This is a genomic window from Streptomyces sp. NPDC029956, assembly GCF_055574655.1.
This window is the reverse complement of sequence record NZ_JBVHZJ010000003.1, coordinates 87773-170430: the sequence shown is the minus strand read 5'-3', so window position 1 is coordinate 170430 and position 82658 is coordinate 87773. Positions and strand designations below refer to the sequence as shown.

The 82658-nt window shown below is 72.3% G+C and carries 75 protein-coding genes, 1 tRNA gene and 1 pseudogene; 25 read left to right on the top strand and 52 right to left on the bottom strand.

Going from position 1 to position 82658, the window contains the following annotated elements; all coding sequences use genetic code 11:
* Positions 1-138: 138 nt before the first annotated feature.
* The 12 genes from tmk to ACZ4XX_RS03210 all read right to left on the bottom strand — a co-directional run bounded on the left by tmk (position 139) and on the right by ACZ4XX_RS03210 (position 17375).
* The gene (gene tmk, locus ACZ4XX_RS03265; RefSeq protein ID WP_468506283.1) at positions 139-3606 is read right to left on the bottom strand and encodes a dTMP kinase; all 3468 of its coding nucleotides are present in this window, start codon (positions 3604-3606) and stop codon (positions 139-141) included.
* A 146-nt stretch (positions 3607-3752) separates the two neighbouring features.
* A complete protein-coding gene (gene topA, locus ACZ4XX_RS03260) occupies positions 3753-6596 on the bottom strand; it encodes a type I DNA topoisomerase (protein ID WP_468506282.1) in 2844 nt (947 codons plus the stop codon).
* 237 nt (positions 6597-6833) lie between these two features.
* Positions 6834-7031 (bottom strand): hypothetical protein, encoded by a 198-nt coding sequence (locus ACZ4XX_RS03255; RefSeq protein ID WP_468506281.1) that lies wholly within the window; start codon positions 7029-7031, stop codon positions 6834-6836.
* A 281-nt stretch (positions 7032-7312) separates the two neighbouring features.
* Positions 7313-8104: an ABC transporter permease gene (locus ACZ4XX_RS03250; RefSeq protein WP_468506280.1), complete on the bottom strand. Its 792-nt coding sequence runs from the start codon at positions 8102-8104 to the stop codon at positions 7313-7315.
* A 65-nt stretch (positions 8105-8169) separates the two neighbouring features.
* Positions 8170-8964: an ABC transporter permease gene (locus tag ACZ4XX_RS03245; protein ID WP_468506279.1), complete on the bottom strand. Its 795-nt coding sequence runs from the start codon at positions 8962-8964 to the stop codon at positions 8170-8172.
* Entirely contained in the window at positions 8961-10043 is a 1083-nt protein-coding gene (locus ACZ4XX_RS03240) for an ABC transporter ATP-binding protein (protein WP_468506278.1), read from the bottom strand. The genes ACZ4XX_RS03245 and ACZ4XX_RS03240 overlap by 4 nt, the downstream gene beginning before the upstream one ends.
* Before the next feature lie 107 nt (positions 10044-10150).
* On the bottom strand, positions 10151-11155 hold the full coding sequence (locus tag ACZ4XX_RS03235; RefSeq protein WP_468506277.1) for an ArsR/SmtB family transcription factor: 1005 nt from the start codon (positions 11153-11155) through the stop codon (positions 10151-10153).
* A complete protein-coding gene (locus ACZ4XX_RS03230; protein WP_468506276.1) occupies positions 11152-12714 on the bottom strand; it encodes a DUF7059 domain-containing protein in 1563 nt (520 codons plus the stop codon). Before ACZ4XX_RS03230 ends, ACZ4XX_RS03235 begins: the two co-directional genes overlap by 4 nt.
* 250 nt (positions 12715-12964) lie before the next feature.
* On the bottom strand, positions 12965-13630 hold the full coding sequence (locus ACZ4XX_RS03225; RefSeq protein WP_468506275.1) for a small secreted protein: 666 nt from the start codon (positions 13628-13630) through the stop codon (positions 12965-12967).
* A 303-nt stretch (positions 13631-13933) separates the two neighbouring features.
* On the bottom strand, positions 13934-16243 hold the full coding sequence (locus ACZ4XX_RS03220) for a sodium-translocating pyrophosphatase (protein WP_468506274.1): 2310 nt from the start codon (positions 16241-16243) through the stop codon (positions 13934-13936).
* A 304-nt stretch (positions 16244-16547) separates the two neighbouring features.
* The gene (locus ACZ4XX_RS03215; RefSeq protein WP_468506273.1) at positions 16548-17006 is read right to left on the bottom strand and encodes an ATP-binding protein; all 459 of its coding nucleotides are present in this window, start codon (positions 17004-17006) and stop codon (positions 16548-16550) included.
* A 15-nt stretch (positions 17007-17021) separates the two neighbouring features.
* Positions 17022-17375 (bottom strand): STAS domain-containing protein, encoded by a 354-nt coding sequence (locus ACZ4XX_RS03210; RefSeq protein ID WP_015034520.1) that lies wholly within the window; start codon positions 17373-17375, stop codon positions 17022-17024.
* Between the two features lie 81 nt (positions 17376-17456).
* Between ACZ4XX_RS03210 and ACZ4XX_RS03205 the strand changes: the two genes are divergently transcribed.
* Positions 17457-20036 carry a DEAD/DEAH box helicase gene (locus ACZ4XX_RS03205; RefSeq protein WP_468506272.1) on the top strand — a complete coding sequence of 860 codons (2580 nt, stop codon included), beginning with the start codon at positions 17457-17459 and terminating at the stop codon, positions 20034-20036.
* A 40-nt stretch (positions 20037-20076) separates the two neighbouring features.
* Here the strand turns inward: ACZ4XX_RS03205 and ACZ4XX_RS03200 are convergent.
* From ACZ4XX_RS03200 to ssd, 7 genes and pseudogenes are all read right to left on the bottom strand, one after another.
* Positions 20077-20274, bottom strand: a pseudogene (locus ACZ4XX_RS03200) (Rv3654c family TadE-like protein); the annotation flags it as partial.
* Positions 20275-20347: 73 nt separating this feature from the next.
* Complete coding sequence (locus ACZ4XX_RS03195; RefSeq protein ID WP_468506271.1) at positions 20348-20740, bottom strand: TadE family type IV pilus minor pilin; 393 nt, start codon at positions 20738-20740, stop codon at positions 20348-20350.
* The gene (locus ACZ4XX_RS03190; protein WP_468506270.1) at positions 20727-21011 is read right to left on the bottom strand and encodes a DUF4244 domain-containing protein; all 285 of its coding nucleotides are present in this window, start codon (positions 21009-21011) and stop codon (positions 20727-20729) included. Before ACZ4XX_RS03190 ends, ACZ4XX_RS03195 begins: the two co-directional genes overlap by 14 nt.
* 17 nt (positions 21012-21028) lie before the next feature.
* Entirely contained in the window at positions 21029-21811 is a 783-nt protein-coding gene (locus ACZ4XX_RS03185) for a type II secretion system F family protein (protein WP_468506269.1), read from the bottom strand.
* Complete coding sequence (locus tag ACZ4XX_RS03180; protein ID WP_468506268.1) at positions 21808-22698, bottom strand: type II secretion system F family protein; 891 nt, start codon at positions 22696-22698, stop codon at positions 21808-21810. The genes ACZ4XX_RS03185 and ACZ4XX_RS03180 overlap by 4 nt, the downstream gene beginning before the upstream one ends.
* Positions 22695-23864: a TadA family conjugal transfer-associated ATPase gene (locus ACZ4XX_RS03175; protein WP_468506267.1), complete on the bottom strand. Its 1170-nt coding sequence runs from the start codon at positions 23862-23864 to the stop codon at positions 22695-22697. Before ACZ4XX_RS03175 ends, ACZ4XX_RS03180 begins: the two co-directional genes overlap by 4 nt.
* Positions 23861-25033: a septum site-determining protein Ssd gene (ssd, locus tag ACZ4XX_RS03170; RefSeq protein WP_468506266.1), complete on the bottom strand. Its 1173-nt coding sequence runs from the start codon at positions 25031-25033 to the stop codon at positions 23861-23863. The genes ACZ4XX_RS03175 and ssd overlap by 4 nt, the downstream gene beginning before the upstream one ends.
* A 451-nt stretch (positions 25034-25484) precedes the next feature.
* Here ssd and ACZ4XX_RS03165 point away from each other — a divergent pair, with 451 nt between their 5' ends.
* The gene (locus tag ACZ4XX_RS03165; RefSeq protein WP_468506265.1) at positions 25485-26351 is read left to right on the top strand and encodes an HAD family hydrolase; all 867 of its coding nucleotides are present in this window, start codon (positions 25485-25487) and stop codon (positions 26349-26351) included.
* Between the two features lie 438 nt (positions 26352-26789).
* On the opposite strand, the gene ACZ4XX_RS03160 is transcribed toward ACZ4XX_RS03165, so the two are convergent.
* Positions 26790-27608, bottom strand: coding sequence for a Fic family protein (locus ACZ4XX_RS03160; RefSeq protein WP_030323445.1), 819 nt, complete (start codon positions 27606-27608; stop codon positions 26790-26792).
* Positions 27609-27710: 102 nt separating this feature from the next.
* Here ACZ4XX_RS03160 and ACZ4XX_RS03155 point away from each other — a divergent pair, with 102 nt between their 5' ends.
* Positions 27711-28694 carry an ATP-binding protein gene (locus tag ACZ4XX_RS03155; protein ID WP_468506264.1) on the top strand — a complete coding sequence of 328 codons (984 nt, stop codon included), beginning with the start codon at positions 27711-27713 and terminating at the stop codon, positions 28692-28694.
* Between the two features lie 125 nt (positions 28695-28819).
* Here ACZ4XX_RS03155 and ACZ4XX_RS03150 read toward each other — a convergent pair whose 3' ends face one another.
* Entirely contained in the window at positions 28820-30154 is a 1335-nt protein-coding gene (locus ACZ4XX_RS03150; protein ID WP_468506263.1) for a polysaccharide deacetylase family protein, read from the bottom strand.
* A 313-nt stretch (positions 30155-30467) separates the two neighbouring features.
* Between ACZ4XX_RS03150 and ACZ4XX_RS03145 the strand changes: the two genes are divergently transcribed.
* The 6 genes from ACZ4XX_RS03145 (at position 30468) to ACZ4XX_RS03120 (ending at position 38807) form a co-directional block, all read left to right on the top strand.
* Positions 30468-32819: a SulP family inorganic anion transporter gene (locus ACZ4XX_RS03145; RefSeq protein WP_468506262.1), complete on the top strand. Its 2352-nt coding sequence runs from the start codon at positions 30468-30470 to the stop codon at positions 32817-32819.
* A 309-nt stretch (positions 32820-33128) separates the two neighbouring features.
* On the top strand, positions 33129-35084 hold the full coding sequence (gene acs, locus ACZ4XX_RS03140) for an acetate--CoA ligase (RefSeq protein ID WP_468506261.1): 1956 nt from the start codon (positions 33129-33131) through the stop codon (positions 35082-35084).
* 320 nt (positions 35085-35404) lie between these two features.
* Complete coding sequence (gene nhaA, locus ACZ4XX_RS03135; RefSeq protein ID WP_468506260.1) at positions 35405-36799, top strand: Na+/H+ antiporter NhaA; 1395 nt, start codon at positions 35405-35407, stop codon at positions 36797-36799.
* A 57-nt stretch (positions 36800-36856) separates the two neighbouring features.
* Positions 36857-37366 (top strand): phage holin family protein, encoded by a 510-nt coding sequence (locus ACZ4XX_RS03130; RefSeq protein ID WP_468506259.1) that lies wholly within the window; start codon positions 36857-36859, stop codon positions 37364-37366.
* Positions 37363-38301 (top strand): alpha/beta fold hydrolase, encoded by a 939-nt coding sequence (locus tag ACZ4XX_RS03125; protein WP_468506258.1) that lies wholly within the window; start codon positions 37363-37365, stop codon positions 38299-38301. Before ACZ4XX_RS03130 ends, ACZ4XX_RS03125 begins: the two co-directional genes overlap by 4 nt.
* A 308-nt stretch (positions 38302-38609) precedes the next feature.
* Positions 38610-38807, top strand: coding sequence for a hypothetical protein (locus ACZ4XX_RS03120; protein ID WP_468506257.1), 198 nt, complete (start codon positions 38610-38612; stop codon positions 38805-38807).
* Between the two features lie 45 nt (positions 38808-38852).
* Here the strand turns inward: ACZ4XX_RS03120 and ACZ4XX_RS03115 are convergent, their stop codons facing one another.
* From ACZ4XX_RS03115 to nth, 3 genes are all read right to left on the bottom strand, one after another.
* The gene (locus tag ACZ4XX_RS03115) at positions 38853-40052 is read right to left on the bottom strand and encodes a MarP family serine protease (protein ID WP_468506256.1); all 1200 of its coding nucleotides are present in this window, start codon (positions 40050-40052) and stop codon (positions 38853-38855) included.
* A gap of 65 nt (positions 40053-40117) precedes the next feature.
* Complete coding sequence (locus tag ACZ4XX_RS03110) at positions 40118-40822, bottom strand: NUDIX hydrolase (protein WP_468506255.1); 705 nt, start codon at positions 40820-40822, stop codon at positions 40118-40120.
* Between the two features lie 82 nt (positions 40823-40904).
* Positions 40905-41945: an endonuclease III gene (nth, locus tag ACZ4XX_RS03105; protein WP_468506379.1), complete on the bottom strand. Its 1041-nt coding sequence runs from the start codon at positions 41943-41945 to the stop codon at positions 40905-40907.
* 230 nt (positions 41946-42175) lie between these two features.
* Between nth and ACZ4XX_RS03100 the strand changes: the two genes are divergently transcribed.
* Complete coding sequence (locus ACZ4XX_RS03100) at positions 42176-42850, top strand: Crp/Fnr family transcriptional regulator (RefSeq protein WP_015034542.1); 675 nt, start codon at positions 42176-42178, stop codon at positions 42848-42850.
* A gap of 118 nt (positions 42851-42968) precedes the next feature.
* Here the strand turns inward: ACZ4XX_RS03100 and ACZ4XX_RS03095 are convergent, their stop codons facing one another.
* The 5 genes from ACZ4XX_RS03095 to ACZ4XX_RS03075 all read right to left on the bottom strand — a co-directional run bounded on the left by ACZ4XX_RS03095 (position 42969) and on the right by ACZ4XX_RS03075 (position 46485).
* A complete protein-coding gene (locus ACZ4XX_RS03095) occupies positions 42969-43853 on the bottom strand; it encodes a prohibitin family protein (protein ID WP_468506254.1) in 885 nt (294 codons plus the stop codon).
* A 116-nt stretch (positions 43854-43969) separates the two neighbouring features.
* Entirely contained in the window at positions 43970-44800 is an 831-nt protein-coding gene (locus ACZ4XX_RS03090) for an MBL fold metallo-hydrolase (protein WP_468506253.1), read from the bottom strand.
* Entirely contained in the window at positions 44797-45663 is an 867-nt protein-coding gene (locus tag ACZ4XX_RS03085; protein WP_468506252.1) for an NUDIX hydrolase, read from the bottom strand. The genes ACZ4XX_RS03090 and ACZ4XX_RS03085 overlap by 4 nt, the downstream gene beginning before the upstream one ends.
* A gap of 196 nt (positions 45664-45859) precedes the next feature.
* Positions 45860-46330, bottom strand: coding sequence for a RidA family protein (locus tag ACZ4XX_RS03080; RefSeq protein ID WP_468506251.1), 471 nt, complete (start codon positions 46328-46330; stop codon positions 45860-45862).
* The gene (locus ACZ4XX_RS03075; RefSeq protein ID WP_015034547.1) at positions 46327-46485 is read right to left on the bottom strand and encodes a DUF4177 domain-containing protein; all 159 of its coding nucleotides are present in this window, start codon (positions 46483-46485) and stop codon (positions 46327-46329) included. Before ACZ4XX_RS03075 ends, ACZ4XX_RS03080 begins: the two co-directional genes overlap by 4 nt.
* Positions 46486-46607: 122 nt before the next feature.
* On the opposite strand from ACZ4XX_RS03075, the gene bagA reads away from it, so the two are divergent.
* Both bagA and bagB read left to right on the top strand, forming a co-directional pair.
* Positions 46608-47570, top strand: coding sequence for an ATPase BagA (bagA, locus tag ACZ4XX_RS03070; protein ID WP_468506250.1), 963 nt, complete (start codon positions 46608-46610; stop codon positions 47568-47570).
* Positions 47567-49069 carry an ATPase BagB gene (gene bagB / locus ACZ4XX_RS03065; RefSeq protein WP_468506249.1) on the top strand — a complete coding sequence of 501 codons (1503 nt, stop codon included), beginning with the start codon at positions 47567-47569 and terminating at the stop codon, positions 49067-49069. Before bagA ends, bagB begins: the two co-directional genes overlap by 4 nt.
* Positions 49070-49141: 72 nt before the next feature.
* Here the strand turns inward: bagB and ACZ4XX_RS03060 are convergent, their stop codons facing one another.
* Positions 49142-49486 (bottom strand): WhiB family transcriptional regulator, encoded by a 345-nt coding sequence (locus ACZ4XX_RS03060; protein ID WP_015034550.1) that lies wholly within the window; start codon positions 49484-49486, stop codon positions 49142-49144.
* A 416-nt stretch (positions 49487-49902) separates the two neighbouring features.
* Between ACZ4XX_RS03060 and ACZ4XX_RS03055 the strand changes: the two genes are divergently transcribed.
* Positions 49903-52146 carry a transglycosylase domain-containing protein gene (locus ACZ4XX_RS03055; RefSeq protein WP_468506248.1) on the top strand — a complete coding sequence of 748 codons (2244 nt, stop codon included), beginning with the start codon at positions 49903-49905 and terminating at the stop codon, positions 52144-52146.
* A 120-nt stretch (positions 52147-52266) separates the two neighbouring features.
* Here the strand turns inward: ACZ4XX_RS03055 and ACZ4XX_RS03050 are convergent, their stop codons facing one another.
* A complete protein-coding gene (locus ACZ4XX_RS03050; RefSeq protein ID WP_468506247.1) occupies positions 52267-52731 on the bottom strand; it encodes a GatB/YqeY domain-containing protein in 465 nt (154 codons plus the stop codon).
* A gap of 74 nt (positions 52732-52805) precedes the next feature.
* Between ACZ4XX_RS03050 and ACZ4XX_RS03045 the strand changes: the two genes are divergently transcribed.
* Together ACZ4XX_RS03045 and ACZ4XX_RS03040 are read left to right on the top strand one after the other, a co-directional pair.
* A complete protein-coding gene (locus ACZ4XX_RS03045) occupies positions 52806-53744 on the top strand; it encodes a metallophosphoesterase (RefSeq protein ID WP_468506246.1) in 939 nt (312 codons plus the stop codon).
* 214 nt (positions 53745-53958) lie between these two features.
* Positions 53959-54032, top strand: a tRNA-Pro gene (locus tag ACZ4XX_RS03040).
* A 148-nt stretch (positions 54033-54180) separates the two neighbouring features.
* On the opposite strand, the gene ACZ4XX_RS03035 is transcribed toward ACZ4XX_RS03040, so the two are convergent.
* Complete coding sequence (locus ACZ4XX_RS03035) at positions 54181-55059, bottom strand: glycosyltransferase family 2 protein (protein ID WP_468506245.1); 879 nt, start codon at positions 55057-55059, stop codon at positions 54181-54183.
* Positions 55060-55337: 278 nt separating this feature from the next.
* Between ACZ4XX_RS03035 and ACZ4XX_RS03030 the strand changes: the two genes are divergently transcribed.
* On the top strand, positions 55338-56525 hold the full coding sequence (locus tag ACZ4XX_RS03030) for a serine/threonine-protein kinase (protein WP_468506244.1): 1188 nt from the start codon (positions 55338-55340) through the stop codon (positions 56523-56525).
* 190 nt (positions 56526-56715) lie between these two features.
* Here the strand turns inward: ACZ4XX_RS03030 and ACZ4XX_RS03025 are convergent, their stop codons facing one another.
* The 3 genes from ACZ4XX_RS03025 to ACZ4XX_RS03015 all read right to left on the bottom strand — a co-directional run bounded on the left by ACZ4XX_RS03025 (position 56716) and on the right by ACZ4XX_RS03015 (position 59741).
* A complete protein-coding gene (locus ACZ4XX_RS03025) occupies positions 56716-56997 on the bottom strand; it encodes a hypothetical protein (RefSeq protein ID WP_468506243.1) in 282 nt (93 codons plus the stop codon).
* A gap of 174 nt (positions 56998-57171) precedes the next feature.
* Positions 57172-58191 carry a YdcF family protein gene (locus tag ACZ4XX_RS03020; protein ID WP_468506242.1) on the bottom strand — a complete coding sequence of 340 codons (1020 nt, stop codon included), beginning with the start codon at positions 58189-58191 and terminating at the stop codon, positions 57172-57174.
* A 20-nt stretch (positions 58192-58211) separates the two neighbouring features.
* Positions 58212-59741, bottom strand: a complete 1530-nt coding sequence (locus tag ACZ4XX_RS03015) for a tetratricopeptide repeat protein (RefSeq protein WP_468506241.1) — start codon at positions 59739-59741, stop codon at positions 58212-58214.
* A 149-nt stretch (positions 59742-59890) separates the two neighbouring features.
* Here ACZ4XX_RS03015 and ACZ4XX_RS03010 point away from each other — a divergent pair, with 149 nt between their 5' ends.
* Positions 59891-60922, top strand: a complete 1032-nt coding sequence (locus tag ACZ4XX_RS03010; protein ID WP_468506240.1) for an Lrp/AsnC family transcriptional regulator — start codon at positions 59891-59893, stop codon at positions 60920-60922.
* A gap of 32 nt (positions 60923-60954) precedes the next feature.
* Complete coding sequence (locus ACZ4XX_RS03005) at positions 60955-61239, top strand: DUF6191 domain-containing protein (protein WP_468506239.1); 285 nt, start codon at positions 60955-60957, stop codon at positions 61237-61239.
* Between the two features lie 54 nt (positions 61240-61293).
* Here the strand turns inward: ACZ4XX_RS03005 and ACZ4XX_RS03000 are convergent, their stop codons facing one another.
* Positions 61294-62127, bottom strand: coding sequence for a class I SAM-dependent methyltransferase (locus ACZ4XX_RS03000; RefSeq protein WP_468506238.1), 834 nt, complete (start codon positions 62125-62127; stop codon positions 61294-61296).
* A gap of 62 nt (positions 62128-62189) precedes the next feature.
* Between ACZ4XX_RS03000 and ACZ4XX_RS02995 the strand changes: the two genes are divergently transcribed.
* The gene (locus tag ACZ4XX_RS02995) at positions 62190-64034 is read left to right on the top strand and encodes a S9 family peptidase (protein ID WP_468506237.1); all 1845 of its coding nucleotides are present in this window, start codon (positions 62190-62192) and stop codon (positions 64032-64034) included.
* A 56-nt stretch (positions 64035-64090) separates the two neighbouring features.
* Positions 64091-64831 (top strand): SURF1 family protein, encoded by a 741-nt coding sequence (locus ACZ4XX_RS02990; protein WP_468506236.1) that lies wholly within the window; start codon positions 64091-64093, stop codon positions 64829-64831.
* 77 nt (positions 64832-64908) lie between these two features.
* Here ACZ4XX_RS02990 and ACZ4XX_RS02985 read toward each other — a convergent pair whose 3' ends face one another.
* The 9 genes from ACZ4XX_RS02985 to ACZ4XX_RS02945 all read right to left on the bottom strand — a co-directional run bounded on the left by ACZ4XX_RS02985 (position 64909) and on the right by ACZ4XX_RS02945 (position 73843).
* Positions 64909-66105, bottom strand: a complete 1197-nt coding sequence (locus ACZ4XX_RS02985) for a hypothetical protein (protein ID WP_468506235.1) — start codon at positions 66103-66105, stop codon at positions 64909-64911.
* On the bottom strand, positions 66102-66878 hold the full coding sequence (locus ACZ4XX_RS02980) for a SigE family RNA polymerase sigma factor (protein WP_468506234.1): 777 nt from the start codon (positions 66876-66878) through the stop codon (positions 66102-66104). The genes ACZ4XX_RS02985 and ACZ4XX_RS02980 overlap by 4 nt, the downstream gene beginning before the upstream one ends.
* A gap of 261 nt (positions 66879-67139) precedes the next feature.
* A complete protein-coding gene (locus tag ACZ4XX_RS02975; protein ID WP_468506233.1) occupies positions 67140-68198 on the bottom strand; it encodes an aspartate-semialdehyde dehydrogenase in 1059 nt (352 codons plus the stop codon).
* Entirely contained in the window at positions 68195-69466 is a 1272-nt protein-coding gene (locus tag ACZ4XX_RS02970; protein WP_468506232.1) for an aspartate kinase, read from the bottom strand. The genes ACZ4XX_RS02975 and ACZ4XX_RS02970 overlap by 4 nt, the downstream gene beginning before the upstream one ends.
* Before the next feature lie 115 nt (positions 69467-69581).
* Positions 69582-71567, bottom strand: a complete 1986-nt coding sequence (locus ACZ4XX_RS02965) for a tetratricopeptide repeat protein (protein WP_468506231.1) — start codon at positions 71565-71567, stop codon at positions 69582-69584.
* Positions 71564-71986 (bottom strand): hypothetical protein, encoded by a 423-nt coding sequence (locus ACZ4XX_RS02960; RefSeq protein WP_468506230.1) that lies wholly within the window; start codon positions 71984-71986, stop codon positions 71564-71566. The genes ACZ4XX_RS02965 and ACZ4XX_RS02960 overlap by 4 nt, the downstream gene beginning before the upstream one ends.
* 89 nt (positions 71987-72075) lie before the next feature.
* A complete protein-coding gene (locus ACZ4XX_RS02955; RefSeq protein WP_468506229.1) occupies positions 72076-72735 on the bottom strand; it encodes a DUF5063 domain-containing protein in 660 nt (219 codons plus the stop codon).
* A gap of 35 nt (positions 72736-72770) precedes the next feature.
* Positions 72771-73370, bottom strand: a complete 600-nt coding sequence (gene recR / locus ACZ4XX_RS02950; RefSeq protein ID WP_017240166.1) for a recombination mediator RecR — start codon at positions 73368-73370, stop codon at positions 72771-72773.
* Between the two features lie 137 nt (positions 73371-73507).
* On the bottom strand, positions 73508-73843 hold the full coding sequence (locus tag ACZ4XX_RS02945) for a YbaB/EbfC family nucleoid-associated protein (RefSeq protein WP_015034576.1): 336 nt from the start codon (positions 73841-73843) through the stop codon (positions 73508-73510).
* Positions 73844-74110: 267 nt separating this feature from the next.
* Between ACZ4XX_RS02945 and ACZ4XX_RS02940 the strand changes: the two genes are divergently transcribed.
* A complete protein-coding gene (locus ACZ4XX_RS02940) occupies positions 74111-74815 on the top strand; it encodes an SLATT domain-containing protein (protein ID WP_468506378.1) in 705 nt (234 codons plus the stop codon).
* A 67-nt stretch (positions 74816-74882) separates the two neighbouring features.
* On the opposite strand, the gene ACZ4XX_RS02935 is transcribed toward ACZ4XX_RS02940, so the two are convergent.
* The 3 genes from ACZ4XX_RS02935 to ACZ4XX_RS02925 all read right to left on the bottom strand — a co-directional run bounded on the left by ACZ4XX_RS02935 (position 74883) and on the right by ACZ4XX_RS02925 (position 77865).
* Positions 74883-75533, bottom strand: coding sequence for a hypothetical protein (locus tag ACZ4XX_RS02935; RefSeq protein ID WP_468506228.1), 651 nt, complete (start codon positions 75531-75533; stop codon positions 74883-74885).
* Between the two features lie 193 nt (positions 75534-75726).
* A complete protein-coding gene (locus ACZ4XX_RS02930) occupies positions 75727-76434 on the bottom strand; it encodes a GntR family transcriptional regulator (RefSeq protein ID WP_468506227.1) in 708 nt (235 codons plus the stop codon).
* Positions 76435-76500: 66 nt separating this feature from the next.
* Positions 76501-77865, bottom strand: a complete 1365-nt coding sequence (locus ACZ4XX_RS02925; protein ID WP_055602519.1) for an aspartate aminotransferase family protein — start codon at positions 77863-77865, stop codon at positions 76501-76503.
* Positions 77866-78075: 210 nt separating this feature from the next.
* Between ACZ4XX_RS02925 and ACZ4XX_RS02920 the strand changes: the two genes are divergently transcribed.
* Both ACZ4XX_RS02920 and ACZ4XX_RS02915 read left to right on the top strand, forming a co-directional pair.
* A complete protein-coding gene (locus tag ACZ4XX_RS02920) occupies positions 78076-78699 on the top strand; it encodes a DJ-1/PfpI family protein (protein ID WP_468506226.1) in 624 nt (207 codons plus the stop codon).
* Positions 78696-79151 carry a MarR family winged helix-turn-helix transcriptional regulator gene (locus ACZ4XX_RS02915; protein ID WP_468506225.1) on the top strand — a complete coding sequence of 152 codons (456 nt, stop codon included), beginning with the start codon at positions 78696-78698 and terminating at the stop codon, positions 79149-79151. The genes ACZ4XX_RS02920 and ACZ4XX_RS02915 overlap by 4 nt, the downstream gene beginning before the upstream one ends.
* A gap of 14 nt (positions 79152-79165) precedes the next feature.
* Here the strand turns inward: ACZ4XX_RS02915 and ACZ4XX_RS02910 are convergent, their stop codons facing one another.
* The 3 genes from ACZ4XX_RS02910 to ACZ4XX_RS02900 are packed head-to-tail and all read right to left on the bottom strand — an operon-like array spanning position 79166 to position 80349.
* Positions 79166-79609 carry a PIN domain-containing protein gene (locus tag ACZ4XX_RS02910; RefSeq protein ID WP_468506224.1) on the bottom strand — a complete coding sequence of 148 codons (444 nt, stop codon included), beginning with the start codon at positions 79607-79609 and terminating at the stop codon, positions 79166-79168.
* Positions 79606-79872 carry a ribbon-helix-helix domain-containing protein gene (locus ACZ4XX_RS02905; RefSeq protein ID WP_468506223.1) on the bottom strand — a complete coding sequence of 89 codons (267 nt, stop codon included), beginning with the start codon at positions 79870-79872 and terminating at the stop codon, positions 79606-79608. The genes ACZ4XX_RS02910 and ACZ4XX_RS02905 overlap by 4 nt, the downstream gene beginning before the upstream one ends.
* A gap of 60 nt (positions 79873-79932) precedes the next feature.
* Positions 79933-80349, bottom strand: coding sequence for a hypothetical protein (locus ACZ4XX_RS02900; protein ID WP_468506377.1), 417 nt, complete (start codon positions 80347-80349; stop codon positions 79933-79935).
* A 157-nt stretch (positions 80350-80506) separates the two neighbouring features.
* On the opposite strand from ACZ4XX_RS02900, the gene ACZ4XX_RS02895 reads away from it, so the two are divergent.
* The gene (locus ACZ4XX_RS02895) at positions 80507-81343 is read left to right on the top strand and encodes a helix-turn-helix domain-containing protein (RefSeq protein WP_468506222.1); all 837 of its coding nucleotides are present in this window, start codon (positions 80507-80509) and stop codon (positions 81341-81343) included.
* Positions 81340-81513 (top strand): DUF397 domain-containing protein, encoded by a 174-nt coding sequence (locus ACZ4XX_RS02890; protein WP_468506221.1) that lies wholly within the window; start codon positions 81340-81342, stop codon positions 81511-81513. Before ACZ4XX_RS02895 ends, ACZ4XX_RS02890 begins: the two co-directional genes overlap by 4 nt.
* A 4-nt stretch (positions 81514-81517) precedes the next feature.
* Here ACZ4XX_RS02890 and ACZ4XX_RS02885 read toward each other — a convergent pair whose 3' ends face one another.
* Positions 81518-82438: a glycoside hydrolase family 19 protein gene (locus ACZ4XX_RS02885; RefSeq protein WP_397998855.1), complete on the bottom strand. Its 921-nt coding sequence runs from the start codon at positions 82436-82438 to the stop codon at positions 81518-81520.
* Positions 82439-82658: the final 220 nt, after the last annotated feature.

Genomic DNA, 82658 nt, shown 5'->3' with positions numbered 1-82658 from the left:
GGGGGGGTCGCCTTTTTCTCCTTCCCTTTTCGCTTCCCAAAACAAACAAAACGAAAAAAACGGGCGGGGGGGGTGGGGGGGTTTTGTTCTGGGGGGGGGGGGGGCCCCCCCCCCCCCCCCCCACCGGGGGAGCGGGGGTCAGCGGCGGCGCCGCGGGCCCTCGTCCTCGTCGTCGTGCGGGCCGAACAACTCGTCCGCGAGCGTCGGCAGATCGTCGAGCGGGGTCTCCTCCGCCCAGTCGGAGCGGCGGCGGGGCCGGCCGTTCTCGTCGAGCTGGGGCAGCTCGCGGGTCCGGTCGTTCGCCCCCTGCGGCTGCTTCCGGGCGGGCCCGGCGTCCCGGAAGATGCCCTGCGGAACCCGGTCGACCGGGTCGGACGCCGGGGTGTCCCGGACGGAGGGCAGCACGGCGGTCGACTCGGCGTCCCGCACGGGAGGCAGAACAGCGGTCTCGTCGGCCGCGCGCTCCTCGCCGATCCGGGGCAGGACGCTCGTCTCCGCCTCCGGCTTCGTGATCCTCACGATCGGCGTGGCGACGGTGATCTCTTCGGGCGAGACGGTCGGCGCGTCCGGTTCGGCGGCCGCCGGCTTCCGGTCCCGCGCCCCGCCCGACGTCCCGGCCTTCGCTGCGCCCGACGTCCCGGCCCTCGTCGTGTCCGGCTTCGCGATCCGCGGATCCGGCTTCACGATCGGGGTCGGCTGGGTGACCTCGTTGGCCGAGAGCTCCACGGCCGCGGCCTCGGCGGCACGCGCGGCCCGCTCCGCGGCGGCGTTCGCCTCCGCCTCGGCCTTCTCCCGCGCGACCTTCGCATCGGCGGCGGCCTCGGCCTCCGCCGCCGCCTTCCGCTCCGCGGCGGCCCGCTCGGCCGTTGCCTTGGCCGCCTCGGCACGGAGGGCTGCGGCGGCTTCCGCGGCGGCCCGCTCGGCCGCCGCACGCTCCGCGGCGGCCTTGGCGGCCGCCTCGGCCGCGATCTTCTCGGCGGCCGCCTTCGCCGCGGCCTCCTCCGCCGCCTTCGCGGCAGCCGCTGCCTCGGCCATCCGGCGGGCCTCCTCGGCGCGGAGCAGGGCCTCCTCCGCCTTGCGCTGCTTCTCCAGGCGGCGTTCCTCAGCCTCGGCCCGCAGCCGGGCCTCCTCCTCGGCCTCCTTGCGGAGCCGCTCCTCTTCCTCCTTGCGGGCCTTCTCCTCGGCCGCGAGGCGCCTGCGCTCCTCCTCGGCGGCGATGCGGGCCTCCTCGGCCTTGCGCCGCGCCTCCTCAGCCTGGCGCTCGGCCTCCAGGCGGCGCGCCTCTTCCTCCTCGCGCCGCTTGCGCTCCTCCTCCTCGGCGCGGAGCTTGGCGAGCTGCTCCTGGCGCTCGCGCTCCAGTCGCTCCTCCTCGGCCTTGCGGGCGGCTTCCTCCTCGGCGCGGCGGCGCGCCTCCTCCTCGGCCTTCCGGCGGGCCTCCTCGACGGCCTTCACCTCGGCCTCGGAGAGCGGCAGCATCCGGTCGAGCCGGTGGCGTACGACGGTGGTGACGGCCTCGGGCTCCTGCCCGGCGTCGACGACGAGGTAGCGGCTGGGGTCGGCGGCCGCGAGGGCGAGGAAACCGGCCCGCACGCGCGCGTGGAACTCCGGCGGCTCGGACTCCAGGCGGTCGGGCGCCTCGGTGAACCGTTCCCTCGCGGTCTCCGGAGAGACGTCGAGGACCACGGTCAGGTGCGGGACGAGTCCGTCGGTCGCCCAGCGCGAGATACGGGCGATCTCGGTCGGGGAGAGGTCACGGCCCGCGCCCTGGTAGGCGACGGACGAGTCGATGTACCGGTCGGAGAGGACGATCGCGCCCCGCTCCAGGGCCGGCCGGACCAGGGAGTCGACGTGCTCGGCGCGGTCGGCGGCGTACAGCAGGGCTTCGGCGCGGTTCGAGAGCCCCGCCGACGACACGTCGAGGAGGATCGAGCGGAGGCGCTTGCCGATGGGGGTGGCGCCGGGCTCGCGGGTGACGACGACCTCGTGGCCCTTGGCCCGGATCCACTCGGCGAGCGCCTGGACCTGGGTGGACTTGCCGGCGCCGTCGCCGCCCTCCAGGGCGATGAAGAAGCCGGTCGGGGAGGGCGCCTGCACCGGGTCCGAGCCGCGCAGCGCGTCGCGCAGGTCGCGGCGGAGCGGGACGCCCGCCCGGTCGTCGGCCTTCGCGAGGACGAGCGCGGCGACCGGCAGCAGCAGGGCGCCGATGAGGGCGAGCGTGAAGGCGGCGCCGCCGTGCGCGAAGACGAAGCTCCCGGAGTCGGAGGCGAGCCGGTGCGGTCCGATCGCGGCGGCGAGCAGCGGCGCGGCGAGCGCGCCGGCCGCCATGCCGACGCGGGCGGTGGCCTGGAGGTGCTCGGTGGTGCGGGCCCTGCGGGGCTCCTCGGTCTCCTGGTCGACGAGGGTGTGCCCGGTGTTCGCGGCGACTCCGGCGGCGTATCCGGCGAGGACGGAGAGGAGCAGCACGGTCGCCGTGTCCGGCACCAGGCCCATCGCGATCAGCGCGACCCCGGTGACGGCGGTCACGAGCGCGAGCAGCCGGCGGCGGGACAGGACGGGCAGGACCGAGCGGGCGGTGCGGATGCCGACGGCGGTGCCGCCGCTGAGCCCGAGGACGAGCAGGGCGTACGTGACGGGCCCGCCGCCCAGGTCGTAGGCGTGGAGTACGGCGACGGACGCGGCCGCGGCGATGGCTCCGGCGACGGTGGCGCAGGTCAGGACGAGCAGCGCGAGGGCTCCGGTACGGCCCTTCTCGACGCTGCCCTCGGCGCCCTTCTCGGTGGGCCGGCGCAGCCCCTCCAGGGGCGAGCGGGGGCGGGGGGTGTCCCCGCCGGGCAGCGCCATGGCGTACAGGACGGTGACGGATGCGGCGAACAGGCCGGCGGCCACGTACGAGCCGAGGGCGGCCTGGTGCAGCGAGAACCAGTCGATTCCGGCGCCGAGCAGGTTGCCGACGAGGGTGGCGACGAGCAGGACGGCGGCAGCGACGGGGACGGCGAGGAAGCCGGTGCGCTGGGAGAGCCGGCGCAGCGCGCCGAGGTGGTCGGGCAGGGGCCGTACGGCGCCGCCCTCGATCGGCGGGGCGGGCAGCAGCGCGGGCGCGGCGCCCTCGCGGCTGATCGTCCAGAGCCGCTCGGCCGCGCCGGCGACGAAGACGGTGCCGAGCAGGTACCAGAGGGCGTTGCCGGGGGTCCAGTCGATCCACAGCGGTGCGATGACGAGCAGCGCGATCCGGACGCCGTCGGCGCCGATCATGGTCCAGCGCCGGTCGAGCACTCCGCCGGGTCCGGTGAGCGCGGTCAGCGGTCCGAGCAGGACGGCCCCGAAGAGGACCGAGGCGAGCAGCCGGGCGCCGACGACGGCGGCCACGGCGAACGCGGCGCCCCGTTCTCCCCCGCCGAGCGCTCCCTCGGTCACCGCGGCCTGGAGGCCCAGGAGGACGAGCACGAGCAGGGCGAGTGCGTCGCCGGTGCTGCCGACGAAGTGGGCGCTCCACAACCTGCGCAACGGCTGATGGCGCAACAGGGCGCGTACGGCACGCTCCCTGGAATCCGCGACGAGTGCGGCGTCGGAATCGCCGAGGCGGTCTGGCTGCTCTGCTCGCGTCATCCGTCCACCCTATCCGGACGGCCTTGCTCCCCGTGGCCTCCGCCCGAACATCCGGACGAGCCTGTGACAGGACGAACAGGAGAACGACGAACGGGGGTGGAGGCAGCTGCCTCCACCCCCGCCGGAACAGTTCGTTCCAGGGTCGACTACTCCGGCTTCGCCGCCGCCGTCTTCTTCGCGGCGGTCGTCTTCTTGGCCGTCGTCGTCTTCTTCGCGGCCGTCTTCTTCGCGGCCGTCGTCGTCTTCTTCGCCGCGGTCTTCGTGGCGCTCTTCTTCGCGGTGGTCGCCTTCTTGGCCGGGGCCTTCTTGGCGGTCTTCTTCGCCGGTCCCTTGGCGCGCTTCTCGGCGAGCAGCTCGTAGCCGCGCTCCGGCGTGATGTCCTCCACGCTGTCGCCGGTCCGCAGGGTGGCGTTGGTCTCGCCGTCCGTCACGTACGGGCCGAAGCGGCCGTCCTTGACGACCACGGGCTTCTCGCTGACCGGGTCGGTGCCCAGCTCCTTCAGCGGCGGCTTGGCCGCGGCGCGGCCCCGCTGCTTCGGCTGGGCGTAGATCGCGAGGGCCTCTTCGAGGGTGATCGTGAAGAGCTGCTCCTCCTCGGTGAGCGAACGCGAGTCCGTGCCCTTCTTCAGGTACGGGCCGTAGCGGCCGTTCTGCGCGGTGATCTCGACGCCCTCGGCGTCCGCGCCGACGACCCTGGGCAGGGACATCAGCCGGAGCGCTTCCTCCAGGGTGACGGTGTCGACGGACATCGACTTGAAGAGGGAGGCCGTGCGCGGCTTCACCGCGTTCTTGCCGGTCTTCGGGGTGCCCTCGGGCAGGATCTCCGTGACGTACGGGCCGTAGCGGCCGTCCTTCGCGACGATCTGGTTGCCGCTGACCGGGTCGGCGCCCAGCTCGAAGTCGCCGCTCGGCTTGGCGAGCAGCTCCTCGGCGAGCTCGACGGTCAGCTCGTCGGGTGCGAGCTCCTCGGGGACGTCGGCGCGCTGGTGGCCCTCGGCCTCCTTCTCGCCGCGCTCGACGTACGGGCCGTAGCGGCCGACGCGGAGCACGATGTCGTTGCCGACGGGGAAGGAGGAGATCTCGCGGGCGTCGATCGCACCGAGGTCGGTGACGAGTTCCTTGAGGCCGCCGAGGTGGTCCCCGTCGCCGTTGCCGGCGTCCGCGGCACCGCCGGAGGCGGCCGTACCGCCCTCGGTCTCACCGAAGTAGAAACGCTTCAGCCACGGCACGGACTTGGCCTCGCCGCGGGCGATGCGGTCGAGGTCGTCCTCCATCCGGGCGGTGAAGTCGTAGTCGACGAGCCGCCCGAAGTGCGTCTCCAGGAGGTTGACGACGGCGAAGCTCAGGAAGGACGGCACGAGGGCCGTGCCCTTCTTGAAGACGTAGCCGCGGTCGAGGATCGTGCCGATGATCGACGCGTACGTCGAGGGGCGGCCGATCTCGCGCTCTTCCAGCTCCTTGACCAGCGAGGCCTCGGTGTAGCGGGCCGGCGGCTTGGTCGCGTGGCCGTCCACCGTGATCTCGTCGGCGGTCAGCGCGTCGCCCTCGGCGACCTGCGGCAGGCGCCGCTCGCGGTCGTCGAGCTCCGCGTTCGGGTCGTCGGCGCCTTCGACGTACGCCTTCATGAAGCCGTGGAAGGTGATCGTCTTGCCGGACGCGCTGAACTCGGCGTCACGGCCGTCGGCGGCCCGGCCGCCGATCTTCACGGTGACCGAGTTTCCGGTGGCGTCCTTCATCTGGGAGGCGACGGTCCGCTTCCAGATGAGCTCGTACAGCCGGAACTGGTCGCCGGTCAGACCGGTCTCCGCCGGGGTGCGGAAACGATCACCCGAAGGACGGATCGCCTCGTGCGCCTCCTGCGCGTTCTTGACCTTGCCCGCGTAGACGCGCGGCTTCTCCGGCAGGTAGTCGGCGCCGTACAGCTGCGTGACCTGCGCCCGCGCCGCCGAGACGGCGGTGTCGGAGAGGATCGTGGAGTCCGTACGCATGTAGGTGATGAAGCCGTTCTCGTACAGCTTCTGCGCCACCTGCATGGTCGCCTTCGCACCGAAGCCCAGCTTGCGGCTCGCCTCCTGCTGGAGGGTGGTGGTGCGGAAGGGGGCGTACGGGGAGCGGCGGTACGGCTTCGACTCGACCGAGCGCACCGCGAACGCGGTGTCGGCGAGCGCCGCGGCCAGGGCGCGGGCGTTCGTCTCGTCCAGGTGGAGGACGCTGTCGCTCTTCAGCCGGCCGTCGGCGCCGAAGTCACGGCCCTGCGCGACCCGCTTGCCGTCGACCGCCGCGAGGCGCGCGACCAGCTGCGACGGGTCGGAGGCGTCACCGGTGCGGCCGGTGGCGAAGGTGCCGGTGAGGTCCCAGTACTCGGCGGAACGGAAGGCGATGCGCTCGCGCTCCCGCTCGACGACGAGGCGGGTGGCCACCGACTGGACGCGGCCGGCCGACAGCTTTGGCATGACCTTCTTCCAGAGGACCGGCGAGACCTCGTAGCCGTAGAGGCGGTCGAGGATGCGGCGGGTCTCCTGGGCGTCGACCATGCGCTGGTTCAGCTCGCGCGGGTTGGCGACGGCCTCGCGGATCGCGTCCTTGGTGATCTCGTGGAAGACCATCCGGTGGACCGGGACCTTGGGCTTCAGGACTTCCTGGAGGTGCCACGCGATGGCCTCGCCCTCGCGGTCCTCATCGGTGGCGAGGAAGAGCTCGTCGGATTCGGCGAGGAGCTCCTTGAGTTTCCTGACCTGCGCCTTCTTGTCGGCATTGACGACATAGATGGGCTGGAAGTCGTGCTCGACGTCGACGCCGAGGCGGCGGACCTCACCGGTGTACTTCTCGGGCACCTCTGCGGCGCCGCTGGGAAGGTCTCGGATGTGCCCGACGCTCGCCTCGACGACGTAGCCGGGGCCGAGGTAGCCCTTGATCGTCTTCGCCTTGGCAGGCGACTCGACGATGACGAGTCGGCGGCCGCCGTGTGCGGCTTCGCTGGTCGGGGACAACTTCGCTCTTCTCTCCGGATCGACACTCTCTGGCACGTACGGTGCTGGCACGCACGGCAGCGGCACGGACGGTGACGCTCCCGTCGCTGCGGAGTGTGACGGTACAACCCGCCCCCGTGTCAAACGGCGAAAGCCCGCAACGGCCACTCGAACGGTAACCCGAGTCCTGGCATTCCTGCCGCCCGGACTCCCGGTCGGGCGGGGCGCGACGGGATCAGGAGGAGATCGGGGAAGGGGTCAGAGACGGCCGAAGCACCAGACGCCGAGGACGAGGGAGGCGGCGCCGAAGAGGCTCGTCAGCGCGACGGCGGCACGCGGGGCGACCCCGTGGGCGACGGGCTCACGGTGCAGTGTCCGCACGGTGGTCCACAGCAGCAGCGCGCCTCCGAACAGCGTGAACGCCGCCCCCGCGAAGATCGCCGGCCCGCTCTCCATGCCCGTACCCCGTTCCGTTCACATGCGGTGTTGGTCTCCCGCAGCCGAGGCTGACACCTCTCGGCGTCGTGGGTGCGAATTCCGGGTGAACGACGCGGAGCATCCCGTACGGTTTCACGAAGATGGCCGGTAGTGACCTACTCGTCACTTCTCGTACGTCGCTCACATCGCTCACATCACTCGCTTCACGTACTGCTCGGCCTCGCTGCCTTCTCGGCCTCGCTGCCTCGCGGGCTTCCGCCGCCTTCGCGGCCTCTCCGCCTGCCCGCACGTCTCGTCCGTCACATCGTGTCGAGGGTGGCCCGGCGCCGGCTGCCCCGCTCGAAGACGCCCAGCAGGACGACGGCGAGCAGCCCCCAGCCCGCTCCCACGGCGAGCTCCGCCCCGAGCAGGGCACCGTCGAGACCGGCGCCGGCGGTCAGCCCGCGCGCCGCGTCCGCCGCGTGCGTGAGCGGCAGCAGCTCGCCGGCGGCCCGCATCCACTCCGGCAGCGTCTCCCGGGGTACGGCCGCGCCGGTCAGCAGGAGCAGTACGGAACTGGCCACGTTCGACACCAGGAACACGTCCCGGAAGCGGAGCCCCAGCGCGCCGAGCGCGAGCCCGAACGCCGAGCAGGCGCCGGCCGCGACGAGCAGGACGAGACCGAGACCGGGCAGCGCCCCGGCGGGCACGGACAGCCCGAGGACGAGCGAGGCGGCGGTGAGCACGAAGGCGCTGACGAACAGCCCGTTGAGCACGTACGGCAGGGCGCGCCCGATCCACAGCGGGACCCGGTGCCGGGGCGAGAGCAGGACCGCGCCGAGCGTGCCGTACCGGCGCTCGTTGGCGACGGCCATCGTGCCGCCGTACACGCAGGAGGCGGAAGCCGCGAGGACGGCGTTCCCCACGAGGTGGAAGCGGTCGTCGGCCACCCCCAGTTCACGCCCCAGGAAGACGAAGAAGAAGACCTGGAGAAGCGGCCCGACCAGCAGGGTTCCGATGAACATCGGCGGGGTCGTCCAGTTGAAGAGGGCCCGGTAGGAGATCGCCCCGCCGACGACGACGAGCCGCGCGGTGCCGAGGAAACGGAACATGGTTGTCGTGCCTCTCGAGGGTGGGGTGGAGGTTTCCGTCGGGTGGGCGGGGGAGCTCGTACGTCTCACGCGAGGGCGAGCGTCGCGGCGGCGCGCGCCCGGCGCTCCACCCGTCCGAGGACGAGGACGGCGGCCAGGGCGTACCCGGCGCCGAGCACGGCGGCGAACAGCATCGGGGTGAGCACGTCGCCGCCGGAGGCCGCCGCGTGCACGGCCCGCGCGCCCCAGGTCGTGGGCAGGGCCCAGGAGACCGGATGGGTCCAGGCGGGCAGCACGGTGACGGGCACGAGCAGCCCGGACAGCAGCCAGACGGGCGTGTCGAGCGGGTTGGCGAGCGCGTTGGCGTTGCGCAGCAGGACGAACGTGGCGGCGAGCAGCAGCCCGGTCATGCCGAGCACGAGGACGCACACCGGGACGGCGACCAGGAAGAGCAGCGGATGCGCGAAGTCCAGGGGCACGTCGAAGAGCAGGACGCCCCACAGGACGGTCGCGCCCATCGCGTACGTGCCGATGACGGCCGTCGCGAGGGTGATCGGGAGCAGGACGAGCGCGAGCGGCGTAGGCGCGACGACCAGGCTCTCCAGGGTGCCGAGCCAGCGCTGGTTCTGCACCGCGCCGCCCGAACCGAACAGCACCGAGCCCCAGATGCCCATGAGCCCGGCCCCGACGGAGGCGGTGAGCAGCCGGTCGGGGTCCCCCGCGGCGCGGAACAGATAGACGGCGAGCGTCGCGTAGACGAGGGGGACGAGGACGGCGAAGGTGATCTCGATCGGGGAGCGCGACATGTACGAGACGTGCGTACGGACTCCGACGAGGATCAGCCGCGGGACGCGCCGCGGGTCGACGGTACGACCGCTCATGCCGACGCCACCTCCTGCGCCGTACCTGTCGTGGCCTCTGCGCCCGCCGTGCCCTCCGTGCTCACTTCGGCTGCCGTGCCCGCCATGCCCGCCGTGCCAGCCGTGCCCGCCGTGCCCTCGACGATCGCGATGTAGGCGTCCTCCAGGGACGGTTCGCGGCTGGTGACCCGGCCGATCCGTACCCCGTCGAGCGCGGCGAGGACCGGCCGGTGCAGTTCGGCGGCCCCCCGTCCGGTCTGCACCGTCACGGTCTGCAGCGCGCCCCGGTCCTCGGCGGACACGCCCCGCACGCCCGGCACCCGCCGCAGCCGGTCGAGCCGCTCGTCGTCGACGCCGTACGCCTCGATCTCCAGCACGTCCCGGTCCCGTACGAGGGACTTGAGGCTGTCGGGGGTGCCGAGGGCACGGATCCGACCGCCCGCGATGACGGCGATCCGGTCGCAGAGCTCGTCCGCCTCGGCCATGTAGTGGGTGGTGAGCAGGACGGTCGTCCCGGCGGCGGCCAGGTCGGCGACCGTGCGGCGCAGATCGCGGGCGGCGACGGGGTCGACGCCGATGGACGGCTCGTCGAGGAAGAGGACGTCGGGGCGGTGGAGCAGACCGCGGGCGATGTGGAGGCGCTGCCGCATCCCGCGCGAGTAGCCCTCGACGCGCTCCTTCTCCCGGCCCAGGAGGCCGACCAGGTCGAGGAGTTCGGCGATGCGGCGCTTCTGCTCGCGGGCGGGGACCGCGTACAGCTCGGCGAAGTAGCGGAGGTTGTCGAGCGCGGAGAGCCGGTCGTACAGGCCCCGGTCTCCGCCGAAGACGTACCCGATCCTGCGGCGTACGGCGACGGGGTCGCGGGCGACGTCGTGGCCGAACACCCGGGCCGTGCCGGAGGTCGGCAGGAGCAGGGTGTTGAGCATCTTGATGGTGGTGGTCTTCCCGGCGCCGTTGGGCCCGAGGAGCCCGAACAGCTCCCCGGGCGCCACGTCGAAGGTGACGCCGCGGACGGCCTCGGTCTCGGTCCGCCGGGACTTCGGCCACCCGGTCCTGCCGGTGTAGGTGCGGCGCAGCGCGTCCGCCTCGATTGCGAGCATGCGCCGGACGGTAGGAGCCCGGGGAGGGACGCGGCCATCGATTCGGAACGCCCCGAATCGTCGCACCGTCGTCGCGGGCCACGGCCGGCCGCCAGGCCTGGCCGTCGTCAGGCCACGGCCGTGAGGATGCCCTCCCCGGCGAGCAGCGCGAGCAGTGAACGGCCGGTGTCCGTCAGCTGGTAGTACACCGAGCGCCCGACCCGATGGCGGGTCACGACACCCGCCTCCGCGAGCACCGACAGGTGCTCGGAGACCGTGCTGGGCGCGAGGCCGAGGCGGTCGGCGAGGCCCGCCGTGGTCAGCGGCCCGCCCAGCTCGCGCAGGACCGCGGCCCGGCCGCGGCCGAGCATCAGCCCGAGCCGGTCCTCGGCGACGGGCTCGGGCGGTTCGCGCAGGGCGCCGGCGCCCCGGGCCTGGAAGCTGAGCGCGAACACCTCGGGGTCGTCCGTCGAGTACAACCGGCAGCCCTCGGCGAAGACCAGCGGCACGAGGACGAGACGCCGCTCGCCGGGCGCGTACTCCGCGTCGATGTGCTTGGTCAGTTCGAGTACGGGCGGCTGCCAGCGTCCCCGGGTCTCCAGTCCGGCGAACAGCGCGTCGACGCCCTCGGTCGCGAACGTCCTGGCGCGGACGAGCACTTCGTCCTCGACGAGCCGGCGCATCGTCGGCCAGTACGGCTCGATCGCGCCCTCCCAGTAGGCCGCGTACGCGTCGGCGAGCGCCGCGCAGGCGGCAACCGGGTCCTTCAGATAGGGCTGCACGAAGGGCGCGTCGGCCATGCCGGGGTAGCAGTCGGCCACCTGGGCGCGGACGAACTCCGGGTCGGTGGCCCGCAGCGCGGCGAGCTCCTCATGGACGTGGACCGTGCCGAACGGCCGGGGCAGCAGGAAGTCGGAGACCGTGTACCGCCCTTCGGCGAACAGGTCCCACAGCGGCCGGAGCCGGTCGTCCTCGCGCCACACCTCCCGCGCCTGCCCGACCCACTCCTGGTACGGCCAGGAGGGGTGGCGGTGCGGCAGCGCGAGGTGCATCGAACAGAACGCGTCCCGCAGCGGGCTGATCGCGATCCGGGTCCCCCCGAGCGAGGCCTCGTCCAGCTCGATCCGTATCAAGCGCCGTCCCCGCCCGCGGCCGGCGCGCCGTCCTCGTCCCCGACGGGCAGCAGGAAGCCCTCCTCGACGAGGAGCCGGATCGCCTGCGGGGTGCGGTCCCGCAGTATCACCGGGTCCTCGCCCATCAGCTGCCCGATCGCGTCGAGGATGCGGCCCGCGCTGAGGGTGCCGTCGCAGACCCCGGCGAACCCGGCGCCGACGTGGTCGACCCGGGTGGCCCGGCGCATCCCCCGGTTCTGCCGGAGCACGACGTGCTCCGGGTCCTCGGCTCCGGGGAGTCCGACCTGCTCCTGCACGACCTCGGGTGCGAGCGTGAACCGGTCGGCGAGGAGACCCGCGTCGTCGTGGGAGCGGAGGTAGTCCTGGCGCTCGAAGTGGGCGAGGACGGTGGGGCCGAGGGGCTGCTCGACGGGGTGCGGCCACTCCTCGACGACGATCGACGGCTCGACGGCGCCGGACGCCACGGCCTCGTTCCGCCGGATCGTGATCCAGCCGAAGCCCACCGCGCGCGTCTTGCGGGCCTCGAACTCGTCGAGCCAGCGCCCGTACGCCTCGCGGTACGCGTCCGGGTCGCCGCGGTGGTCCCCGCTGTCGCGCAGCCACAGTTCGGCGTACTGGGTGACGTCCTGGACCTCGCGCTGCACGATCCAGGCGTCGCAGCCGGCGGGCACCCAGGACCGCAGCCGGTCCTGCCACTCCTCGCCCTCGACGTGCTGCCAGTTGGCGAGGAACTGGGCGTACCCGCCGTCGTTGAGCCGGTCGCCCGCCTGCTGCACGAGCGTGCGGCACAGGTCGTCGCCGCCCATCCCGCCGTCCCGGTAGGTGAGCCGGGCGCCGGGGGAGATCACGAACGGCGGGTTGGAGACGATCAGGTCGTACGTGTCGCCGTCGACCGGCTCGAAGAGCGAGCCGGTCAGCAGCTCGGCCTCCCGGGCCCCGGAGAGCGCGAGGGTGAGCCGTGTGAAGTCCAGGGCGCGCGGGTTGAGATCGGTGGCCGTGACCAGGGTGGTGTGCTGGGCGGCGTGCAGCGCCTGGATGCCGGAGCCGGTGCCGAGGTCGAGGGCGGAGGACACCGGTGTACGGACCGTGATCCCGGCGAGGGTGGTGGAGGCACCGCCGACGCCGAGGACGACGCCTTCGTCCTTCCTGCCGATCCCGCCGGCCCCGCCGACGGCGCAGCCCAGGTCGGAGACGATGAACCAGTCCTCGCCGTCGGGCCCGCCGTACGGCCGGACGTCGACCGTGGCGGAGACGGTGTCGTCCTCGCGGACGACCCAGCCGTCGGCCAGGGCCTCTTCGAGCGGGAGCGCGGCGGCGGCCCGCTCGTGCCCGACGCCCTGCTGGAGCAGGAAGAGCCGGACGAGGGTCTCCAGCGGGGAGTCACCGCGGGTGGCGCGCAGCGCGGGCACGGTCTCGCTGCGCGCGAGCGCGGCGTAGGCCGGGGCGCCGAGCAGGTCGAGGAGTCCGTCGGCGGTGAAGTCGGCGGCGAGCAGCGCCTCGCGCAGACGTGCGGCGTGCGCGGGCACCGGGAGGCGGGGAGGCAGGCTGGTCGTACTCACCGCTCCATTGTGACCGCCGCCACCGACAACCGGGCGGCCGACCCGGCGGCGGACGTCCACGGACCGGCCCGAGGGCCTCCGTCGACCCGGCGGCGCGGACGACCCGTTGCCCTGTCGACCCGGCGGCACGGTGACCCGGCAGCGCGGCGAGCGTTGCCCTGTCGACCCGGCGGCGTGGCAGCGCGACGACCCGGCGGCGCGTGGCGGATCGCCGCGGCCACCGGGTCGGGGCGAGGTGTCCCGGGCGGGACTACTCCTCGGTCTTGGCCGGCGAGGTCGTCCCGGCCGGCTTCGCCGAAGCCTTGTCGGAGGAGGCGGACGCCGTGGAGCCGGGCTGCGGGGACGCCGAGCCGGAGGTCTTCGGCGGGGTCGAGGCCGTGGGCTTCTGGCAGCCGGGCTGCTTGGCCATCGCCTGGCCCAGCTCGCCCTCCTCCAGCTTGGACAGGGCGTTCTGGTCCATCTTCTCGATCTTGGTCAGGCCGTCGGCGACACCCTGGAGGCCGTCCGCGAACTTCTGCTGGTTCGTCGGGTCCAGCGCGTCGACCTGCTTCTTGAGGCCCTCGTAGGCCACGGCGGTCGCGTTGAGCTCCTTGATCGCGTCCTGCTGCACCTTCTCGCCGTTCTCGACGGGCGGGGCGCCGGCGCCCTCGACGGCCTTCGCCAGCGCCCGGTCGGCGTTGGCGATGTCCTGGAACGCCTTCGAGTCCGCGGCCTGGATCTCGGCGGGCTTGCTGTCCGCGGCCGTCGAAATGATGATCTGGTGGGCGTCGGCCCGCTTCTGGATCTGAGGCTTCGCCTGGTCGCAGAACGTCTTCGCCCAGTCGTCCACCTTGTTGCCCTCGTCGTCGCTGCAACCGGACAGCGCGAGCACGAGTACCGCGCCGCCGGACAGTGCGGCCGCAAGCTTCTTGTTCACCGGATCGGTCCCTTCCAAGGCTCTCGGCCCCGGAACATACACGCCGAACGGGCTACTTCCACCTTTCGTGCGACCGATTAAGACTGTATTGCAGTCTTTTGACCCAAGGGAGAGACCTCTCACGCGCCCCCGACGCGCCCGGGAATGAGACGGACACCACCCGCGGAGCCCGTACGAACAGCCCGCGCGGCTCTCGTACGAACCCAGGACGCGGAGCCCGTACACACCGCGCACGGTTCTCGTACGGGCACCGGGCACGAAGGCCGTACGGACACCGGGCACGAAGGCCGTACGGACACCGCGTCAGGACACCGTCACGGAGCGCCTCTTGGAGATCCGTACGGCGACGATGACGACGATCAGCGCGATCCCCGCGACCGCCGCCCGGAGACCGGCGCTCGCGTCGCCCCCGTAGCTGAACCTCACGACCGCCGGGGCGATGAGCAGCGCGACCAGGTTCATCACCTTCAGGAGCGGGTTGATCGCCGGTCCCGCCGTGTCCTTGAACGGGTCGCCGACCGTGTCCCCGATGACGGTCGCCTCGTGCGCCTCACTGCCCTTGCCGCCGTGGTTCCCGTCCTCCACCAGCTTCTTCGCGTTGTCCCAGGCGCCACCTGAGTTGGCGAGGAAGACGGCCATCAGGGCGCCCGTGCCGATCGCTCCGGCGAGGTACGCGCCGAGCGCGCCTACCCCCAGCGCGAAGCCGACCGCGATCGGGGCCATCACCGCGAGCAGCCCGGGCGTGGCGAGTTCGCGCAGCGCGTCCTTGGTGCAGATGTCGACGACCCGTCCGTACTCGGGTTTCTCGGTGAAGTTCATGATTCCGGGGTGTTCGCGGAACTGCCGCCGCACCTCGTAGACCACCGACCCCGCCGACCGCGACACGGCGTTGATCGCGAGCCCCGAGAAGAGGAACACGACCGCCGAGCCGAGGATCAGGCCGAAGAGGTTGTTGGGCTGGGAGATGTCCATCGAGAGGGTCAGCTCGTCTGCCTTCGCGCCGACCTCGGCGACCGAGGTGGCGATGGCGTCCCGGTACGAGCCGAACAGCGCCGCCGCCGCGAGGACGGCGGTCGCGATGGCGATGCCCTTGGTGATGGCCTTCGTCGTGTTGCCGACGGCGTCCAGATCGGTGAGGACCTGCGCCCCAGCCCCCCGGACGTCCCCGGACATCTCCGCGATGCCCTGGGCGTTGTCGGCGACCGGGCCGAAGGTGTCCATCGCGACGATCACGCCGACGGTGGTGAGCAGGCCCGTACCGGCGAGGGCGACCGCGAACAGCGCGAGCATGATCGAGGAACCGCCGAGCAGGAACGCCCCGTACACGGTGAGGCCGATCAGGAGCGCCGTGTAGACGGCGGACTCCATGCCCAGGGCGACGCCCGCGAGGACGACGGTCGCGGGGCCGGTGAGCGAGGACCTGCCGACGTCCCTGACCGGCCGGCGGCTCGTCTCCGTGAAGTAGCCGGTGAGCTGCTGGATGAGCGCGGCGAGGACGATGCCGAGGGCCACGGCGACCAGGGCGAGGACCCGGGGATCACCGGCGTGGTTCTGGATGCCCGGCTCGGTGACGCCCTCGAGCTCGGCGTAGGAGGAGGGCAGGTACAGGAAGGCGGCGACGGCGACTCCGGCGAGCGAGATCACGGCGGAGACGAGGAATCCGCGGTTGATCGCGCTCATCCCGCCGCGGTCGGAGCGCCGCGGCGAGACGGCGAAGATGCCGATCACCGCGGTGATCACGCCGATCGCGGGCACGATCAGGGGAAACGCCAGACCGTGGTCGCCGAAGGCCGCCATGCCGAGGATGAGCGCGGCGACCAGGGTGACGGCGTACGACTCGAAGAGGTCGGCGGCCATGCCCGCGCAGTCGCCGACGTTGTCGCCCACGTTGTCGGCGATGGTGGCCGCGTTGCGCGGGTCGTCCTCCGGGATGCCCTGCTCGACCTTGCCGACCAGGTCGGCGCCGACGTCGGCGGCCTTGGTGAAGATGCCGCCGCCCACGCGCATGAACATGGCGATGAGCGCGGCGCCGAGTCCGAATCCCTCCAGGACCTTGGGCGCGTCGGCGGCGTAGACGAGCACGACGCACACGACACCGAGCAGCCCGAGGCCCACCGTGCACATGCCGACGACCCCACCGGTACGGAACGCGATCCGGGTGGCCCGGTGGGCCACCTCCGTCAGGTTCTTCTCGGGTGCGCCCTCGGCCGGCGTGGCCTCCCGCGCGGCCGCGGCCACCCGCACATTGGCCCGTACGGCGAGCCGCATGCCGATGTACCCGGTGACCACCGAGAAGAGCGCCCCGACCAGGAAGAACAGGGAACGTCCGGCGCGCTGAGACCAGTTGTCCGCGGGCAGCAGCATCAGCAGGAAGAACACGGCGACCGCGAAGACGGCGAGGGTCCGCAGCTGCCGCGCGAGGTAGGCGTTGGCCCCCTCCTGCACGGCGGCGGCGATCTCCCTCATCCGCTCGGTGCCCTCACCGGCTCTGAGCACCTGGCGGACGAGGAGCCGCGCGACGACCAGCGCGGCGAGGGCGACGGCGCCGATGACGTACACGATCGTCCGGTTCCCGCTCGTGAGCACCGCCGCGGCGAGAGATGTGGGGTACATGGGGACGGATCATAGGGAGACAAACCGGCACGTACGGGGATGCCGGAAACCCCCCGCGCGGATGCACCAATCAGGGGGCGGACTCGGAGCCTGCCGGTCCGGAACGGGGCGGACTCGGGCAGAGGCAGAGGCAGAGGCAGGTTACGGGCGGGTCCGGTCTCGGGCGGCGGCCGGTTGCGCCGGGGGCGCCGGTTGCGACGGGGGCGCCGGTTGCGACGCAACGAGAAGAGGCCCTGCGGGGCAGGGCCTCTGCTCGTTGTTGCGTTGTCGCGTTGTCTCGTTGCGCTTCGTGGCTCCGTACGGGTCAGGACAGGATGTCCGCCGAGTTCACCGGCCAGCTCATCCGGATGGTGCCGCCGTCCTCGCCGGCGCTCACCTCGACATCGTCGACGAGCCCGCGGATCACCGCGAGCCCCATCTCGTCCTCACCGTCGGCGTCGTCGAATTCCTCGGCCGGGGCCGCCGACCGCGCGCCGGGGACACCGGCGGCATCGGCCGCCGCGACCCCCGCGCCCGGGACCTCGTCGCCGACCTCGATGGAGAACGTCTTCTCCTCCTCGGTCAGCACGACCCTGATGGGCGTGGTGACGTCGTTGCTGCGGTGCAGCCCGACGGCACGCGAACACGCCTCGCCGACGGCGAGCCGCACCTCGTCGAGGACCGCCTCGTCCACCCCGGCCCGGCGCGCGACCGCGGCCGCCACCAGGCGGGCCGTACGGACGTGCTCGGGCTGAGCGCTGAAGCGGAGTTCAACGGTGGCCATACGAACCCCCTGGGCTCAGTCGACGGCGTTGACGGCCTCGTCGACCGAGGTGTGGATCGGGAACACCTTGGTGAGACCCGTGATCCGGAAAATCTTCAGAATGCGCTCCTGGTTGCAGACCAGACGCAGCGAGCCCTCATGGGCGCGCACACGCTTCAGGCCGCCGACGAGCACACCGAGGCCGGTGGAGTCGAGGAAGTCCACGCCCTCCATGTCGACAACCAGGTGGTAGCTGCCGTCGTTCACCAACTCGACCAACTGCTCGCGCAGCTTGGGCGCGGTATACACATCAATCTCGCCACCGACCTCGACGACCGTACGGTCGCCACCAGCGCCGGACACATTGCGAGTCGACAGGGACAGGTCCACGGATCCTCCAGCACCTTGCTATCGAACGATCGTCCCCACTGGGTCTCCCGGGCGGAGTCAGGGAACTGATCGCCAGCCGCGATGGCATTCAATCACTTACCAGCAGCCATGCACGACGCCTTGGAAGCATTGTCCGTCATGGCAGTGACACACTCGGTGCCGATGGCCAAGAATCAGCGCCCCCGACGACCGGCCGGAGACATGGGCAGCCGCCCCTCTCCCGCCATGGTCCTCGACCGGCTCTCCTCGGGCGAGAGCCGGGCCGCGCGCATCACTCATATGGAGCACATGCCCGCCCGGGAGGGTCGTCATGCCGTCTGGCCGCACCGCATCCGTCCGGAGGTGATCGCGGCGATCGAGGCGGCCGGGATCGAGCACCCCTGGGCACACCAGGCGGAGGCCGCCGAGCACGCTCTCGACGGCGAGAACGTGGTCATCGCCACCGGCACCGCCTCGGGCAAGTCGCTCGCCTACCTCGCCCCGGTCCTCAGCACCCTCCTGGACGGCTCGGAGGCCCCGAACGGCCGGGGGACCACCGCCCTGTACCTCTCGCCCACCAAGGCCCTCGCCGCCGACCAGCGGCGCGCCGTCCGGGAACTGGCCGCCCCGCTCGGCAACCGGATCCGCCCCGCCGTCTACGACGGCGACACGCCCGTCGAGGAACGCGAGTGGGTCCGCCAGTACGCGAACCACGTGCTGACCAACCCCGACATGCTGCACCGGGGCATACTCCCGTCCCACCCCAGATGGGCCTCCTTCCTGCGCTCCCTGCGCTACGTCGTGATCGACGAGTGCCACACCTACCGGGGCGTCTTCGGCTCCCACGTCGCCCAGGTGCTGCGGCGACTGCGCCGGATCTGCGCCCGGTACGGCTCCGAGCCGGTCTTCCTCCTCGCCTCCGCCACCTCCGCCGAACCCGCCCTCGCCGCCGGCCGCCTCACCGGCCTGCCGGTCACCGAGGTCTCCGACGACGCCTCTCCGCGCGGCGAGCTGGTCTTCGCCCTGTGGGAGCCGCCGCTGACCGAGCTGCACGGCGAGCGCGGAGCGCCCGTGCGCCGCACCGCCACCGCCGAGACCGCGGACCTGCTGACCGACCTGACCCGCCAGGGCGTCCGCTCGGTCGCCTTCGTACGCTCCCGGCGCGGCGCCGAGCTGATCTCGGTGATCGCCCAGGAACGCCTCGCCGAGACCGACCGCGCGCTCGCCCGCCGGGTCGCCGCCTACCGCGGCGGCTACCTCCCCGAGGAGCGCCGGGCCCTGGAGCGGGCCCTGCACTCCGGCGAGCTCCTCGGTCTGGCCGCCACGACGGCCCTGGAGCTGGGCGTGGACGTCTCGGGCCTGGACGCGGTCCTGATCGCCGGCTACCCCGGCACCAGGGCCTCCCTGTGGCAGCAGGCGGGCCGCGCCGGCCGTTCGGGCGAGGGCTCCCTGGCGATCCTGATCGCCCGCGACGATCCGCTGGACACCTTCCTGGTCCACCACCCGGAGGCGATCTTCGACCAGCCGGTCGAGTCGACCGTCCTCGACCCGGACAACCCGTACGTCCTCGCCCCCCATCTGTGCGCCGCCGCCGCCGAGCTCCCGCTGACCGAAGCGGACCTGGCCCTCTTCGGCCCGGCCGTCCCCGACCTGCTGCCCCAGCTGGAGGGCGCCGGCCTGCTGCGCCGCCGCTCCACCGGCTGGTACTGGACCCGCCGCGAGCGGGCCGCCGACCTCACGGACATCCGGGGCGGCGGCGGCAGCCCCGTCCGGATCGTGGAGGCCGGAACCGGCCGGCTGCTGGGCACCGTCGACGAGGCCGCCTCCCACGCGGCCGTCCACGAGGGTGCCGTCCACCTCCACCAGGGCCGTACCTATCTGGTCCGGGAGCTCGACCTCAAGGACTCCGTGGCACTCGTGGAGGAGGCCGTCCCGCCGTACTCCACGACCGCCCGCGACACCACCTCCATCGCCGTCCTGGACACCGAGACCGAGATCCCCTGGGGAGCCGGCCGCCTCTGCTACGGCTCCGTCGAGGTCACCAACCAGGTCGTCTCCTTCCTGCGCCGCCGTCTGATCACCGGCGAGGTGCTCGGCGAGACCAAGCTCGACCTGCCGCCCCGCACCCTGCGCACCCGGGCCGTGTGGTGGACGGTCACGGAGGACCAGCTCGACGCCGCCCGGATCACCCCGGAGATCCTCGGGGGCGCCCTGCACGCCGCCGAGCACGCCTCCATCGGCATGCTGCCGCTCTTCGCCACCTGCGACCGCTGGGACATCGGCGGCGTCTCCGTGCCGCTCCACCCGGACACCCTGCTGCCCACCGTCTTCGTGTACGACGGCCATCCGGGCGGCGCGGGCTTCGCCGAGCGCGCCTTCCACACGGCCCGTGCCTGGCTGACGGCCACCCGGGAGGCCATCGCCTCCTGCGAGTGCGAGGCGGGCTGCCCGTCCTGCATCCAGTCCCCGAAGTGCGGCAACGGCAACGACCCCCTCCACAAGCGCGGCGCGGTCCGCCTCCTCACGGAGATCCTCCGCGAGGCCCCGGAGCCCCCGAAGACCCCTGGGACGCCCGAGGTCCCTGTGGTGCCTGAGATCCCTGTGGCGCCTGAGACATCTGAGACACCTGGGACACCTGGGACGCCGCCGGCAGAGGCGTCGGAGGCCCCGCCCGAGACCTGATCGCAGGCCGGTAGGGGCCGCGCACGACCCGGGCGGTCACCACCGCGATCTCGCCCCGCACGGCGCAGCCCACCAGCTCGGCGCCCTGCGCGGCGGCCACCCGGTCGGCGGTGGCACAGGCCTCGACCTCGCCCCACAGCGCCCGGTCGGCGGCGGCGAGCGCCGCCAGGTCGGCCGCCCCTCCGGCCCGGTGCCTGGCCGCCACCGCCTGCCCGAGCGCGAGCACCGCCCCGAACACCACGCACAGCGCACAGGCCGCGAACGCCACCCACACGGTCGCCGCGCCCCGGTCCCGGCCGCGACCACGGACGTCAGCCGTCACGACGGGCCCCGCTCTCCGGGACGACCGGTGCCGGGTCGCCGATCGGCGTGTCCTCCGCGAGTGCCGCGGCCTCCGCCCTCAGGGTCAGCCCCATGCCCCGGGGACCCGGCGCCGCGGCCTCCACCGTCACCCGCCACAGCTCCCCCGACCGCGTCACCGCGACCCGGGCGCCCTCGGGCGCGGCTGCCCGCGCGGCGGACTCGGCGGAGGCCACGGGCTCGGCGCGGGCCGCGACCCGGGCCCCGGCCCGCGCCGCGTCCACACAGCGGATCTGCGCGGCGGCCGCCGCCAGCGCCCAGAGCAGGGTGACCGTGAAGAGGGCGAGGACAGGCAGCACCAGCGCCGCCTCCACGGTCACGAAACCCCGGTCAGAACGGCGCATCGAGAGCCTTCCCGATCATCGACTCCAGCGCTCCCGAGACCGTCTCGCTGGTCACGATCTTGTACAGGACCGCGGCGAACCCCGCCGCCGCGATCGTCCCCACCGCGTACTCGGACGTGGTCATCCCCGCGTCCCGGCACTCGGCCGCCCTCCTCGCCGTGTCCCGCCGTGCCCGCCGCGCCTGCCGCCGACCGCCTGCCGCCACCTCGGCTCCCCTCGCCACCTTGACTCCCATGCCGACCTCCTCGGTCCGTCGTTCTCGTCGTGTCATGCCGTTCATCCGTGCCGTCATCCGTCCAGAAGCCCCGTCGCCAGGCCGATCACCACCGGGGCCACGCCCACCGCCAGGAAGGCCGGCAGGAAGCAGAGCCCCACGGGCCCGCTGATGAGGACCTGCGCCCGGCGCGCCTTGGTGGCCGCCGTCCGGGCGCGGGCCGACCGCAGCGCGGCCGCGTGCCGGGCGACAGCGTCCGCCGCGGGTGCCCCGGAGGAGCCGGCCCGTTCCATGCAGCGCGCGAGGCCCGAGGCTCCCGGTATCGCGCCGAACCTCCGCCACACCTCGGCCGGTTCGCCGCCGAGCCGCAGTTCGGCCGCCGTACGGGTCAGCCGCTCGCCCAGTGGGCCGCCGAGGGACCGTCCGACGGCCTCCGCCGCCTCCCCGGGCCCGGCTCCGGCCGAGGCGCAGGCCGCCAGCAGATCCGCGGCCAGCGGAAGATGCCGCGCCGCGTCGTCCTCCGCGTCCACCGGCGCGGCGGATCCGCTCACCGCACCGCGTCCGACGGCCACGGCCACCAGGACGGCGGCCACCAGGGCGCCGAACCCGCCGAACAGCACCCAGCCGAGCCCGGCCGCCCCGAGAGGCGCCGCCCCGTACGCCACCCACCGCGGCGGCCGGCCGGACCGGATCCTCCGCGGTCGCGGGGCCGGGGCGGAGGCCGGGGCCGGCAGCAGGTCCCGCAGCCTCCGCCGCACGCCGCGCGCTCTCCGCCCGCGCACCAGCTCCCGCACCCCCTGCTCGGACCAGACGATCGCCACAGTCGCCACCGCGGCCGCCTGCACGGCACCCGTCACGCCCGCTCCCCTCCTCGGACGATCCGAGCGGCCCACCACAGCCCGGCCGCCTCCAGAGCCCCGCCCACGACGAGGCAGCCCAGGCCCGCCGGTGTGTGCAGCAGCACCCGCAACGGATCCGCGCCCAGAGCCGCGCCCAGGGCGACACCGGCGAGCGGCAGCACCGCGAGGACGGCCACCGTCGCCCAGGCCCCGGCGAGTTCGGCGCGCAACCGCTCGCGCTGCTCGCTGTGGTCCCGCAGAGCCGCTTCGAGCCGGTCGAGCCCGGCGGCCAGGCCCGCGCCGCCGTCCACAGCGACCTGCCAGCACGCCGCCATGCCCGCGAGTCCGTCGGCGCCGTCCTGCCCGGCCGCTCTCCGCAGGGCCTCCGGCACGTCCCCGCCGAACCGGGCCGCCGCGAGCACCGCCGCCTCCCGGTCGCCGAGCGCGCCCGTCTCGCGAGCCGCGAAGGACAGGGCCTGCGCGGGCTGCCAACCGGCCCTCAACTCCCCCACGACAGCCCCGCACAGGGCCACCACGCGCTCGGCCCGCGCCTCGCGTTCCCTCCGGCACTCGGCCTCTCTCAGCCGCCGTCCGACGACCGGCACCGCGACCGCCCCCGCCGCCAAGGGCAGCGGCGAGCCACCGAGCACCGCCACGACTCCCGCCACCGGGAGACACAGCCAGGCCCGCCGCCCCCGCAGCACGGCCCACCAGCGCGCGGCCACCGCCGACCACACCACAGGGCCACCGAGACTCCCCGGGCGCCCGATGGGCCCACCGGCGAGCAGCAGCCGCGCCCGCCCCGTGACGCGCCTCCGCTCGGCCACCTCCCACAACGCCACGACCGCGCAGACCACCGCCGCCACCTGGACCACGTCCCGTACGGACAACCCCGTCGTGCTCACGGTCCCCCTCCGATCAGCGACCTGAGCCGCGCCCAGCCCCGCTCCCGCACGAACCCGGCCGCACCCCACCGCAGCGCCGGGACCGTCCGCACCAGGCCGTCCCGGTCCCGCTCCAGGACGTGCGCCTCGGCGATCCGCCGCCGACCGTCCCGGTCCCGCGCCAGATGGAGCACGACCGACAGACCGGCCCCCAACTGGCTGTGCAGGGCGGCCCGGTCGAGCCCGGCCGCCGTCCCCAGGGCTTCGAGGCGCGCCGGCACGTCCGCCGCGGTGTTGGCGTGGACCGTGCCCGAGCCCCCCTCGTGGCCGGTGTTGAGAGCGGCGAGCAGATCGACCGCCTCGCCGCCCCGGACCTCGCCGACCACCAGCCGGTCCGGCCGCATCCGCAGCGCCTGCCGGACCAGGTCCCGCAGGGTCACGAGTCCGGCGCCCTCCTGGTTCGCGGGCCGTGCCTCCAGCCGCACCACGTGCGGATGGTCGGGCCGCAGCTCCGCCGAGTCCTCGGCGAGGACGATCCGCTCCCGCTCCCCCACCAGGCCGAGCAGGGAGGCGAGCAGGGTGGTCTTCCCCGTCCCCGTGCCGCCGCTGACCAGGTACGACACCCGGGCGTCGATGAGTGCGCGCAGGATGGAGGCACCGCCGGGCGGCACCGTGCCCGCCGCCGCCAGCTCCTCCAGGGTGAAGGCGCGCGGGCGGACCACGCGGAGCGACAGGCAGGTCGAGCCGACCGCCACCGGTGGCAGCACCGCGTGCATCCGGGTGCCGTCGGGCAGGCGTGCGTCCACCCAGGGCCTTGCGTCGTCGAGCCGGCGTCCGGCCACCGCCGCGAGCCGTTGCGCGAGCCTGCGCACGGCGGCGGCGTCGCTGAAGGACACCGGGGCCCGCTCCAGACCGGCGCCCCGGTCCACCCACACCCGGTCGGGTGCCGAGACCAGGACGTCGGTGACGGCCGGATCGGCGAGCAGCGGTTCGAGCGGTCCGGTGCCGATCAGTTCGCACCTCAGCTCCTCGGCCACACCCAGCACTTCCGCGTCGCCGAGCAGCCGCCCCTGCGCCCTCAGCGCCGCCGCGACCCGCGCCGGGGTGGGCTCGGACCCGCTCGCCGCGAGCCGCTGCCGCACCGCGTCGAGGAGCCCCGCGCCGCCGCCACCCGCGCTCCCGGTCACGCCGCACCACCGGGGACGAGGGCGCGCACCCAGAAGGCGTCGCAAAACCGGCCGAGGGGGCCGCGGGGCTCGGCGCCCGGTGGCACACCCGCGTCCTGGTCGGACACGATCCCCGGGTCGTAAGGGAGTTCACCGGCGAGCGGCAGCCGCAGCGCGTCGGCGACCCATCGCTCGTCGAGCCCGGCCGCGTACGGTCCGCGGACCACGGCCCGCAGGTCGCGCACACCCATGGAGAGGGTCGACGCCACCCGGTGCGCGGCCGCGACGGCCCTCAACTCGCCCGGCACGACCAGCAGTCCCAGGTCGAGCTGGGCAAGAGCCTCGACGGCCGCCGGGTCGACCGCGCGCGGCAGGTCGACCACGACGACCCCGCCCCGGCGGCGGGCCGCCGCGAGCACGGACCGCACGGCCTCGGCCGGCACGGGCGAGGCGGGCTCCCTGCCCCAGCTGAGCACCCGGACGCCCCGCACGGACGGCAGGGACTCCTCCAGGGCGCCGGCGGCGAGCCGCCCCTTCGAGGCCGCGAAGTCGGGCCATCGTCTGCCCTCCTCGCGCTCGCCGCCGAGCAACACGTCGAGGCCCCCGCCCAGCGGGTCGCCGTCGACGAGCAGGGTGCGCCACCCGGATCGCGAGGCGGCCAGCGCGAGTCCACAGGCCAGAGTGGAGGCACCCGCGCCGCCTCGGCCGCCGACGACCCCGACGGTCAGCGCCTGCCGGCCCACGCCCTCGGCCGCGTCGGCGATGCGGTCGACGAGGAGGTTCTCGGCGTCCGGCAGCCGCAGGACGCACTCGGCCCCGATCTCGACGGCGAGCCGCCACACCCCCGAATCCGCCCGGTCCCGCCCGACGAGGACGGTCCCCGGGCGGCGCTCCGCTCCCCGGCAGCGTGCCGCGGCGTCGTCGCCGACCAGGACGAGGGGTGGGTCGGTCCAGCTCGCCCGCCGCTCCGGAACCCGGTGGTGCACCTCGGGTTCGACCCCCGCAGCGGCGCACAGCCGCAGGAGGTCGTCGAGCAGCCCGAGGTCCTCGGTGACGATCAACGGACCCGTGCGGCGGTGCTCTTGGGGGCCGGGCCCGTCCGTGCCGTTCGGCACCGGGGCCCGCCCCGCCCCGCTCGGCGCCGACGTCCACGTCGTACCCCCGACCCCGGAAGTCCTGGATGCCTCCATGACACACACCCCTCTCGTGATTCCTGCCGTTCGCGAACTTCGCGACGGGAATCACCGTGGGGCCGAACCGAAAATCCTGGGGATCTTGCCGAAAAACTGGGGATATCCCAAGCCCTGTGAATATCTCCGTCACTCCTCCGGGGACTGCCCGGAACGCAGCCTGCCGGTTACTGTGAGTGATGGATCGAGGGTCGGGCAGAGCGCCTGACGATGCGTGGCCGACGGCCGGAAGGAAGGAGGCGGACGATGTCCCACAGCGCCAAAACGGCTCCGGACATGCGACGACCCCCGCCGGGGGGGAGAGCGGGGGTCGTCTTTCCGGCCGACTCGGGGGGGGGAGGAGCCGGACCGGGTTAGCACGGTCGCGAACGATCCGTGACTTCCATGGTGTACCCGAGAGCCTTCTCAGGCAAACCCACGCGCCCCAGCGTACGCCGAATGGCGGGCACCTATGCTCTGGCTTGTGGAAAACCACTCCTTGCCGCGCACAGCCGCCTTCTTTGACCTGGACAAGACGGTCATTGCGAAGTCCTCGACGCTGACCTTCAGCAAGTCCTTCTACCGGGGCGGACTGATCAGCCGCCGCGCCGCCCTGCGGACGGCCTACATCCAGTTCGTCTTCCTGGCAGGTGGAGCAGATCACGACCAGATGGAGCGGATGCGCGAATATCTTTCCGCGCTCTGCAAAGGCTGGAACGTGGCCCAGGTGAAGGAGCTCGTCGCCGAGACCCTTCACGACCTGATCGACCCGATCATCTACGACGAGGCCGCCTCCCTCATCGAGGAGCACCACGCCGCCGGCCGCGACGTCGTGATCGTCTCGACGTCCGGCGCCGAGGTCGTCGAGCCGATCGGCGAGATGCTGGGCGCCGACCGGGTCGTCGCCACCCGGATGGTGGTCGGCGAGGACGGCTGCTTCACCGGTGAGGTGGAGTACTACGCCTACGGGCCGACGAAGGCCGAGGCCGTCCGGGAGCTCGCGAAGTCCGAGGGCTACGACCTCTCGCGCTGCTACGCGTACAGCGACTCGGCGACCGACATCCCCATGCTGGAGGCCGTCGGCCACCCGTACGCGGTCAATCCGGACCGGTCCCTGCGTCGCGAGGCCGTGGCGCGGGAATGGCCGGTTCTCGCCTTCGAGAAGCCGGTGCGGCTCAAGCAGCGGCTGCCCGAATTCCGTATGCCGCCCCGTCCCACGCTCGTCGCCGCGGCGGCGGTGGGTGCGGCGGCCGTGGGCGCCGGACTCGTCTGGTACGCCGCCCGGCGCCGGCAGGCCGCGCTCGCCCATCGACTCGCGGATGACTTTGCCCGAATTTGAGCGATGAGCAGAGAAGTGGACTCAGCACTTTCGCTTCTACCCCGACAGGAGTAGAAAGGAATCAGGCCCGCGAGACCGAGGACATCCGAGAGGATCACCTGTTGAGCATGAAGGCCCCACGGACCTAGCACAGAAACCGAGCACCCACGCGACGTCGACCCGTCGATTACGGGCCAGCCGCACCAGGCTACGGGCAAAGTTCCCGGCCTGATGGGCACATATTCGAGGACGCATGGTAACTGGGTAGACGTGCCAGCGGCGGTACCAGAACTGGTGCCGCCGCAACCCGTTCCGGGCCCCGCGAGGGGCCCGGATTCGTTTGCAGGGGACCGGGATCCGGGCCCGCACCGCCGTCCACTCAGGACCGGGATCCGGGCCCGCACCGCCGCCCACTCGGACCGGGATCCGGGCCCGCGCCGCCGTCCGCGCCGCGCCGGTTCAGGCAGCGCCGCGCTGGAGGGCCTCGCACACGGCCGTCGACTCGCGGACGCCGAGTTCGACCGAGCGCCCGCAGTGCGCGATCCAGCCGCCCACGCCCTCCGGGGTCCCCGACAGGTACCCCTCGAACGCGGCGAGGTACGCGGCCCGCCCCTGCTCCGCGTGACCGACCTCCGCCGGGCAGATCGCCTTGGGGTCGAGGCCGCTGCCGACCAGCGCGATCCGCTCGGCGGCACGCGCGACCAGGCCGTTGTACGAGGTGAAGGGGCGCAGCGCGAGCAGCTCTCCGTGGACGACGGCGGCCGTCACCAGCGCGGGGGCCTCGCCGCCCGCGACGATCAGTTCCGCGAGGCCGTCGAGGCGTCCACCGACCTCGGCGGGCGTCGGCAGCGGGGCCGTCACCAGCGGTTCGTCGACCGTCTCGCCGTCCAGCCGGGGCCGGCCCACCGATGCGCCCGGGTCGCCCGCGGCGACCAGGTGGAGCCGGGCGAGGACCCGCAGCGGCGACTGACGCCAGATGGAGAGCAGCTGCCCGGCCTCGGCGCCGAGGCGCAGCGCGGCGCCGACCGTGCGGGCCTCTGCGTCGGAGCCGAAGTCGGTGCGGCGGCGCACCTCTTCCAGGGCCCAGTCGGCGCCGGACAGGGCGGCCGAGCCGCGCGCCCCGCGCAGGGCCGCTTCGGAAGAGATCTCGTTGCTGCGGCGGCGCATCACACGGTGGCCGTAGACCCGGTCGACGGCCTTGCGTACGGAGTCCACCGCGTCGGCGACGCCCGGCAGGGAGCCGAGGGCGGCCAAGGGGTCAGAGGCGTGCGTACTCATAAGTAGGGAGGCTACGCGCCCCGACGGCCCGCCCCACGATGGAGTGGTCTTCTTCACGCTTCCCGACCACGCGGCGCGTTCATACCACTACCCTAGGTGAACATGAAGATCGCTTTCGTGGGGAAGGGCGGCAGCGGCAAGACCACGCTGTCCTCGCTCTTCATCCGCCACCTCGCCGCCAACGAAGCCCCGGTCGTAGCCGTCGACGCCGACATCAACCAGCACCTGGGCGCCGCGCTCGGCCTCCCCGACGCGGACGCGGCCGCGCTGCCCGCGATGGGCGCCCATCTGCCGCTGATCAAGGAGTACCTGCGGGGCAGCAACCCGCGGATCGTCTCCGCCGACACGATGATCAAGACGACGCCGCCCGGGGAGGGTTCGCGGCTGCTGCGGGTCCGCGAGGAGAACCCGGTCTACGAGGCCTGCGCGCGGACGGTGCCGCTCGACGACGGCGAGATCCGTCTGATGGCGACCGGCCCCTTCACGGAGTCGGACCTCGGGGTGTCCTGCTACCACTCGAAGGTCGGCGCGGTGGAGCTCTGCCTGAACCATCTGGTCGACGGCGCCGACGAGTACGTGGTGGTCGACATGACCGCCGGGTCGGACTCCTTCGCCTCCGGTCTCTTCACCCGCTTCGACATGACGTTCCTGGTCGCCGAGCCGACCCGGAAGGGGATCTCGGTCTACCGCCAGTACAAGGAGTACGCGCGGGACTTCGGCGTCGCCCTCAAGGTGGTCGGCAACAAGGTGCAGGGCCAGGACGACCTGGACTTCCTGCGCGCGGAGGTCGGCGACGACCTGCTCGTGACGGTGGGTCACTCGGACTGGGTCCGCGCGATGGAGAAGGGCCGTCCGCCCCGCTTCGAACTCCTGGAGGCGGAGAACCGCATGTCGCTCCAGGCCCTCCAGGACGCGGCGGACGACTCGTACGCCGACCGCGACTGGGACCGCTACACGCGCCAGATGGTCCACTTCCACCTGCGCAACGCGGAGAGCTGGGGCAATGCCAAGACAGGGGCGGATCTGGCCGCCCAGGTCGACCCCGACTTCGTACTGGGCGAGCCGATGACCGCGCAGCTCGGCTGACGACACCGACGGCCGACGGCGGACGGAGTCCGGCGCAGCTCGGCTGACGACCCGCCGGCCGACGGGGCCGGCCTGGTTGCTCAGGTCGGCCCCGGCTCCGCGCTCGCCGAGGGCATCGGCGACGTTCAGCCCGACTGACGCCCGTCGCCGGGGCGGCCGGCCGCCGGGGCCCGCGCGCCCGCTGCCGCCGGGGCGGCCGGGGCCGTTGCCGGCTGCGGGGCGAGGAAGGCCTTCCAGCCGGCCGACGGGGCCTCGCCGACCTTGAGGGTGCGCATCTTGGCGATGACGTCGGGGTCCTGTGCGTCGAGCCAGTCGGCGAGCTGCCGGAACGACACGCACTTCACGTCCTTCTGGACGCAGACGGTGGCGATGGTCTCCTCGATGGCGCGCATGTACACGCCACCGTTCCAGGACTCGAAGTGGTTGCCGATGATGAGCGGCGCGCGGTTGCCCCGGTAGGAGCGCTCGAACGCCTGCACCAGGCCGTCCCGCATCTGGTCGCCCCAGTACTCACGCCGGGACGGGTCGCCCTGGGTGGTGCCAGGGGACTGGTTGACCATGAAGTTGTAGTCCATGGACAGCGTCTGGAAGGCGCGGCCCGGGACCGGCACGAGCTGGAGCGACAGGTCCCACAGGCCCAGGTCCTTCTTGGGCCAGATGTGGTCGTTGACGCCGCTCGTGTCGTAGCGGAAGCCCAGCTGCGCCGCCGCCTGGACGAAGTTCGTCCGGCCTTCGAGGCAGGGGGTGCGGGCGCCGACGAGTTCCTTGTCGTAGTCGAACGGCAGCGGCTGCTCGGCGCGCAGCCCCGCGTTGGTCTTCCAGTTCTTGACGAAGGACTTGGCCTGCTTGATCTCGCTCTTCCACTCCTCGACGGACCAGGTGCCGACGCCGCCCTCGGCCCCGCAGAAGTGCCCGTTGAAGTGGGTGCCGATCTCGTTGCCCTCCTGCCACGCGCCGCGCAGCTCGCGGACGGTGGCACGGATGCCCTCGGTGTCGTTGAAGCCGATGTCGGAGCGCCCGGGGCTGTGCTGCGGCGGGTCGTAGAGGTCCCGCTTCTCCTCGGGCAGCAGGTACACGCCGCTGAGGAAGTACGTCATGGTGGCGTCGTACTTCTTGCCGACCTTGCGGAAGTGGGAGAAGAGCTTCTGGCTGTCCTCGCCGGCTCCGTCCCACGAGAAGACGACGAACTGCGGCGGGGTCTCGCCCGGCTTGAGGCGCTGCCAGACGGGCTGGTGGGGCTGGGCGCCGGTGAAGGCGGTGGAACCGTCGCCGATCAGGCGGACCGTGTTCGGCGGGGCGCCGGCCGGTGCCTTCTTGGCACCCGAGCCGCCCGGCGCGCTCTTCGTGGCGGTGCCGTCGGAGCCCGAGCAGCCGGCGAGTCCGCCGATCAGGGCGACGGCGAGGGCAGCGGCGGCGAGCGCCTTCCTCTGGGCAGTGGTCCTTCTCCCGGCGGCTGTCATCCGCGCACCTCTCCTCGGTTCCGTACGAGCGGCGTCAACGTCGCACCGCGACAGCCGGACTGATGAAACGACAAGCGGCAATCCGTCTGCCCTTCACCGGAACCGGTGAATCTTTGCCCCGTTTGCCCCGAAAATAATGCCGGAGACTTTACTCTCCATTACGATCCATTTACCGAGCGTTGATCCTCGCCCCGGCCGGGATCCCGCCTTGCCGCCGCACTGCATCCCGCCGCTGCACGCCGTGACCCACGGCCGCGAGCCCCCACGTTCGTCCCCCACGAACCGCGACCGCGCTGCCCCGGAGGAGACGGGAATGACCCTCTGCACCCCTGCCCGCACAACCAACAGGCCCCGCGTCCAGCGGCCCCACAGTCCGCCGGAGGCGCCACGGCGCTTCCGTATCGCCGGTGCCGACCTGTCGGCGTCCGTCGCCGTCTTCCTGATCGCGCTGCCACTCTCGCTCGGCATCGCGCTCGCCACCGGGGCCCCGCTCCAGTCCGGCCTGGTCGCCGCCGCCGTCGGCGGTCTGGTGGCCGGCCGGTTCGGCGGCTCCCCGCTCCAGGTGAGCGGCCCCGCCGCCGGCCTCACCGTGGTGACCGCCGAGCTCATCCAGCTGTACGGATGGCGCACCACCTGCGCCATCACCGTGCTCGCCGGGCTCGCCCAACTCGGGCTCTCCGCGCTCCGGGTGGCCCGATCGGCGCTCGCCGTCTCGCCCGCGATCGTGCACGGCATGCTCGCCGGCATCGGCGTCACCATCGCCCTGGCCCAGCTCCACATCGTGCTCGGCAGCACCCCGCAGAGCTCCGTCGTCGACAACGTCCTGGCTCTGCCCGCGCAGTTGGCGCACATCCACCCGGCGGCCCTCGGCATCAGCGCCCTCACCGTGGCCGTGCTGCTGTGCTGGCCCCGGCTTCCCGGCCGGGCCGGGAAGCTCGTACGCAGGATCCCGGCCGCGCTCGTCGCGGTGATCGGCGCGACGGCGGTCGCGACGTTCGCCGGGCTCGCGGTCCCCCGCGTCGACCTGCCCTCCTGGAGCAGCCACGCCCTGCCCGGTCTGCCCGAGGGCCCGGTGCTCGGCATCCTCGCCGGAGTGCTGACGATCACCCTGGTCACCAGCGTGCAGTCGCTGCTGTCCGCCGTCGCGGTCGACAAGCTGATCGCCGCCCGCCCGGACGGCGGCCGGGGCGTCCCGCGCGCCGCCCTCGACCGCGAACTCGCCGGTCAGGGCGCCGCCAACGTGATCTCCGGGGCGCTCGGCGGACTGCCGGTCGCCGGTGTCGCGGTCCGCAGCGTCGCCAACGTCTCGGCGGGAGCGGTGAGCCGCGCCTCCACGATGCTGCACGGCCTGTGGATCGTGCTCGCGGCCCTGCTGCTCGTGCCCGTGCTCGACCTGATCCCGCTGCCCGCCCTCGCCGCCCTGGTCATGGTGGTCGGCATCCAGATGGTCAGCATCACCCACATCCGTACCGTCACCCGGCACCGCGAGGTCGTCGTCTACGCGGTGACGCTGTCCGGTGTCGTCCTCGTCGGCATCCTGGAGGGCGTCGCCCTCGGCATCGGCGTGGCCGTCGCGGTCGCCCTGCACCGGCTCGCCCGGACCCGGATCAGCCGCGAGGAGCGGGACGGACGCCAGCTGCTGCACGTCCGGGGCCAGCTCACCTTCCTCGCCGTGCCCCGGCTGAGCCGCGCCCTGCACCAGCTGCCGCACGGTTCCGACGTGGTGGTCGAGCTCGACGGCTCCTTCATGGACCACGCCGCCTACGAGACGCTCAGCGACTGGACCGCGGGGCACCTCGCCCACGGCGGGACGGTCGAGACGACAGGCCCCTCCGGTACCAGGATCGCCGAGCCCACCCCTTCGGCCGCCGCGCACGCCTGCTGCCGGCCCTGGACGCCGTGGCACAACCACCAGTGCGGCGAGCAGCCGGACGAGCGGCCCGACGAGGCCGTGGAGACCCCTCGTACGACGGGGCTGAAGCTGGCCAGCGGCATCGGCAAGTTCCAGCGGAACACGGCCCCGCTGGTCCGGGACGAGCTCGCGCGGCTCGCCCGCGAGGGTCAGACCCCCTCGCAGCTCTTCCTGACCTGCGCCGACTCGCGCCTGGTCACCAGCATGATCACGTCGAGCGGCCCCGGCGACCTGTTCACCGTGCGGAACGTCGGGAACCTCGTCCCCCTGCCCGGCGAGGAGAGCGGCGACGACTCGGTGGCGGCGGCGATCGAGTACGCGGTGGAGGTGCTGCGGGTCGAGTCGATCACCATCTGCGGCCATTCCGGCTGCGGCGCGATGCAGGCCCTGCTCAACGCCGGCCCGGACGACCCGCCCACCCCGCTCCGCCGCTGGCTGCGCCACGGCCGGCCCAGCCTGGAGCGGATGGTGAGCCGGAGACACGCCTGGGCCCGGATCTCCGGCCGGCTTCCGGCGGACGCGGTCGAGCAGCTCTGCCTGACCAACGTGGTCCAGCAGCTGGAGCACCTGCGGGCGTACGAGTCGGTGGCGCGGCGGCTCGCCGAGGGCACGCTCTCGCTGCACGGCGTGTACTTCCACGTGGGCGAGGCACAGGCGTACCTCCTCTCCGGGACGGACGAGGTGCACTCGTACGACGACGTCTTCACCCAGGTCATGCCGACGGAGCCCCTGGAGGCGGCAAGAGCGTCCTGATCCCGGACAGGACGGAGCTCCGATCCCAGACAGGACCAGCTCCGATCCCAGGCAGGACGAAGCCTCCGATCACGGACAGGGCCGAGCCCCTGATCAGGACAGGGCAGCGCGTCCTGAACCTTCCGCTCCCCCGGTCCGTGAGACTGTGTGGCCCCTTCTCCCACCGCTCGGGAGAAGGGGCCCCCGCACGCCATACGACTCACAGGTCTAAACCAATTGCCTGGAGGCTCTTGTCACCCGGGCCTCCGACTGATGAGCTATGACGCGGGACACATACGCACAGAGGACGCCCTGGGAAAGGGAGATGTCGTGAGCAACGAAAGCCTGGCCAATCTGCTTCGGGAAGAGCGTCGATTTTCGCCGCCCGCCGAGCTGGCCGCGCACGCCAACGTGACGGCGGAGGCGTACGAGCAGGCCAAGGCGGACAGGCTGGGCTTCTGGGCCGAGCAGGCCAAGCGCCTGACCTGGGCCACCGAGCCGACCGAGACCCTCGACTGGTCGAACCCGCCGTTCGCCAAGTGGTTCGCGGACGGCGAGCTGAACGTCGCGTACAACTGCGTCGACCGGCACGTCGAGGCAGGCCACGGCGACCGGGTCGCCATCCACTTCGAGGGCGAGCCGGGCGACAGCCGCTCGATCACCTACGCCGAGCTCAAGGACGAGGTCTCCAAGGCGGCCAACGCCCTGACCGAGCTGGGCGTCCGCAAGGGCGACCGCGTCGCCGTCTACCTGCCGATGATCCCCGAGGCGGCCATCACGATGCTGGCCTGCGCCCGCGTCGGCGCCGCCCACTCGGTGGTCTTCGGCGGCTTCTCGGCCGACGCCGTGGCCTCCCGCATCCAGGACGCCGACGCCAAGCTGGTCGTCACCGCCGACGGCGGCTACCGCCGTGGCAAGCCGAGCGCCCTCAAGCCGGCCATCGACGAGGCCGTCGCCAAGTGCCCGCAGGTCGAGCACGTGCTCGTGGTCCGCCGTACGGGCCAGGACACCGCGTTCACCGAGGGCCGCGACGTGTGGTGGGACGACATCGTCGCCCGCCAGTCCACCGAGCACACCCCGGAAGCCTTCGAGGCGGAGCACCCGCTCTTCATCCTCTACACCTCGGGCACCACGGGGAAGCCGAAGGGCATCCTGCACACCTCCGGCGGCTACCTCACCCAGGCCGCGTACACCCACCACGCCGTCTTCGACCTCAAGCCGGAGACCGACGTCTACTGGTGCACCGCCGACATCGGCTGGGTCACCGGGCACTCGTACATCGTCTACGGCCCGCTGGCCAACGGCGCGACGCAGGTCATGTACGAGGGCACCCCGGACACCCCGCACCAGGGGCGGTTCTGGGAGATCGTGCAGAAGTACGGCGTCACGATCCTCTACACGGCGCCGACCGCGATCCGCACGTTCATGAAGTGGGGCGACGACATCCCCGCCAAGTTCGACCTGTCCAGCCTGCGGGTCCTGGGCTCGGTCGGCGAGCCGATCAACCCCGAGGCCTGGGTCTGGTACCGCGAGCACATCGGCGCGAACAAGACCCCGATCGTGGACACCTGGTGGCAGACCGAGACCGGCGCGATGATGATCTCGCCGCTGCCGGGCGTCACCGAGACCAAGCCGGGCTCCGCCCAGCGCCCGCTGCCGGGCATCGCCGCGACCGTCGTCGACGACGAGGCCAACGAGGTGCCGAACGGAGGCGGTGGCTACCTGGTCCTCACCGAGCCGTGGCCGTCGATGCTCCGCACCATCTGGGGCGACGACCAGCGCTACATCGACACGTACTGGTCCCGCTTCGAGGGCAAGTACTTCGCCGGTGACGGGGCCAAGAAGGACGAGGACGGCGACATCTGGCTGCTCGGCCGGGTCGACGACGTCATGCTCGTCTCCGGTCACAACATCTCGACCACCGAAGTCGAGTCGGCCCTCGTCTCGCACCCGGCCGTCGCCGAGGCGGCCGTCGTCGGCGCCGCCGACGAGACCACCGGTCAGGCGATCGTCGCCTTCGTCATCCTGCGCGGTACGGCCAGCGAGGACGAGAGCCTGGTGGCCGAGCTGCGCAACCACGTCGGTGCGACCCTCGGTCCGATCGCCAAGCCGAAGCGCGTCCTGCCGGTGGCGGAGCTGCCCAAGACGCGTTCGGGCAAGATCATGCGCCGTCTGCTGCGCGACGTGGCGGAGAACCGTGAGCTGGGCGACGTCACGACGCTGACCGACTCCTCGGTCATGTCGCTCATCCAGACGCAGCTGCCGTCCGCCTCCAGCGAGGACTGAGCCCGGCCCGTACGACGCGCAGGACGCGCACGACGCTGCACGACGCTGCATGACGCTGCATGACGCTGCATGACGCGACAACGTCCGGGCCGTACGACGCGAGACGCCCGCCCCGAGCCAGTGGGGGCGGGCGTCTCGCTTGCCCTTCTCCGAAGGGACGAAAGACGCAAATATCCCTAAAGTGAATCTCGCCGGACCCAACCCACGCTCGTTAGGTAAGGTAAGAACCGCGTCAGCGACGCGACAAGAAAACCTAGGTGCGCCGGGAAGTCTGGTCGGCATGTGCTCAGTCCTGCCCACCCGACCGGAGGTTTTCCCCCGTGGCCGCGCCCGCACCCACCGACCGCAAGTTCCTCGGCCGGCTCTCCCTGCCCGAGCGCCGGTACCTCACCGACGCGCTGCGCACCGAGACCGTCGGCGGCGTCCTGCTCCTCGTCGCCGCCGTCGTGGCCCTCATCTGGGCCAACACCCTGAGCAGCAGCTACGAGTCGGTCAGCGACTTCCACATCGGCCCCGCCGCCCTCGGCCTCGACCTCTCGATCCAGCACTGGGCGGCCGACGGACTCCTCGCGATCTTCTTCTTCGTCGCCGGCATCGAGCTCAAGCGCGAACTCGTCGCGGGCGAACTGCGCGACCCCAAGGCCGCCGCGCTCCCCGTCATCGCCGCGATCTGCGGCATGGCCGCGCCCGCCCTCGTCTACGTCCTGGTCAACACCCTCGGCAACGGCTCGATGGACGGCTGGGCCGTCCCCACCGCGACCGACATCGCCTTCGCGCTCGCCGTCCTCGCGGTGATCGGCACCTCGCTGCCGTCCGCGCTGCGCGCCTTCCTGCTCACCCTCGCCGTCGTGGACGACCTCTTCGCGATCCTGATCATCGCGGTCTTCTTCACCAGCGACCTGAACTTCGCCGCGCTCGGCGGCGCCTTCGCCGGACTCCTCCTCTTCTGGGTGCTGCTCCGCAAGGAGGTGCACGGCTGGTACGTGTACGTCCCGCTGGCCCTGGTCATCTGGGGCCTGATGTACAACAGCGGCGTCCACGCCACCATCGCGGGCGTCGCCATGGGCCTGATGCTCCGCTGCACCACCCGGGACGGCGAGAAGCACTCCCCCGGCGAGCACATCGAGCACCTCGTCCGCCCGCTCTCGGCCGGCCTCGCCGTCCCGCTGTTCGCGCTCTTCTCGGCCGGCGTGAGCATCTCCGGCGGCGCGATCCACGACGTCTTCACCCAGCCCGTCACCCTCGGCGTCGTCCTCGGTCTCGTCGTCGGCAAGGCGGTCGGCATCTTCGGCGGCACCTGGCTCGCCGCCCGCTTCACCCGTGCCGAGCTCAACCCCGACCTGACCTGGCCGGACGTCTTCGCCGTCGCCACCCTCGCCGGCATCGGCTTCACCGTGTCGCTGCTCATCGGCGAGCTCGCCTTCGCCGGGGACGAGGTCCTCACCGACGAGGTGAAGGCCGCGGTCCTCATCGGCTCGCTCATCGCGGCCGTCCTCGCCTCCGTCCTGCTGAAGCTGCGCGTCCGCAGGTACCAGGCCCTGGTCTCCGACGAGGAGCGCGACGAGGACCAGGACGGCATCCCCGACATCTACGAGCAGGACAACCCGGAGTACCACCTGCGGATGGCCGAGATCTACGAGAAGAAGGCCGCGGAACACCGTGAGCGCGCCCAACTGGCGGGGGCACCGCGCGACGGGGCCGACCGTCCGGCATGATCTGAGTCGGACCGCGTAGAAGAGAACTCGGACCGCAGAAGAGAAGAGGGAGCAGCGATGAGCGACCCGTACGACGGCACCGAGCGCAGCCTCGGCCAGCTGGTCGCCTCGGCGACCGCCGAGATGTCCGCGCTGGTGCACGACGAGCTCGCCCTGGCGAAGGCCGAGATCAGGCAGGACGTCAAGCGTGGTGTGATCGGGAGCGCGGCCGGCATCACGGCCGCGGTCGTGCTGCTGTTCTCGCTGCCGATGCTGAGTTTCGCGCTCGCGTACGCCATCAACACCTGGACCGGCGGGCACAACGGCAACGGGGGCTGGAACCTCGTCTGGTGCTTCCTGCTCTCCTTCGCGGCGAACGTGCTGCTCGCGGTGCTGCTCGGCGTGATCGCCTACGCCAAGTTCAAGAAGGTCAAGCCGCCGGAGAAGTCCATCGCCTCGGCCAAGCAGACGGCCGCGGTGATCTCCACCGTCAAGCCGCACCCGCGCCCGGAGCCCGCCAGGGCGCTGGACAAGGCGCTGGACAAGGCGCTGGACAAGGCCCCCACTGTGGCACGCTCGTCCGTATGACCCTCCCCGAGAGCAGCAACGGCGGGCCCGTCCGGCTCGACGGGCCGTGGACCCATCGCGACGTGGCCGCCAACGGCGCCCGCTTCCACATCGCCGAGATGGGCGACGGCCCGCTGGTGCTGCTCCTGCACGGCTTCCCGCAGTTCTGGTGGACCTGGCGCCACCAGCTGCCCCTCCTCGCCGAGGCCGGTTTCCGGGCCGTCGCGATGGACCTGCGCGGGGTCGGCGGCAGCGACCGCACGCCCCGGGGTTACGACCCCGCCAACCTGGCGCTCGACGTCACGGGTGTGATCCGCTCGCTGGGCGAGCCGGACGCGGCGCTCGTCGGGCACGACCTGGGCGGCTATCTCGCCTGGACGGCGGCCGTCATGCGGCCCAAGCTGGTGCGCCGGCTCGTGGTCTCCTCGATGCCGCACCCGCGCCGCTGGCGTTCGGCGATGCTCTCCGACTTCGCCCAGTCGCGGGCCGGTTCGCACATCTGGGGCTTCCAGCGGCCGTGGCTGCCGGAGCGTCAGCTCGTCGCGGACGACGCGGCGCTGGTGGGCGAGCTGATCCGGGACTGGTCGGGCCCGCAGCCCCTCAGCGCCTCCGAGGAGCAGGCGATCGACGTGTACCGGCGGGCGATGCTGGTCCCGTCGACGGCGCACTGCTCGATCGAGCCGTACCGCTGGATGGTGCGCTCCCTGGCCCGCCCGGACGGCATCCAGTTCAACCGGCGCATGAAGCGGCCGGTGCGGGTGCCGACGCTGCATCTGCACGGCTCGCTGGACCCGGTGATGCGGACCCGCAGCGCCGCGGGGTCGGGCGAGTACGTGGAGGCGCCGTACCGCTGGCGGCTCTTCGACGGGCTCGGGCACTTCCCGCACGAGGAGGACCCGGTGGCCTTCTCGACGGAACTCGTCAACTGGCTGAAGGACCCCGAGCCCGACCGCTGACGGCCCGGGGCGGGGCCGGGGCGGGGCCGGGGCGGCCCGGGGCGGGCGGGGCGGGCGGGGCGGGGCCGCCGAAAAGGAGTCGGGGTCGGGCCGGGGCCGGGCCGCCGAGAGGGGGCCGGGTCGGCTCCCTCGGGACTGCCGTCCGGGCTCGTCCGGGGCCCGGTGGAGCGGATCGGTGGCCGCTGACGGCCACTCTGACCGCCCCGGTGCGTACAGACTTCCTTCGAACGGCCATGTGCCTCGCGCATACTCCGATTGGCGGGCCCCCGGGCGGTTACCGACCTTGGGCCACGGGCAGACGTCGAAGTATGGGCTGGACGCACGACTACGGTGACACGACAGCACGCAACCGCCGCTCGGCCGCCGGGCAGGGCTCCCGCGAGGGGGTCGGACCGCCGGACCCGGGTGGAGCGCACACCGCGCAAGAGGTGGGGATCTCACGTATCCTCCGCCGCCGGGCCCGCTGGGTCTCGGCCCGGCTCAGGCATCCCCGCGACACTCCGTAACAGCACCCCTGACAGCGCCGGGGGCCCCTCACGGGGTCCTCGGCGCTACAGCGCGCAGGCCTGGGTGTCGACCTGCTGGTTCGCGGTCCTGCCGAGCTCGATGTCCTCGCGGATCTCGTCGACGGTCAGGGCGTAGCCGGTGTTCGCGTCGTCGAGGGAGCGGGCGAAGATCACGCCGGACACCTCGCCGTCGACGGTGAGGAGCGGGCCGCCGGAGTTGCCCTGGCGCACCGTCGTGTACAGCGAGTACACGTCCCTGCGCACCTCGCCCCGGCGGTAGATGTCGGGGCCGTCCGCGTTGATACGGCCGCGCACGCGCGCCGAGCGCACGTCGTACGAGCCGTTCTCCGGGAATCCGGCGACGATCGCGCTGTCGCCGCTGCGGGCGTCCTCGTCGGTGAAGGTCAGCGGCGTGGCCTCGAGGTCCGGCACGTCCAGGACGGCGATGTCGCGCCGCCAGTCGTAGAGGACGACCTTGGCGTCGTAGAGCCTGCCCTCGCCGCCTATCTGGACGGTCGGCTCGTCGACGCCGCCGACGACGTGGGCGTTGGTCATGATGCGGCGGTCGGCGAAGACGAATCCGGTGCCTTCGAGGACCTTGCCGCAGCTCTGCGCGGTGCCGACGACCTTCACGATGGAGCGCTGGGCGCGGTCGGCGACCGGGCTCCGGGTGAGCGCGGGATCGGGCGGCACGACCGGGGTGATCGGCTCGTTCGCGAAGGGGCTGAACACCGGCGGGAAGCCGCTGCGGGCCAGGGTGGAGCTGAAGTCGTCGAACCAGCGGGACGCCTGATCGGGCATCACCTGCTCGACGCCGAGCAGGACCTTGGAGTTCCGCACCTCCTTGCCCAGGGTGGGCATGGTGGTGCGGGCGAGGCCCGAGCCGATCAGCCAGGCCACGAGGAGCATGGCGACGACGTTGACCAGGGCGCCGCCGGTGGCGTCGAGGGCGCGGGCCGGCGACCAGGTGATGTGGCGGCGCAGTTTGTTGCCCAGGTGCGTGGTGAAGGCCTGGCCGACGGAGGCGCAGACGATGACCACCATCACGAAGACGACCGTCGCCGTGGTCGAGACCTCGCTGTTGTCGGTGAGCTGGTCCCAGAGGATCGGCAGCAGCAGTACGGCGACGAGGCCGCCGCCGAGGAAGCCGATCACCGACAGGATGCCGACCACGAATCCCTGGCGGTAGCCGATGATCGCGAACCAGACGGCGGCGAGCAGCAGCAAGATGTCCAGCACGTTCACCGTCAATTGCCTCGCAGATTCGTTCCGGTCGCCGGGGATCAGCCAGTCCGCCGGGGTTCAGCCTGTCATGAGCGCCAGTCGAGCGGGACCTGCTTGGACCGGTCCCAGGGCCGCTCCCAGCCGGAGAAATGCAGCAGTCTGTCGATCACTCCGGCCGTAAAACCCCAGACCAGAGCGGATGCGACCAGGAACGCGGGGCCTTGGTGGCCGCTCGGATGGACCGCGGTCGCGCGGTTCGCCGGATCCGTGAGATCTGCCACGGGCACGGTGAAGACCCGGGCGGTCTCGCCGGGGTCGACGACCCCGACGGGGCTGGGGGCGCGCCACCAGCCGATGACCGGGGTGACGACGAAGCCGCTGACCGGGATGTAGAGCTGGGGGAGGACGGCGAAGAGCTGGACGCCGGCCGGGTCGAGCCCGGTCTCCTCCTGGGCCTCGCGCAGGGCGGCGCGCAGCAGCCCGCCGTCCGCCGGTTCGCCGTCCTCGGGGTCGAGGGCGCCGCCGGGGAAGGAGGGCTGTCCCGCGTGCGAGCGGAGGCTGCCGGCCCGCTCCATGAGCAGCAGCTCGGGGCCGCGGTCGCCCTCGCCGAAGAGGACGAGGACGGCGGACTGCCGCCCGGCGCCGCTCGTGGGCGGCAGGAAGCGGCTCAGCTGCTCGGGTTCGACCGTGCGGGCGGCCCGGTCGACGGGCCCGAGCCAGTCGGGCAGCCCGTCCCTGCTGAGCAGCCCGCCGGTGCCGGGCCCGTGGATCTCTTCGTCAGTGCGCGTCATAGGCACCCCCGAGTTTCACAACGCGATCGATGTACGGGTTCGTTCCCTCTGGAGCTCTTCCGGGTGTTCCGGGGAACGGGTCTCAGCCGCCGTTCGCGCCCAGCGGGGGCGCCGGGCGGCCCGGGTAGCCGGGCGGCGGGTCGAGCCGCTGGCCGGGGAGGCCGCCCATCTCGTACTTGAGCAGCTTCTTCGCCTTCTCCGGGTCGGTCTCGCCCTCCCCGTACGACGGGCAGAGGTGGGTGATCGGGCAGGCGCCGCAGGCCGGCTTGCGGGCGTGGCAGATGCGGCGGCCGTGGAAGATCACCCGGTGCGAGAGCATCGTCCACTCGCTCTTCGGGAAGATCGTGGCGACCTCGGCCTCGATCTTCACGGGGTCGTCGGACTCGGTCCACCGCCAGCGCCGGACGAGCCGCATGAAGTGGGTGTCGACGGTGATGCCGGGGACCCCGAAGGCGTTGCCGAGGACGACGAAGGCGGTCTTGCGGCCGACGCCGGGGAGTTTGACGAGGTCTTCGAGGCGGCCGGGGACCTCGCCGTCGAAGTCGTCCCGGAGGGCGGCGGCGAGACCCATGATCGACTTGGTCTTGGCACGGAAGAAGCCGGTGGGGCGGATGAGCTCCTCGACCTCCTCGGGCACGGCGGCGGCGAGGTCCTCGGGCGTGGGGTACTTCGCGAAGAGGGCCGGGGTGGTCTGGTTGACCCGCAGGTCGGTGGTCTGAGCCGAGAGGACCGTGGCGACGAGCAGCTCGAAGGGGTTGCGGAAGTCGAGCTCCGGATGGGCGTACGGGAAGACTTCGGCGAGCTCGCGGTTGATCCTGCGGGCGCGGCGGACCATCGCGAGCCGCGATTCGGGCTTGGCGGGCCTCACGTGCTTGGCGGGCTCGACGGCCTTGGCGGCCTTCGCTGCCTTCGCCGCTTTCGCCGCCTTGGCGGGCACGGCGGCCTTCACCGCTTTCGCCGCCTTGGCGGGCACGGCGGCCTTCGCTGCCTTCACTGCCTTGGCGGGCACGGCGGCCTTCGCTGCCTTCGCGGGCTCAGCAGGCTCGGAGGGCTTCCGATTTGCGGCTTTCACCCGTTTCGACACGCCGTGTTCGCCCACAGCGGAATTACGTTCGGCCGACACTCTTTCAGCCCCCTTGGCCTGCGCTCTCACCGGCGAGTTGGACACCCGGCCAGCCTAGGGGCCACCACCGACATCCGCCCCGGGCGTGGCCGATCAACGCCCAATCGGGCCCCTGGCGTACGGACGGGCGACTCGGTACGTCAAACTTGTTGTGATTGATCGCACTGTTTTGTACGTCCGGCATCATGGGACGCAGGTCCCTGAGCAGGTCGACAGTATGGAGAGAACTCGTGGACGACGTTCTGCGGCGCGCCCCGCTCTTCGCGGCGCTCGATGACGAGCAGGCTGCCGAGCTGCGCGCCTCGATGAGTGAGGCGACGCTCGCCCGTGGCGACGCGCTCTTCCACGAGGGCGACCCCGGCGACCGCCTGTACGTGGTCACCGAGGGCAAGGTGAAGCTGCACCGCACCTCCCCCGACGGCCGGGAGAACATGCTGGCCGTCCTCGGCCCCGGCGAGCTGATCGGTGAGCTGTCGCTCTTCGACCCGGGCCCGCGCACCGCCACCGCCACCGCGCTGACCGAGGTCAAGCTGCTCGGCCTGGGCCACGGCGACCTCCAGCCCTGGCTGAACGCCCGCCCCGAGGTGGCCACGGCGCTGCTGCGCGCCGTCGCCCGCCGACTGCGCAAGACCAACGACCAGATGTCCGACCTGGTCTTCTCCGACGTGCCGGGCCGTGTCGCCCGTGCGCTCCTCGACCTGTCGCGCCGCTTCGGCGTGCAGTCGGAGGAGGGCATCCACGTCGTCCACGACCTCACCCAGGAGGAGCTGGCCCAGCTGGTCGGCGCCTCCCGCGAGACGGTCAACAAGGCGCTCGCCGACTTCGCCCAGCGCGGCTGGCTGCGACTGGAGGCCCGCGCCGTGATCCTGCTGGACGTGGAGCGCCTCGCGAAGCGCTCGCGGTAGGCATCCCCGTACGGACGCGGTGAGCGTCCTCGTACGCGAAAGGGCCGCCCCGGCCGACAAGCCGGGGCGGCCCTTCTCGTACGTCTACGGGCGTCTACGGGCGTCTACGGGCACGTCGTCAGCGCTTCGAGCCGTCCACGATCACCGGCGCCGAGGAACCGTTCGCGCAGGGCACGGTGTAGATCGGGTTCTTCGCCGCGGCGTCCTTGAACGCGTCGATGCACTGGTTCATCAGGACCCGGTCGGTCAGCGAGTCGTTGAGGATCTTGTTGGCGCGGGCGATGCCCTCCGCCTCGATCCGGCGCCGGTCGGCCTCGGCCTTGGCCGTGCGGGCGGCCTCGGTGGCGCGCTCGGTGGCCTGCTGCTGCTGGATCTTCCGGTCGATCTGGGCCTGGAGCGAGTCCGAGGGCTTCACGTTGCGCAGGTTGACCGTGGTCACGTCGATACCGCGCGGAACCAGACGCTCCTTGATCAGGGTGCCGATCTCGGCGTTGATCTTCTCGCGGTCGGAGGCGTAGCCCTGCTCGCTGGTGTAGCGGGCGAAGACGTTGCGGACGATCTCCCGGCTGTCGGGGTAGACGAGACGCTGCTGGATGGAGTCCTCGCTGCCCGCGAGCTTGTAGAGCTCGACGGACTTGGTCGGGACGACGGCCCACTTCACCGTCACCTCGACGTACATGACGCCGCCCTGCGAGGACCGGACCTCGACCACGTCCTTGTCGGAGAGGTTGAGGTCGACCGGACGGGTCGAGAAGGTCGTGACGTCGGTGAACGGCGACTTCACGTGCATGCCGGAGGTCATGGGCGAGCCGACCTTGCCGAAGGCGACCGGCACACCGACCTCGTACGCGCTGATCACGTACGTCATGCTCACGATCAACGAGAAGGCACCGGCCAGGACCGCGCCGAGGGCGCCGAACTTCAGCCCCTTGGAGTCGTTGGCTCGGCCGACGAAGAAGAGCACCACTGCGGCTATGACCAGCAGGATGGCGATGACGAACACGGGCGTTCCCCCCGAAGGCTACGGTCAGAAGTAAGCGGAGCGTAAAGCACAGGTCAAGACGACCGACGCGCCGGGGGTCCGCTCGGTTCCGGATCGTGACAACCCCGCCCCGCCACTCAGACCAGACCGCGCTCCCGCAGGTACTCCAGCTGCGCGCGTACGGACAGCTCGGCCGCCGGCCACAGCGAGCGGTCCACGTCCGCGTACACATGGGCGACGACCTCCGCGGCCGTCCGGTGGCCGCTCTCGACCGCCGTCTCCACCTGGGCCAGCCGGTTCGCCCGGTGCGCCAGATAGAACTCCACGGCCCCCTGGGCGTCCTCCAGGACCGGTCCGTGCCCCGGCAGGACCGTGTGCACCCCGTCGTCGACGGTGAGCGAACGCAGCCGCCGCAGCGAGTCCAGGTAGTCGCCGAGGCGCCCGTCCGGATGGGCCACCATCGTCGTCCCGCGCCCCAGGATCGTGTCGCCCGTCAGGACGGCCCCGTCGGCCGGCAGATGGAAGGAGAGCGAGTCGGAGGTGTGGCCGGGAGTCGGGACGACCCGCAGCTCCAGACCGCCGACGGCCACCACGTCCCCCGCGCCGAGCCCCTCGTCGCCGAGCCGCAGCGCCGGGTCGAGGGCCCGTACGGCCGTCCCGGTCAGCTCGGCGAAGAGCCCGGCGCCCTCGGCGTGGTCCGGGTGGCCGTGGGTCAGCAGCGTGAGCGCGACCCGCTTGCCGAGCTTCTCGGCGGTGTCGATCACATGCCGCAGATGACTCTCGTCGAGCGGCCCCGGGTCGACGACGACGGCGAGGTCGGAACCGGGCTCGGAGAGCAGCCAGGTGTTGGTGCCGTCGAGGGTCATCGCAGACGGGTTCGGCGCGAGGACGTTCACGGCGCGGTCGGTCGCGGGCCCGGAGACCACGAGACCGCGCGGCTGGCCCGGCAGGGCGGCTGCATCGCTCATCGGGCGTCTCCCATCGGAATGATCTTGGTGAACTCCTCGTGGCCCGGCCAGCTCAGGACCAGCTCGTCGCCGTCCATGCGCGCCTGCGCGAGCACGGGGGTCATGTCCTGCTCCCGCGCCCCCGCGAGGGCCTCGGCGACCGTGCCGTACGGCTCCAGGGTGCGCAGGGTCGAGATCGTCGGCGGCATCATCGTCAGCTCGCCCCGGTCGTAGCCGGCCGCGGCGTCCGCCGGGCGGATCCAGACGGTCCGGTCGGCCTCCGTGGAGGCGTTGCGGGTGCGCTGCCCGGCCGGCAGGGCGGCCACGAAGAACCAGGTGTCGTACCGGCGCTGCTCGAACTCCGGCGTGATCCAGCGGGCCCACGCGCCGAGCAGGTCGGAGCGGACGACGAGGCCGCGCCGGTCCAGGAAGTCGGCGAAGGACAGTTCCCGGGCGACGAGCGCCTCCCGGTCCCGCTCCCAGTCCGCGCCGGTCGTGTCGCCGACGACCGCGTCACCGGTCTCCCCGGCGAGCAGGACGCCCGCCTCCTCGTACGTCTCGCGCACGGCGGCGCAGACCACGGCCTGGGCCTGCGCGGGGTCGTCGAGGCCGAGCCGGGCCGCCCAGGTCTCCAGCGACGGCCCCGCCCAGCGCACCGGGTGCTCGTCGCGCGGGTCGACCCCGCCGCCGGGATAGGCGTACGCGCCGCCCGCGAAGGCCATCGAGGCGCGGCGGCGCAGCATGTGGACGTCGGGACCGGCGGCCCCGTCCCGCAGCAGCAGGACGGTGGCGGCGCGCCGCGGGGCCACCGGGGTGAGTTCACCGGCGGCGAGGGCGCGGATGCGGTCGGGCCACTCGGGCGGGTACCACTGACCATTCGACATGGCCGGATGCTATGCGCAAGTACTTGAATGCACGAGAGCCGGTTCCCGCCGGGCGGACCCTTGCGGGCCCGCACGGAAGAACCGGCTCTGTGCCGCGTACGGAAGGCCGCACGGCAGCGTCGTACGGAAGGCCGCGCGACGCGGTCGTTCAGAAGGCCGCGCGGCGGGGTCGTTCAGAAGGCCGTGCGGCGGAGGGTCAGGCGTCGACGAGCTCGACCTGGACCTCGACCTCGACCGGGGCGTCGAGCGGCAGCACGGCCACGCCGACGGCGCTGCGCGCGTGCACGCCCTTGTCGCCCAGGACCGCGCCCAGCAGCTCGCTGGCGCCGTTGACGACGCCCGGCTGCCCGGTGAAGTCGGAGGCCGAGGCGACGAAGCCGACGACCTTCACGACCCGCTTGATCCGGTCGAGGTCACCGGCGACCGACTTCACGGCCGCGAGGGCGTTCAGCGCGCAGGTGGCGGCGAGCTTCTTGGCCTCCTCGGCGGTGACCTCGGCACCGACCTTGCCGGTCAGCTGGAGTTCGCCGGCCACCATCGGGAGCTGGCCCGAGGTGTAGACGTAGACGCCCGACTGCACGGCCGGCTGGTAGGCGGCCAGCGGCGGCACCACGGCCGGCAGGGTCAGGCCGAGTTCGGCGAGCTTCGCCTCGACGGCCCCGCTCACGACTTGGCCCGCTTCAGGTAGGCCACGAGCTGCTCGGGGTTGTTCGGCCCGGGCACGACCTGGACGAGCTCCCAGCCGTCCTCGCCCCAGGTGTCCAGAATCTGCTTGGTCGCGTGCACCAGAAGCGGCACCGTGACGTACTCCCACTTGGTCATGGGCCCGACTGTATCCGCTGACGCGGGGCGGCTCTCCGAGGCTGCCCTGAAGCCGCCCCCGGCGGGCTTCTCAGGGGCGGCCTCCTGATTGGGCGCGGCCGCCAGTGGTTAGGCTCGACAGCGTGAGCAGGCTCCAGGTCGTCAGCGGCAAGGGCGGTACCGGTAAGACGACGGTCGCCGCCGCCCTCGCGCTCGCCCTCGCGACGGAGGGCAAGCGCACCCTTCTCGTCGAGGTCGAAGGCAGACAGGGCATCGCACAGCTCTTCGAGACGGAGGCCCTTCCGTACGAGGAACGCAAGATCGCCGTCGCCCCGGGCGGCGGGGAGGTGTACGCGCTGGCGATCGACGCCGAGCGCGCGCTCCTCGACTACCTCCAGATGTTCTACAAACTGGGCACCGCGGGGCGGGCCCTGAAGAAGCTCGGCGCGATCGATTTCGCGACGACGATAGCGCCGGGCGTACGGGACGTCCTGCTGACCGGCAAGGCCTGCGAGGCGGTCCGGCGGCGCGAGAAGCACGGCGGCCACACCTACGACCACGTGGTCATGGACGCGCCGCCCACCGGCCGCATCACCCGGTTCCTCAACGTCAACGACGAGGTGGCGGGGCTGGCGAGGATCGGCCCGATACACAACCAGGCGCAGGCCGTCATGCGGGTCCTCAAGTCCCCCGAGACGGCGGTGCACCTGGTGACCCTCCTGGAGGAGATGCCGGTCCAGGAGACCGCGGACGGCATCGCGGAGCTCCGCGCGGCCGAACTGCCGGTGGGCCGGATCGTGGTGAACATGGTCCGGCCGCACGTCCTCGACGAGGCGGCGGTACGGGCCGCCTCCGGCGACCACCGGGACGCGATCGCCAGGACACTGGCCTCCGCGGGCGTCGCGGGCGGTACGACGCTCGTCGAGCCGCTCCTCGACCAGGCCTCCGAGCACGCCCGGCGGGTGGAGCTGGAGCGGGCGCAGCGCGCGGTCCTGGACGACATCGGCGTCCCCTCGTGGGAGCTGCCGTTCCTGGGGGACGGGGCGGACATCGCGGGGCTCTACCGGCTGGCGAAGGAACTACGGAAGCAAGGGGTGGGCGCGTGACGGAGAAGTCCCCCGGCCGCGGCACGGCCCCGGCCGGTCGCGACGCGGCCCCTGCCCCGGGCCGGGCCCGTGACGGTCGTGACGCGGCACCCGGCGGTCGTGACGCGGTCCCCGAGGCGCACGGGCTCGACGCCGTTCCCGTCCTGGAGCTCGACCCGCTGCTCGACGACCTCGGCACCCGCATCATCGTCTGCTGCGGCGCGGGCGGGGTCGGCAAGACGACGACGGCGGCGGCGCTCGGCGTGCGGGCGGCTGAGCGCGGCCGCCGGGTCGTCGTCCTCACCATCGACCCGGCCCGCCGCCTCGCCCAGTCGATGGGCATCGACTCCCTCGACAACACCCCGCGCAAGGTCGACGGCATCAAGGGCTCCGACGGCGGCGAACTGCACGCGATGATGCTGGACATGAAGCGGACCTTCGACGAGATCGTCGAGGCGCACGCGGAGCCCGACAGGGCGCGGGCGATCCTGGAGAACCCCTTCTACCAGTCTCTTTCGGCCGGATTCGCCGGTACGCAGGAGTACATGGCGATGGAGAAGCTGGGGCAGCTCAGGGCGCGCGACGAGTGGGACCTGATCGTCGTGGACACCCCGCCGTCCCGCTCCGCGCTGGACTTCCTGGACGCGCCGAAGCGGCTCGGGTCGTTCCTCGACGGGAAGTTCATCAAGCTGCTCATGGCGCCGGCGAAGGTGGGCGGCCGGGCCGGGATGAAGTTCCTGAACGTCGGCATGTCGATGATGACGGGGACCCTCGGCAAGCTGCTGGGGGGTCAGTTCCTCAAGGACGTGCAGACGTTCGTCGCGGCGATGGACACGATGTTCGGCGGTTTCCGGACCCGCGCCGACGCCACGTACAAGCTGCTCCAGGCCCCGGGCACGGCCTTCCTCGTGGTGGCCACGCCGGAGCGGGACGCGCTGCGGGAGGCCGCGTACTTCGTGGAGCGGCTGGCCGCCGAGGAGATGCCGCTGGCGGGTCTCGTCCTCAACCGTGTGCACGGCAGCGCCGCCGCCCGGCTTTCGGCCGAGCGGGCGCGGGCCGCGGCGGAAAATCTTGACGAGCGGCGCATTGTGGATCAGGGGCCCGGGAAGACTGAGCGGAGTGGCTCCCCGGCCACCGAGCACGAGCCCGAGTCGTCAGACCTCGCCACCGCCGCCACCGCAACACCTCCCGCACCTCCCGCACCTCCCGCACCTCCCGCACCTCCCGCACGCCAGGCTGCCCCCACAGCCGACCCGGTCCAGGAATCAGCTGGAGACGACGCAGAGCACACGGAGCGCCCCGAGCACGGAGACGACACAGACGTACGACATCTCACCGCGGGACTTCTGCGCCTGCATGCCGAGCGCATGCGGGTGCTCGCGCGTGAGCAGCGCACGCGGGACCGCTTCACCGCGCTTCACCCCGAGGTGGCGGTGACCGAGGTGGCGGCCCTGCCCGGCGATGTACACGACCTCGCCGGGCTACGGGCCATCGGCGACCGGCTCACGGCCGGGCGGTAACCCTCGTCTTACGGAACCCTGTCGAGGCCGGCCCCGGAGGGGCCCGGCCCGGCGGGGCCCGGTCCACCGGGCCTAGCCGACCGCGGCGTACGCCTCGTACGTCGCGTCGTCCTCGATCGCCACGGGCAGCAGGCCCGCTCCCCGCTCGTACTCCGTGCGCGCGGTCTCAAGCAGCCGGCGCCACGAGGTGACGGTCGGCCTGCGGCGCAGCAGTGCGCGACGCTCGCGCTCCGTCATGCCGCCCCACACACCGAACTCCACGCGGTTGTCGAGGGCGTCGGCGAGGCACTCGGTCCGCACCGGGCATCCGGTGCACACCGCCTTTGCCCTGTTCTGTGCCGCTCCCTGCACGAAAAGTTCATCCGGATCGGTAGTGCGGCAGGCCGCCTGCGCACTCCAGTCAGCTACCCAGCCCATACCGGCGCCGTCCTCTCCCGAATCGAGGCTCCCCCACGGCGGCAGCGGCATATTCACCGCTGCCAGTTGGGACGTTACGGAAGGTGGGCACAGCGCAACACCCCCTTCGGGCCCAATCTTGGATGGCCCGAACGGACTATGCGTGCGCGTCAGATCACCCAGGGGAGTGATCGAAGGACATGCGTGTGATAGCGGACATATCACCTGGATACGCCCTTCTTTGACGGTGCCACTTCGGGCACCGCGTGACGCATGAGCCGGAATCGGACACGAGGTCCCCATGTTTCGGGTTCATGGGAATTCATGCCTGAGTCACACCCGGGTCTTGATGCCAGACCACACTGCTGTGACAGTTGGGAGCAGCTTAGGCCAAGGCATATACGTGTGTCCGGCGAATGAGAACGTAGGCTGCCCCCATGGCAAAACAGCGCTCCGGCGGTGGTCTGACCGGGACCCAGCAGGCCGCCAAGTTCCTCGGTGTCAGTGTGCTCGCGGGAGCCGTGCTGGCGGGCATCGCCCTGCCCGCGGCCGGCGCACTGGGTCTGGCCGCGAAGGGCACGGTCGAGGGGTTCGACGAGATCCCCTCCAACCTGAAGACCCCACCGCTGAGTCAGCGCACCAAGATCCTGGACTCCGAGGGCGGTCTGATCGCCACGGTGTACTCGCGGGACCGGACGGTCGTCCCGCTCGACAAGATCTCCCCGTACATGCAGAAGGCGATCGTCGCGATCGAGGACGGCCGCTTCTACGAGCACGGGGCGATCGACCTCAAGGGCGTGCTGCGCGCGATCAACCGCAACGCGCAGTCGGGCGGGGTCTCGCAGGGCGCGTCGACCCTGACCCAGCAGTACGTGAAGAACGTCTTCGTCGAGGAGGCCGGTGACGACCCCGAGAAGGTCGCGCAGGCCACCCAGCAGACCATCGGCCGGAAGGTCCGCGAGCTGAAGTTCGCGATCCAGGTCGAGGAGGAGCTGGGCAAGAAGAAGATCCTGGAGAACTACCTCAACATCACGTTCTTCGGGCAGCAGGCGTACGGCATCGAGGCCGCCTCCCAGCGGTACTTCTCCAAGCGCGCCGCCGACCTGAGCCTCGGCGAGGCGGCGATGATGGCCGGTCTCGTCCAGTCGCCCAGCCGCTACGACCCGATCAACGACATCCAGGAAGCCACCAAGCGCCGCAACGTGGTCCTCCAGCGGATGGCCGACGTGAAGGACATCAGCCAGGCCGAGGCGGACAAGGCGAAGGCCGCTCCGCTCAAGCTGAAGGTCAAGACCCCGAAGAACGGCTGCATCACCGCCGTCGACGGCGCCGGCTTCTTCTGCGACTACGTCCGCAAGACGATCCTCAGCGACCCGGTCTTCGGCAAGACCGCCGAGGAGCGGACGAAGCTGTGGAACCTGGGCGGTCTCACCGTCAGGACCACGCTCGACCCGCGCGCGCAGGCCGCCGCCAACGAGGCCGCCATCGCGAAGATCAACAAGGACGACCCGGTCGCCGCGTCGGTCGTGCAGGTCCAGCCCGGCACCGGCAAGATCCTCTCGATGGGTCAGTCCCGCCCGTACGGCCTGGACCAGAAGCAGCACCAGACGACGCTGAACCTCGCCGTCGGCAGCAAGATGGGCGGCACCACGTACGGCTTCCAGGTCGGCTCGACCTTCAAGCCGATCACGGCCGCGGCGGCGCTCGAGAAGGGTCTGAGCCCGGCGCAGAGCTTCGACACCCCCTGGAAGATCAACATCCCGGAGGGCGACTTCACCCGCTGCGACGGCAAGCCGGCCGGCTACCAGAACTGGGAGATCGGCAACGAGCTCAAGTCGGAGGAGGGTTCCTTCGACATGACCGGCGCCCTGGGCAAGTCCATCAACACGTACTTCGCCAAGCTGGAGCAGATGGCCGGCCTGTGCGAGACGATCACGATGGCCAAGAACGTCGGGTACGAGCGTGAGCTCGGCAAGAAGGTCAAGGAACTCCCCTCGATCACCCTCGGCGCCCAGGAGAGCACCCCGCTCGACATGGCGACCGTCTACGCGACCTTCGCCAACCGCGGTCTGCACTGCACCCCGATCGCCATCGAGTCCGTCAAGGCCGCCAACGGCGACAAGCTCAACGTGCCGGACACCAAGTGCAGCCGCGCGATGAGCGAGCGCACCGCCGACATGATCAACCAGATGCTGAAGGGCGTCGTCGAGGACGGCACGGGCACCAAGGCCGGCCTCAGCGACCGCGACAACGCGGGCAAGACCGGTACGACCAACGACCGCAAGGACGCGTGGTTCGTCGGCTACACCCCGAACCTCTCCACCGCGGTCTGGGTCGGCGACGACGTCGGCGAGAAGCAGTCGATGTACGACATCACCATCGGCGGCGTGACGTACGACAAGGTCTGTGGCGGCTGCCTCCCCGGCCCCATCTGGAAGATCGCGATGACCGGGGCCCTCAACGCCTCCGAGACGCCGGGCTTCGCCCCCATCTCCGTCCCGCGGGCCCAGAAGCCCAAGGAGAAGGAGGAGGGCGACGAGGGCCCGAACAAGCCGAACAAGCCCCGTAAGCCGGGCGACGGCAAGCCGGGTGACACCAAGCCCCCGACCAACACGTTCCCGACCATCACGATCCCGCCGGACCTGCTGGGCGGCGGACGCGGCGGTCGCGGAAACCGCTGACGTCACACGGGCGACAGCCCGACGTCACCCGGACGGCGGAAGTCACCCGGACGACAGGAAGGGCGCCCCACCTCGGTGGGGCGCCCTTCCTCGTTCCGTCCGTCGCGGCTCTCCGGGGGATCAGCCCGCGAGGAGCTTCTTCACGGAGGCGGCGACGCGGCCGCCGTCGGCCTGGCCGGCCACCTTCGGGTTCACGATCTTCATCACGGCGCCCATGGCACGCGGGCCCTCGGCGCCCGCCGCCTTCGCCTCCGCGACGGCCGCCGCGACGATCCCGTCGATCTCCTCGTCGCTGAGCTGCTTCGGCAGGTACGCGTCGAGGAGCACGCCCTCCGCCTTCTCGCGCTCGGCGGACTCCGTGCGACCGCCCTGGGCGAAGGCCTCCGCTGCCTCGCGGCGCTTCTTCGCCTCCTTGGCGATCACCTTCTGCACCTCGTCGTCGGAGAGTTCGCGCTTGGTCTTGCCCGCGACCTCCTCCTTGGTGATCGCGGTGATGGTCAGCCGCAGAGTCGAGGAGCGCAGTTCGTCGCGCTCCCGGATCGCGGCGTTGAGGTCGGCCTGGAGCTTCGCCTTCAGCGTGGTCATGGGGTCAAGTGTGGCAGGTGTGCCGCCCCACCCGCCCGCGCATTTACGCCCGGAGGGTCTGCGACGATGGGGGGATGCGCGCACGGTACGGCATCCCCCTGAAGATCACTGCAGGCCTCACGGCGACGGCGGCCGCGGGAATCGTCTACGCGGCGGGCTTCGAGGCCCGCTCGTTCCGGCTCCGCCGCGTGACGGTCCCGGTGCTCCCTCCCGGCATGGCCGATCTGCGGGTCCTCCAGGTCTCCGACATCCACATGGTGAGCGGCCAGCGCAAGAAGCGCGCCTGGCTCCAGTCCCTCGCCGGGCTCCGCCCGGACTTCGTCGTCAACACCGGCGACAACCTCTCCGACCCGGATGCGGTGCCCGAGGTCCTCGACGCGCTCGGCCCGCTGATGGAGTTCCCGGGCGTGTACGTCTTCGGCTCCAACGACTACTACGGGCCCCGGCTCCGCAACCCCGCCCGGTACCTCCTCGAGAGGGCGCAGGGCCGGCACGGCCTCAACGGCAACAAGCCGGTCGTCGGCGCCGTCCACAACCCGTGGGAGGACATCAAGGACGGCTTCGACGCGGCGGGCTGGGTGGACCTCACCAACACCCGCGGCCGGCTCAAGCTGCCGCAGGCGGACCTCGCGTTCACCGGCGTCGACGACCCGCACATCAAGCGCGACCGGTACGAGCGGGTGGCCGGCGGCCCCGACGCGTCGGCCGACTTCTCGGTGGGCGTGGTCCACGCCCCGTACCTGCGCGCGCTCGACGCCTTCACGGGCGACGGGTACGAGCTGCTCCTCGCCGGGCACACCCACGGCGGTCAGCTGTGCATCCCGTTCTACGGGGCGCTCGTCACCAACTGCGACCTGGACACCGACCGGGTGAAGGGCCTCTCCACCCACACGGTCGGCGACCGCACGTCCTACCTCCACGTCTCGGCCGGCTGCGGCACCAGCCGCTTCACCCCGGTCCGCTTCGCCTGCCCGCCCGAGGTCACCCTCCTGACGCTGACGGCCCGCTCCTGACCCCTGCGGCGGGCGCGTGTCCTCACCGCACCACGGGTCCCCCGTGCCGGCGTCCGCCGTGCACCCGGGCGCCCCGTCCCGGGCCGGGGCGCCGCCCGCGCCCGGACCGCATCCGACCTGCGCCGCGACCGCCCGAAAACCGGATTTCGCCTCAGCGCGCGCGTGGGCTAAAGTAATCGATGTCGCCGCGACGTGAACAACAGAGCAGCGACATCGGGGTGTAGCGCAGCTTGGCAGCGCGCTTCGTTCGGGACGAAGAGGTCGTGGGTTCAAATCCCGCCACCCCGACAGCCGTAAGACCAGTTCAGGGGCCTGATCCGCGAAAGCGGGTCAGGCCCCTGAGTGGTTTCCGGGGTCTTCGGGAACGCCGGGATTCACCGGGGGTGCCGGTGGATCCCGGTGGGCTGCCGCCCGTGGGGCGGGCGGCGGCCTTCCGTCAGATGACCGGCGGGCGGCCCAGGCGGGTCATGTGGCGGACCGTGGACCAGCGCATGGGCCGGCGGGGGCCGCAGGAGCGGCGGACGCCCTCCGCGAAGCCGGCGAACCAGGACGCCAGGCCCGGCAGGGAGCGGGTGCGGGCCAGCGTGAGGAGGGTCCAGACGCCCAGGTAGACGGGGACGAGCAGGACCGGCAGATTCCGCTTGGCGAGCCAGACGCGGTTGCGGGCGGTCATCCGGTAGTAGACGGCGTGCCGGGCCGGGCTGGTCTTCGGGTGCTGGAGGAGGAGTTTCGGCTCGTAGACGACCTTCCAGCCCGCGTCGAGGGCGCGCCAGGCCATGTCGGTCTCCTCGTGGGTGAAGAAGAAGTCCTCCGGCCAGCCGCCGATCTCGTCGAGCATCGCCATCGACAGACCGTGGCCGCCGCCCAGGAAGGTCGTGACCTCCCCGCCGCGCATCGGGTCCTTCGCCCCGAGGCGCGGGACGTGGCGGCGCTGCGTCTCGCCCGTCTCGTCGGCGATGCGGAACGACACGACGCCCAGGGCGTCGTCCCCCTCGTACAGGTCGGCCAGGCGGCGGAAGACGTCCGTGTCGACGAGCAGGCCGTCGTCGTCGAGGTCCACCAGCACGTCGACGTCGCCGAACGCGCGCAGTGTCTCGATCGCGACGTTCCGGCCCCCGGACACGCCCCGGTTCTCGGGCAGTTCGACCCCGGTCACGCCGTCGGGGAGGTCCGGCAGGGTCCCGGTGCCGTTGCCGACGACCACGATCCGGGTGGCGGCCTCGTCCTGTGCCGCCACGGCGTCGAGCAGTGCCCGCAGCTCGTCGGGGCGCGTGCCCATCGTCAGTACCGCCACACCCACACGAGGTCGCGCCACGACTCTCTCCGTTCCACGGTCACCGGCGTCCGCCGGCACTCATTTCCGGACTCACTCCGGCCCGCGATGCTAACCGGCCTACGCCACCTTCCGTTCACCCGAGCCTCGGCCGTCGTCCATCACCCCGCCCGTATCACCGGGGCGGGGCGACCGGACGTGGGCTTCTTCACGGGGATCGGTGGACGCCGCGGGGGGAGCGCGGCGAACGGCGTCACCCGGCGGCTCTACGCTGGTTCCCTTCCGTCAAGTTGATCGATCGTCGAAGGGGTGGTCTCCAGGTGCTGGTCGCGGACCGATATCGGCTTCATGTGTGTATCGGCCGGGGCGGTATGGGCGAGGTGTGGCAGGCCACCGACGAGGTGCTCGGCCGGGACGTCGCCGTGAAGCTGATGCTGGCGCACGGGACCGACCCCTCCGCCGCCGACCGGTTCCGGCTGGAGGCACAGACCGCCGCCCGGCTCAGCCACCCGCACGTGGTGGGCGTCTTCGACTTCGGCACCTGGGACGGAAAGCTCTTCCTCGTCATGGAGTTGGTGGAGGGCGACAGCCTCGCCGGCAGCCCGTCCGATCCGCTGCTGCTGCCCGCCGAGCGGGTCGCCGTGGTCGCCGCGCACGCCGCCGCAGGGCTCGCCGCCGCGCACCGGCAGGGCGTCGTGCACCGCGACATCAAGCCGGGGAACCTCCTGGTCGACGCCGACGGGACGGTGAAGCTCGCCGACTTCGGCATCGCCCGGTTCGTCGACGACCCCTCGGCGGCGCTCACGACGACGGGCCAGATCGTCGGCACGGGTCTCTACCTCGCCCCCGAGCGCGCCCTCGGGCAGCCCGCCTCGCCCGCCTCCGACGTGTACTCGCTCGGCTGCGTGCTGTACCAACTCCTCACGGGTCGCCCGCCGTTCCGCGCGGACACCGCCACGGCCCTGCTCTACCAGCACATCGACACCGCTCCGGTGCCGCCCGGCCGGCTCGGGGTGGCGCTGCCGCCCGAGTTCGAGACGTACCTGCTGAGCCTGCTGGCCAAGCAGCCGGAGCAGCGGCCGCCGGCCCAGGCCATCGCGGACTGGTTCTCCTCCGGCGCCTGGCGCGCCTACGGCCGGCCCGCCCCGGCGCAGCCCGGGCCGCACGCCCCGCACCACACCGCCGGCCGCCCGGCGGGCGCCGCCACCCGCTCCGCGCCCCTGCCGGGGACGGGACGGATACCGGGGGCCTCCCCGATGCCGGGCGCCGCGCCCATGCCCGCACCGGCCCCGATGCCCGCGCAGGGACACGGCCGCAGATCCGCGCCCGCACAGGCGCACAGACCCTCGTCCGCCGGGGCGCCCGCGTCCCGGCGGCGTGAGCGGCCCGGCAGCACCACCGGCGGGCTCGCGGAACTCTCCCGGCGCCGTCCGCGCAAGACGGCCGCCGTCGCCGGCGCCATCGCCTTCGTGATCTTCATGATCATCGGGATGGCCTGGCTCTCCTGACCGGCGGCTCCGGTACGGCCTACGGCGGCACGACGGCACCCGTCCGCCTCGGGGCGGCGACGGAGCCCCCGGATAGGGCCTCGGCGGCACCACGGGGCCCTGCAGGCGGCCGCGGTGGCACCCAGGCCTCCTCTGTACGCGCGGTGGCACCAGGGCCTCTCAGTAGGGCCTGGGCGGCACCAGGGGGACCTCAGTACGGCCGCGGCTCCATCACCTGCGGTTCCCCGTCCGCCGTCGCGAGCAGCAGGCAGCGCGGTTCGCCCGGCCCCGTGGAGGCCCGTACCGTCACCGTCGTCGGCGGGTCGGTCGGCAGCTCGACCGGGACCGTGACCTGCTCGTCGTCCTTGATCGGGGCATGGCCGGTCTCCTTGCCGTCGACGAGGATCTCGACGACGGACCTGTGCCCGGTCTGGACGGTCGCGGAGACCGAGTGCCCGAGGTGGTCGATGTGGAAGTGGTGCCGTCGGCTCATGGGTGACCTCCGTACCTCCAGAGTAGGTACGGACCCCCGATCCCGCCGCTCCCGCGGTGCCCGCCGCGGATCACGGCCGGAGTGCGGCCCCGCCGGCCCGGTGGTCAGATGGACCGGTACGCCGATCAGCGCGCCCCCGCGGAACGGAGCACCCCGAATGACCGAGCGCCGGCCTCAGCGGCTCGCCCACACGAGTGCCCCGAGCAGGATCAGGGTCGCCAGGATCCCGAGGTTGACCACCTTGTACTGGAGGAAGACCGCGGCGAACTCACGCATGGTCGCCGACGGCCAGAAGTAGGCGGCGGTCGGCGAGCCCACCACCTGGCCGTCCAGGCCCGCGCGGCGGGCCAGGATGGCGGCCCGGAAGGCGTGGAAGTTGTTGGTGACGATCACGCACGAGGAACCGGGCCGGTCACGCTCCATCAGCTCCTTGCTGAAGATCATGTTCTCCTCGGTGGTGCGCGAGCGGTCCTCGCGCACCAGCGCGCCCGGCGGGAAGCCGCGCTCGACGAGGTAGTCGGCCATCGCGTGGGACTCGGGGACCTCCTCGTCGGGTCCCTGGCCGCCCGAGAGGAGGAGGACGGGGGCGTCGCCGGCGCGCCGCTCGTGCGCCGCCAGCCGCTCGTGCACCTCGCGCCCCCGGTCCAGGCGGCTCGCGAGCAGCGGCGGCACCCGGCGGCCGCCGATCAGGCCGGAGCCGAGCACGACGACGTAATCGGCTTCGCGGCGGATCCTCATCCGGCCGTACAGGAACGCGTAGCCGACGAAGCAGACGAAGAGGAAGGAGACGTAGCCGAGGACGAGGAGGAGGGTGACGACGAGTACCCGCAGGGCCCACGAGTCGGTGGCGGCGGCCGTCACCGCGAGGACCATCACGCCGAACATGCCGAGTCCGGCGAGCAGCGAGAGCAGGTTGGACGGGCTTCTGCCCTCCTTGCGGACCATCTTCACGCCGTTCGCGGTGAGCAGCCCCGCGAGGACGACCGGGCCGAGGCCGAGCACCAGCAGCCCGCAGATCATCACCGTCTCGGCGACGCCGGGCGGAGCGTCCTCGATCCCGGCGAGCAGCCCGATCCCGAAGAAGGTGACGGCGAGACCCAGGAGTACGGCGTTGCCGAAGCGGCGCCGGTCCCGTCGTACGCCGAGCGCGAAGAGGAGCAGGAAGACCGCGGCGACGGCGAAGGCGTACGACATGACGGCATCGTAGGCAGACCTCAGGCCTCCCCCGCCAGGGCGAACAGGCCGCGTCGCGCGCCCTCTTCGTAGGCGTACCGGAGTTCCCGGCCGCCGAGCAGCAGCCGGAGCGCCCGCTCGCTCCGGGCCCGGGTCACCACGCAGAACTCCGCGGGCCGGTACGAGGTGTCGAAGGCCGAGTTCCGTAACAGGTCCACCGCGCCCAGCAGATGGGCCGCCGCGTCCCGGCTGCCTGCCGACACCCGGATCTGGGCGAGGAGTTCCGCCGCACCGGCCGCACCCGCCGCCGACCCCATGCGCAGATGCTCCCGGAGCGCCCACCGGGCGTGGTCGGCTGCCCGCTCCAGATCCCCGTCCCACGCCGCGAGCTCGGCACGGGCGATGTACGACCAGGCCTCTGCGTGCATGTCACGGCCCAGCCACGACCACCGGCTCTCGCGGTCCAGGTCGGCCTGGTCGAGGGCCTCCTGCGCGGCCTCCGGGTCCGTACGGCACAGGGCGAGCGCGATGCCCGCCCAGCACGCGTGCCGGGTCGGGCCGAACTCCGGGTACTCCCCCATCAGCGCGAGGGCCTCCCGGAACTCGTCCGCCGACGCGCGCGTGCGCCCCTGGTAGAGCGCGGTCGAGCCCCGCAGGTGGGCGAGGAGCCCGAGGGCTCCGTCGTCCCCGTCCCGTACGGCCGCGGCCCAGGCGCGGACGAGAAGCGGATCGGCCTCCTCCGGGCGGCCCGACTCAAGCTCCAGGAACGCGGCGAGCCACAGGGCGCGGGCCGTCGGCTCCCCGTCGAGCAGGGCGAGGGCGTGCCGCAGCCGGGTCCGGCCCTCGGCGACCCGCCCGCAGACCACCCACAGGAACCAGAGCGAGACGGCGACCTCGACGGCGGTGCCCGCCTCGTCGTCCGCGGAGTGCGGCGCGGTCGTCGGATCCATGGCGGCCGCCAGGTCCGGGAGTTCGCGCAGGGCGAGGTCGCGGGCGTCGAGCTGCCGACCGCTCTGCCACCAGTCGGCGGCCCGCCGGGCGAGCTTCACGCACCAGCGCCGGTGCCGCAGGACGAGGTCCGGGCGGTCACCGCGTTCGGTGAGCCGGCGGGCGCCCACGGCCCGCATCGGGTGCGGCATCCAGTAGCGGGGGACGTCGTCCTCGCCGGCGAACAGGTCGTCGACGGGGAGGAGGGCGAGCGGCACGAGCCGGTCGAGAACGGCGAGGATCGTCCCCGGGGGCAGCGTCCACGACACGCACACCTCGTGGACGGCGTCCCGTCCGAAGGTCCCCTCGAAGACGGACAGCCGCTCCCACAGCAGCCGTTCGGCGGGACCGCAGCGGGCGTATCCGCGCTCGGCGGCGGCGAGCTGGTCGGCGCTCACCGGTTCGCCCCACAGCAGCAGCTCCTCGGCCGCAGGACCGCCCCACGGCAGGCCCCCGGCCGCAGGACCGCCCCACGGCAGCTCCTCGCCCACCGGACCGCCCCACGGAGGCCGTTCCTCGCCCACCGGACCGCCCCGGAACGTCCGCTCCGCGCCCTCGGGTGGATCCTCGAACCCCATGCGCATCGCCCCCGTCCTCTCACCGTGTATGACTTGTGCCCGAGTCCATGGCGAACGACCGCCGTTGCGGCTTGAATGCAAACGCCTCGGTTCACCATCCTGGGGCGCCTCGGAACCCACACCCACGGTTTGCCGGGGATCGACCAGGGAGGGAAATGACGACCGGGGAATCCGTCCTGGGAGAGGCGGATCTTTCGCTGATCCACGCACTGCAGATGGCCCCGCGCGCCAGCTGGACCCAGCTCTCGGCCGTACTGGGGGCTAGTCCGGACACCCTCGCCCGGCGCTGGGAGCACCTCACGGCAGGTGGGTACGCCTGGAGTTCGCTGCTCGCCGCCCGCCACGGCTCGGACGAGATGCTCTACGCCTGGGTCGAGCTGGAGTGCGCCGCCGGCACCTCCGAGACCGTCGCGATCGAGGTCTCGGGCGATCACCACACCCTCGGCGTCCACCAGGTGACCGGGGACGCCGACCTCGTCCTGCTCGTGATCAGCCCCGACCTGTACGCCCTCGACGGCTATCTCGCCGGCCGCGTGCGGCGGCTGCCCGGGGTCCTCCGGTGCCGCACGCAGGTCGTCACCCGGATGCACAACCGCCCGTACAGGTCCCGGATCGAGCAGCTCACCCCCGGTCAGGTACAGCTCCTCACGGAGCTCACGGCCGGGGACCGACGGCCCCGCCCGCACGCGCGCCCCTGCCCGAACCTCACGGAACTCGACCACCGGCTGATCGCGGAACTCGCGGGGGACGCCCGCCGCAGCGCCGCCGAGCTGGCCCGGCAGTGCGGTACGAGCGAGTCGACGGTGCGGCGGAGGCTGGACGCCCTGGCCGCGGGCGGCGCCCTCCACCACCACTGCCTGCCGGCCCCGAGGTTCTCCGGACGTCCGATGTGGGCGATGATCACCACCGACGTACCGCCCCTGGAGGTGCCGGCGACCGTGGCGGCGCTCGCCCGGCTGCCCCAGACCCGGCTGGTCACCTCCGTCACCGGCCCGCACAACCTGGCCGTCGCGATGTGGCTCCGCACGGTCGACGAACTGCACGAGGTCATGTCCGCGTTCGTGCGGGCCGCCCCGGCGCTGCGGATAGCGGGCACGGCGCTCGCGCTGCGCACCCACAAGATCGGGGCGCAGGTCCTCGGCCCCGACGGTCGGCGGCTGCACCACATCCGCCCCGGCACCCCCTGACACGCCCGTCCGGACGTGGTCTGATGGCGGGCATGGAGTTCGCCGTGTTCGTGACGCTGCCCGGTCTGGTCATCCTGCTGACCGCGATCGCGTTCGCCGACCAGATCCTGCGCATGACCGGCCGCGGGAAGCGCCGCGGGCAGATCTCGTCGACGGGCTTCGAGCAGCTCCACGCCACCTTCTCGCAGGGCAAGCAGAACGAGCTCAAGGAGCGTCAGAGCGCCCTGGTGCTGCGCGACGACGAGGAGGACGGCGCCCCGCCGCACCACTCGACGGTGGACCTCACGGGCGGGCGCGCGGTCATCCGGCTTCCGTGAGCCGCCGGCGCGGGCGCGCGGTCATCCAGCTTCCGTGAGCCGCCGGGCTCTCGCTCAGGCGGCCGGGCGGGTCGCCTTGACCGAGTACATCATCGGGATGCGGGGCCGGTCCGCCGGGAAGCGGTAGTAGCCGTCCTCGTGCCGCTGGAGAGCGCCGTAGCGCGGGTACAGCGAGGCGTCGTGCTCGTGCAGGAACTCGATCCTCAGGCCGGCCCTGGCGAGGGCGGTGACGACCTCGCCGACCGGGTGCACCCATTCCACGCTGCGGTTGTGGACGGTGGCGGCGTCGAGCTCGGCGTACGTGCCCGGGCTGGTGTCCACCCAGGGGTCGCGGACGAAGTAGTCGTTCACGATCCGGCTGCCGGTCTCGTCGTCGAGCGAGTCGGTGAGCGGATGGAACTCGGCGACGTAGAGGAAGCCGCCGGGGGCGACCAGCGAGGCGGCGGTCTCCGCCCAGCGCTCGATGTCGGGCAGCCAGTTCAGCGCGCCGCAGCCCGTGTAGACGATGTCGTACCCGCTGTCCGGGACGGCTTCCGCGGCGTCGTACACATCGGCCGCGACGAAGGCCGCCCGGTCCTGCGTGAGGCCCAGGTCCGCGGCGAGCGAGCGGGCGGTCTCGACGGCCGGCTCGGAGAAGTCCAGGCCGACGACGTGCGAGGCGCCGTGGCGGGCCCAGGAGAGGGTGTCGAGGCCGATGTGGCACTGCAGGTGCAGCAGGGAACGTCCGGTGACGTCGCCGACCTCCGCGAGCTCGAAGTCCCGCAGGGCGTCCTTGCCCGCGCGGAAGGCGTCGAGGGCGTAGAAGTCGCTCGCGGCGTGGATCGGGACGCGCTCGTCCCAGCGGGCGCGGTTGACCTCGTGCCAGTCTTCGGGCGTCGGCGAGTACATGTCGGCGAGGTTATCCACAGGTTGAGGGTGACGCGACCCGATTGTCCGCCGCGCGGAGCATCATGGGTGCCATGACTGAGAGCAAGAACTCCGAGCTCGAGGGCGAGCTCACCGACCAGGCCCCCGCGTGGCAGCGGCGCTTCCGCGCGCCGCGCGTCTCCCTTCCCGAGTGGGCGGAGGAGGCCCCGGACCGCTCGCTCTTCGTGTCGAACGCGACGGGGACGTACGAGCTGTACGCCTGGGACCGGGCGAGCGGGGAGCAGCGTCAGGTCACGGACCGGCCGAACGGCACGACGGACGGCACCCTGTCGCCGGACGGCGCCTGGATCTGGTGGTTCGCGGACACCGACGGGGACGAGTTCGGGGTGTGGATGCGCCAGCCGTTCGCCGGCGGCGCGGACGAGCCGGCCGTGCCGGGCCTCGACGCCTCCTACCCGGCGGGGCTCGCCATCGGCAGGGACGGCACGCTCCTGGTGGGCCGCTCCACGGACGAGGACGGCTCGACGGTCCATCTCGTACGCCCCGGGGCGGGCGCGCCGGTCGAGATCTACCGGCACCGGGAGTCGGCCGGGGTCGGCGACCTGTCGTACGACGGCTCGCTGATCGCCATCGAGCACACCGAGCACGGGGACGCGATGCACTCGGCGCTGCGGGTGCTGCGCTCCTCGGACGCGAGCGTGCTCGCCGAGCTCGACGACACGAAGGGCGGCACGGAGGAGCTGGGGCTCGCGGTGCTCGGGTTCGCGCCCGTGGAGGGTGACGGCCGGCTGCTCGTCGGGCACCAGCGGCGCGGCCGCTGGGAGCCGATGATCTGGGACGTGGCGGCGGGCACGGAGACCGATCTCCGGCTCGACCTGCCGGGCGACGTGTCGGCCGAGTGGTACCCGGACGGCTCGGGCCTGCTGATCGTGCACAGCTTCGAGGCCCGCAGCGAGCTGTGGCGGTACGAGATCGCCACCGGCGCCCTGGTCCGGATCGACACCCCGGCCGGTTCGGTGTCGAGCGCGACCGCCCGGCCGGACGGCAGCGTCGAGTACCTGTGGTCCTCGGCCGCCGAGCCGCCGGTGGTGCGGTCCACGGACGGCGTCGTCGTCCTCGACCCGCCCGGCCCCAAGGCCCCGCCGTCGGTGCCGGTGGAGGACGTGTGGGTGGAGGGCCCGGGCGGCCGGGTCCACGCGCTCGTGCAGCGGCCGGCGGGCGAGGGGCCGTTCCCCACGGTCTTCGAGGTGCACGGAGGCCCCACCTGGCACGACAGCGACGCCTTCGCGTCGGGCCCGGCGGCCTGGGTGGACCACGGGTACGCGGTGGTGCGGGTCAACTACCGGGGCTCCACGGGGTACGGACGGGAGTGGACGGACGCGCTCAAGCACCGGGTCGGTCTGATCGAGCTGGAGGACATCGACGCGGTCCGCGCCTGGGCGGTGGCGAGCGGCCTCGCCGACCCGTCGCGGCTCGTGCTGTCCGGCGGCTCCTGGGGCGGCTATCTGACGCTCCTCGGCATCGGTACGCAGCCGGACGCCTGGGCGGTCGGGCTCGCCGCGGTCCCCGTCGCGGACTACGTCGCGGCGTACGAGGACGAGATGGAGGCCCTCAAGGCCCTGGACCGGACGCTGCTCGGCGGTTCCCCCGAGGAGGTGCCCGAGCGGTACGCGGCCTCGTCGCCGCTGACGTACGTGGACGCGGTGAGGGCCCCGGTGCACATCTCGGCCGGCGTCAACGACCCGCGTTGCCCGATCCGCCAGATCGACAACTACGTCGACCGGCTCAAGGGCCGGGGCGCGGTCCACGAGGTGTACCGCTACGACGCGGGCCACGGCTCACTGGTGGTGGAGGAGCGGATCAAGCAGGTCGGCCTGGACCTGGCGTTCGCCGCCAAGCATCTGGGGGGTGGTCCGGTGCGGAGCTGACCTCGGCCGGGGACCCGGCCGACGGGGGGCCGGGGCGGCTTGCGTACCGTGGGGGCGTGTACCGGTTCCTGAGAACGCCCCGCTGGTGGGGGATCAACGTCTTCGTCCTGCTGGCGATCCCGTTCTGTGTGTTCATGGGGACCTGGCAGCTGGGCAAGTTCGAGGATCGCGTCGACTCCCACGAGGCGGCCGAGAAGCGACCCGCCGCGAGCACGCTGAAGGCGGAGCCGCTGGTCTCCCTGCTCCCGGTGGACAAGGAGACCTCGGGCCGTTCGGCCGAGGCGCGCGGCCGGTTCGGGGCGCAGTTCCTCGTCCCGGACCGTGATCTGGACGGCCGGACCGGCAGCTATGTGCTGACGCTGCTGCGGACGGACGGGGGCAGGTCGCTTCCGGTGGTCCGCGGCTGGCTCCCCACGGGCGCGGAGGCCCCCGCCCCGCCGTCCGGCGAGGTCACGGTGGTGGGCGCGCTCCAGGCTTCGGAGAACGGCGGCACCAAGGGTGCGGCCGCGGCCGGCGGGTTGCCCGAGGGCCAGCTGGGGATGATCAGCGCGGCTTCCCTGGTGAACGTGGTCACGGACGACGTGTACGACGCCTGGATCACCCTCGCCGACTCCCCCGCCGGGCTCACCCCGGTTCCGGCGGCGGCCGCGGCGGGCACGAGTCTGGACGCGAAGGCCTTCCAGAACCTCGGGTACACCGCGGAGTGGTTCGTCTTCGCCGGGTTCGTCCTCTTCATGTGGTTCCGCCTGGTCCGCCGCGAGGCGGAGGCGACCCGCGACGAGGCGCTGGGGCTGTAGGTCGGAAGCCGGCCTGCAGGTCGGAAGTCGGCCTGCAGGTCAGGAGCCGCCCCGCAGGTCAGGAGCCGGCCCGCAGGTCAGGAGCCGGCCAGGACCCCGGTCCAGTAGATCGTGCCCGCGCAGGCGTCGGGGATCGTCGCCGACGCCGAGGGGCCGCCCGGCTCCGCGACATGGCTGACCAGGACGCTGCCGTCCGCCGGGCCGCCGTCCTCGTGGAGCAGCTGGGGCGCGGCGCCGGAGCCGGTGTCGGGGCCGGTGCCCGGATCGGTGCCGCTTCCTCCGGAGCCCGCGCCCTCGCTGGGGTCGGGGGTGCCCGTGCCGTTGGTCGGGGTGTCCGTCGTCGGCGGCGTGGTCGGCGGCTCGGTCGGCGGCGGCACCGTCGGGGTCGGGCTGGTGGGTGTCGTGGGACAGGTCTCGCTCGGCACCCAGACGAACTTCACCTCGTAGGAGGCGTTCGGCTTCAGGGCCAGCGAGGAGAACTCCTGGGAGGGGTCGGGCAGTCCGCTGCCCCCGTCTCCCGAGGTGTGCCGGACCACCGAGATCCGCGCCGGGTCGGCGGCGCCGCGGGCCTCGAAGCCGACGACTCCGCTGCCGTCGACGATGCACACCCGGTCGGAGATGTTGGCGATGCGGAAGGTGCCGTGCACCTTGCCCTCGCCGTCGGGTCCGCCGGCTCCCGCCGAGCTGACGCCGAGCTGCTCGACCGCGCACGCGGCGAAGCCTCCGGGGCGGGCCTCCGCCTCCTGCCGGCTGGTGGAGGACACGCCGGGGCCGGGTCGCTGCGGCTTGCCCGCGGAGCCGTCGGTGGCGCCCTGACTGGGCGACACGGTGCTCGCGGGGGGCGCGGCGCTCTGGCCGCCCTCGATGCCGGTCTCGGCGCCGGTGCCGCCCTGGGCCTCCTCGCCGTGGCCGGCGTTCACGGGGTTGCCGGCGGCGGAGACGCCGCCGGAGGAGGCGACGTGCACGAAGGCGGGTACGGCGGTGCCGATGAGGACCGCGGCGGCGGCGGCGCCGACGACGGCCTGCCGCTTGCGGGCGCGGCGCGCGGGTACGGCACGGCGCAGGTGATCGAGCGAGCCGAGGGACGGTTCCAGGCCGGACACGGCGCTCTGGAACAGCCGCCGCAGCGCGAGTTCGTCGTCCCCGTCGCCCTCGCCGGGGCCGGGCTCGATGTTCACCATGCGCTGTCCACTCAGGTCGTCACGTTCATCGGGGACGTCGTTCTCGACGCCGTCGTCGCCGTTCTCGACGTCCTTGCGGGGTGCCTCGGTCACGACGTCGCTCCCATCGCGACGCGCAGTGAAGCGATGCCCCGCGAACCGTACGCCTTCACCGAACCCAGGGATATCCCGAGCGCCTCGGCGACCTGGACCTCGGTCATGTCCGAGAAGTACCGCAGGGCCAGCACCTCGCGCTGCCGACGCTGGAGTCCGCGCATCGCCTTGATCAGGTCCTCGCGCTCCAGCTGGTCGTACGCGCCCTCCTCCGCGCTGGCCATGTCCGGCATCGGCTTGGACAGCAGCTTGAGTCCGAGGATGCGGCGGCGCAGCGCGGACCGGGAGAGGTTCACGACGGTCTGGCGGAGATAGGCGAGGGTCTTCTCCGGTTCGCGCACCCGCTTGCGGGCGGAGTGGACGCGGATGAACGCCTCCTGGACGACGTCCTCGCAGGAGGCGGTGTCGTCGAGGAGCAGGGCGGCGAGGCCGAGGAGCGACCGGTAGTGGGCACGGTAGGTCTCGGTCAGGTGGTCGACGGTCGTTCCGGCCGCCGGGGCGCCTTCGGCGCTGGTCCGGGGCGACGGGATGCCGTCCACGGAGCTCGCGCGGGATCCGGTGGGCACGGGGGCGATCACCGGCATGCCGCCGAGCGCGCGCGGCCGGCGGTAGGGGACGACCGCGGAGCCGCGTACGGGAACGACCGCGGAGCCACGCGCGGGGACGACCGCCGTGCCGCGTACGGGGACGACGGCGACGCTCCGCGCGGGGAGCACAGCGGTGCCCGCGCCGCGCAGCGGAGCGACGGTCGCGATGTCGAGTACGTCTGCCACGCATGTTGGACACGCTTCCCCCCGACAGGGTTGTACGCGTACGCCACCCTTTTCGACGGTGAGTCGTTTGTCCTCATGCGTAACCGTTCTCCCCCGATGCCCCGCTTCACAGCGTGTTCCACGCCACATTGGTGAGTGCACGCAGAGACGCCTCCCACCCAACTACTGGTTGCAGTAAGGGGAAAGAGCATCGTCGACCACGGCATCACCGCAGTTCAAGAGGTATCTGACGCCTAATTGCTCACAGGTCGTTCACAGATCCTACAAATACGTGACAACCGATTCCGCGATCTGGAGGGCGTTGAGGGCGGCGCCCTTGCGGAGGTTGTCGGCGCAGACGAAGAAATCGAGCGCCCGCTCGTCGTCCATGGAGCGCCGCACCCGGCCGACCCAGGCGGGATCGGTGCCGACGACGTCGGCGGGGGTGGGGAAGTCGCCCGCGGCGGGGTCGTCGTACAGCACGACCCCGGGCGTGGTCGCGAGGATCTCGTGCGCGCGGTCGAGCGGCACGGGGCTCTCGAAGCGGGCGTGCACGGAGACGGAGTGTCCGGTGACGACGGGCACGCGCACACAGGTGGCGGCGACCCGCAGCGCGGGGAGCGCGAGGATCCGCCGGGTCTCGTCCCGTACGCGCTCCTCCTCCGAGGAGGCCCCGTCGGCGCCCGCCGTGCCCGACCAGGGCAGGACGTTGAGCGCGAGGGGGCCGGGGAAGGGCCCGGTGTTCTCGCCGACGGCCCGCCGTACGTCTCCGGGGTGGGTGCCCAGGTCGCCACGGCCGGCCACCAGGCCGAGCTGGGCACGGAGCGCCTCGACGCCGGCCCGTCCGGCACCGGCGCCGGACGCGGCCTGCTGGGCGGTGACGACCAGTTCGGAGAGCCCGAACTCGGCGTGCAGGGCGCCCACACCGACGACCAGCGCGAGGGTGGTGCTGCCGGGGCTGGCGACGACGCCCCGGGGGCGTACGCGCGCCGCGTGGGCGTTGATCTCGGGGACCACGAGGGGGACGTCGGGGTCCGCGCGGAAGGCGGCGGAGGTGTCCACGACGACGGCGCCCTTGGTGGCGGCGATGGGTGCCCAGCGGGCGGCCACCGTCTCGGGCACCAGGAACAGCGCCAGGTCGACGCCTTCCAGGGCCTCCTCGTCGAGCGCGAGGATCTCGCACTCCTCCCCGCGCACGGCGGCCTTGCGGCCGGCCGAGCGCGGGGAGGCGAGGAGGCGGATCTCGCCCCAGACGTCCGCGTGGTGCGTGAGCATCTGGAGCATCACCGAGCCGACGGCTCCGGTCGCACCGACGACCGCGAGCGTCGGCTTCGGCGTCATCGGCCGGTGCCTCCGTAGACGACGGCCTCGTCCGAGTCGCTGTCCAGGCCGAAGGCGCCGTGGACGGCGCGCACGGCCTCGTTGACGTCGTCGGCGCGGGTGACGACCGAGATGCGGATCTCGGAGGTCGAGATGAGCTCGATGTTCACTCCCGCGTCGGAGAGCGCGCGGAAGAAGTCCGCGGTGACGCCCGGGTTGGTCTTCATACCGGCGCCGACCAGGGAGATCTTGCCGATCTGGTCGTCGTAGCGCAGCGAGTCGAAGCCGATCGCGCTCTTCGCCTTCTCCAGGGCGTCGATGGCCTTGCGGCCCTCGGCCTTGGGGAGGGTGAAGGAGATGTCCGTGAGGCCGGTCGAGGCGGCGGACACGTTCTGCACGATCATGTCGATGTTGATCTCGGCGTCCGCGACGGCCCGGAAGATGGCCGCGGCCTCGCCCGGCTTGTCCGGCACGCCGACGACGGTGATCTTCGCCTCGGAGGTGTCGTGGGCGACGCCCGAGATGATGGCCTGCTCCACCTTGCGGTCCCCTTGCGGCTCGTTGCTGACCCAGGTGCCCTGCAGCCCCGAGAAGGACGAGCGGACGTGGATCGGGATGTTGTATCGGCGTGCGTACTCGACGCACCGGTGCAGCAGCACCTTGGAGCCGGAGGCGGCGAGCTCCAGCATGTCCTCGAAGGAGATCCAGTCGATCTTCTTCGCCTTCTTCACCACGCGCGGGTCGGCCGTGAACACGCCGTCGACGTCGGTGTAGATCTCGCAGACCTCGGCGTCCAGCGCGGCGGCCAGCGCCACGGCGGTGGTGTCGGAACCGCCACGGCCGAGCGTGGTGATGTCCTTCTTGTCCTGGGACACGCCCTGGAACCCGGCGACGATGGCGATGTTGCCCTCGTCGAGGGCGGTGCGGATCCGGCCCGGCGTGACATCGATGATGCGCGCTTTGTTGTGGACCGAGTCGGTGATGACACCGGCCTGGCTGCCCGTGAACGACTGTGCCTCGTGGCCCAGGTTTTTGATCGCCATGGCCAGCAGGGCCATGGAGATCCGCTCTCCGGCGGTCAGCAGCATGTCGAACTCACGCCCGGCAGGGATCGGGGATACCTGCTCGGCGAGATCGATCAACTCGTCCGTCGTGTCGCCCATCGCGGAAACCACGACGACCACCTGGTGGCCGTTCTTCTTGGCGTCCACGATCCGCTTGGCGACGCGCTTGATGCCTTCGGCATCGGCAACGGAGGAGCCTCCGTACTTCTGCACGACAAGGCCCACGTGCGCTCCTCGCTCAGTGTGTGCCGCAGCCGGCGCTGCGATCGGCTCAGTCTAACGAGCGACCCGCGAACGCCTACGTGATATCGCATCGTGAGACGCGGCGCTCACTGGGTGATCATTCGGGCCGCTGCGGGGATATCTCGCCGTGCAGCCACCACTCCACCGTGCGCCCGCTCTCCGCACCGTGGGGGTCGCCCGGCCCCTGCGCGTCGAGCGTGTCGCGTACGTGGACGGTGTACGGATGGTCCTCGCCGAGGACACGCGTGCAGACGGACAGCAGCTCCGTGTACTCGGCACGGGCCTGTTCGATCGCCCCGACGGCCGCGTAGAGGCCGACCAGGTTGATCCGGCTGACCAGGGTCTCCGGGTCCTCCTCGCCGAGGAGCAGGCTCATCTCACCCGCCGCGTACGCGTTCAGCACGAGGGCCTCCAGGGTCCGGTTCGCGTCCTGGTAGATCCCGGCGAGCCCGGAACAGGCCGCCAGCGTCTCCTGGTCCCCGGGGCCCAGGACCCGGACCATGTCCCCCAGCACGCTCTCCTTCAGAGCCATCGCCCGGTGGGTCAGTCCGGCCTTCGCATGGGCCGTCGCGAGGCAGGACCGTGCCTTGAGCGTCATCGGGTCGTCGGCTCCCAGCACCTCGGTCATATCGCGCACCATCGCGGTCGCCATCTCGATCGCCTCGTCCGCGCGGCCCGCCGAGGCGAGGCTCTCGGACAGCGCGCCGCGCAGTTCCAAAAGGAATGGATTGTCCGGGCCGAACAGCCGCTCACAACCGGCCAGCGTCCGCGCGTACACCTCGGCCGACTCCTCGTACAGCCTGTTCAGGCTCAGGTACGCGGCCGCGGTGACAAGCACCGGCATCAGGTACTCGCCGTCCCCCGCGGGGTCCGTGTGCCGCAGGTGCGCCTCGACGTGCGGCAGCAGCACCCGCCACACCTCCCGGTCGGCCGGGTCCTCGATGTCCAGCGGGGCGGCATGGGCGAGCGCCGTCTCCGCGAGCGATCGCACTCCTTCGATCATCCCCCGCTGCCCGGGTACGTCGTCCCCGGGCGGCGGCCGGCGGGCGATGGCCTGCACGAGCCGGTGGACGGAGACCGAGCCGTCCTCGTGCAGGGTGATCATGCTGTGCGCGGCCAGCTCCCCGAGCGCCTCCCGGGTACCGGGGAACGGCGGCAGGAGCATCGCGGGAATCCGGTCGGGGGCGAACCAGCCGAGCAGCCGGAGCAGCCCCGAGGCATACGGGACCGTTTCGGAGAGCCTGTTGAGCGTGACGCTCAGGGCCCGGCCGACGGCCTCCTCCGCATTGCCGAGGCCGCGGCTCCGGCCCAGCTCCGCCAGATAGTCGAACGGGGCCGTGGCCGTGCGGCCGCAGTACGCGGCGGCGATCTCGACGGCGAGCGGCAGCTGTCCGAGGGTCTCGCAGAGCTGCTCCGCCCCGGTGGTGTCGCGCGGGCCCGCGTGGGTGGCGACCCGGGTGAACAGTTCGACGGCCTCGCCCGCCGCCAGCACGGGCAGGGTGAGGAGGCGCCCGATCCCGTACCAGGTGTCCGTCGTCCGGCTGGTGACGACGATCCTCCCCCGGTCGCCGGCCCTGGCCAGCAGGCCCTCCACATCACGAGGGTCGGTGACGTTGTCGAGCACGAGCAGCCAGCCGTCGTGCGCCGACAGCCACTGCAGCGCCCGCTCCCGCAGCGCCTCCTGCGGGAGTACGTCGATGAGCTCCGGCTGCATCGCGGCGGCCAGGCCCGCGAGCCCCGCGTCCACGTCCGCCCGGCTCTCCGCCGTGATCCACCAGACGGGGTTGCGGTGCGGCGCCTGCCGCAGGGCCCAACGGGCGGCGAGCGAGGACTTCCCCACCCCGCCGAGCCCGCAGATGACGACGGTCTCCGACTCCCCGTCGAGCAGGCCGCCCTCCTCGTCGCGCCCCACGAAGTGGGCGGCCCTGCGGGGCACGTTGACGAGTCCGGGCGGGCAGATCACCGGCCCGAGGGCCTCCGCCGGCAGGGCGGTCACCCGGTCGCCGGTGTGTACCCACCCGATGTTCCCGCCGGCCGCGACGGAACGGTCCCCCGAGGCGGAGACGCCCCCGTCGCCGCTCACGCGTCGCCCGTCGTCACGCTCCCGATGTCCCCGCCGGCGGCGACGGAACGCTCGCCGGAGGCGGTGACGGGCCCGGCGGGTGCCGTGCCGCCGGCGGGGGCGGGCGGGGAGGCGGGAGGAGCGGCGGGCGGCACGGCCGGGGGCCGCGCGCCGTCACCGGTGACGATGGTCCCGATGTTCCCGCCGGCGGCGACGGACCGGGCGCCGGAGGCCTCCACGGGGGCCGCGCCGCCGCGCCCGAACTGCGCCCAGAGCGAGAGCCCCAGTCCGGCGAGGGCGAGGACGACACCGGTGACGCTGGCGATCTGATCGGCCGTCCCGAGGTCGACGGAGGCGACGACGAGGAGAGCGAGAACTCCGGCGGTGGCTACGCCGATTCCGCTCCGGAGGAGGGCCTTCGAGGGGGCGGTTGCTGCCATGGGGCCATGATGCGGGACGTGGTCGCCCGACGGCAGCCGTTCGCAAGGGAGTTCCTGAGTCCTCGGCCCCCCGCGGACGCTCGCGCCGTCTACAGACGCTCGCGCAGGCCCAGCGGTCCGCCGATCTCCTCCGCCATCACGCGGCCGGCCTCCTCGGCGAGGTCGTCCTCGGTGAGGTCCTCGTCCGTGTCGAGGCCGTCGAGGGCCGCGAGGGGCTGGTCGAGGCGGACGTGGGCGACGAGGGACTGGAGGGCGCGGAGGGTGGCCGAGGCGGTGGGGCCCCAGTTGGAGAAGTACGAGAACTGCCACCACCACAGGGCCTCGCTGGTGCGGCCCGCCCGGTAGTGGGCCAGGCCGTGGCGGAGGTCGGTGACGATGTCGGCGAGGTTGTCGGAGATCCGGGCCGGGACGGGCGCCTTGCGGGGCTCGTACGGGTCGAAGACCTCCGAGAAGACGTCGACCGGTTCGAGGAGCACGGCGAAGCGCATGCGCAGGTCGTCCACGTCGGGCTCGGGGCCCGTGTCCGTCTCGTACCGCTCGTCCGGGACGATGTCCTCGTGCGCGCCGAGCCGCCCGCCCGCGAGGAGCAGCTGCGAGATCTCCAGGAGCAGGAAGGGGACCGCGCTGTCCGGCTCGTCGCCCTTGGCGACCTCGGCGGTCGCGACGATGAAGCTCTCGATGGAGTCGGCGATCTGGACCGCGAAGTCGTCGGGGTTCTGCGTGATCGCGTGCAGCGTGGGGTCAGACATCGAGGAGCCTCCCTGAGAGCGCGCCGGCCCGGTCGTCATACATCTAGCAGCCTCCGTCCCTCGAAGGCACGGCCGAGGGTCACCTCGTCGGCGTACTCGAGGTCGCCACCGACCGGGAGCCCGCTCGCGAGCCGGGTCACCTTGAGTCCCATGGGCTTGATCATCCGCGCCAGGTACGTCGCGGTGGCCTCGCCCTCCAGGTTCGGGTCGGTCGCGAGGATCAGCTCGGTGACGGCGCCGTCGGCGAGCCGCGCGAGCAGCTCGCGGATGCGGAGGTCGTCCGGGCCGACGCCCTCGATCGGGCTGATCGCGCCGCCGAGGACGTGGTACCGCCCCCGGAACTCGCGGGTCCGCTCGATCGCGACGACGTCCTTCGGCTCCTCGACCACACAGATGACGGTCAGGTCGCGGCGCGGGTCCCGGCAGATGTTGCACTGCTCCTGCTGTGCCACGTTGCCGCAGACCGCACAGAACCTGACCTTCTCCTTGACCTCCAGGAGGGCGTGCGCGAGACGCCGTACGTCGGTCGGCTCGGCCTGGAGGATGTGGAAGGCGATCCGCTGCGCGCTCTTGGGACCGACGCCGGGCAGCCTGCCCAGTTCGTCGATGAGGTCCTGAACCACGCCTTCGTACACGGAACGCCCTTTCGAGGGAGTGCTTGATTCTTACGGTAGTGGCTTGAAGCGAGCCTAAGAAGCCCACGGGAGCCGGGAGCCGCGCTCGACGGCCGTCGAGCGCGGAAGAGCACCCGGGCCCGGAGGGGCCCCGGGGCTCAGAACCCGAGGCCGGGCATGCCGCCCATGCCCTGGGCCAGCGGGCCGAGCTTGGCCTGCTGGAGCTGCTGCGCGTTGTCGTTGGCGGCCTGCACGGCGGCCACGATCAGGTCGGCGAGCGTCTCGGTGTCCTCCGGGTCGACCGCCTTGGGGTCGATGACCAGGCCACGCAGCTCTCCGGATCCGGTCACGGTCGCCTTGACCAGGCCGCCGCCCGCCTGTCCGTCGACCTCGGTCGCCGCCAGCTCCTGCTGGGCGCGGGCGAGGTCCTGCTGCATCTTCTGGGCCTGCTGCAGAAGCTGCTGCATGTTGGGCTGACCACCACCGGGAATCACGGCCACTCCTGAGGTTCGGTACGTCCGTATGTCGGTACGCCGAGCCTACGTGGTCCCCGCCCGCCCTGCTCCACCACTCTTTCGGGTGAGAAACTGCGGGCTCCTCTACCTGATCAAGACCCCCTTGCGGGCGGAAATCCTGGGATTCCGGGCCCATCGCCCACCATTCGGCGGTAGGAAGGGCAGGCACCACGTGCACCGCACGTCACAGAAGGACACGAGCACTGAGCTGAACAGAGGAGTCCCCCGGTGAGCCAGCAGCCGGAGATGCAGCCACCGGGGCCCCCCGGGGGAGACGTCCACCGCGATCTGACCGGTACGCCGTTCCCCCTGGGCGACTGGGGCGAGCCCGCCGAGCGGCTCGACGAGCTGTACCGCTGGGTGGAGTCCCATGCCCTGCGCACCGCCGAGTGGTACCTCTCCGACCGCGTCTGGAAGCGCCGCAGCGCCCGGATCCTGCGGATCGGCACGGCCGCCGGGGTGATCGCGGGCGCCGCGCTCCCCCTGCTCGACCTGACCGGCGTCGCGGAGGGCACCGTCGGCTGGGGCTACCTCTCGCTGCTGCTCGGCGCCGCCTGCCTGGCCTGCGACCGGTACTTCGGTCTGACGTCCGGCTGGATAAGGGACGTGGCGACGGCACAGGCCGTGCAGCGGCGTCTCCAGGCCCTGCAGTTCGACTGGGCCTCGGAGAGCGTCCGGGAGGTCCTGGGCCCCACGGAGGGCACCGCCAGCGAGGCCGCCGAGCGCTGTCTGGGCGTGCTGCGCCGCTTCTCGGAGGACGTGACCGAGCTCGTACGGGCGGAGACCGCGGACTGGATGGTCGAGTTCCGCTCGGGCCCGGCGCCGCTCGCGCTCCAGTCGGTGGGCGTGGTGCCCGCGCGGGCGGAGAGCCATCACCCCTCGGGCCGTTTCCCGCTGCCGCCGGGCACCCGGCCGAACATGCCCCGTCAGCGCCCCCCGGAGGCCCGCTGACGCAGGCCTCCGGGGTCCCTCGGGGCCGTGGGCGCGGGGCGCACGGCCCGGGCCGTGCGCGCGGACCTCAGCTCAGGATGATCATCGAGCCCTGGGCCAGGCTCCTGGTCGCCGCCGCGTGCAGCCCGAGCCATACGTGGCGCTCCCGGGCGAAGGGGCCGCCGTCCTGCGGAACCGGTACGGCCGGTTCCTCCAGGGTGGTCGGCCGCTCCGGCGGTACGGGGGGCGCCGGCGGGTTCGAGGGGTCGATGCCGATCGAGGGCGCGACGAATTCCAGCTCGCGCAGCAGCCCGTACGAGGAGCCGAGCGGCCCGCCGCCCTCCAGGAGCTCGTCGCTGGCGAGCGGGACCGGGAAGTCGACCGGCACGTACGCGCCCGCGTGGTCGTAGTGCCAGACCAGGTGCGACTGCTGGGCGGTCGCCTCGAACATCTCCAGGAGCTGTTCGTAGTCCCCGCCGAGCTCGCCGACCGGTTCGACCGGCAGTCCGCACATCTGGAGGAGGTAGGCGCGGCGCAGGAAGTGCAGCGCCTCGTAGTCGAAGCCGGCGATCGGGGCGACGTCGCCGGAGAGCCCCGGCATGTACGCGTAGACGGGCACGGTCGGCAGACCGGACGCGCTGAGCACGGCGTCGTACGCGGCGATCTCTTCGGCGAAGGGATTGTCGGGGCTGTGGCACAGCACGTCGACGAGGGGGACCAGCCACAGGTCACAGGCCAAGGGAGGCTCGCTCTCCGTCAGTTGCGGGGGACGCTCGCAGGGCGTACGCCAGGCTTTTGCAGGGACGGCCAGGTTAGTCGGCGCCCGACGGACACCGTCCACCCGCTGAGGAACTGCCCGGGGAGCCGGGCCCTCAACCGGGAGACCGCCCCTCAACCCCGCCGGCCCGTCCCGGCCTCGTCTCGCGGCGCGCTCAGCGGGCCCGCTGCTCCAGCCGGTCCGCCCATTCCATGGAGTGCGCGTTGTACTCCCGTACGACCGCGACGGCCGCTTCCGCGTCGCCGCGGGTGATCGCGTCGACGAGGTCGACGTGCCCGCTCCACAGCCAGCCGAGGACGTCCCGCTCGGAGCGCAGGTAGGGGACGGAGAACACCCAGGCCTGGACGCGGAGCTTGTGGAGGAACTCGGCGATGTAGTCGTTGGCGGCGACCAGCCGGGCGAGTTCGCGCCAGTACCGGATGTCGTACCCGATGAGGACGTCGAGGTCCCCGGCGCGGGCGGCGCGCGCCGCCGCCTCGCCCCTGCGCCGTATCGAGACCAGGGCGACGCCGACTCCGAGGTCGGGTTCCGTGACCGCGGAGCGGGGCGGCACCATGGCGGCGTCGCGGCGGAAGATGCCGTCGACGACGAGCATCCGGGCCTCGACCATCCCCCGGTAGTCGTCGACCGAGTACTGGTGGACGCGGAAGCCGCGGTGCTGGTCGGAGTCGAGGAGTCCCTGCGCGCAGAGGTCGACGAGGGCTTCGCGCACCGGGGTCGCGGAGACGCCGTACTGATCGGCGATCTGTTTGACGGTGAATTCCTCGCCGGGTTGGAGACGGCCCGCGAGCACCTCGTCACGCAGCGCGTCCGCGATCTGCTGTCGCAAGGTGTTGCGGGTGACAGCTCCGCTCGCGGGCATGGGTCGGCCCCCTCCGTCCGGCTCCGGACACCCTAGTCCAGACGGAAGGGGCCACCCCGTTCGCGGTTACGCGGTGTGCTCGTCGGCGACCGTGAGGGCCGCGTCCAGGGCCGCGAGGCCTTCCTTGGCCTCCGCCTCGGTGACGTTGCAGGCGGGGACGGCGTGGGTGCGGTTCATGTTGACGAAGGGCCACAGGCCGTTCTTCTTCGCCGCGGCGCCGAAGGCGGCCATCGGCGCGTTGGCCTCGCCGGCCGCGTTGTACGGGACGAGCGGCTCGCGCGTCTCCCGGTTCTTGACCAGGTCGAGCGCCCAGAAGACGCCGAGGCCGCGGACCTCGCCGACGGACGGGTGGCGCTCGGCGAGTTCGCGCAGGCCGGGGCCGAGGACGTTCTCGCCGATGTGGGCGGCGTTCTCGACGACCTTCTCGTCCTCCATCACCTGGATGGTGGCGACGGCGGCGGCGCAGGCCAGCGGGTGACCGGAGTAGGTCAGTCCGCCCGGGTAGGGCCGCTTGTCGAAGGTGGCGGCGATCTTCTCGCTGATGGCGACGCCGCCGAGCGGCACGTAGCCGGAGTTCACGCCCTTGGCGAAGGTCATCAGGTCGGGCACGACGTCGAAGTGCTCGGCGGCGAACCACTTGCCGGTGCGGCCGAAGCCCGCCATGACCTCGTCGAGGACGAAGACGATGCCGTACTTGTCGCAGATCTCGCGGACACCGGCGAGGTAGCCGGGCGGCGGGGTCATGATGCCTGCGGTGCCGGGCACGGTCTCCAGGATGATCGCGGCGATCGTCGCCGGACCCTCGAAGGCGATCGTGTCCTCCAGGTGCTGGAGGGCCCGCGCGCTCTCCTCCGCCTCGGTGGTGGCGTAGAAGGGCGAGCGGTAGAGGAACGGCGCCCAGAAGCGCACGACGCCGGCGGAGCCGTTGTCGGAGGCCCAGCGGCGCGGGTCACCGGTCAGGTTGATCGCGGTGGAGGTGGCGCCGTGGTACGAGCGGTAGGCGGAGAGCACCTTCGTGCGGCCGGTGTGCAGCCGGGCCATGCGGACGGCGTTCTCGACGGCCTCGGCGCCGCCGTTGGTGAAGAAGATCTTGTCCAGGTCGCCCGGGGTGCGCTCGGCGATGAGGCGTGCGGCCTCGGAGCGGACGTCGATGGCGAAGGCGGGCGCGAAGGTGGTGAGCTTCGCGGCCTGCTCCTGGATGGCGGCGACCACACGGGGGTGCTGGTAGCCGATGTTCGTGTAGACGAGGCCGCTGGTGAAGTCCAGGTAGCGGTTCCCGTCGTAGTCCCAGAAGTACGAACCCTCGGCGCCGGCGACGGCGAGCGGGTCGATCAGGCCCTGGGCGGACCAGGAGTGGAACACGTGCGCGCGGTCGGCGGCCTTGACGGCGGCCCCGGCCTGGGGATCGGGTTCGATGACATGAGGGGTCATGGGGTCGAGGGTAAGGAACCGCAGGTAGGGCGGGCCATGGCCATCTTGTCCACCGAGACCGGGGCGGACGCGACACCTTGTTTCGGGGCGCGGGCCTGTCCGCCGTTTCGGGGCGCGGGCCTCCCCACCATTGACAGCATCCTGTCGATATGACAGTCTCTTGTCATCAGCGGAGCCAAGGGATCGACCACACCGACCAAGGGGTCAGCCATGGGAACGAAGACCGGAACGAAGACCGTCCACCTCGCCGTCTACGACACGCTCGCCGACTGGGAGACGGGCCACGCCACCGCCTGGCTCGCCCGCGCCGGCTACACGGTCCGGACCGTGGGCCCGGTCGCCGGGGAACCGGTCACGACCATCGCCGGCATCCGGATCGTCCCCGACCTCGCACTCGCCGACCTCCGCCCCGAGGACAGCGACCTGCTGATCCTTCCGGGCGCAGACAAGTACGACGAGGGCGACGAGCTCGCCGCCTTCCCGGCCGCGGCCCGCGCCTTCCTCGACGCCGGGGTCCCGGTCGCCGCGATCTGCGGCGCCACCGCCGGGCTCGCCAAGGAGGGCCTGCTCGACGACCGCCCCCACACCAGCGCGGTCTCCTTCTACCTGGCCGCCACCGGCTACAAGGGCGGCGAGCACTACGTCGACGCGGACGCGGTGACGTCCGGGGGCGAGGCCGGGACCGGAGACCTGATCACGGCGGGCCCGACGGAGCCGGTCGCCTTCGCACGCGAGGTCTTCGCCGCGCTCGGCGCGTACGAGGGCAAGCGGGACGCCTGGTACCGCCTCTTCCACGACTCGGACCCGGCGGCGTTCGTCGAGCTGAACTCATGAGCCGCGAACAGCAGGACGCCCTCTCGCGCACGGCCCTGGGCGTCTTCCGGCTCAACGGCCAGTTCCTCGCCGTCTCGGAGAAGCTGGCCGAGCCGGCCGGCCTGACCGCCGCCTGGTGGCAGGTCCTGGGAGCCGTCCTCCCGGCCCCCCTCCCGGTCGCCGGGATCGCCCGGGCCATGGGCATCACCCGGCAGAGCGTCCAGCGGATCGCGGACCTGCTCGTACGGGAGGGACTCGCGGCGTACGAGCCGAACCCGGCCCACCGCCGCGCCAAGCTCCTCACTCCGACCGAGGCGGGCCGGGCGGCCATCGCCCGCATCGACCCGGGCCACGCCGAGCTGGCGGCCGCGCTCGTCCGGGAGCTGGGCGGCCAGGAGGCCTTCGACGAGACGGTCCGGGTCCTGGACCGGCTGTCGGCCGCGCTCGAAGCCGTCGAGGCCGGTCATCGTTAGGCGGCAGGCCGCGCTCAGAGCGGAAGGTCGTCGGGCAGCACCCGGAACGCCTTGTGCCGCCCGAGAGGGCGGACGGCACGGAAGTCGCGACGATCAAGCGTGAGGATCGCGTCCGTGTCGTACTCGGCGGCCAGAGCGACGTTGACGGCATCGGCCAGGTCGAGGTCGAGCGCCGCGTAGCGCAGCCGGACCATCTGGGCGGCGCCCAGGTGGTCCTCGGTGATCTCCGGCAGGGAGACCCGCCCCCGGCGCATCCAGTGCCGGATGTCGTCCACCGCGCCGAGCGCGGCTTCGCGGCCGAGCTCACGCGTGGCCACATGGTCGAGCTCGGCCAGCAGGAGCGGGGACATCACGAGCAGCCCCGCGGCCTGGATCGCCTCGGTGGCCGCCGCGTTCTCGGGGTGGGTGGAATCAAGAGCGGCCAGCAGCCCGGAGGTGTCGGCCACGACGATGATCACGCAGCGGTCCCCGCTTCGGTGTCCACCTCACGCAGGGCGGCGTCGGCCACGACATCGCGGACCTCGGCTTTGGCCAGGGTCCGGCCGCGCCCCTCGAACGTGCGCGAGAACAGGGGCTCGTCCCAGACCCGGTTGGCCATGGCCGCGAGGTGGATCCCCTGCCGGATGATCTCGGCCTCGCTTATGCCGCGTCGCTTGGCGGCCTCCTTGATGATCGCCAGGTCCTCGGGGTCGGCGTACACGTTCGTGCGCTTCATGGACATGTACCAACGGTAGCCCATGTACCAGATTGATGTATGCGCGTCCCCGGTCGGTCCGGGTGGTCAGGACACACCGTTGAACTGCTCGGTCACGGCGCTCCGCAGCAGCAGCGGGTGGACGAAGCGGTCCGGCGACGACGGCGGGAAGCGCCACGACAGCGGCCAGGTCCTCCCCGTCAGCGCCGGCACCGGCACGAAGCTCACGTGGGCGGGCCCGGAGTTGAACCGGGTCACCCCGCGCGGCCACGCCTTCCGCGCCGTCGACCCCGGCGGCACCAGGAAGTAGACCCCGCGCCGCCCGTTCGCCTCGATCACCACCGGCCCCGGGTCGCCCCCGGTGAGCGCCTCCATCCGGTCGGCGAGCAGCCGCCCCTCGTCCCCGTCCACCCGAACGGCGTCGAATTGCACCCCCGCCTTACGGAGTTGGAATCCGGAAGCAGGAATCCAATCCACGTTTACGTCCCGATTCTCTTCATTCACGAGGACATGTTCCCGCGTCGGCGCTAGCGTTTTCCACGACTGCGGCGGGCGCGTCGGCAACCCCTTGACCTGCATCAACGCGCCTTGTGGGCAGTCGAATTCGGCGAGGAGCAGTTGAGACCGGTTGAGATCGGTTGAGTCCGAATGGGGAGCGGGAATGGCGCGAGCGGAGAACAGGGAAACGGTCGGCCCTGCGGCCAGGATGGCGGCGGCGGTGGCCAGGAAAACGCGAGTGAAGCAGGGACTGACGCAGGACCAGTTGGGCACGCGGATGGGCTTCACGGGGGCCGCGATCAGCGCGATGGAACGGCTCATCCACCCGGTGAGCGACGACATGCTCGTCCAGCTCGAACGCGTCCTGGGCGGCGGCACGGGCATCTTCGAGGAGATGCGGGAGCTCGTACGGCTGGAGAAGCTGCCCGAGCAGTTCCGCGGGTACGCGCCGATCGAGCAGAAGGCGGTGGCGCTGTGGCTGTACGCGAACCACGTCGTCCACGGGTTGTTCCAGACGGAGGCGTACGCGCGGGCGCTGATCGCGGGTGGCTACCCGGAGCCGACGCCGGAGCGGGTCGAGGAGCTGGTGGTCGGCCGGATGGCGCGGAAGGCGCTGTTCGACCGGAAGCAGGTGTGCGAGATCGAGCTGGTCCTCGACGAGTCGGTGCTACGGCGGCCGATCGGCGACGAGGAGGTCATGCGGGAGCAGTTGGCGCACTTGGCGGAGTGCGCGCGGAGGAGGAACGTGAACCTTCAGGTGTTGCCGCTGGATGCGGGGCTGGGGGGTGAGTACGTGGCCGACCGAGGGAACCTGACGGTCATCGAGACCACGGTCCACGACCACGTCACCTACCTGGAGATCCAGGGCGAGAGCCTGCTGATCACCGACCGGACGAAGGTCAATACGCACCGCCAGCGGTATGCGAAGATCCGGGCACAGGCCCTGGATCCGCGCGGGTCGCTGGGCCTCATCGAGGAGTTGGCGGGAGTACAGAGATGAGCGACACCCTGCACTGGTTCAAGTCCAGCTACAGCGACAGCGGCGGCGGGGAGTGCGTCGAGGTCGCCACCTGCCCCCACGCCGTCCACCTCCGCGACTCCAAGCAGAGCGACGGGCCCACGTTCACCGTGGAGCCCGTCGCCTGGAGCGTGTTCGTCGCGTGGCAGTAGCCGACTAGCAGGACAGGTTCGACCCCGCGGGGACGCCCAGGATCTGGGTGAACTGCTGGTACTTGGTGACCCGGCTCTGGACCTGGGCCGGGTTGCGGCCGTTGCACTCCAGGCTGCCGTTGATCGCCCAGATCGTCTGGCCGAAGCCGGCGCCGTTGACCATGGCGTTGTGGGCGGTCATCGTGCCGGGGCCGCTCTGGGTGTTCCAGTACCAGAGGCCGGTCATCATGGCGACGGCCGGGTCCTGCTCGACGCGCCAGGGGTTGTTCAGCAGGTCGATGCCGAGGGCGTCACCGGCGGCCTTGTAGTTGAAGTTCCAGGAGAGCTGGATGGGGCCGCGGCCGTAGTAGGCGGCCTGGCCTGCGGGGCAGCCGTAGGACTGGCTGGTGTCGCAGTAGTGCGGGTAGTTGGCCGTGTTCTGCTCGACGATGTGGACGAGGCCACCCGTCTCGTGGGAGACGTTCGCGAGGAAGGCCGCGGCCTCCTGCTTCTTCACGGTGTCGCTGCCGGTGTTGGCGAAGCCGGGGTACGACTTGAGGGCGGCGGTGAGGCCCGCGTACGTGTAGAAGGGGTTCCGGCTCGGGAACATCTGGTTGAACTGAGCCTCGGAGACCACGAATCCGGAGGTCGGCGGCGTGGTCGGCGGGGTGGTGGGCGGGGTGGTGGGTCCGCCGCCGCAGACGCCCTGGTCGGCCCAGACGCCCCACTCGCCGGTCGTGCCGGGGGTCTCGTTCTGGGTCCACCACTTGGCGGACCAGTTGTGGCCGTTGTGCGAGGCCGTCATCCCGCCCGTGTAGACGCTGGAGGAGTTCCATGCGGCCGCACAGGCGGCTGCCGCGCCGGCGGAGGCGGCGGGGAGGAAAAGGACGGCGAGTCCGACGACCGTACAGAGCGCGGCCAACGAGGTGACCAACTTACGCAGCATGCGTACTTCCTTCCGGGTGGGGCCGGGTCGGGGGGAAGCACAGCGAAGCGCGATTGGTCTGGACCTGTCAAGGTCTAGACCAGAAGTTGTGACAAGGGAAATTCCACTTGCCCCGAAACCGCAAGTGGCGGGGGGGGGGGGGGGGGGGGGGGGGGGGGGGGGGGGGGGGGGGGGGGGGGGGGGGGGGGGAGGGGGGGGGGGGGGAGGAGGGGGGGGGAGA

Bases quoted from the DNA above. Each gene is read 5' to 3' on its own strand.
- ACZ4XX_RS03010 (WP_468506240.1), top strand. From the start codon at position 59,891: ATGACGACCGGGGAATCCGTCCTGGGAGAGGCGGATCTTTCGCTGATC.
- ACZ4XX_RS02890 (WP_468506221.1), top strand. From the start codon at position 81,340: ATGAGCGACACCCTGCACTGGTTCAAGTCCAGCTACAGCGACAGCGGC.
- ACZ4XX_RS03165 (WP_468506265.1), top strand. From the start codon at position 25,485: ATGCTCTGGCTTGTGGAAAACCACTCCTTGCCGCGCACAGCCGCCTTC.
- ACZ4XX_RS03190 (WP_468506270.1), bottom strand. From the start codon at position 21,011: ATGACACGACGAGAACGACGGACCGAGGAGGTCGGCATGGGAGTCAAG.
- ACZ4XX_RS03050 (WP_468506247.1), bottom strand. From the start codon at position 52,731: ATGACCACGCTGAAGGCGAAGCTCCAGGCCGACCTCAACGCCGCGATC.
- ACZ4XX_RS03205 (WP_468506272.1), top strand. From the start codon at position 17,457: ATGGCATTCAATCACTTACCAGCAGCCATGCACGACGCCTTGGAAGCA.
- ACZ4XX_RS03215 (WP_468506273.1), bottom strand. From the start codon at position 17,006: ATGGCCACCGTTGAACTCCGCTTCAGCGCTCAGCCCGAGCACGTCCGT.
- ACZ4XX_RS02915 (WP_468506225.1), top strand. From the start codon at position 78,696: ATGAGCCGCGAACAGCAGGACGCCCTCTCGCGCACGGCCCTGGGCGTC.
- ACZ4XX_RS02930 (WP_468506227.1), bottom strand. From the start codon at position 76,434: ATGCCCGCGAGCGGAGCTGTCACCCGCAACACCTTGCGACAGCAGATC.
- ACZ4XX_RS03240 (WP_468506278.1), bottom strand. From the start codon at position 10,043: ATGCTCGCAATCGAGGCGGACGCGCTGCGCCGCACCTACACCGGCAGG.
- ACZ4XX_RS03130 (WP_468506259.1), top strand. From the start codon at position 36,857: ATGAGCGACCCGTACGACGGCACCGAGCGCAGCCTCGGCCAGCTGGTC.
- ACZ4XX_RS02905 (WP_468506223.1), bottom strand. From the start codon at position 79,872: ATGTCCATGAAGCGCACGAACGTGTACGCCGACCCCGAGGACCTGGCG.
- ACZ4XX_RS03120 (WP_468506257.1), top strand. From the start codon at position 38,610: ATGGGCTGGACGCACGACTACGGTGACACGACAGCACGCAACCGCCGC.
- ACZ4XX_RS03025 (WP_468506243.1), bottom strand. From the start codon at position 56,997: ATGAGCCGACGGCACCACTTCCACATCGACCACCTCGGGCACTCGGTC.
- ACZ4XX_RS02975 (WP_468506233.1), bottom strand. From the start codon at position 68,198: ATGACGCCGAAGCCGACGCTCGCGGTCGTCGGTGCGACCGGAGCCGTC.
- ACZ4XX_RS03015 (WP_468506241.1), bottom strand. From the start codon at position 59,741: ATGCGCATGGGGTTCGAGGATCCACCCGAGGGCGCGGAGCGGACGTTC.
- ACZ4XX_RS02925 (WP_055602519.1), bottom strand. From the start codon at position 77,865: ATGACCCCTCATGTCATCGAACCCGATCCCCAGGCCGGGGCCGCCGTC.
- ACZ4XX_RS03245 (WP_468506279.1), bottom strand. From the start codon at position 8,964: ATGAGCGGTCGTACCGTCGACCCGCGGCGCGTCCCGCGGCTGATCCTC.
- ACZ4XX_RS03145 (WP_468506262.1), top strand. From the start codon at position 30,468: ATGACCCTCTGCACCCCTGCCCGCACAACCAACAGGCCCCGCGTCCAG.
- ACZ4XX_RS03090 (WP_468506253.1), bottom strand. From the start codon at position 44,800: ATGAGCGATGCAGCCGCCCTGCCGGGCCAGCCGCGCGGTCTCGTGGTC.
- ACZ4XX_RS03195 (WP_468506271.1), bottom strand. From the start codon at position 20,740: ATGCGCCGTTCTGACCGGGGTTTCGTGACCGTGGAGGCGGCGCTGGTG.
- ACZ4XX_RS03005 (WP_468506239.1), top strand. From the start codon at position 60,955: ATGGAGTTCGCCGTGTTCGTGACGCTGCCCGGTCTGGTCATCCTGCTG.
- ACZ4XX_RS02895 (WP_468506222.1), top strand. From the start codon at position 80,507: ATGGCGCGAGCGGAGAACAGGGAAACGGTCGGCCCTGCGGCCAGGATG.
- ACZ4XX_RS03085 (WP_468506252.1), bottom strand. From the start codon at position 45,663: ATGTCGAATGGTCAGTGGTACCCGCCCGAGTGGCCCGACCGCATCCGC.
- ACZ4XX_RS03045 (WP_468506246.1), top strand. From the start codon at position 52,806: ATGCGCGCACGGTACGGCATCCCCCTGAAGATCACTGCAGGCCTCACG.
- ACZ4XX_RS02955 (WP_468506229.1), bottom strand. From the start codon at position 72,735: ATGTCTGACCCCACGCTGCACGCGATCACGCAGAACCCCGACGACTTC.
- ACZ4XX_RS03220 (WP_468506274.1), bottom strand. From the start codon at position 16,243: ATGTACCCCACATCTCTCGCCGCGGCGGTGCTCACGAGCGGGAACCGG.
- ACZ4XX_RS02995 (WP_468506237.1), top strand. From the start codon at position 62,190: ATGGGTGCCATGACTGAGAGCAAGAACTCCGAGCTCGAGGGCGAGCTC.
- ACZ4XX_RS02885 (WP_397998855.1), bottom strand. From the start codon at position 82,438: ATGCTGCGTAAGTTGGTCACCTCGTTGGCCGCGCTCTGTACGGTCGTC.
- ACZ4XX_RS03150 (WP_468506263.1), bottom strand. From the start codon at position 30,154: ATGACAGCCGCCGGGAGAAGGACCACTGCCCAGAGGAAGGCGCTCGCC.
- ACZ4XX_RS03155 (WP_468506264.1), top strand. From the start codon at position 27,711: ATGAAGATCGCTTTCGTGGGGAAGGGCGGCAGCGGCAAGACCACGCTG.
- ACZ4XX_RS03020 (WP_468506242.1), bottom strand. From the start codon at position 58,191: ATGTCGTACGCCTTCGCCGTCGCCGCGGTCTTCCTGCTCCTCTTCGCG.
- ACZ4XX_RS03125 (WP_468506258.1), top strand. From the start codon at position 37,363: ATGACCCTCCCCGAGAGCAGCAACGGCGGGCCCGTCCGGCTCGACGGG.
- ACZ4XX_RS02960 (WP_468506230.1), bottom strand. From the start codon at position 71,986: ATGGCAGCAACCGCCCCCTCGAAGGCCCTCCTCCGGAGCGGAATCGGC.
- ACZ4XX_RS03160 (WP_030323445.1), bottom strand. From the start codon at position 27,608: ATGAGTACGCACGCCTCTGACCCCTTGGCCGCCCTCGGCTCCCTGCCG.
- ACZ4XX_RS02940 (WP_468506378.1), top strand. From the start codon at position 74,111: ATGCAGCCACCGGGGCCCCCCGGGGGAGACGTCCACCGCGATCTGACC.
- ACZ4XX_RS03000 (WP_468506238.1), bottom strand. From the start codon at position 62,127: ATGTACTCGCCGACGCCCGAAGACTGGCACGAGGTCAACCGCGCCCGC.
- ACZ4XX_RS03055 (WP_468506248.1), top strand. From the start codon at position 49,903: ATGGCAAAACAGCGCTCCGGCGGTGGTCTGACCGGGACCCAGCAGGCC.
- ACZ4XX_RS03255 (WP_468506281.1), bottom strand. From the start codon at position 7,031: ATGGAGAGCGGGCCGGCGATCTTCGCGGGGGCGGCGTTCACGCTGTTC.
- ACZ4XX_RS03110 (WP_468506255.1), bottom strand. From the start codon at position 40,822: ATGACGCGCACTGACGAAGAGATCCACGGGCCCGGCACCGGCGGGCTG.
- ssd (WP_468506266.1), bottom strand. From the start codon at position 25,033: ATGGAGGCATCCAGGACTTCCGGGGTCGGGGGTACGACGTGGACGTCG.
- ACZ4XX_RS03250 (WP_468506280.1), bottom strand. From the start codon at position 8,104: ATGTTCCGTTTCCTCGGCACCGCGCGGCTCGTCGTCGTCGGCGGGGCG.
- ACZ4XX_RS03075 (WP_015034547.1), bottom strand. From the start codon at position 46,485: ATGACCAAGTGGGAGTACGTCACGGTGCCGCTTCTGGTGCACGCGACC.
- ACZ4XX_RS02920 (WP_468506226.1), top strand. From the start codon at position 78,076: ATGGGAACGAAGACCGGAACGAAGACCGTCCACCTCGCCGTCTACGAC.
- tmk (WP_468506283.1), bottom strand. From the start codon at position 3,606: ATGACGCGAGCAGAGCAGCCAGACCGCCTCGGCGATTCCGACGCCGCA.
- ACZ4XX_RS03060 (WP_015034550.1), bottom strand. From the start codon at position 49,486: ATGGGCTGGGTAGCTGACTGGAGTGCGCAGGCGGCCTGCCGCACTACC.